This is a genomic window from Bradyrhizobium sp. Cp5.3 (genome assembly GCF_000426265.1).
Classification (GTDB): Bacteria; Pseudomonadota; Alphaproteobacteria; order Rhizobiales; family Xanthobacteraceae; genus Bradyrhizobium; species Bradyrhizobium neotropicale.
In genome coordinates, this window is record NZ_AUFA01000011.1 from 1 (window position 1) to 112,797 (window position 112,797).

Genomic DNA, 112,797 nt, shown 5'->3' on the forward strand with positions numbered 1-112,797 from the left:
CTTTGTGTTGGCCCAGTCCTGACAAACCAGCGGGATGCTTTGACCCATGTCACTCCCGATTTGTGCGAGCAATTTGCAGAACCGGCGGCCAAGCCGCTGATCCTTAAACTCGCTTCCCACAGCTTCCCGATCAACCCACGCCTCAGTCTCAATGCCGGCCGTCAATCGCTGAGCACGTGCCTCCGCGCGGTCCTTCACCAAGCCCATCAAGCACCCCACGCCTCCGAATCAGGTGCTCAACAATGAATCACAACAGATTCTTCCGATTCAAGATTTCGCCCGCAGCGCGTCGTTCAAATCCGATTCCAAATGTGGGTAATTGAAAGCGTCAGGGGACCCTTACGCATTCTCGGCATGATCTCCGATCCCTCGACCAGCGAATGGCCGAAGCTCGACGTCGTCAAGGAGCGGGACCGCATCAACAAGGGCATCGACGCGCTCCAGCACGAAGGACGGGTCGACTTCCAGTGGGTCCCCGGCGGCACCGGAAAAGACCTGATGAAGAAGCTGCTCGAAGGCGAGTGGCACATCTTCCATTTCATCGGACATGGCGGGGTCGATGACGCCCAGCCCGGATCCTGCGGCGGCAGCTTCGATGAGCGCGGCTTCGTCGTGATGGTCGACGAGGACGGCAAGCCGGTGAAGAAATTCGCCTCTGACCTTGCGACGATGCTGACGGGGGCGCGCAAGAGCCTTCGCCTGATCGTGCTCAATTGCTGCGAGAGCGCTAGGATCAATGTCGGCGATCGCTTCGGCAATCCGGCGATCGGCCTGATGAAGACGGGGTGGCTGCCCGCCGTGGTGGCGATGCAGTTTCCCATCACCGACAACGCCGCGATCTCGATGTCCGAAGGGTTTTATGCCGCGCTCGCCGGCAACCGTCCGATCGACGATGCGGTGACGCTCGCCCGTAAATTCATCCAGCAGAAATCCCGGGTCGAATGGGGCATCCCCGTTCTCTACATGCGCTCGTCCGACGGCAGGATTTTTGACGTCGAAACGCCACCGCCGCCGGCGAGCCCGGTCGACGCGGGGCGCCCGTCGAAGGAGACGCTGCGGCAGCGTCGCGACGAATTCATGGACGCGCTCGGCGCTGCTCCGGCCACGATTGAGGCGCTCGAGGATCTGACCCGGCGGGGACAGGAGCTGCACAGTCTGCTCGCAAACGACAACGAGCTCTCGGTCCGGCTGGCAAAAGTCTATTTCGATCTCGGGACGCTTCAGCACAAGCAGAAGCAGATCCCGAAAGCAGCGGCCAGCTTCGCCTACATGCTGAAGCTCGATCCGGCAAAGCCCGAATATTTCGTGCGCAGGGCCAATTTCAACGTGACGGTCGGCCTCTACGAGAATGCGCTGGCCGATATCACGGAGGCGATCAGGCTCAAGCCCGGCAATGCCGAGTTCTACTGGATCAAGGGCATCGTCAGCATGACGGCCGCGGGTATCGACGACAAGCGCGGCTATCTGGAGGAGGCCATCAAGGCTTTCGGCAGGGCCGTCGAGCTGAATCCGAACGAGACGAAATACCTGGTGTCGCGGGCCAACGCGTATGCGCAGGTCAAGGACCTGGTGCAGGCCCAGAACGACCTCGACAGCGCAATTGCGCTGGCGCCCGACAACATCGACCTCCTGGTCCAGAAGGCCAAGATCGTCGCCCAGGTCGTGTGATTTTCATCATGGATCGCCGGAGCCCGCAGTGCCCGGTGCGTCCTCCAGCGATCCCTAGCGATAGGAGTTCACCGTGTCGCTCGATACTTTCGTTGAGCCGTTGAATGCGATCTTCGATTCCTTCGGCGGGCCGCTTCTTGTCGTGCTGTTCTACTGGTTCAGGTTTCACACGCTCAAGGGCACCCGCTCGTTCACGACGCGGCCGCTGTTCGCGTTCGGCCTCGCCGCCTTCATTGCGCCGATCCTGTTTGCCTATTGGCTGCTGCCGCAGAAGCTGTCGCCGCTTGCCACGATCTGGCTCCTGATCTTCGCCTGGATCGTTCCCTTCGTTCCCAGGTGGTGGCGAGGCTTCTGCCAGGAACTGGCCGGCATTCCCGTCAGCGCGCTTTCGCTGCGCGACGCGCTGGCCGCATCTCCGTTTCAGGTCCGTCCCGACGACATGCCGATCCTGCAGCGCAAGCTGTCCAGGATCGGCTACCAGATCGACGATTTTCGTGCCGTGCAATCGACCGCAATCCAGTCGCGATTTCTCAAGATCTCGGCGCTGATGCTCCATCTCGACCGTTGCGCCGAAAAGCGCGAGAGCTTCATGGAGCGCAGCGCCGATCTTCATGCCGAACTGCAGTCCGTCTACGACGCCCTGTGCTTTCGCACGGTCCGCGTGCTCAAGAGCAGCGGCGAGATCTACGGCGCGATCATGGAGGACAGCGAGGTCGAGCCGAACGACTGGCAGGCCCTCGATTCCCTCTCGACCCGCCACAGCACGGTCAGCCAGCTCCAGCTGGCCGCCCAGACGGCGGCAGGATGCATGCTGGAAGACCTGCGCAAGGACATGGATTCCCTGCTCAACAACCTTCTGCTCTTCGCCGCACGCGCGGCGCTCGCCGGTGAGTGGACGCTTGGCCGCAGCAAGCGCAGATTGGCGGCGATCGGTTTCACGCTGGCTCCGACCTCGCCCGGCATTCTGAAGCCCGTGGCGATCGTCGCCGCCTTCGCCTGCGGCTGGTGCCTGCTATGGCTGCTCGCATCGTGGACGATCGTCCATCTTCCCGGAGATCAATCCGCCGGCGTGCTGCGGACGCTCGTCACCACCCCTCTCCAGTTCATCGTGAACTTCTGGCTGGTGTACCACTTCAAGCGGCACTACGCGTTCGCGAACGAGAACATCTTCGGCCGGCTCCCGGTCGGGTTCATCCTGTCGGTCGGTCTCGTCAGCGCGCTGATCTTTTTCCCGGTGCAGGCGACGTTCGACTTCTACCAGTTTCCGGACCGGCCCTTTGGTGAGGTGGTGCTGCACGAACTGCCACTGCTGATCTTTCCCTGGGGCATCGGCGCGATGACGGCCCTGCTGGTGCAGGATTCGACGTGGGGGAGGCGGTCGCGGCAGACAAGGCAGTTGAGGGACGGCCTCGTCTTTGGTGGCGGCATGACGGTGATGTTATGGATGCTGCTTGCTATCCACCAGGTCGTGCCCATGCCGGTGATGGAGATCGTCCATGGTGTCACCGGATGGATGTTCATGCTCTCCTTCGTGCTTCCGACCTTCCTGTTCGGCTTCATCATCGGCTATGCGATGATCGGATACCTGCGCGAGGCGGCCGCGCGTTGCCCGGTCAAACGCCCCGTGCTGGCCACCCCGGTGCTTGCGGGGGTCTGAGGTCGGTTCAGAGACGCGCCCGTCCGGCCACGTTCGCCAGCCCCAAAAACAAAAACCCCGCCATTTGCGGCGGGGTCCAGGCTGGGAGGAGCGAGCCGTGGCTCGCGACTTAACCCAATCAGGCGGGGATGCGCTCGTCGGCCTCGTGCGGCTCCCGCAGCACGTAGCCGCGGCCCCACACGGTCTCGATGAAGTTGCGGCCTTCGGAGGCGTTGGCGAGCTTCTTGCGGAGCTTGCAGATGAAGACGTCGATGATCTTCAGCTCCGGCTCGTCCATGCCGCCATAGAGGTGATTGAGGAACATTTCCTTGGTGAGGGTCGTGCCCTTGCGGAGCGAGAGCAGCTCCAGCATCTGATATTCCTTGCCGGTCAGATGCACGCGCTGGCCGCCGACTTCCACCGTCTTGGTGTCGAGGTTGACGACGAGGTCGCCGGTCTGGATGACCGACTGGGCGTGGCCCTTGGAGCGACGCACGATGGCGTGGATGCGCGCCACCAGCTCGTCCTTGTGGAAGGGCTTGGTCATGTAGTCGTCGGCGCCGACGCCGAGACCCTTGACCTTGTCCTCGATGCCGGCGAGGCCGGAGAGGATCAGAATCGGTGTCTTGATCTTGGAGACCCGGAGCTGCTTGAGCACGTCGTAACCGGACATGTCGGGCAGGTTGAGGTCGAGAAGAATGATATCGTAATCGTATAGTTTACCGAGATCGACGCCCTCTTCCCCCAGGTCGGTCGTGTAGACGTTGAAGCTCTCAGACTTCAACATTAGCTCGATCGACTGCGCGACGGCGCTGTCATCTTCAATCAGCAAAACGCGCATGCCAGTTCCCCATAGTCGCCGCTCCGGGCGTCAGGTCGGCCGCATTCGCGGCACTCAACAAAACGCCTTTGAACAACTGATTCGGATCCTGACCTGAGATGGTTAACAAAATCTGATTCTGGAACGCAAGCCCTACGGATGCAATTTTTGTCGAATCGCCCTAAGGTATTGTGCAGAAGCAGCTTTCGTCACCCAGTTCCGTTCAAGTTCCACTTTAAGAGACGGGCCTAACCGACTCCCGCGACTCGGCCTTCTTCTGAAGGGTAGGCGCGCTCAGTCACAAAGACAGGTGACGCAATGATTAATGATGCGGGTAAACACGAAGTTAAGCGCCGTTCCGAAATATGGCGAAACTTAAGCTTTTCTCCATGAAGTCCAAATTCATCAAGGCGCTAGCCGCATGAAGGCTCTGGCCGAACAGATCGGCGATATCGACGGCGTCAATATTTATGGCCGTGTTGTGGGCGTGCGCGGCCTGATGGTCGAGGTGGCCGGGCCCATTCACGCCATGTCGGTGGGGGCGCGGCTCGTGATCGAGACCGGCGCCAACCGTTCCATCCCCTGCGAGGTGATCGGGTTCTCCGGCAGCAACGCTGTGGTGATGCCATTCGCAGGTCTCGACGGTGTACGCCGCGGCTGCAAGGCCGTCATCGCCAACGCCGCCAACCAGGTGCGGCCCTCTGCGGCCTGGCTCGGACGAGTCGTCAATGCGCTGGGCGAGCCGATCGACGGCAAAGGGCCGCTGCCGCAGGGAACCTCGCCGATGCCGTTCCGCAACGCGCCGCCGCCGGCGCATTCGCGCAAGCGCGTCGGCGCGCCGCTCGATCTCGGCGTGCGCGCGATGAACACTTTTCTTACCTGCTGCCGCGGCCAGCGCATGGGCATCTTCGCCGGTTCCGGCGTCGGCAAATCCGTGCTGCTCTCGATGCTCGCGCGCAACGTCGACGCCGATGTCAGCGTCATCGGGCTGATCGGCGAACGCGGCCGCGAGGTGCAGGAATTCTTGCAGGACGATCTCGGCGAGGAGGGGCTGGCCCGCTCCGTCGTGGTGGTCGCGACCTCGGACGAGCCGGCCTTGATGCGGCGCCAGGCCGCCTATCTCACGCTCGCGGTCGCCGAATATTTCCGCGACGAGGACAAGGACGTCCTGTGCCTGATGGACTCGGTGACGCGCTTTGCCATGGCGCAGCGCGAGATCGGGCTCTCCGCCGGCGAGCCGCCGACCGCCAAGGGCTATACGCCGACCGTCTTTACTGAACTGCCGAAGCTGCTCGAGCGCGCGGGTCCGGGCTTGGGCGAGGGCGCCATCACCGCGATCTTCACGGTGCTGGTCGACGGCGACGATCATAACGAGCCGATCGCGGACGCGGTCCGCGGCATCCTCGACGGGCATATTGTGATGCAGCGCTCGATCGCCGAGCGCGGCCGCTACCCCGCGATCAACATCCTCAAATCCGTCTCCCGCACCATGCCGAAATCGGCCGACCCGCAGTTCTGGCCGACCATCCAGCGGGCGCGCCAAGTGATGGCGACCTATGCCGACATGGAGGAATTGATCCGGCTGGGCGCCTACCGGGCCGGCTCCAGCCCGGAGGTCGACGAGGCGATCCGGCTGCACGAGCCGCTGGAGGCGTTTCTTCGGCAGCGCAAGGACGAAAGTGCATCCCTTTCGGACGGCTACCGCCAGTTGGCGCAAATCCTCGCCGATTTGGAAACGGAACGCTAACTTTGTCAGTTCATCATCCGCTCCCACAGAGTAGCCAAGCCGGTCTGGGCCCCAATCGGGCCTGTGGGGAGACCGGTGTCGTCCCACGTGCAGCTAGGGGACTTCTGGGGAGTACGAGTCGATGAAGTCACGTGAAACCCTCATCCGTCTGAAGAAGTTTCAGGTCGACGAGAAGCGCCGCAGGGTCGCCCAGATCGAGACCATGATCGCCGACTTCCAGCGGATGTCGACCGACCTCGAGCGCGAGATCCTGACCGAGCAGGAGCGCGCCGGGATCAACGATCCCTCGCATTTCGCTTATCCGACCTATGCCAAGGCCGCGATCCAGCGCCGCGAGAACCTGACCCGTTCGGCCGACGAGCTGAAAGGCCAGCTCGAGGAGGCCAAGGCCGTGCTGGGCGAGGCCTTCGAGGAGCTGAAAAAGGTCGAGTTGCTGGACGAGCGCGACCAAGCCCGCGAACGCGCCGAGGAAAGCGCTCGCGAGCAGGCCGATCTCGACAGCATCGGCCTGATGCGGGCCCGCATGGGCGCCATCGCCTAAGGGTGCCGCCAGCGACCCTCTCGCCGAGAATTTGCGAAGCCCGGGCCCGCAAGGTCCGGGTTTTCGCATTTGCTGTCCACAGTGTGGCGTCCCCACCCCTTGGTCACGGGCTTTTTCGCGCGCTATGGTAGTAGGGTGCCAAAGGCCCGGCGCGGAGAAGCGACAGGGCGGCGCGTGTTGGGGGGCTGAATGCTGACGCCAGCAGAGCTGGTCGGGCTGATCGCAGCGGTGGCGAAGGGCGATGAGGCGGCGTTCGAGCGTCTCTACGGCGCCACGCGCGCGAAACTTTATGGCGTCGTGCTCCGTATCTTGCGTCGACAGGATCTCGCAGAGGAGGTCATTCAGGAAACCTACGTCAGAATCTGGCACAGCGCCGGCCAGTTCAATCCCGCGCTGTCGTCGCCGATCACGTGGATGGCGTCGATCGCGCGCAACCGTGCCATCGACCTCGTGCGCAAGAAGACGGAAGCCTCCATCGAGGAAGAGCCTCAGGCGATGGAGGTCGCGGCCGACAGTCCTGATCCCCTGGCTCGCCGGGAGATGACGGAGGAATTGAAGCGGCTCCTGGAATGTATCGGCCGGCTCGAGCCGGATCGTCAGAGGCTCGTGCTTCTCGCCTATTACAACGGCTGGAGCCGCGAGCAGCTGGCGGAGAAATTTGCCGCGCCCGTCAACACGGTGAAGACCTGGCTGAGGCGCAGCATGATGGACATCCGGGAGTGTCTTGGACTTTAGAGGATGACGAGAGTGTACAGGCCAGCGCGGCGTTCTCGGTTCACCTCTCCCATAGGGAGAGGTCGCTTTGCATCGGAAGATGCAATGCGGGTGAGGGGCCTCGCTCTCTCGTGGGACCTGAACCCCTCACCCGATTTACACTGGACGATGCTTCGCATCGCCAGATGCAAATCGACCTCTCCCTATGGGAGAGGTGAAGGACGCTGATGGCCTACCCGGAAGACCATATCGCGCTCGCCGCCGAATATGCGCTCGGCACGCTCGAGGCCGACGAGCGCGCGCAGGTCGAGGCCATGATGGCGGTGGACAAGGACTTCGCCGCGATCGTGCAGGCCTGGGAATTCCGCCTCGGCGTTCTCAACCAGATGGTCGGATCGGTCGAACCGCGGCCGATCGTGTGGGAGAGCATCAAGTTCGCGATTGCGCAGACCGCCGCATCGCAGCAGCCATCCGCAGCGCAGGAGCCGGCGGTCGCGGAGCAGCCACCTGCACCTCAGGAGCCGCCGGCGCTGCTCGATGCGCCGCCGCCAGTACCTGCGCCGGAGCCGGCCGCGGTGTCGCAGCAGGATGCCTCGGAGGTCACGTCGGACTTCGTGCCGCAATTCGTGCCGCAGGTTCACGCGCCCGATCCTCACGTCGCGCCCGTCACGAGCATTCCGGTCGTCGACGACCGCAACGTGATCCGCCTCGAAAGCCGCGTGAAGCGTTGGCGCAGCATCGCGTCCGTGGCCGGCGCGCTCGCGGCCGCGCTGCTTGTGACGCTGTCGCTCCAGATCTTTCAGCCCGACGCGCTGCCCGGCGCGCTTCGTCCCGCACCGCGCATCCAGACCGTCGAGGTGAAGGCGCCCGCCGCGCCGGTCCTGCCGCCCTCGCAATATGTCGCGCTGTTGCAAGGCCCGAACGGCGGCCCCGCCTTCATCCTCACCATTGATGGCGCGACCAGGAATTTCACGGTGCGCAAGGTCGGCGCGACGCCGGAGCCCGGCAAGAGCTTTGAGCTCTGGCTGATCTCCGACAAGCTGCCGCGCCCGCGCTCGCTTGGTGTCATCGGCGCCAATGACTTCACCGCGCGTCCGGTGCTCGCCTCCTACGACGCCGACGTCGTCAACAACGCGACCTATGCCGTCACCGTCGAGCAGGCCGGCGGCTCGCCGAGCGGCCAGCCGACCTCGGCACCGGTATTTTCCGGCAAGCTGATCGAGACCGTGCCGCCGCCCCAGCCGCAGGCGCCGACGAGGAAGTAGGCCGCTGTTGAAGTCGTCGCCCGTGAGGCGATCATGTCGCCACTGTCCATTTCTCCGTCGCATTCCGACAAGCCAACCCCGCTTTTCTCTGCTCTTTGAACCTCAGTGCAGTTCGCTGCGTCAAATGCGCGCAATCGAGTTTCGGCGGCGCAAGTTGCTGCGCTGGAGAGGGCAAGGGCGAGAAGTCAAATGGATGCAGCGAAGACGCCGGGCATCTTCTTTCACCAATATGCAGGGCTGCCGCGCGGCCCCGCATTCGAGCAGTGGCGCGACAGGGCCTGCGGGCCATGCGGCCTCGATGTCGGGCCGAGCCATGGCGACAGCATCGATTGCCGGCTGCAGATCAGTGTGATCGGAGACATCGCGCTCGCCATTCCCGAAGGCACCTCGGCGCAATATTCGCGCACGCAGAGCAGCCTCGCCGACGGCAGCGATGATCTCGTGCTGATCTCAGCGCATGCGGGCCTCGTCCGCGTCGAGCAAAACAGCCGCCCCATCGAGCTCACGCCGTCGCAGATGATGCTTGCCGACATGAGCGTCACCGGCGCGGTCGGCCACACCGATCAGGACCGATTCACCACCATTCGCATGCCGCGCCGTGCGCTGCTCGAGATCAGCCCGCGCGCCGAGGACAAGCTCTCGCAGGTCCTCTCCGACGGTGCGGTCGCCGAAACCATCTTCCGCTATCACGCGCTCGCGGCCAATAACGGCCCGCATCTCGATGCCATCGGCCAACGCCTGACCGCGCAACACATGGTCGATCTCGTCGGCCTCCTGCTCGGCACCGATGCCGAGCACGCAAGCCTCGCGCGCGGCCGTGGGCAGGCGGCGGCGCGTCTCGATCTGATGCGCGCCGACGTGATGGCCGCGCTCGGTCGCAACGATCTCTGCCTGTCCGAGGTCGCGGCGCGCTCGGGGCTGAGCCCGCGCCAGGCGCAGCGGCTGTTCGAGCAGGCCGGCACGACCTTCACCGAATTCGTGCTGGAACAACGGCTCCTCCTCGCGCGAAAACTGCTCGGTGATCCCCGCGCCAGGGCGCGCAAGATCAGCGACATCGCGCATTCGGCAGGATTTTCCGACTTGTCCTACTTCAACCGCGCCTTCCGCAAGCGCTTCGGCGCAACGCCATCGGAATTGCGCGGGGTGTAAGCCCCAGCCGCAATTCTGCATCGCCGGTCGGGGCCGTTGCGGTTGGTCTGTCCGGCCGGATGCGCTATACAGGTTGTGACGAGCTTTTCGGACTTATCGAGGACAACGCAGTAGGCGGACATGGCGCGTATCGTCGTGCTCGGCGCCGGATTTGCAGGGCTGTGGGCCGCCATCGGTGCCGCGCGCATGCGCGCGGAGATCGGCGCGACCGACATCGAGATTCATCTCGTCGACCGCAACCCCTACCACAACATCCGTGTGCGCAATTACGAGGTCGACCTGAGCGACGTCGCGCTTCCGCTTCCGCAGCTGCTCGATCCGATCGGCGTCAGCCACGCCATCGGAGAGGTTGAGGCCATCGCCCCGGCGCGACGCGAGATATCGCTCGTCACGAGCCGCGGCAACGAGACGCTGGCTTACGACCGCCTGGTGCTCGCGCTCGGCAGCGAAGTGATGCGCCCCGACATTCCGGGGCTCGCGCAGCATGGCTTCGACGTCGACACCTATGCCGCGGCGCTGCGCCTCAAGGCCCATCTCGCGGTGCTCGGACGTAGCGCGCCGTCACCGGGGCGCGCGACCGTCGTCGTGGTTGGCGCGGGTTTTACCGGCATCGAGGTTGCAGCCGAAATGCCGGCCCGGCTGACGCGCGCCGGCATCACCGGCGGCCGCCGCGTCATCCTGGTTGATCCCAACCCCGTGGTCGGCGCAACCATCGGCGAGCACGCGCGGCCCGTCATTGAGACGGCCCTGTCTTCGCTCGAGGTGGGGACGCGTCTCGGCGTGCGGGTCGAGTCCATTGCGGCTGCCGGCATTCGTCTGAGCTCCGACGAAGTCATCGCAACGCAGACGGTGGTCTGGTGCGCGGGCATGCGTGCAAGCCCGCTTGCTGCCAGCCTGCCGGGCGCGCGCGATCGCCTCGGGCGGCTGCTGGTCGACCCCTTCATGCGGGTTGCGGATTTGCCTGGGGTGTTCGCCGCCGGCGATGTCGCCTCGAGCGTGGTCGACGGGCTGCATCCAACCGTGATGTCCTGCCAGTTCGCCCGTCCCATGGGCCGCTTCGCCGGCCACAATGTGGTGGCCGATCTCGCCGGCCAGCCGATGCTGCCGCTGCGGATCGACTGGTACGTAACCGTGCTCGATCTCGGCGATTGGGGCGCGCTCTACACCGAAGGATGGGACCGCGAGGTGCGCACGACTGGTGCAGCCGCGAAGGCGACCAAGCAGACCATCAATTGCAAGCGCATCTACCCGCCGCTCTCGGGCAGCAAGGACGACCTCTTCGCCGCCGCCGCGCCAACCGTGCAGGCACCGCCACCAACCTATGGGGCGCGATAGTGCGTGCATGCCGCACCTTGCTGCGCTCGCAATGACGAGTTTGCTCCAGAAATGAGAAAGCGCCCGTGGGGGGCGGGCGCTTTCCGTAGTCGACTTGGGGTTGGGGTCGTCTACATATCCACGTGGCGACTTTGGGGGGCTGGTAAAGAGCCGCGTGAATTCCTGAAACTCGTCAAAACTCCTTAGCGAACGAGAGATCCGTTCGAGCTGGTGATAGCGACTGGCTTGCCAGCCTTGATGACGCGGGCGGTTTGGGTCAGACCTTCATCCGAACCCGAGCGTGCCGCGATGCCGAGGCCTGCCACCGCGATCCCTGCGACGAGCGCCACGACCACCACCTTCAGATGGGTCGAGCGATCCGCGCTGTAGATCGAGTGGTTCATGGAAGCCTCCTGCCGCCATCTACCCGAAGTAGTCGCTACCCTGTTCGGGCAGGTTCATGCTTCCGATGCCCAACAACCTAGTATGGAGAGGATTCGTTCCCAAGGGGGGATCACAAGAGCGTGAAAGGACGTGAACGGCCGCGATCAAAATCGGTCGCGGCCCGTTCGATAATATAATTATTTCAAGGCTGTAATGTACCTGTATGGCGCCTGAACGGCATCTGGTCGACAAGGCGCCAGGAACTCAAAAACCATTTGCCTGTGGCTGAAAAACACACGGCTTCTTAAGGCAAATCAGACGCTTCCGACCGTTTTCAACCTCGCCCTGGGGTGGATTTCCGCCTGCGACAGCACGGTGGTCTGGGCGCGGAACCGCTCGACCAGAGACCGCACGAAAGGACGAATAGCCGCAGAGGTGACCAGCACCGGCGCTTCGCCTTCGCGCGCGGCACGCTCGAACGCTTCGCGCACGGCGGTCATGAACTCCGACAGTTTCGAAGGCTGCATTGCAAGGCTGCGCTCTTCGCCCTGGCCGACAATGGACTCGGCAAAGGCCTGCTCCCACCGCGCCGACAGCGCGATCAGCGGCAGGTAGCCGTTGTAGGAGGTGTTCTGCGCGCAGATCTGCCGCGCCAGACGGGCACGGACGTGCTCGACCATGGTGGCGGGATTGCGCGAGAAGGCGAGGGAGTCGGCGATGCCTTCGAGGATGGTGGAGAGGTCGCGGATCGAGATGCGCTCGGCGAGCAGCAGCTGCAGCACGCGCTGGATACCGGAGACCGTGACCTGCGCCGGCACGATGTCCTTGACCAGCTCGCTCTGCTCTTTCGGCAGCTCCTTGAGCAGCTTCTGCACCTCGCCGTAAGACAACAGGTCGGACATGTTGGCCTTGAGCAGCTCGGTGAGATGGGTCGAAAGCACGGTGGCGGCATCGACGACGGTGTAGCCCTTGAGCGAGGCCTCCTCCTTGAGGCTGGCATCGACCCAGGTCGCGGGCAGGCCGAAGGTCGGCTCGGTGGTGTGGATGCCGGGCACCTGGACCTGATTGCCGCCGGGGTCCATGACCATGAACTGGTTCGGCCAGATCTTGCCGGTGCCGGCGTCGACCTCCTTGATCTTGATGATGTAGGTGTTGGCTTCGAGCTGGACATTGTCGAGGATGCGCACCGCCGGCATCACAAAACCCATCTCGATCGCGAGCGAGCGGCGCAGCGCCTTGATCTGCTCGGTGAGGCGGTCGGTGCCGTCGGGGCCGTTGACGAGCGGCAGAAGCGCGTAGCCCAGTTCAATCTTGAGGTCGTCGATCTTCAGCGCCGCTGAGATCGGCTCTTCCGCTGCAGCGGCGCCCGGCGCGCCGGGCGTTCCGGCAGCAGGGGCACTCTTGGCGGCTTCCTCGGCCTTGACGGTGGTCTTCTTGTGGTTGCGCGCCTGCCAGGCCAGCGCGCCGGCGCCGGCCCCGAGCGCGAGGAACGGGATGGTCGGAATGCCCGGCAGGGCGGCCAGAACGAGCATTACCGCCGAGGACATCGCGAGGGCCTGCGGGTAGCCGGAGAACTGCTTCATCAGCGCCTTGTCCGCCGCGCCGGAGACACCGGCCTTGGAGACGAGCAGGCCTGCCGCGGTCGAGACGATCAGCGCCGGCACCTGCGTGACGAGGCCGTCGCCGACCGTCAGCAGCGTGTAGCTGCGTCCGGCGTCCGCAAAGGACAGGCCCTGCTGCGCGACGCCGATGATCATGCCGCCGACGACGTTGATGAAGACGATCAAAAGACCGGCGATGGCATCGCCGCGGACGAATTTCGAGGCACCGTCCATGGCGCCGAAGAAGCCGCTCTCGTCCTCCAGCGCCTTGCGCCGCTCCTTGGCGACCTTCTCGTCGATCAGGCCGGCCGAGAGGTCGGCGTCGATCGCCATCTGCTTGCCGGGCATGGCATCGAGGTGGAAGCGCGCGGCGACTTCGGCGATGCGGCCCGAACCCTTGGTGATGACGACGAAGTTGACGATGATCAGGATGGCGAAGACGATGATTCCGATCACGAAATTGCCGCCCATCACGAAGCTGCCGAAGGCTTCGATGACGTGACCGGCCGCATCCGTGCCCTCGTGCCCGTGCGACAGGATCAGGCGAGTCGAGGCCATGTTGAGCGACAGCCGCAGCATGGTCGAGATCAGCAGGATGGTCGGGAAGGCGGAGAATTCCAGCGGCGCCTGGATGAACAGCGCCGTCATCAGGATCAGGATCGAGAGCGTGATCGAGATCGCCAGGAACAGGTCCAGCACGATCGCGGGCAGGGGCAGGATCAGCACCACGAGGATGGTGAGGATGCCAAGCGCCAGCGCGATGTCACCGCGCTTGAGGATGTTGCCGATTTCGGTGAGGGAGGGGAGGGTGGGCTTCGCGCCGCCTACGCCCTGTCCCGCGGTGACGTCGACCATGGTAGCTGCCTCCCCGCGCGATTGCCGCCCGCGCGCCCCAAACGCCTGCGCGGTGGCCGATGGGCCACCGCTCCGAAAGTGAGGCACCGCACTGGCGTCCACGGGGGCTCCCGTTTTACGCGGCTGACGACACTCGACTTCACCCGGCAATTTTTGCCCGGTGTATGGTTAGCAAAGGGTTAACGGAGGGTGCGGCAGGAGGGTGGACCGGGGTGTTTCGGGCTTCTCGGGATGTCGTTCCGGGGCGCCCGAAGGGCGAACCCGGAATCGTCGTGCCGCAAGCGGTGTGGAGGCATGGATTCTCAGATGCGCAATTGCGCATCATAGCTCGCGCCAAGAGGCGCGCCCCGGAATGACCAGGGTGGAAAACCGACGGGCCCTACTTCGCCTTCTGCATCGTCGTCACGGTATACCCCGCCGCCGCCTCCTCGGCCTCGAAGGTCACCTTGTCGCCGACCTTCACCTGCTTGAGCAAAGCGGGGTCCTTGACGCGGTAGACCATGGTCATGGGCTCATCCATGCCGAGGCTCTTGGCGGGGCCGTGCTTCAGGGTGATCTTGCCGGCGGCCTCGTCGATCTTCTTCACCTCGCCGTTGATGGAGGCTCCTTGCGCGGTTGCGCCCAGGGACAGGCCCAGCGTCAGCGCGAGCGATGCGGTCAGTCGGATGATCGGTTTCATGATTCGCTCCATGGCTCACTTCACGGTGACGTGGCCGACCATGCCGTAGTCGCGGTGGTCGGGGATCAGGCAGGAAAATTCGAACGTGCCGGCCTTGGTGAACTTCCAGAGGATCTCGGCCGTCTTTTTCGGCGCGAGCCGCACCCCGTTGGGGTCGTCGTGCTCCATGTGCGGATGCTTCTTCATCACCTCCGCGTGCGCGAGATTCTCCTTTTTGGTGGCGAGCAGGAATTCATGGTCCTCCGTGCCGACATTGCGCAGCACGAAGCGGATCTGCTCGCCGCGTTTGACCTCGATCCTCGATGGCTCATAGTCCATCTCGCTCATCGCGATCTCGATGGTGCGCGCGGGCTTGCTGGGATCGCCGGGCTCGCCGGCCGAAAAGCTCTCGTGCCGATGATTTTCGTGCGCGATGGAGGGCGCGGCCAAAAGCGAGAGTGCCGCCAGTGTGATGATCGTTTTCTTCTTCATCTTGGTCTCCAGTTGATGGTTCGTCGAAATGAGCGGTTACATCTTCTTCGCCGGCGCGCCTGGTTGCCGCGCCGGTGCCGCATCAGGCGCCTCGACCTCGTAGGCAACGGTGCCTTGCGGGAATTGATAGGGGCCGGGATCGCGATAGTCGTCGCGCGCCATCCCCTCGCGGATCTTCATCACCGTGAACATGCCGCCCATCTCGATTGGCCCGAACTGGCCCGCGCCCGTCATCATCGGTAGCGTGTTGTCGGGCGCGGGCATCTCCATGTTGCCCATCGCCATGCCGGCCTGGCCCATCACCATCGCGTCCGGCGCGAGCTTGCCGACGGCGCGCGCCAGATCCTTGCGCGACACGCCGATCATGTTGCGCATGTCGTGGCCCATCGCGTTCATGGTGTGATGCGACTTGTGGCAGTGGAACGCCCAGTCGCCGGGATTGTCGGCGAGCACGTCGAACACGCGCACGGCGCCGACCGGCACGTCGGTCGTCGTCTCCGGATATTGCGCGCTCTCCGCAATCCACCCACCGTCGGTGCAGGTCACGGCAAAGCTGTGGCCGTGCAGATGGATCGGATGATTGGTCATGCTGAGATTGCCGATGCGCACGCGCACCTTGTCGCCGAGCCTGACCGGCAGGGGATCGATGCCGGGAAACACCCTCGAATTCCAGGTCCACATGTTGAAGTCGGTCATCTCGTTGACCTTCGGCAGGTAGGTGCCGGGGTCGACGCGATAGGTGCTCATCACGAAGACGAAGTCGCGGTCGACGGGACGGAAATTCGGATCGCGCGGATGCACGACGACCATGCCCATCATGCCCATCGCCATCTGCACCATCTCGTCGGAATGCGGGTGGTACATGAAGGTCCCGCTCTTCTTCATCTCGAACTCGTAGACGAAGGTCTTTCCAGACGGGATGTGCGGCTGGTTCAGCCCGCCGACACCGTCCATGCCGCTCGGCACGCTCATGCCGTGCCAGTGCACGGTGGTGTATTCGGGCAAGCGGTTGGTGACGAAGATGCGGACCTTGTCGCCCTCCACCGCTTCGATGGTGGGGCCCGGCGACTGGCCGTTATAGCCCCAGAGATTGACCTTCATGCCTTCGGCGAATTCGCGCACCACGGGCTCGGCGACGAGATGGAATTCCTTCCAGTCGCCATTCATGCGGAACGGCAGCGTCCAGCCGTTGAGCGTGACGACGGGGCGATAGTCCGGCCCGTTCGTCGGGTACAGCGGCGGCTGCATCACCACCTTGTCCATGTGCGGGGCTTCCGGAATCCCTGCGGCCTGGACGCGGCCGCTGATTGCCGATGCGCCGGCAAGCGCGGCGGTGCCCAAAAATCCTCGGCGGGAAAACATCTCTGCCTCCGTTTCAGTGGCCGCCATCGGCAGGCGCTGCCGCGGCAATGGTTGTCGGAATGTCGCTGCCGCCCGATGGCGCGCCGCCGCCATTGACGGCGGTCTGCAAGTCGGACTGCGCGAGGAAGAAGCTTTGCTTGGCGTCGATCGCCCCGCGCAGCGAGGCGAGACGTTGGCGTGCCTCGGTCAGGAGCGCGAAGATATCGACCTGCATGGAGGAGAAGCGGAGCTGCATCTCCTCGGTGATGATCTTGCGCAGCGGCAGGATCTCGCGCTGGTAGTGGCTCGCGATGTCGTAGGTCGATCGGTAGACCCGATAGGCATCGCGCGCCTCCGAGCGGACATTGACGGCGCGCTCGGTCAGGCGATTGAAAGCGAGGTTGTAGGTCTCCGCCGCCTGCCGCACGCGCACTTCGCCGCCGTCGAAGATCGGGATCTGGAATAGCACGTCGAAGCCGCGCTCGCGGAACGGCGGGCCTTCCGGATCCTGGGTGCGGCGGGAGATGCCGGCGAGATCGAGCAGGGTGACGAAGCGCGTCGCTTCGGTGAGGTTCAGCGACTTTGCCAGCGCCGTCAGCTCCAGCCGCGCGATCTGCAAGTCAATTCGATGAGCCACCGCATCGGCCTCGATCGAGGGCAACGAAAGCGGCCGCCGCGGCAGCGGCGGCAATGCGTTGGGGAGCCGGAAATCGAGGCCGCCGTCCCACAGCCCCATCAGGCGCGCGAGCCTTTCGCGCCCGCTCGTTGCCGCCTGTCGCGCGGTGGCGAGGTCGGCGGTGGTCTCGGCGTAAAACACCTGCTCGCGGGCCTGATCGAGCTTGTTGATCGATCCGGTCTCGCCGAGTTTTACAGCAAGCCGCGCGGTCGATTCCGCTGTCGACTTCGCGTCGGTCAGTAGCGCCACCATCTCGTTGGCGGCGACAGTGCGGACATAGACGCGGCGCACGTCGGCGGCGAGCCGCAACGTGGCAAGTGCCGCGCGCAACTGCGCCTGGCGGAAACGGTCGCGGGCGATGTCGGAGCGGATCGGCAGGGTTGCCAGCGCAAGAATGTCGCCGACGACCTGGCGCTCGATCTCGCTTGCGCCATCGCCGGAGATCCGCGAGATGGAGAACACGGGATTCGGCGGCAGGCTCTGTTCCACGAGCTCGGTCTCGGCCAGCGCCAGCTCGTTATAAGCGGCCTGAAGTCCCTTGTTGTTGAGGAGCGCGATCTGCACGGTCGCCTCAATGCTCAGCGTGCGCGACAGCACGCGGCGGACGGTGTCACTCACCGCAGCAGCACCGGCGGCGGAGCGGACGAAGGCGACGTCTTTGCCGATGCTCTGGCTGGTGAGCTCGGACACCGCATTCATGCCGCTGTCTGGTGAGAAGGCGGCGCAGCCGGACAGGCCAAGCGCGGCAAGAGCAAGCAGGCCGCGTGCAAAATGATTTGCCATGGCGCGCTCCTACCGGTCCGGCTTGGGTTGAGTTTTGGGCTGGGGCGCAGCGCTGTCGTTGCGCTCGCGCCACGGTCCAGGCTCGGCAGGCCGCAGGCTGTCATAGGGCGCGATCGTCGAGCGATAGCCAACGCGCGCGACCCTGGCCGCCGGATCGGCGGGACCAGCACCTGGCAGCGGCGGCGTGGCCGGCATGCAGCCGGACAGCACGAGCGCGGCCAGCAGCGGCCAATTGAATCGCAGGTGTCGTCCACGCGCCGAAGATGCGGCGGCGAACCTCGCTCCGAGAAGCGTAAGCATGGTCTATTCCTGATCTGTCTGATGATCACAGGCGCATGCGCGCGAAAACGCGCGTTGGCCTCATGTCGTCACGTCAGGTCAGGCGATCGGAGGGCGGTAGAGCAGGGGCGGCGCCTCGCTGTGCAGGCTGGCGACGATATCCGGGACGCAGGCGGAGACCGGCTGGATCGGCTTGGCGAGGTCGGGCAGCGAGACCGGCAGCGCGCTGACGCACATCATCGCGCAGCAAGGGCCGGGTGCGCCCTTGCCGTCATGATGGTGTTTGGCGGGCGCGTCCTGTGCGGCGTGCTGATGAGCGTGCGTGCCGGCGTGGTCATGCGACGCGCTGCCATGCATGTGGCTCGCAGCCGTCTCGTGATGATTCGGGACAAGATCGGCCAGCGCCGCGTCATCGAGACACGGTGCGGGGCCGTGCCCCCAGGCGAGAGCCGCGGCCGGCGCGAGGACGCAGAACAGATAGGCGAGGGCGACCAGCCGCCCCACCTTGATCCGCATCGATCGCGTCAATTGCAACAACATCCCGTCGACATGCTCTTTGCGCGGCAGTGTTGCACACGCAGATTGCAAACTAATGGCAAAGCACGGTTCCGCCAAGCTCTTCTTACCGCAGCGCACCGCGCATGCCCAATATCGCGGCACGATGCTTGACCACGAGGCAATCAGCGAACATGGTCCCGCCCGTGCACGCACCAAATCATCCCGGACAGCGACCGTCGTCATTCACCCCTGATTCCCGTCAGGCCTGGGTGCGGCTCGTCATCGCGCTCCTGATCGGCTCGATCGGGGCCGTCGGCATGTGGGCGGTCGTGGTCGTGATTCCTGTGGTGCAGTCCGAATTCGGCGCCACGCGCGGCGCCGTGTCGCTGGCCTTCACCCTGATGATGTTCGGCTTCGGTCTCGGCGGGGTGATCGCTGGAAAGATCACCGACCGGTTCGGCATCGTGCCGGCGATGGCGATCAGCATCGCCTTTCTCGGTGTCGCCAACGTGCTGGCGGGGCTGTCGAGCCAGCTCTGGCAATTCGTGGCGGCCTATTTCCTGATCGGCCTCGGCACGTCGGCGACCTTCGCGCCCTTGATGGCGGAGGCCTCGCACTGGTTCGAGCGCTATCGCGGGCTTGCCGTGACCATCGTCGCGAGCGGCAATTATGTCGCCGGCACGATGTGGCCGCCGATCGTGAGCTGGGGCATGCAGACCGTCGGCTGGCGCACGACCCATATCGGCATCGGCATCGTCTGCGCGAGCCTGATGACGGTCCTGGTGCTGGTCCTGCGCATGCAGATGGGCGACGACAAGGTCCGCAACCACGCCAACGCACCGCCGCCGCGGGTTGATCTGAAGCTCTCGACCAACCCGCTGACGGTGCTGCTCTCGATCGCCAGCATCTCCTGCTGCGTCGCCATGGCGATGCCACAGGTCCACATCGTCGCCTATTGCGGCGATCTCGGCTACGGCGTGGCGCGCGGGGCCGAGATGCTGTCGCTGATGATGGCTTGCGGCATCGTCAGCCGCATCGGCTCCGGCTTTCTCGCCGACAAGATCGGCGGCATCCGCACGCTGCTGGTCGGATCGGTGGCGCAGGGCTTTGCGCTGGTGTTCTACCTGTTCTTCGACAGCCTCTCCTCGCTCTATCTGATCTCTGCGATGTTCGGCCTGTTCCAGGGCGGCATCGTGCCGAGCTACGCCATCATCGTGCGCGAGGCGATGCCGGCGAGCGAGGCGGCAACCCGCGTCGGCATCGTGATCTTCGCCTCCGTGTTCGGCATGTCCTTCGGCGGCTGGGTGTCGGGCGTGATCTTCGACGCCACCGGCTCATATGCCGCTGCGTTCGCCAATGGTGTCGCCTGGAACGCGCTCAATGTCGGCATCGTCGTGGCGCTGCTGATCCGGTCGCGGATGAATTCGGTGAAGGCGGGCTTCGCCACCTAAACCGCCTGTCCCGCCTTCAATAGCGAGCAGCCGGTGATCTTGTAGGTGCCGTCGCTCTGCTGCTCGAGTGTGTAGAGCGCTTCCCAGGCCTCGCCATCGGCGTCGATGATGTGGACGCGCTGCGCGATCCAGTTGCCTTCGCTCTTGCTGTCGCCGAACTCAAAACCCTTGTGCCGGTAGACCGGCGCGTAGCCGTTCTTCACCATGGACATGAAGATGTCGGGGGCGGGGAAGATCTCCTTGATCGCCGGCGCGGCGTAGGAATAGGCGGCCGCTGCGTCGTCACGGCCGAATGCCTGCTCCTGGGCGCGGATCACGTCTTGCGCGGCGGCGATGCCGCCGGCGTGTGCCGGAAGCGGGCTGAGAGCGACACTGAGTGCGATGAGCAAGGCTGCGATGCGCATGACAGGCTCCGCGTTGATGTCCCGGCGGAGCCGATCCTAGCACGACTGCGACAGCGGGTGAGTGCCTTTGAGCTCTCGCGGTGCTATCGCTTCCGCTTCGCTGCCGATTTAGCCGGCTTGGCCGTGCGCGTTTTGCTCCTACCGGCGGGCTGCACGCGCAGTCCGTCGACGAACACATCCAGCATTCGCAGCACCGACGATTGCCAACCCGGCTGATCGTGCATGTAGCACATGCCGACCAGCGCACGGAGCAGATCCTCGGGACTGACGTCGCCGCGCATCTCGCCGGCCGCGACCGCGCTATCGAGCAGCGAGCCGATCGCCTTTGTCAGACGGTCCATCGAGAAAGCCGCGAGCTCCGACGAGCTCTGGAATGTCAGTGCCAGCGCTGCCGACATGCCCTTCTTGGTGGCAACGAATTCGACGTTCGAGCGCAGCCAACGCCGCAGCGCGTCGACCGGATCCTTCGCATTCTTCAATTGCTCGGCGAGCTCGCTGAGCTGTTCGACCTCGCGCCGGTACACCGCCTCAAACAGGTCCTCGCGAGTCGGAAAATGCCGATAGAGCGTGCCGATGCCGACGCCGGCGCGTTTGGCGACGGCCTCCAGGCTCGCCTCGGGCCCGCCGGCGCTGAACACGAGTTTCGCCGCCTCGAGCACGCGCTCGCGATTGCGCACGGCGTCGGCGCGGGGCTTGCGGATCTGGTCGGCATGGTCGTCCATCCCGGCAATCTAGATCACGATCTGGTTAGATTGAACCCTTTGCGTGGCGCATCGCGTTGTTTGCGCACGGGCTTTTGACGAATTCCAATATTTTCCGGCGGCTCTTGTTAAACGGAGGGTGCCTCCGTATCTTCGCTGACGCGTCGACCCGGCTCATGCGCGGGCGACGCGGAATCGACGGCGGCCACGGCGGTGGCGCGCCGTGCGATCACTCATGTCCATCTGATCGGAGCCTTGTATGAACCACTCCATCAGCCTCACCGTGAACGGTGCGCGGCGCGAATTCGTCCTCGACGATCCGCGCGTCACGCTGCTCGATCTCCTGCGTGAGCGCCTCCATCTGACCGGAACCAAGAAGGGATGCGACCGCGGCCAATGCGGCGCCTGCACCATTCTCGTCGACGGCAAGCGCATCAACTCCTGCCTCGCGCTCGCCATCAGCCATGACGGCGCCGACATCCTCACCATCGAAGGCGTCGCGCGCGGCGACCAGCTTCACCCCGTGCAGGCCGCCTTCATCGCTCATGACGGTTTCCAATGCGGCTTCTGCACGCCCGGCCAGATCATGAGCGCGATCGGAATGATGCGCGAAGGCCAGGCCGGCGATGATCCCGAACGCATTCGCGAATGCATGAGCGGCAATCTCTGCCGCTGCGGCGCCTATGCCGGCATCGTCGATGCCGTGCTCGAGGCGCAGGCCGGCATGGACGAATCCAACCAGAGGCGCTCGGCATGAAACCGTTCGATTATGTCCGGCCCGCCACGGTCGCAGAGGCCGTTGCCGCTGGCGCCCAGCCCGGCGCTGCTTATCTCGCCGCCGGCACCAATCTGCTTGATCTGATGAAGGGCGGCGTCAGCCGTCCGGATCGTCTCGTCGATGTTACGCGTCTCGAGGGTCTCGACCGGATCGAGTCTCTCGCCGACGGGAGCGTCCGTATCGGCGCGCTCGTGCGCAATGCCGATCTCGCGCATGATGCTGAGTTCGCAAAGTCCTATCCGGCCGTAGCTGAAGCGCTGCTCTCCGGGGCGTCCGCGCAATTGCGCAACGCGGCGACGGTGGGCGGTAATCTCCTGCAACGAACGCGCTGCGCGTATTTCTACGACACCGCCAGCCGGTGCAACAAGCGCGAGGCCAGCAGCGGCTGTGATGCGCTTGGCGGCGAGAACCGGACCCACGCCGTGCTCGGCTGGAGCGAGAGCTGTATCGCCACCCATCCGTCCGATTTCTGCGTGCCGCTGCTCGCGCTTGATGCAATCGTCGAGATCGAGGGCAGGAATGGGCGGCGGGAGATCGCGTTCGATGCGCTGCATCGCCTGCCAGGGGATACGCCGGAGCGCGAGTCTGCGCTTGAGCCCGGCGACCTCATCGTCGCGGTGCGTCTGCCGGCCGCCGCACGCGGCTTTGCCGCCCATGCGCGCTACCTCAAGGTCCGCGAGCGTACCTCGTATGCGTTTGCCGTCGTCTCGGCCGCGGCCGCCTTGCAGGTCAAGAACGGCAAGGTCACGGAAGCGCGGCTTGCGCTCGGCGGCGTCGCCGCGAAGCCCTGGCGCGCCCGCGCAGCGGAAGACGTTCTCAAGGGCGTCGCACCTGATGCAGCCGCCTTCCAGGAAGCCGCCCGGCGCGCGCTCGCTGATGCAAAGCCGTCCGGCGACAACGCCTTCAAGATCGAGCTCGGGCGCCGCATCGTCGTGCGTGCGCTGACCCTTGCTGCCGCTGGTACGCCTGCGCGCATGCCCGCGCTGCCGGCCTCTCCCTTTGCGTCCATTTCCGGAGCCATCCATGTCTGAGCTCAGTCTCACCTCCGCTCCCGCCCACTTACGGCACGGCTCGAACATCGGCCAGCCGCTGACCCGTCGTGACGGCATCCTCAAGGTCAGGGGACAGGCGACTTATGCCGCCGACAATCATCCGCCCGGCATGCTGTTTGCCGTGATGGCGGTCTCCAGCATCGCGCGCGGTCGCGTGACCTCGCTCGATGTGGCCGCGGCCAAGCGCCATCCCGGCGTCGTTGAAATCATGACGTCGAGCCACAAGCCACAGCTCGCGATCGATCCGGAGATCAAGACCAATCCGTTCGTGTTCCGGATGGAGGTGTTGCAGAGCGACGAGGTCCGCTATCCCAACCAGCCCATCGCCGTCGTGATCGCGGAAACGCTGGAGGCGGCGACCGAAGGCGCGGCGCTGCTGGCGCCACGTTACGAGACGCTGCCGGCGCGTGTCGGACTCGATGCCGGCGAAAGTTTCGTGCCGCCCGTCGTCGGTGTCGGCAACCCGACGGAAAATCACCGCGGCGACGTCGAGGCGGGTCTCGCCGCGGCCGACAAGCGGATCGAGGCCACCTATGAGACGCCGCCGCAATATCACAACGCCATGGAGCCGCATGCGATCGTCGCGGCCTGGGACGGCGACAACCTCTCGATCGACATGCCGACCCAGGGCTTGTTCCTATCGCGCGCACGCGTCGCCGAGCTGTTCGGCATGGCGCCAGAGAAGATTCACATCCGCAGTCCCTTCCTCGGCGGGGGCTTCGGCTCCAAGGGCTTGATGGCTGGTCCCCAGGTCCTCGGTATCATGGCGGCAAAGCTGGTCGCCAAGCCGGTCAAGCTCGTGCTGCGTCGTGAGCAGATGTACGGCCCGGTCGGACATCGTGCACCGACGCGCCAGCGGCTGCGCGTGGGCACCGACGGCGAAGGACGCCTGACCGCTCTCGATCATCACGCCAGGACGGTGTCGAGCACATTCGACGATTTTTACGAGCCGGCCGCTGATGCCTCGCACACGCTCTATGCCAGCCCGGCGATCCGGACCTCGCATGACGCCGTGCGCGTCGACACCGGCACGCCGCTGTTCATGCGCGCGCCCGGGGAAGCAACCGGCTCGATCGCGCTGGAGAGCGCGATCGACGAGATGGCCTGGGCCTGGGGCATCGATCCACTCGCCTTTCGCCTGAGGAACTACGCCGAGGTCGAGCCGATCACCGGCAGGCCGTTTTCCTCGAAGGCGCTGCGGGCCTGCTACGAGCAAGGGGCGGCGCGTTTCGGCTGGGCGAAGCGCTCGCTTCAGCCGCGGCAGATGCGCGACGATGCCGGTCTTCTGGTCGGTTGGGGCATGGGCACGGCGACGTTCCCGGCGCTGATGTTCCAGGCCGAAGCGCGCGCGGCGATCCGTCGCGACGGCACCGGCGCCATGGAGATCGGCGCGCACGACATGGGGCAGGGCGCCTGGACCGCGCTGGCCCAGATCGCAGCCGATGGGCTCGGGCTCGATGTCGACCGCGTCGAATTCAAGGCCGGCACGTCCGATCTGCCCGACGCCGGTATCGCCGGCGGCTCCGCGCATACGGCAACCGCGGGCGCAGCGATCCACAATGCCGGCGCGGCCGTCATCGCCAAGCTCGCCGATCTCGCAACCGGTGACGAGCGCTCGCCGCTATTCGGCGCCGGCAATGCCGGCGTGATCGCGCGCGACGGAAAGCTGTTCCGGCGCGACGACGAAAGCCGCGGCGAGAGCTACGCCCGGATCCTCGCGCGTGCGGGCATCGCCGAGGTCGAGGCTCGCGGCACAGGCGCGCCGAACCCTGCGGCGATGGAAGAATATGCGATGCATGCGCATGGCGCTGTCTTCGCCGAGGTGAAGGTCGATCCCGACCTCGGCCAGATCCGCGTCTCGCGAATGGTCGGCGCCTTCGCGGCCGGGCGCATCGTCAATCCGCATCTGGTGAAGAGCCAGCTGTTTGGCGGCATGATCTGGGGCATGTCATTCGCGCTGCACGAGGAGGCGATCACCGACCGCCGTAGCGGCCGGATCATGAACGCCAACCTCGGCGAGTACCACATCCCCGTGAATGCCGACGTGCCACCGCTCGACGTGATTACGGTCGAGGAGCACGATCCGCACGTCAACGCACTCGGCATCAAAGGCGTCGGCGAGATCGGCATCACCGGCAGTGCCGGCGCGGTCGCCAACGCCGTCTGGCATGCGACCGGCGTGCGGGTGCGCCGTTTCCCGATCAAGATCGAGGAGCTGTTGACGCAGCGCTGACGGCCAACGCGGCGGCGGGAGCTCCTCCCGCCGCGGCGTCTTCCGAGAAGGAGCTAGGCGCCGCTCGTATCAATCCATGACGGGTTTCTGAGAAACGCTACCGTCTCATCAGGCCTGGAAGCGCAACCCTCGGATTGTTCAATCGTCTCGATGGACGTCGCGACGCGATCGCCATAGGCCAGGTCCGTCTCGTCCAGGCACCTGTTTTCTGCTGTCGCGCTGCGCCATGTGTCCCAGACCGACGTGTGCCGGTTTGCGAGCGCCAGGAGATCCCGGTGGAGATCTACGTCCATGAACCAAAGGCCCCTTGCGTCGCCGTGCCCGAAATCATCCGGATCAACGCTCCCACTCCTCGCTAATCTCCACGCTTGGGCCGCCGTCAGGTAGACATCATTCGGCAGGTCAGTCAGGTCGAATGTGATGCCAAGGTCCCTTTGCTGCATCTCATCGATTTGTGCATCGACGCGACGCCAGCGCTGCTCTGCCGCCGACCAATACTCGCAAATCCAGTGATCCTGGTTGGGCGCGGCGTCGAAATAGGTGGCAAATCCGCACCGGACACGCGCAGGAATCGCGCGATGTCTCAGAATGCTGCAGAGTAACAGCGAATAGTCACGGCATGTGCCGAACGTCCGCTGCCGCGGAGGGCGAGGCACCTCCAGCGGTCCGTTGAAGCATTCCTGGATGAGTTGTAGCCGAGCGGAAACCGGCTGCGTCTCGCGGGGGCGCGGCGTGCTGGCCGGAATGCCGTACTGGTCTGCGCACGACACATGCACAATGAGCCTTGATACGATGTCGCGCAGCGAAGCTATGTCAGGAGGAAGGTGCTCGTAGAGTCTTCCAAGCGGACCCGGCTCTGTCATACCATCGTGTGCGATGAAGTGCTCTCCGACCTTCGACATGATGCCTGTCCCATCAGCTCAGCACAACCTTAGGACACTATGGGGGAGCGCGTCTATCATGACGTTTCTGCCTGCCGAGATCATTGATCATACAAGCGCCGACGTCTCTCAGAACGTCGGCGGCGTGCAGGCCGAGATTACTTCGCACGGCTTGCCGCCGACGCAGCGGAAGCGGTGCGGGCGGCGGCTCTCGAAATAATAGGCATCGCCGGGATTGAGGATGCGGCGCTCGTCCTCGACTGTGACCTCGAGCTTGCCGGAGATCACCACGCCGCCTTCCTCGCCATCATGGACCAGCGGCACTCGGCCGGTGTCACTACCGGGTTCGTAGCGCTCTTTCAGGATCTGCAAGCTCCGGCCGAACAGATTGTCGCCGACCTGGCGGTAGGAGATCGGCTTCTTGCCGACCTCGGTGAGCTCCTCCGCGCGGTAGAAGATCTTGCGCCGCGTCTCAGGCTCGAGCGCAAAGAACTCGGCGAGCCCCATCGGAATCCCGTCGAGAATGCGCTTGAGCGCACCGACCGACGGGTTCATCTGGTTGGACTCGATGAGCGAGATCGTCGAATTGGTGACACCGGAGCGTTTGGCGAGTTCCCGCTGCGACAGCTTGTGGCGCGCCCGGATGAATCGCAGCCGTCCACCGATGTCGACGCTCATGCCCAAAGTCCCTGTTGCAGGTGTTGCGGATCGCGCAAATATGGACCGGCCCGCCCAATCAAATCAATGGGTTGCGAATGCACAGAAAAGGGCTTGTTGCGCTTAGGAAGCCGTGGCTCTGCTAAAGGGTCAGCAAAGGAGCGCGGCCGTGACCCTTCATCAGATTCCGAACACCATCAAGACCGATTCGTACTGGATGCCGTTCACGGCCAACCGGCAGTTCAAGAAGGCGCCGCGCCTGTTCTCCTCGGCCGAGGGCATGCACTACACAAGCGTCGACGGCCGCAAGGTGATCGACGGCTCCGCCGGCCTCTGGTGCGTCAACGCCGGCCACGGCCGCAAGCAGATCGCCGCCGCGGTCGAAAAGCAGCTGATGACGCTGGACTTCGCGCCGTCGTTCCAGATGGGTCATCCGCTCGCGTTCGACTTCGCCGAGCGGCTCGCCGAAATCGCGCCGAAGGGGCTCGATCGCATCTTCTTCACCAACTCCGGCTCTGAATCGGTCGACACCGCGCTGAAGATCGCGCTCGCCTACCATCGCGCGACCGGCCAGCCGACGCGCACCCGCCTGATCGGCCGGGAGCGCGGCTATCACGGCGTCGGCTTCGGCGGCATGTCGGTCGGCGGCATGGTGGCGAACCGCCGTGCGTTTGCGACCCATCTTCCGGGCGTCGACCACATCCGCCACACCCACGATCTCACCCGCAACGCCTTTGCCAAGGATCAGCCGACGCATGGCGCCGAGCTTGCTGACGATCTCGAGCGCCTCGTCGCCTTGCACGGCGCCGAGACGATTGCCGCCGTCATCGTCGAGCCGGTGCCGGGCTCGACCGCGGTGCTGCCGCCGCCGCAGGGCTATCTGAAGCGGCTGCGCGAGATCTGCGACAAGCACGGCATCCTCCTGATCTTCGACGAGGTCATCACCGGCTTCGGCCGCCTCGGCACGCCGTTCGCCGCCAACTTCTTCGGCGTCACGCCGGACCTGATGACCACCGCCAAGGGTATCACCAACGGCACTGTCCCCTGCGGCGCTGTGTTCGCGAGCCGCAAGGTGCATGACGGCCTGATGACCGGCCCGGAGAACCAGATCGAGCTGTTCCACGGCTACACCTATTCGGCGCATCCCGTCGCCTGTGCCGCAGGCCTTGCCACGCTCGACATCTACAAGGACGAGGGCCTGCTCACGCGCGGTGCGTCGATCGCCGAATACTGGCGCGATGCGCTGCATTCGCTGAAGGGTCTGCCGAACGTCATCGACATCCGCAATTGCGGCCTGATGGGTGCGGTCGAACTGTCGCCGCGCGAGGGCGCGATCGGCGCGCGTGGCTATGACGTGATGGTCGACTGCTTCAACAGCGGCCTTTACCTGCGCACCAGCGGCGACTCCTTTGCGATGTCGCCGCCGCTGATCGTCGAGAAGAGCCACATCGACCAGATGGTCTCGATCCTCGGCGACGCCATCAAGCGGGTGGCCTGATAATTGCTCCCGCGGTTCACGGTGTTTTTCTGTCTTGGCAGCGGCGCGTGATGCCGCGGGAGTTTGACGAAGCGTGAAAGTCCTGATCCTCGGCAGCGGTGTCATCGGTGTCACCTCTGCCTACTATCTCGCGCGCGCCGGGCATGAGGTGACGGTCGTCGACCGTCAGCCGCAGCCGGCGCTGGAGACTTCGTTCGCCAATGCCGGCGAGGTCTCGCCCGGCTATTCCTCGCCCTGGGCCGGCCCCGGCGTGCCGGTGAAGGCGGTCAAATGGCTGTTGATGAAGCACGGCCCGCTGGTGGTCCGGCCGAAGCTCGATCCCGTGATGTGGGTCTGGCTGCTCAAGATGCTGCGCAACTGCACGTCCGCGCGTTACGCGGTCAACAAGAGCCGGATGATCCCGATTGCGGAGTACAGCCGCGATTGCCTGCGCGATCTGCGCCGCGAGATCGGCATTCAATATGACGAGCGCGCGCAGGGCACCTTGCAGCTGTTCCGCTACCAGGCGCAGCTCGACGGCACCGGCGAGGACATCGCCGTGCTCAAGCAATACGGCGTGCCCTATGAGGTGCTCAGCCGCGAAGGCTGCATCGCGGTCGAGCCGGCGCTCGGCGGCGTGAAGGAGAAGTTCGCGGGCGGATTGCGGTTGCCGCAGGACGAGACCGGCGACTGCCACATGTTCACGCAGGCGCTGGCCAAGCACGCCGAAGCGCTCGGCGTGCGCTTCATGTTCAACACCGGCATCAACGGCATCGTGACGGACGCCACGCGCGTGACTGGTGTTGCGACCAGTGCCGGCCTGCTGCAGGCCGATGCCTATGTCCTCGCGCTCGGAAGCTGGTCGTCGCGGCTGGTTGCGCCGCTCGGCATTTCGTTGCCGGTCTATCCGGTGAAGGGCTATTCGATCACGGTGCCGATCAAGGACGCCAGCGGCGCGCCGGAATCGACCGTGATGGACGAAAGCTACAAGGTTGCGATCACCCGCTTGGGGGATCGCATCCGCGTCGGCGGCACCGCCGAGATCTCCGGCTATTCGAGCAAGCTCTACCCCGCGCGCCGCGCCACGCTGGATCATTCGCTGACCGATCTCTTCCCGCGCGGCGGCGATCTCTCCAAAGCAACGTTCTGGAGCGGCCTGCGCCCGATGACACCGGACGGCCCGCCCGTGATCGGCCCGACGCGCTACAGTAATCTCCACCTCAACACCGGCCACGGCACGCTGGGCTGGACCATGTCCTGCGGCTCCGGCCGTGTGCTCGCGGACATGCTGTCGGGCAAGAAGCCGGAGATCGACACGAGCGAGCTGACGGTGGACCGCTACGCTCATAGGTTTGGGTAAAGGTTTATCCGCCCGTCATTGCGAGGAGCGAAGCGACGAAGCAATCCAGACTGTCTCCGCGGCGAGATTCTGGATTGCTTCGCTTCGCTCGCAATGACGGCGTGGAAGCCCACATCCAATCGGGATGACGGGACTGCGGCTGCGCCCGTGGAGTGGAAGAACTACCCCGCCGCCGTCACCGAATTCACCCACAGCACCACAGCCTTCGCATCCTGCGCCGGGTTGGAAAAACGGTGCGGCCGTCGGCTGGCAAACCGAAAGCTGTCGCCCGTCTTCAGCGACCAAGTCTCCGTATCCACCGTCAGCATCATCTCGCCCTCGAGCACGAGGCCGGCTTCCTCGCCGTCATGGGTGTAGAGCTCATCGCCGGTTGAGCCGCCGGGCTCCAGATGCACGAGGAATAAATTGAGCCGGTTCTCGGCGCTCGCCGGGCTCAGCAACTGTTTTGAGACGCCGGTGCGCCAGAGCTTGAGCTCGGGGCGCTGAAGCGCGCGCGTCACGATCTGGTCGGACACGCCGTCGCTGCTCGGGCTCGCGCCGAACAGCGCGGCGATGCCGACGCCGAGCACGTCGGCGAGCGTCGCCAGCACGCGCAGCGAGGGCGAGGACAGGCCGCGCTCGATCTGGCTGAGAAACCCGATCGAAAGCTCCGTGCGCTCGGCCACCGTTTCGAGCGAGAATTGCCTGACCCGCCGGAGATCGCGGATGCGGCGGCCGACCGCAACGTCCATCGCGGGCTCGGCCGTTTTGGCCTTCGCCTTTTTCACCGGCTTTGCGGCGGCCGGTTTGCGCATTCTTTTGCCACCGCTCACGTCAAACCGCTTCCTTCATGTGCATGAAAACCGCTTGCATCGACCGTGAAAGTGTGACCAAGTTTTCATATTGGTGAAAATAAGCCGAAAAGGCGTCGCCCGCAACGTCTGCCTCGCCATACACGCTGGCGTCGCGATCGGCCGAACCCAAAGGGGGATAGCGATGAAGCGTTTCGTTCAGGCCGCGGTCGCGGCGCTCGCGATTGCAGCCACCGTGCCGGCATCGGCGCAGCAGGTGCTGAAGGTCGGCTCGACGCCGACCGGCATTCCCTTCACCTTCCTCGACACCAAGACCAACACCATCCAGGGCATCATGGTCGATCTCATCACCGAGATCGGCAAGGACGCTGGTCTCAACGTGCAGATCGAGCCGATGCAGTTCTCGGCGCTGATTCCCTCGCTCACCTCGAGCAAGATCGACATCATCGCGGCCGCGATGTTCATCACGCCGCCGCGCAAGGAGGTCGTCGATTTCTCCGACCCGATCTACACCTATGGCGAAGGCCTCGTAGTGCCGAAGGGCGACACCAAGGCCTATGCCTCGCAGGAGGATCTGAAGGGCGAGACGGTCGGTGCCCAGGTCGGCACCGCCTTCGTCGACGCGTTGAAGAAGTCCGGCCTGTTCGCCGAGGTCAAGGCCTATGAGACCATTCCCGACATCCTGCGCGACGTGAACACCGGCCGCCTCAAGGCCGGCTATGCCGACTATCCCATCCTCGCCTACAATCTGAAGCAGGGGGGCTTCCCCGAGGTGCGTCTCGTCGCTGGCTACAAACCCGTCACCGTCGGCTCGGTCGGCATCGGCGTGCGCAAGGGAGAGACTGCGCTTCTGGGCAAGATCAACGCCTCGCTGGCGAAGCTGAAGGCCAACGGCACCATCGACAAGATCCTCGATAAATGGGGCCTGAAGGCGCAGGGCTGATCAATAGAGGCTGAGAAGGCCGCGCGATGAAAGGCTTCTGGCACGACGCCGTCGAGTTCTTCCCGATCCTGTTGAACGGCGTCGCGCTGACGATCGTCGTCACCATCGGCTCGCTGCTGCTGTCGACGGTGCTTGGCCTCGTCTGGGCCATGATGCGGGTCTCAGGCATCGGCCTCCTGTCGGGGCTCAGCGCCAGCCTGATCAACGTGATCCGCGGCATCCCGATCATCGTGCTGCTGTTCTACCTCTACTTCGTGATGCCGGATCTCGGCGTCACGCTGACCGCGTTGCAAGCCGCGATCCTCGGGCTCGGCATCGCCTATTCAGCCTACCAGGCCGAAAATTTCCGCGCCGGCATCGAGGCGATCGACAAGGGGCAGATCGAGGCGGCGCAGTCGATCGGCATGGGCTGGTGGCTCACAATGCGCCGCGTGGTGCTGCCGCAGGCGGTGCGCATCGTGTTGCCGCCTTACGGCAACGTCATGATCATGATGCTGAAGGACTCTTCGCAGGCTTCGACCATCACGGTCGCCGAGCTCGCCCTTCAAGGCAAGCTGATCGCATCTTCGACCTTCAAGAACACCAGCGTGTTCACGCTGGTGGCGCTGATGTATCTCACCATGAGCATTCCGCTGATCCTGCTCGTCCGTCACTTCGAGAAGCGGGCCGGCAAGCGATGATCGAGCTGAGCGACGTCCACAAGAGCTTCGGCAAGGTCGAGGTGCTCAAGGGCATCACGGCGAACGTCGAGAAGGGCGAGGTGGTCTGCATCATCGGCCCCTCCGGCTCCGGCAAGTCGACCATCCTGCGCTGTATCAATGGGCTCGAAAGCTACGACCGCGGCGAGATCAGCGTCGAGGGACTGAAGGTCGACCGCGATGCGCCGTCGATCGTGGCGATCCGCACCCAGGTCTCAATGGTATTTCAACGCTTCAACCTGTTCCCACATCGAACCGCGCTCGAAAACGTCGTCGAGGGGCCGCTCTATGTGAAGAAGGAGGCGCGCGCCGCGGCGTTTGAGCGTGGCCGCGCGCTGCTCGCCCGGGTTGGCCTCGCCGAGAAGGCCGACGTGCATCCGCCGCAGCTCTCCGGCGGCCAGCAGCAGCGCGTCGCGATCGCCCGCGCGCTGGCGATGCAGCCCAAGGCGATCCTGTTCGACGAGCCGACCTCGGCGCTCGATCCCGAGCTCGTCGGCGATGTCCTCGGCGTCATGCGCAAGCTCGCCGACGACGGCATGACCATGGTTGTCGTCACTCACGAGATGGGCTTTGCCCGCGATGTTGCCGACCGCGTGCTGTTCATCGATGGCGGCGTCATCGTCGAGCAGGGACCGGCCAAGGCCGTCCTCAATCAACCCCAGCATCCGCGCACGCAGGACTTTTTGCGCCGCGTGTTGCATCCGCTCTGATCGGTCTTCGCCATGAATGCGCCTGCGCGCCTGCCACTACCGCCCTCACTCTATGCCGACACGGCCGTGGCGCCGACTGCAACGCCGCCGCTCGACATCGACAAGAATGTCTCCGTCGCCATCGTCGGCGGCGGCTTCACCGGCCTCTCGACCGCGCTGCATTTGGCGGAGCAGGGCGTAGAGGCCTTGGTGCTGGAGGCGCAGGAGCCCGGCTGGGGCGCCTCCGGCAATAATGGCGGCCAGACCAATCCCGGGCTGAAGCACGATCCCGATCAGATTGAGGCCGATTTCGGCCCCGAACTCGGCCGCCGCATGATCGAGTTCTCCTACGGAACGACGAACTTCACCCACGACCTGATCCGCCGCTACCAGATCCCCTGCGAGGCGCGGCAGAAGGGTACGCTGCGCGCGGCCTATAACGAGGTCAGCGCCGCCGCGATCGAGAGGACCGCGCAGCAATGCATCCGCCGCGGCATGCCGGTGTCGTTCCTCGATCGCGAGCAGTTGCGCGAGATGACTGGCACGGACCGCTACATCGGTGCCATGCTCGATGCCCGCGGCGGCGATCTGCATCCCCTCAGCTATGCCCGCGGCCTTGCGCGCGCCGCGATGTCCGCAGGCGCGAATGTCCATGGTGAGACGCCGGCCCTGTCGCTGCGCCGCGAGAGCAGCCGCTGGCGGATCGAGACGCCGCGTGCCGCGGTGCATGCCGAAAAGGTGCTGCTCGCCACTAACGGCTTTACCGACGATCTCTGGCCGGCGCTTCGCCGCACCATCGTGCCGGTATTCTCCTCGATCGCCGCCACGGCGCCGCTCTCGGACGAGGTCGCCCGCTCGATCATGCCGACGCGTTCCGTGCTCTACGAAAGCGGACACATCACGGTCTATTACCGCATCGACCAGCATGGCCGCCTCTTGATGGGTGGCCGCGGCCCGATGCGCTGGATCAATTCGCCGTCCGACGTCGCCTATCTCATCCGCTATGCCGAGCGGCTATGGCCGCAGCTCAAGGGCGTTTCCTGGACTCATGGCTGGAACAGCCGGCTCGCCATCACCAAGGATCATTATCCGCACGTGCATGAGCCCGCGGAAGACATCCTGATCTCGCTCGGCTGCAACGGCCGCGGCGTCGCGCTCTCGACCGCGATGGGCGCGCAGCTCGCGCGTCGCCTGATCGGCGGCGCCAAGGCCGAGATCGATATGCCGATCACCGGCATCAAGCCGATCCCGATGCACGCGCTCTGGCCGGTGGCCGTGACCAGCGCCGTGATCACCGGTCGCGTGCGGGACCGGCTCGGCATTTAAAGAAGGCGCCGCCCGGTCAGGGGCGGCGCCTCTTAAGAGTTGCAGATGGGGTGTCAGCAGCGGCCCTGCTTCCACAGGCCGGGCGGGCAGCCCCGGCCGTGCCAGCCGACCTTGCGCCCGTGATACCAGCCGGGCGGCGTGCCATGGTGATGTCCATGGAATCCACCATGGCCGTGTCCATGACCGTGGCCGTGGCCATGACCGCCTCTGGCGAATGCCGCGCCGGGCATCGTGAAGCCGGCCGCGATGATCAATGTTGCGGCGAGCGCAAGCTTCTTCATCCTAATTCTCTCCTTTGGGCACCCATCTGTCCGTTCGACGAGCGGACATCGATTGCGGTGTCGCGTGCAAATATGGAGGAGTCGTGACGATCAGCCTTCGGCCACCGCATCGGCCCAGGGCTGGAAGATCTCGACCGCGCCGGAATTGGTATCGCCCTCGCGCATTACCACGCTCGGGCAGGCGAATTTCATCGGCAGCGCCTGCACCTGCGTCTCCTCATAGTCGAAGCGCGCCGCGAGCGCCTTGCGCGCGTCCGCCTGCAGGCGGGCGTCGCCGATCACGACTGCGCCTTCGCTGGCATCGATGCGTGGCTGGTGGATCGCGGCGTCGAGATCCATGCCGAAGTCCATCGCGAAGGAGACGAGCTGCATCACCGCCGGCAGGATGCGGCGGCCGCCGGAGGCGCCGACCGCGAGGCGCTTGCTGTCCTGGGTCTCGGCGATGACGGGGGTGTAGTTGGTCAGGCAGCGCTTGCCCGGTGCAAGCGAGTTGGTCGTGCCCGGCGTCGGGTCGAACCACATGATGCCGTTGTTCATGGTGATGCCGGTGTGCGGCGTCACGTATTTCGAGCCGAAGGTGGAGAGCAGCGTCTGCGTCACCGCGGCCATGTTGCCGTGGCGGTCGACCACGGAGAAGTGCGTGGTGCAGGACGGCGCCAGATATTCCGCGCCGAGCGAGCGCTTGCCGTCGGCATCGCCCATGTCTCCGAGCCGCTCGCGATAGGCCGATTGCAAAGCGAGCGTATATTCGGCGTAGGTCGCCGCATCGGGTGTACCGCCCGGCTTCAGATTCTGCTGCAGCAGGCGCAGCGCATGCGCCATCGTCGGCCCGGCCGTCAGCTCCGGCGTCGCAAAGACCTTGCCGCCACGATAGGGGATCGCCAGCGGCTCGCGCAGATGAGCGCGGAATGCGGCGAGGTCCTCGGCCGACAGCGAGCCGCCGTCGGCCTTGATGTCGGATGCGATGCTTTTGGCGAGGTCGCCCTGGTAGAAGTCGCGCGCGCCGGCCTCGGCAAGATGCGACAGCGTGGCCTTCAACTTGTCCTGCGGCAGCCGCGTCTCGGCCTTGATACCCCACGGCGCATTCGGCGGCAGGCCGTCCTTCAAAAAGGCTTCCGCGCTGGCCGGATAGCGCCGCAGATCGGCGGCAGTGCTCGCGATCATCAGCGTCGTCCACCAGTCGACCAGCAGCCCTTCGTCGGCGAGCTTCGCGGCCGGCGCCAGCAGATCCTTCCACGGCAGCTTGGCGTGGCGGCGATGCGCCTCCTCCATGCCGGCGACGACGCCGGGCACTGCGATCGAGCCGGGGCCGTGAATGTTGCGATCGTCCTTCACCCGCGGCCAGGGGAACAGGTCGGAGGCCGCGCCCTGGCCGGTGAGCGGATAGTCGGCGACGCGCAGGCTCTGCGGCGCGCGCATGCCGTAGTCGATCACCTCATAGCGATTTTCCTTGGCGCGGAAGAGCACCATCGCGCCGCCGCCGCCCATGCCGCTCATCCAGGGTTCCAGTACGTTCAGCACGAAGGTGGTCGCGACGATCGCATCGACACAGTCGCCGCCCGCCGCCAGCACCTCTGCGCCCACTTCCGCCGCGCGGCGCGACTGCGCGGCGACGATGCCGCCCTTGGCCCTGACGGCGGGTTTGCGGATGTTTTGGGCGAGGCTGAACTGGTGAGGCATGATGTCGTCTTGTGTCCCAGGTGTCTTGCTTCGTTGCGTTGACGTCTTAGCTCCGCAATTGGCGAAGCAAAACGACAATGGCACATTGCCGATAGCGAGAACATCCATAGGCAGGAGCGACATGGCTGGTGTGAAACAGGCGAGATGCGCAAGGCAAAGCTCACCGGGCGGTGAAGACAAAGATGCCCGGGACGAGCCCGGGCATGACGAGTTTGGGGAAGTCAGTCAGGAAGCGTCGAAGCTGCAGCTCCTACAGCGCGCCGTCGCGACGGCGGGCCTGATGCTTGGCGTGCCATTTCGGGCCAGGCCCGCGCATGTAGTGAAGCTCGGGGCGGTAGGGATTGCCTGCGATTTTAATCAACCTTTGCCACTTGGTGGCAACGAAGTTCAGGGGCTGGCAGAGCAGGCTCAATGAAGCGAACAGCATGGCATCACCTCAATGCGGCTTGCCGAGCATCGATGTGAAGGGGAGATCGAAAATCTCCTCGCCGTCGTCGTCGCTGACGTGGATCACCCAGTCGCGCCAGTCCTCAGCGCCGGGCGTCAGGATCATCGACTGCATGATCTGGGTGGCGCGATCGCGCGCCTCGGTCAGGTTGGCGACGGCGGTGCCGCAGCGATCGATCAGCGTGCCGTCAGTATTGGAGCAGTGAAAATAGACCTGAACCATATACGCCTCCTGTAGAAAGCGATTTGGATGGCAAATCGATACCATCAGAAAAAGCCGAAAAACATTCGGGCCAAGCCCGGTAAGGGAATCTACGGATATTGGTCGCTATCTCGGCCTCGGTGGGTTTGATCACAGGGGGGTGATGATCAACTGGACGGCGCACGGGCGGCGTGGAAGGCTCGATTCGACGAAAGTCGGGGGAGGGTTGGGTGAACCACTTCACATTACGGTGCGGACGTCGAAGCCGGCGCTTGATGGCGGCTGCCTTCACAGTCCTGCTCGGCCTCGCCTCGGCAGCGTGGTCCGAGCCGGTCAGGAAGAGCGGCTATGCGATCGGCGCGGAAACGTGCGGCAGCGGCGATCTCGCCTTTCCCCGGATCCAGCTCGACATGAAGGGCGGGTTCTGCGCCGGCCTTGTCGCCAGCGAGGACGATCATCTGAAATTTCCGCGCTCGATCATCCAGGTGCCCGGCCACGACCTGTTCGTGGTCGCCGACATGGGCGGCTGGGGCCATACCGATGGACGGCTGCTGCTGCTCGATCCGCGCGCTCCGGCAGGCAAGCGGTTCAAGGAACTCCTGACGGCGATCGAATACCCGTTCGGCCTCGTAATCGGCCCGGACAAGAAGCTCTACGCCTCGTCCGCCGAGACGATCTTCAGGGTCGATCCGCTCGCGGACAATCCGCGCGGCACGGTCGAGACCATCATCCGTCATTTGCCGGGCCGCCGGATCACGCTGCCTGATGGCACGAAGCTCGACGAGAGCGCGCATCCGCTCAAGCAGTTTGTCTTCGACAAGAACGGGCGCCTGTTCGTCAATATCGGGTCGCACAGCGACGACTGTATCACGCCGGCGCCGATCAACCGGCCTTGCGCGGCCACCGAAGGGGCCGACGCCATGGCCGCGATCTGGCTGTTCACGCCGCCTGCGGGCGGCATTTTTCCGGCGTTGAAGCCGAACGATCCGAATCCGGCGCATCAGGTCTATGCGCGGGGTCTGCGCAACTCGATGGCGCTGGCGCTGCACCCGAGCTTCCCCGATACCGGCTATGCCTTTCTGCAGGGCGAGAACGGCCGCGACCTGCCCGATATCTTCAAGCCGAACGAGGAGATCAACGCGATCGAGCCGGGCAAGCACTATGGCTGGCCGTATTGCTACGATCTGTCGACGCCGAGCCCGGAATTCAAAGCCGTGCTGCAGTCCGGGCCCTACAAGGCGCTCTGCACCGGCAATGCGCTCTACAAGGCACCGCTCTCGCTGATGCCGCCGCACGGCGCGCCGCTGGCCATGCTCTATTATCACGGCGCAAAATTTCCGGAGCTGGAGGGCAAGCTGGTTGTCGGACTGCACGGCTATCGCCCGACCGGCAGCCGCGTCCTCATCTACGACGTCGATGATCATGGCTTCCCCAAGCCGAGTCCGGCGCCGGTGCGCTATCACGTCAGCTGCGCGGCCGAGGCGACGCGAAGCTTCCAGACCGACACCGGCGAGGTCGCTGCCGCGCCGTTCGAGCAGCTGATCGCGGGCTGGCATCGGGTCAACGGTACGCGGCCGCAAGGCGCGCCCGTCGGCATGACTGTCGCCGAGGACGGTGCGATCTGGTTGGTCGAGGACAAGAACCAGACAGTGATCCGGATTGACCGCGCCGCCGGCGAAGCGCCGCAGCCGCTGCCCTGCGATATGCGCAGTCAGGCCCAGATCGATCAGCTCGCGGCGTTCGTGGCGAGGGACGCGCAGAACCGCGACCGCCTCACCACGCTGCGCAAGGGTCTGGTCGAAAAGCACTGTGTCGGTTGCCATTCCGATTTCGGTCTGAAGGCAGGGCAATCGGACGCGGACAAGGACGGGGCCGTGCTGCGGTTCATGCTGTCGCAGGACGGCTGGATCTACCCGGGTGATCCCGACTCCGGCAAGCTGCGCACACGGCTGCGCGGCCTGGGCGCCGAGAAGCTGATGCCGCCGGGCGGCGAGAACCTCGCGAGGACGGAGCCGGGCTATGCGCGCCTGCTTGATACCGCGGACTTGCTGGTTGCGCGGATGGTTCCGGGAGCGCGGATGCGGATCAAGTCTGGCTCGCCGCAGCGCAAGTTCTTCAGCAAAACGAACCAGGAATGCGGCGAAATACCGGCCGCCAATGTCGTCGTCGTGACACAAAGGAGCGCTGTAGACAAACCCGGCTTCAGCCGGTTCTTCCGGCCGGCCGATCCCTATCTGAACGGCGAGTGTACCGACGACGATGGCTATTACATCCGGCAGGAATCTCTGGTGCCTGTGCAGTAGCATCCTTCTCGTCATCGCGGCGTCGTCGGCCAGCGCCGAAACGAAGCTGTTCGAAAGTGCGCAGGTGACGCCAGCCGGCGAATACACGTTTGGTATCGAAGGACCCGCCGCCGATCTCGACGGCAATCTCTTCGTCGTCAACTTCGGCAAGCCCGGCACCATCGGCAAACTGCCTGCGGGCGGCGCCGCCTCGGTGCCTTTCGTCGTGCTTCCCGACGGCAGCGTCGGCAATGCCATCCGCTTCGATCGCAACGGTACGATGTTCATTGCGGACTACAAGAAGCACAACGTTCTCGCGATTCCGAAAGGCAACACCGAGCCCGCCGTCTGGTTTCACTCCGACGAGATGAATCAGCCCAACGACATCACCATCGCCCGCGACGGCACCATTTATGCGAGCGATCCGAACTGGAAGGGGCGAGAGGGTCACATCTGGCGCATCGCGAAAGCGGCAGACGGCTCGGTGCAGGGACAGATCATGGTAGCGCCGCGCGCGATGGGCACGACCAACGGCATCGATCTCAGCCCGGATGGCAAGACGCTCTATGTCGGCGAATCCAACAGCGGCCAGGTCTGGTCGTACGCCGTCAGCGGCAACCAGCTTACCGATGCGAAGCTCGTGAAAGCATTCCAGCCTGACTCGATCGACGGCCTGCGCACCGACGTCACCGGCCGGCTCTATATCGCACGGATTCTCAAGGGTACGGTCGCGTTGATGAAGCCCAATGGCGCGGTCGAGCGCGAGATCGCGCTGAGAGGCAAGGAGCCGACCAATCTCGCCTTCGGGGGCAGCGACGGCAAGACCGTTTTCGTCACGCAGCGCCAGGGAGGCTTCATCGAGTCCTTCCGCACCGATCAGCAGGGCCGCGAACATTGCCTCCAGCGCGGGCGCTGCTGAGCCGGCGGGCTCGTTCAACCTCTCCCGCTTGCGGGCAGGGCTATCGCATATGGTCGTTACAGGCTGGAACGTGCTCGGCCTTCATGGTTCGAGACGCGCCGTGAGGCGGCGCTCCTCACCATGAGGGTCTAACATTTCGCCACAAATCAAGACCTCATCCTGAGGAGCCCGCGCAAAGCGGGCGTCTCGAAGGATGGGCCGCAAGGAGGCTGTCCGCCAAACTCTCATTCATATGCGATCGCCCTGCGCTTGCGGGGGAGGTCGGCGCGAAGCGCCGGGTGGGGGCTTCCTCCACATCGGGAGTCTCGATTGTGGCGACACCCCCACCCCGCCCTCCCCCGCAAGCGGGAGAGGGGGCGCACCTTCCTCATGGCAACAGTCGAGCCCAGTGTCATCATGCTCGGTGCACTGACAAATCCGCAGAACGGTGCGGCGAGGGTCGGCATTCTTCTTGCTTGCATGTTGTCGCCACAGGGATCAAGACATCTATGGCACCATCAAAGCGCATGCGACCCGGAGTGTTTGAGTGAAGGCCGTCCATACCGAGCTGCATCGCAGCCATGATCCGCAATTCTTCCTGGTCCGCGGCGTCGTCAAGCGCACCACTGAGCAGCCCGAGCGCGCCGACCGCCTGCTGAAGGGCCTGAATGACGGCAAGCATCAACTGGTCGAGCCGACAAAGTTCGGGCAGGGGCCGCGTGCGCGCATTCACAGCCCGGAGTACCTGTCGTTCCTGAGCGAAGCCTGGGACGCCTGGACCGCACTCGGCGATTCCGGTCCGGAGATGATCGGCAACATCCATCCGGTCCGCCAAGCCGCGACCTATCCCACCCACATCGTCGGCAAGCTCGGCTGGCACACCGCCGATACGGCAGCGCCGATCGGCCCCGGTACCTGGGCCGCGGCCTGCGCAGCGACCGACGTCGCGGTCACCGCGGCGCAGATGGTGATGGACGGCGAGGACGCGACCTACGCGCTCTGCCGTCCGCCCGGTCATCACGCCTATCGCGATATGGCCGGCGGCTTCTGCTTCCTCAACAACAGCGCGATCGCGGCCGCGCATCTGCGGCTCAAGCATGAGCGCGTCGTGATCCTCGATGTCGACGTCCACCACGGCAACGGCACGCAGGGAATTTTCTACGCGCGACCTGATGTCTACACGATATCGATCCATGCCGATCCGACCGACTATTATCCCTTCGTGTGGGGCTATGCGCATGAGCGCGGCGAAGGAGCGGGCCTCGGCACCAATCTCAACATCCCCTTGGCCATCGGCACCGGCGATGACGGCTATATCCAGGCGATGGATCTGGCGCGCAAGGCGATCGAGTCCTTCGCGCCCGGCGCGCTCGTCATCGCGCTCGGCCTCGACGCCTCCGAGCACGATCCGCTTCGCGGCCTCGCCGTCACCACGCCCGGCTTCTGCCGCATCGGCCAGGCCATCGCGCGGATGGGCTTGCCGACTGTGTTCGTGCAGGAGGGCGGCTATCTCTCCGACATCCTCGGCGCCAATTTGACCTCGGTGCTGGCGGGATTTGAGGAGGCACGATGAGGCCGTTCTTCGCCTCTCCCCGCTTGCGCCGATCCTTCGCCTCTCCCCGCCTGCGGGGAGAGGCCGGAATTTGCGAGAGCAAATTCCGGGTGAGGGGGAGTCTCCCCGAATCTAACTGTCACCGTCCCCGCAGAGAGTCCCCCTCACCCCAACCCTCTCCCCGCAAGCGGGGAGAGGGAGAAGACTCTAAAACATCCCGCTCGCCGCGAGCGCCTTGCGGACGTGCTGCATCTCGGTCTCGTCGGCGACCATGTCGAGCATGATCGTGGTCAGGCCCTGCGCCGCGAAATCCTTCAGCCGCGCGCCGATCTCGGCATGGCTGCCGACGAGATAGGGGCAGTCGGCCTGGAAAGTCAGGAACGGCAACAGCCAGTAGCCGTTCTCCTGGAGCTCGCCGCTCTGGCCCTCATAGAGACGACGCTTCCACGTGGAGTCGGTGTTCTCCATCGTGAGCGAGAGCAGCTCGCGATCATCGGGATTATCACGGAAGCGGGCCTTCGCCGCCTGCCGCGCCGTGTCGCGGGTCTCACGGGCGAAGATGCCGAAATTCATTCCGGGTGCGTTGAGGCCGCGATCGAGATCAGGCGGCAGCATCTGCATCTTGATGCAGCCGGTGTCCCTTGCCACGCGCTGCGCCGCCTCCGACTGGCCGGCGATCAAGAATTCCGGCATCAGCTCAGTTGGCAGGCGCGGACGAAGCTGCAAATTGCTCGCGCGATAGAACCGACCGTCGAAATTGACCGGGCGCGAGCTTTCCAGGAGCTGGCGCATCAACGCGACGAATTCGCCGAGCCTGTCGTAGCGGTCGGCATGCGATTGCTCGTCGCCGAGCGCCTGCAGGTCGCTGACCGCCGTCCCCGTGATCATGTTGAGATAGACCTTGCGGCCATACAGCTGCGCGAAGGACGAGACGAATTTTGCCGCCGTGAACGGATGCATGTAGACCGGATTGACGGCGATCAGCGGCGAGCTTCGCGACGTCTGCCCCATGATGTGCTGGGCCATCGCCCAGGGCTCGACGAACACGTCGTTGCCTTCGAACAGCAGGATGCCCGCAAAGCCATTACGGTCGGCGAATTGCGCCACCCGCATCAATTCGCCGACATATTTCTTGGGATCGCGATTGCGCGAGATGGCCGGAAAGACGCGAAGTCGCTGGCCGGTCATTCGGCCGCGTCCTGGAGCGGCCAGGCGTGACGGCTGATCGGAAGACCGCCGGCCGTCCGGGAGCCGTCGGCGATCGCCAGGCGGTGCGAGGGCGAGGGCGAGCTGAGCGAAAAGCGCCAGCCATCGGGATCGTCGGCGATATCGGGCTTGAAGCTGATCTCGATCGCCTTCTGCGACACCTGCATCGCAAATCCGTCGAGCGGCAGGTTGAGCCCGAAACCCCTGGCCTTCAGATAGGCTTCCTTCAGCGTCCAATAGTCGAAGAAGCGCTGGGTGGCGTCGGGCTCCGGCAATCCGCGCAGCGTCTCGACCTCTTCGGGGGCGAAGAATCGCAGCGCCGTCGACAGCGGCGCGACACGCCGTGACACGGTCTCGACGTCGATGCCGACGGCCTCGTGTCTCGAGACCACGCAGGCGACGCAGCCGTCGGCATGGGACAGGCTGAAATGCAGGGCGGTCGCGGGCGATGCGACAAAGGGCCGCCCGTAGCGGCCGGTATCGAAGGACCAATCCGAAGGCGCAACATTGGGCGCAACGTGCGACAACGCCAGGCGCAACATCGCGTGCGCGAAGATGTATTGCCGTCGATGCCGCTCGAACATGAAGCGATCGGCCCGCGCGCGTTCGTTGGCCGACAGAAATTGCCGGTACGCATCGACCGCCCCCGGCGTATCGATGGTCTCGATCAGTCCGACAAACAGGTCAATTGTGTCGTCTGCCATCAATCAATTGGGCCCTTGGCGTCAGGCGGAGGCTCAAATCTCCGGCTGGGACGCAAGAATCAACTGAGCGGACCGCTTCTAACGGTCCACCCAGGCAAATTCTTGACGATTCCGCTGGCCGGTTTACGGGCGCAAGCTTGTGCGAGACCCCAGCTCGCAGGCGAGCGGCCCTTATCCGAAGGTCGTAGGCGTCCGTGCCGACGGGTCCTACCGCTTCTTCTTGGCCTTCTTCTTGCCGCCCAGCATCGAAAGGCTGGCGTCGACGTCCTTCAGCGCGGCTTGAAGCTTCTTCTTCTCGTCCGTCAGCAGTTTTTGCAGCGACTTGCGATCCTTGTCGCTCAGCGAGGTGCCCTTGGTAAATTTGATGAAACCCATAACGCACTCCCCCGGTTTGAAAATAGATAGTCCAAAGTCCAAATCAAAACGCGGGAATAATGTTGCGCGACAGCGCCAAATAATCAAGATGCAACTTGGGCATTCACAGCTTTGGCGGGTGAGTGGTTTTTCGCTCCAGCATGCGAAGGCGACCTCTCACGCCGCCCTGCGACTGCGCAATCGTCCGAGCGGCGCGTCGGGCTGCGTGACCGCCTCTGCCAGCAGCGTGACGAGATCTTCCATCCATTCGCCAATCATCCGTCCGTCGAGCAGCTCGCTCTTGTAGTTGCATGATCCGGTGATGCCGGTCGGCCGTTCCTTGAGCATCAGCGACAGAAAGGTCTGGTCGATTGGCAGCACCGGCTGGCCCTCGCGCGCGACGTTTCCGATCGATCGGACGGTGATTTGAGGCAGATCGAGCGGTTTGCGCAGCGGATTTTGCAGCGTGAAATAGACCTGGATCAGCGAGGCCGGATCGATTCCCTCCTGCAGCAGACGGTCGGCTAGGATGTTGAACGGCAGCTCCTGCCGCGCATGCGCGTCGAGCACGCTCCGGCGCACCCGTGCGAAGGCTTGCGCGAACGACAGCTCCGGCGTGATTCGGGTGCGGACGATCACCGTGTTCTCGAACGGGCCGACGATCCCGTCGGTGTCCGGCTGGGTGCGATTCGCCATGGCGGTGGCGACCGAGATGTCGGTGCGCCCGGTCCGCGCCAGCAGCAGGGCCTTCAATCCCGTGAGGAGAGCCATGAACAGCGTGCCGGTCTGCTGGCCGGCGAACGCGGTGAGCCGCGCGATCAACTCGGGCTCCAGGCTGACCGGATGGTGGCCGGCAGACACGCCCGGGCGTGCTTCGCCGTCGAACACGGGGACCGCGCCGCGCAAATTCTCCGCCCATTCGCGGGCTTGCCGGCGCGCCGCTTCCGTGTTGCACCACCACCGTTGCCAGCGCGCGACGTCCGAAAAGGCCAGCGGCACTTTCGGCAGCGGTACGGACGGATGTCCGGCGAGGGCCGCATGGCGATTGGAAAGCTCGTCGAACAGCACGCCGAGCGACCATCCGTCGGCAATGGCGTGATGCAGCGTCAGCAGCAGCACGTGATCGTCGGCGTGGAGCCGCAACAACCGCGCCCGGAGCAGCGGCGCGCGCGTGATGTCGATCGGGGTAAAGGTTTCCTGTTCCGTCAGGAGCTCGATCTTCCTGAGCTCGAGGGCCTTGCGCCGCTTGTTGTTGTGTGGCCGTCCGTCGCCGATGGTCTCGACGGTCAGGACCGGGCCGAGCGTGCCGGGGGCGGCGATGCGGCTGACGGGCTCATCGCCGCTCCAGCCGAACGCCGTCCGCAGCGATTCGTGGCGGCGCACGACATCGTCGATCGCCTGCGCCAGGGCGGTGGCATCGAGTGGGCCCTGCAGATGGAGCGCGAAGGGCAGGTTGAACATCGGCAGACCCGGCAGGTTCTGCTCGATCCGTATCATCTGGTCCTGCGCGATCGACAGCGTGGGAGGACCGCTTTCGGCGAACCTTGGGACGTTTGCGTCGGGCTTGAGCGGTTTCGTCGTCACGGCCTCGTCGACGCGCCGGGCAAGCTCTTCGATTGTCGGCGCTTCGAAGATCGTCTTGATCGGCAGCGAAACGCCGAGCGCACGGGCGACGCGTGCCATCGCCTGGCCCGCCAACAGCGAATGACCGCCGAGATCGAAGAAATTATCGGTGACGCCGAGGGTGTCGACCTTCAGCAGGTCGATCCAGATGTCGGATAGAACCTTCTCGGTGAACCGTCGCGCCGGCACGGCCGCTTTCGTCCCGGACGTTTCCTGCAGTGTCGGCGCCAGCAAGGCGGAGCGGTCGATCTTGCCATGGGCGTTGAGCGGCACCTGCTCCAGGAACAGGAATGCCGACGGAACGGCGTGGCTCGGCAACCAGCCTTTCAGGAAATCGCGTAGCTCGTTGGCGCTGATCGGCGTGCCTGCCTTGGCGACGATGTGGGCGATCAGCCTGGCGTCGCCGCTTCCGTCACGGCGCGGCTCGACGATGCCGGTGCGCACGGCTGGATGTTCGCTGAGCGCATTCTCGACCTCCTTGAGCTCGATACGATAGCCGCGAACCTTGACCTGATGGTCGGCGCGGCCCAGGCACTCGATCGTGCCGTCGGCGCGGCGGCGGGCGAGATCGCCGGTCCGGTACAGCCGTGCGCCGGCCCGGCGCGCGAACGGATCGGGCAGGAAGCGCGCTTTGCTCTGCGCCGGATCGTTGATGTAACTGCGGCCGACGCCGGCGCCGCCGATGCAGAGCTCGCCGACCACGCCGACCGGCTGCGGCTCGAGGTTCGGATCGAGCACATAGAGCTGGGTGTTGGGCAGCGGAGCGCCGACGGGGACGCTGGTCGTCGCGCCCGCTGGGGCGCCGGTCAGGCGATGCAGAGAAACGTCGTCGGAGCTTTCCGACGCGCCGTAGGCATTGATCAGCGGCACCTTCGGACAGCGGGCGAACCAGGCGCGGCAGAGATCGACGGGCAGCGGCTCCCCGGTCGAGATCAGCAGTCGCAGCTTCGAGAAGGCGCGCAGGATGGAAGCTTCATCCATCCGCTCGACGATGACGCGCAAGAGCGAGGGAACGATCTCTAGCACCGTGATCCGCTCGCGCTCGATCTCCCGCGCGAGCAGAATCGGATCCTGCGCGATCTCGTTGCCGCAGACATGGACGCGCGCGCCGACCATGGGGCCGGCCAGGAACTGCCAGACCGAGATGACAAAACTCTGCGGCGCGGTCTGCGCGATCACGTCCTTGGCCGACAGGCCAAGTTCGGCAATGAGGGACGCCAGATGGTTCGACAGCCCTCGCTGCTCGATCATGACGCCCTTGGGCGCGCCGGACGAGCCGGACGTATAGATGAGATAGGCCAGACTCGCGGGTGAACGCTGCACTGGACGAGCCGGCTTCGTCGATCCCAACGCAAGCGCATCTTGGAGGTCGGCCACCCGGATTCGTTCGACCAGCGGCTCGAGCAGCACTTCGACCGTGGCGGACTGGTCGCACGCCGTCAGCAGCATGCCGGCACCGCTCGATCCCAGGATCGTCGCGAGCCGCGACGGCGGCTGCTCGGGATCGAGATTCAGGAACGCGGCGCCCACCCGCTGCACGGCGATCATCGCTGCGAGCAAATCCGGTCCGCGCTGCGCAAGCAGCGCAACCACCGTCTCCGCGCCGACGCCTTCGCGCGCAAGCCAGCGTGCAGCCGCCTGGCTCTTGCGGGCCAGCTCGCGATAGCTGAGCGATACGCGCCCGTCGGACACGGCCACGGCGTTCGGCGTCCGCTTGGCCTGCCGCTCGAAACGTTCGCACAGATTGCCGTGGCTTGCGAAATTCGCCGCAACGCCATGGCCCATCGCCAGCAACCGCCGGCGGTCGGCCGCCGTCAGCAGCGGCAGGCATGAGATGCGCTGCTCCGGATTGGCGATGACGGATTTGAGCAGGGTTTTGAACTGCGCGGCCATCTCCGCGATCGTGTCGGCGTCGAACAGGTCGGTGGCGTATTCGAAGAAGCCGGTGAAGCGGCCGTGGGCCTCGACCAGTTCGAGCGTAATGTCGAAGCGCGCGACCTTCGGGTCGACCTCGAGGCGGCGGGTCGACAGGCCAGGCATCCGCGCGGCCTCGATCGATGCGTTCTGGAGGATGAACATGATCCGGAACAGCGGATTTCCGTCGCTCCTTCGCGCGATCTGCAACGCCCGCAACACTTCCTCGATCGGAAGGTCCTGGTTGCGGTAGGCATCCAGCGTGACCTGGCGAACGCGTCGCAACAGTTCGCCGAAAGTCGGATCGCCGCCAAAATCGTTGCGCAGGATCAGCGTGTTGGCGAACAGCCCGATCAGGCACTCGCTTTCGATCTGGTTGCGGTTGGCGATCAGCGAGCCGGTCGCCACGTCCTCGTGCCCGGTGTAGCGAAACAACAGGCACTGGAAGGCCGCGAGCAGCGTCATGAAGGATGTGACGCCCTGATGCTGGCTCAGGGATCGCAGATCGGCCGACAGGGCTTTGGAGAGGTCGAGATAGTGACGCGCGCCGTGACCGCTCCAGACCTGGGGACGCGGCCGGTCGGTCCGCAGCGGCAGCGTGGTGACGCCGTCGAGCTGGGCCCGCCAATAATCGAGCTGCTCGTTCGCGGCCGGCGACCGCGCCCATCTCTGCTGCCAGAGCGCGAAGTCGCGGTACTGGAAGGCGGGCGCGGGCAGCGCCGCTACGCCGCCCTTGCGCGCAGCGGAATAATGCGCGGCAAGCTCTTCCCAGAACAATCGTTGTGACCAGCCGTCGGTGACGAGGTGATGGACATTGACCACCAGCGCGTGGCTGGACTTGTCGAAGGAGAGCAGGGTGACTCTTAACGGCGGCTCACGCGCGAGATCGAATTGATACTGCGCGAGCTGGAGTGCCTCGCGCCTGATCGCCGCGATCCGCTTGTCTGCCGCGCAAGGCCTGAGCTTGGTCCGTTCGAGACGCGGCGCCGAGCTAACCACGCGCTGCACGGATTCCCCGTGGCGTTCGGCGAACACCGAGCGCAGCACCTCATGGCGTTGGCAGATCGCGGCAAGGCTCGCCTCAAGTGCCGCGGCGTTGATCTGGCCAGTCAGTTGCGCGATTTCCACCACATTATAGTTGTAGTGCGTCGGATCGAGCCGCGAGAGCAGGTACATCCGCTGCTGCTGGAACGACAGCAGCGCGTGGTCGTCCGCGGCACGGTGCCATGTCGGTAGCGTCGTCTCGCGGCGAGTGGCGGCGGTTTCGAGCCGGGCCGCAAGCGCTGCCACGGTGGCGCAATCAAAAATGTCCTCGAATGAGAAATCGACGTTGAAGCGTTCGTGCAGGCGCGAGCGCATCTGCGTCACCGCAAGCGAATCCGCCCCGAGCGCGAAGACGTCCTGGTCGATGCCGACCTGCGGAAGCTCGAGGAGACCAGCCCAGATCTCCGCAAGCTGGGTTTCCAGCGCATTGCGCGGCAGCCGTGTCTCATCGCCATCGTCGACAGTCGCGATCAGCCCAGCCAGCGCGTTGCGCTTGACCTTGCCGCTGGCGCCCTTCGGCAGCGCCGCCACGCTGCGGATCAGGCTCGGCACCTTGTAGGCTGCGAGCCGTTTTCGCGCGAACTGGCGGAGCTGATCCGGCGTGGCGTCCGCCTCCGGCCGCAGCACCACCACAGCCGCGACGTTCTCGCCGAGCTTGGGATGCGGAATGGCGAAGACGCCGGCCTCCAGCACCGCCGGATGGCTCAGCAGGACCTCTTCCACTTCGAGCGGCGAGACCTTCTGTCCGCCGCGGTTGATGACGTCCTTGATGCGGCCGACGATGAAGAGATAGCCATCGCCGTCGAGGTAGCCGAGATCGCCGGTCCGAAACCAGCCATTGCGGAAGGCGGCCGTTGTGGCCCCCTCGTCATTGTAATAGCCGCGCGTCATGTTCGCGCCGCGCAGCATGATCTCGCCACGCACGCCGCTTGCACATGCGCGGCCGGCCTCGTCCATGATCGCGATCTCGGGGCCCGCGGCACGGCCGACCGAGCCGATCTTGCGCAGCTCGAACGGATTGGCCGCGATCTGCGAGGCGGCTTCCGTCATGCCGTAGGTCTCGAGCACGGGAACGCCAAAGGTTGCCTCCAGCCCTTCGAGGATCGCCGGCGCGAGCGAAGCCGAGGCGGAGCGGATCACGCGCAGCGATGACGACCGCGCGCGGTCCGGGTCCGCTTCCGCCGCCGTCAGCAGCGCGCGGTGAATCGTCGGCACCGCCGTGTACCAGGTCGGCTGCAGCGCCCGTATCCAGCCGAAGAAGGACGCGGCGTCGAAGCCGTTGGTGCAGATCACGCTGGAGCCTGCAGCGAGCGCGGTCAAAAGGCCGGAGATCAGCCCATGTGCATGAAACAGCGGCAGTACGTTCAGCAGGCGGTCGTGCGCGGTGAGCGTCAGCACGCGGCCGGCATTGTCGGCGGAGAGGCACACATTGCGATGTGTCAGCGGTACCATTTTCGGCCGCGCCGCCGTGCCGGAGGTCAGCAAGATGAACGCATCGTCGTCGGCGCGTGAGACGCCGCTGCTACTGGGCGGGCCGACGGTCGGGCCGGCAAGCTCGCAGCCGCCGAGATTGTCCGCCGGGCCCGGCACGAAGTCGATCACCGCGATGCCGAGCGCCTTGGCGACATCACGACTTGGCGAGTTCATGTCGGACCGCGTGACGAGCGCCGTCAGATTCAATTCGCTGAAGTAACGCTGCAGCTCATCCGCGGTCAGATCGGGATTGACAGGCACGCAGGCGCAGGCCGTTGCGACCGCGATCAGCGCCAGCGCGCTGTCGGCGCCGCGCGGCGACGCAACGGCGATGCGGTCGGCAGGCGCGATACCAAGCCCACGCAGCGTGCGGACCAGATGCAGGATCCGCGTGCCGAGCTCGCCGTAGTTAAGCGGTGGCCGGTCGGGCGCGAGCAAAGCGGGTGCGGCCGGCGTCTGCCGGGCGTAGAGCTCGAGAAGGCCGCCGATATGCGCAAAGCCTCTCGTTTCGGCCAGCGTGCTGGCCGATCGGTCCGGCGCCGGGTGTGCAACCTCCGACAATTCCATTCCTTTTTGGTCTGATTGGGCTATTCTTCCAAGAACTTAGGGAACGCGTCCAGTCTGAGGTGAAGTTTGGGCCCCAAAATCTGTGGTTGAGGGGCCATAAAGCCCTTCGACGGAGTGATAGTCGGGCAGAAATCACCATGCTGGAGACAGAGCCGAGTACGGGAGCAGAAGGCGGCTTGAAGCGTTGGCTCGAAGGCGTCGGTCTCGGCCATTACAACGATCTTTTCGTGCAGCATCGCCTCGATCTCGACGTCATGGGCGACCTGACCGAGGCCGATCTGGTCGAACTCGGACTGCCGCTTGGCGATCGCAAGCGGCTGCAGCGGGCCATGACGGCGCTATTTCGGGCCGAGACGGCGGAGAAGCCGGTTGCGGTGGCGCGCCCTCAGGCCCGGGCCGAAGCCGGCGCCGAACGGCGTCAGCTCACCACCATGTTCTGCGACATGGTGGATTCCACCTCGCTCTCGGCCCAGTTCGATCCGGAAGACGTGCGCGACATGATCGCGAGCTTCCGCGAGACCTGCGTCCGCGTCGTGAAGCATTACGAAGGCTATGCCGCCCGCTTCGTCGGCGACGGTATCCTGGTCTATTTTGGCTATCCGACCGCGCATGAGGACGACGCGGAGCGCTCGGTGCGCGCTGGACTGGAGATCGTGCGGGTGCTGTCGACCGCGCGCGCGATCGAGCCGCGCGGCGCGCTCAGCCACGCACCCGCCGTCCGCATCGGGATCGCGACCGGCCTCGTCGTGGTCGGCGATCTCGTGGGCCAGGGCACCGAGGAGCGCGACTCCGCGGTCGGAGAAACCGTCAATCTCGCTGCGCGCCTGCAAGGTCTGGCGCCGCCGAATGGCGTCGTGATCTCCTCCTCGACGCAATCGCTGCTGAAGGGGAAATTCGATTACCGCAATCTCGGCGTCCATGCGCTGAAGGGCATCCCGGAGAAGGCCCAGGCCTGGCACGTGGTGCGTGCCTCGCGGGTGGAAACTCGTTTTGCCGCCGCGATGGGCACGCGGTTGACCCCGCTCGTCAATCGCGAGGAGGAGATCGCGCTGCTCACGGGGCGCTGGCTGCAGGTCAAGGAGGGTGACGGCCAGGTCGTGGTCAAGTTCGGCGAGCCCGGCATCGGCAAGTCGCGCATCGTGCAGGAAATCTTCGAGCGGATCGCGGGCGACCGGCACGGGCACGTCTCGTTCCAGTGCTCGCCCTATCACACCTCGACGGCGTTTTATCCCTTTATCGAGCAGCTCAAATTCTCCCTCGGCCTCGACCGTGAGGACGCGTCTGCCGCGACATTGACGAACCTGGAGACTGCGATCGCCGCCGCCCATGGCGATGTCGAGCAGGTGACGCCGCTGCTCGCCGCACTGCTGTCGATTCCGACGGGAGACCGCTATCCGCCGCTCGATCTGTCGCCGCAGCAGCAGAAGGACGCGACCGTCGCGGCGCTGGTCAACCATCTCCTGGGGCTCTCGCGCGACATGCCGCTGGTGATCGCCCTCGAGGACCTGCATTGGATCGATCCGACCTCCCGCGAGGTCGTCGATCTCCTGGTCGACCGCGCGCAGAATCGGCCGATCCTCGTCATCATCACGGCGCGCTCGGAATTCCAGCCGAGCTGGAACGCGCATTCGCACATCACCACGCTGGTGCTGAACCGCCTGAGCCGGCAGTTGCGCGCGACCATGGTCGAGCGCGTCGCCGGCCGGGAGCTTCCCAAGGAGGTCATCGAGGAGATCATCGTCAAGACCGACGGCGTGCCGCTGTTTCTGGAAGAGCTGACCAAGACCGTTCTCGAATCCAACGTGCTGACCGAGCGACACGGCCGCTACGTGCTGTCGGGGCCATGGCGCCAGCTCGCGATCCCGGCGACGCTGACGGACTCGCTGATGGCGCGGCTCGATCGCATGGGGCCGTTCAAGCGGATCGCGCAGATCGGCGCCACCATCGGTCGCGAGTTCTCCTACGAGACGCTTCACGCGGTCGCCAACACGCCGGCTGAGCAGATCGAGGCCGCGCTCAATCATCTGGAAGGGGCGGGGCTGATCGTGCGCCGCGGGCATCCGCCGGATGCGCTCTACTCCTTCAAGCACGTGATGATCCAGAATGCGGCGCATGCGAGCCTGTTGCACAGCGAACGGCGCAAGCTGCATTCGCGGATCGCTCAGGTGCTCGCCGAGATGTATCCGGAGAAGACCGAGCGCGAGCCGGAGCTTCTTGCCCATCATCTGACCGAGTCCGGGCAGAGCGAGGGCGCCGCCAGTTTCTGGCTCAAGGCCGGCAAGCGGGCGGCGAAGAGCGGTGCCAATCTGGAGGCGATCGGCCATCTGCGTCGCGGCCTCGGCGTCGTTCAGGCCAATCCGCGCATGCAGGGCGCCGACGAGATGGAGCTCGAGCTGCGCATCGCGCTCGGCAACGCGCTGATCGCCGCCAAGGGCTATGCCGTGCAGGAGGTCGAGGAGAACTACATCCGAGCGCTGGAACTCGGCCAGCAGCTCGACGACGAGGAGAAGGCCTTCGCGGCCACCCGCGGGCTCTGGGTCTGCCATTTCATCCGGGCCGACCTCACGCGCGCGCATGATCTCAGCGTCGAATTGTTGAAATTCGCCAAGCGCGAGCGGCTGAACGAGCGGGCGCATCCGGCGCAGCAGACCGGCTATCTCATCGAGGCACACCGCGCCATCGCGATGACCATGCTCTATCGCGGCCGCTTTGCCGCCGCACAGCATCACCTGCACCGCTGCATCAACCTCTACAGCCCCGATCTGCATTCCGACCTGATGGAGCGGCATGGCACCGATCCCGGCGTGGTCTCGCTGTCCTATCTCGGCTACCTCCTGTGGTTTCTCGGCCGGCCCGACGCGGCGCGCCAGCACAGCGAGCAGGCGATCGCGAATGCCGAGAAGATCCGTCATCCCTTCACGCTCGCCTTCGCGCTCGTGTTCGGCGCCTATCTCTGCCAGCACTTGCGCGACGTCGAGGGTACGCGCGATCACGCCAACCGCGCCATGATCATCGCGACCGAGCACAACTTCCTGCACTGGAAGCAGCAGGCTGCGATCCTGCGCGGCTGGGCGCTGACCCAGCTCGGCGAGGCCGACGAAGGCCTCAGCCAAATGCGCTTCGGTCTCGACGAGTATGAGGCGATGGACTCCTGGCTCGCGGGCTGCTGGTTCCGCTGCCTGCTCGCGGAAGCCTATGCCAAGGTCGGCCTGCGTGATGCGGCCTTGCGTGCTCTCGACGGTGCGCTGGCGACCGCAAGACGGACCGGCGATCACTCCTATCTCGCCGAGGTCTATCGCCTGCAGGGCGAGATCACCCTGTCGGACGGCAGCGCGGCTTCGCTCCAGGAGGCGGAGGATCTATTTGGTCTTTCGCTGGAGACCGCGCGCAAGCAGGGCGCGCTGTCCTGGGAGCTTCGGACCGCCGTCAGCCTTGCGCGCCTGTCGCGGGACGCCGGCAGGCGCGAACATGCATCCCTGCTGCTCACGCCGATCGTCGGCAAGTTCAGCGAAGGTTTCCTCACGCCGGACCTGAAGCAGGCGATGCAGCTCGTGAACGAGCTCGGCGCGGATGCATCCGCGCACCGTCACCATGTCGATGCGGCGAAATGAGCGATCTCGCGGCCGCGCGCGCGCGTTACGTCGAGCTGATTGCGAGGCGCGAGCAGATTTCGTCGCCGCGCCTGCTCGACGCGCTCGCTGCGGTCCCGCGCGAGGACTTTCTGCCGAAGGGCCCCTGGCGCATCAAGAGCGAGGCGGCGCGCAGCTATCGGCTGACGCCGGACGCCGACCCCGTCCATCTCTATGACAATGTTTTGGTGGCGATCGATGCGCGCCGCAGGCTCGACACCGGCCTGCCGAGCCTGTGGACGCATTTCATCGACGTGCTCGACGTCGGTACGAAGCAGCGCGTGGTGCAGGTTGGCTGCGGGCTCGGATATTTTTCGGCCGTGCTGTCGAGGATGGTGGGCCCGAAAGGCGAGGTGCGTGCAATCGAATGCGACGAGCGGCTGGCACGGCGCGCCGCGGGCTATCTCGCGCCGTACGGCAATGTCGATGTCATCAATCGCAACGGATGCGCGGATATCGGCGGCCCCGCGGACGTGATCATCGTGCATGCCGGCTTCTCGCATCCGCAGCCGTTGTGGCTGCAGTCGCTTCGTCCGCGCGGCCGGCTTCTCGTGCCGTTGACGCAAAGGGATCGCGAAGGCGCCGTCGTCAGGATCACGCGTAAGGCTAGGGGCTTCGAAGCGGAGGCAGTCCAGCAGATCCGGATATTTCCCGGCCGGGGCCGCGGTACGACCGCGCTCGACGACCGCGTCGCCGACTGGTGGGAGCGGGCATCATCGCTGGCGCCGCTGCGCTTTCGCAGCCTCGCGCAGGGACTGCCATCGGAATAGGGTTTGTTCTCGCTTGATTCGGAATGTGAGTTTCCACGGCCTCGCCGGGCATATGGGTGAGGCGCGATGGCCGTTTGAAACGTCGAGCGCGCTGAAATCGGTCCGCCTCAGGCGGCGTTCGTGAATTTGGTGATGACGTCCAGGAAAGGCTTTGGCCTGAACTCGCCGTCGAGCGGCAACGGACGGTTCGGCCTTTTGTCCTCGCGGGCGAACGTCCCGTTGATCCAGCTGTAGCGATCCGAGATTCCCCAGGTCAGGATCGAGCGCACCGGGCCGCTGGTCGAGATCGCGGTCAGGAGATCATCGACGCGCTTGGCGACGATGGCGTCGCGCTCGGCCGGGCTTCCCGCCAGCTTCTGGTCGTTGACGTCGAGCTCGGTGACGAGGACCTCGAGGCCCCACGACCGCAGCTCGGTGACGAATTCGGCAAGCCCATGCGTGTCGATCTCGAGCTCGGCGTGCAGATGCGACTGGAGCCCGACGGCGTGAAGCGGCACGCCCTGGTCGAGCAGATCCATGATGAGCTTGCGGAACGCGGCGCGCTTGGCGATGAAAGAGTCCTTTGCCGACTCGATGTCGTATTCGTTGATCGCGAGCTTGACATAGGGATCGGCGGCGGCCGCCGTGCGGAAGGCCAGCGGGATCCAGCGGTCACCGAGATTTTGCGACCAGAACGAGTCGCGTCTGTCGGTGACTTTCTTCGGATTGTCGGGGATCGGTTCGTTGACGACGTCCCACGAGGTCAGCTTGTCCTTGTAGTAGGAGACGACGGTCGCGATGTGATCGACGAAGGCACGCTCGACGCCCTTCGCGTCCTTGATCTGCTTGGTCCAGTCCGGAATGTCATGGTACCAGGCGAGCGCGTGTCCGCGCATCGTCAGATCGTTCTGCCGGGCAAAATCCAGGATCGCATCGGCGCGCTCGAAGGCGAAGGTGTGTGCATCGGGCCGCAGCGTCGGCCATTTCAGTTCGAGCTCCGGCACGACCTGCGTGCAATAGGCGCTGATCGCTTCACCGTACTGCGGATCGGCCTGCAAATTCCACAGCGTGGCCGCCGCACCATAGCCCGGGCGGCGCTGGGCAAGCTTGGATGCCGGCGCGGCAGCCGCAGACGCGCCGGCCGCGAGCGTTGCAGCGCCGCCGAAAAGAAATTCGCGTCGGTCGAGCCTGGTCACGTGGCGGCAGTCCTTTCGGAACCAACGCGTCATCGTACCAAGCGGAGGGTTGCGACGCCGGGGTTTCCAGCGATTGGGTTAACTGTCGCCGGACGGCCTCGCGCCGGTCCCTTCAGGGGACAGGGCAAATTTAACGCTAACGCGCGAAATCCGCTTCGCTGCTCCATTCGCGGTCCGATTTGCAGGCTTATGTGGCTATCTTTGCCGATGCTGCGGCGCAGTCCGATCGCCACGCCAATTGTATAACGTTTCGTTAATCCGCAAGGCCGCTAACGGTCCCGTGCTCGCATGCTGAACCGCCATTTCTCGATCTACCTCGCAGCCTATGTGCTGCCCGCCGCGGTCGGCTTCTTCGCGATCACCGCGTACACGCGGCTTCTGAGCCTGGCCGAGTACGGCGTCTACGTCGTCGGCATCAGCATCGCCAGCATTCTGGGCGCGGTCTTCTTCGCCTGGATCAAATTGTCGGTGTCCCGTTATCAGGCGATGTCGGCCGAGGTGGATTTCCGCGGCACGGCGATGGTCGGCTTTGCGCTGACGGGTGCCGTGCTCTGCGCCACGGCACCGCTGGTCCTCCTGTTCCGCAGCGACGTCAGCGTCGAACTGCTGCTTGCCTGCATGTTCGTCGCGATCATGGCGAATGCGGTCGACGTCGGCCAGGAATTCGAGCGCGCCAAACTGCGCCCTTACCGGTTTGCCGCCATCGCGATCGTGCGCAGCATCTCCAGCGTCGGCTTTGGCCTGCTCGGCATCTGGCTCGGCTGGGGCGGCATGGGCCTGCTCGCCGCGTTCGGCCTGGGATCGCTGACCGGCATCATCCTGAATCTCGTCGGCGATCGCACTAGGATCGCGCGCTTCCAGCGCTCTCAGTTCATGCAACTGGCGCGCTACGGCCTGCCGCTGACGCTCGCTGGCCTCTCGGTTGCGCTCTACTCGACCTGCGACCGGCTCATCGTCGCCTACCTGCTCGGCAAGGACGCGGCCGGCATCTTCGGCGTCGCCGCCGATCTGCCGCGGCAGTTCATGGTCATGATCGCCTCCAGCGTCTCCGCGGCGACGGTGCCGCTGGTGTTCAGGTCGTTGTCGGAGAAGAGCAATGCGGCCACCCGGGAGCGTCTGACCGAGAGCCTCGAACTCCTGCTCGTCGTGGTCGCACCCGTTGCCGTCTGGCTTGCGCTGGCGGCGGATCAGGTTGCAGGCACGCTCGTCGGCGTCGATTTCCGCGCCGGCGTGTCGGCGCTGCTGCCGGTGCTGGTGCTCGCCCGCTTCTTCGGCATCGCCAACCAGTTCTATGTGCAGATCAGCTTCCAGCTCGCAGAGCGGCCCTTCATGCTCTCGGCGCAATCCTTCCTCACGCTGGTCGTGAGCGTGCTGCTGATGTTCGCGCTGGTCGCAGGCTACGGTCTCTACGGGGCGGCGCTCGCGACGCTCGCGACCGAGGCGATCGGCCTCCTCGTCGCCGTTGTCCTGATGCACCGCGCCCATCCCGTGCCGTTCGACCTCAACCGGCTCGCCGGCGTCGCCGTATCAGCGGCTGCGATGGCCGCCGCGATCCTGCTCGCACGCTCGCAAGTCGCCGGCACCGGCCTCCTGTCGCTCATCATCGTGAGCCTCGCGGGCGGCATCGCCTATGCCGGAACGGCGTGGCTCCTCAACGTCGCCAATTTGCGGACGCTGTCGCAGCGCTTTCTGCGGACCTTCAACCGGAAGGCGCTGGGCGTCTGATCGCGGACGCGCTAGGCAATATCCGCGAGTATCCCCGTCAGCTCTTCGGGCCGGTTGTTGGCAACCATGTGATTGGTCGCGATCTCGTGGTAGCGCCAGGCCGGGGAGTCCTTGGCGTGCCGGGCAGCGCGCCAGAACGCATCGTTGCCGATGTCGTTTTCGGGAGCCCGCGTTGCCTTGATGTAGGTCCTAGTGAATGGAAAGGACTCCAGCGGCTGCGACAGGAAAACGGGCTCCGTGAAGCAGCCCTGCGGATGGGTGGTCCGCCGTGCGGCCATCCACTCTCCTTCCGCAGGGTTGTCATAGTCGCGCGCAGGGCCCGTCACGAGCCAATCCTGACCGAGCTCGATCTTGGCGCGAGCCGGGCGCCCGAGATGCGACGAGACCGACTCGCCATTTTGAGGGACAAACGCGTCCAGATAGACAAGATGCGCGACGCGCTCGGCGATGTGCTCAAGCGCGCCGGTGACGACAAAGCCGCCATAGGAGAAGCCGAGCAGGACGATCCGGTCGAGGTCCTCGTACAGCACATGGTTGACGACGTCGCGAATGTGCGTGCCGAGGCCGACCTGCGGGCTGGACAGGTGGATGCGTTCACCGACCCCGGTCAGGCTCGGCGTAAACACGTCGTGCTGCTTGGCGCGGAGCAGCCGTCGCACATGCCGAAATCCGTGTGCGCCACCCCAGGCGCCGTGAACCAGGACAAACGTGGTCATCCCCTTAACTCCTGACAAGACGTTGCTCGGCGAGCAGAACGGGCGGATGCTAGGGTGCATTGACCGGGCATGCAATCCGGTGCTGTTCTTCCTGTCCGACGAAAGCGTCTACGTCACGCGCAGACGCTCGCCTCGAGCGGCTTGAGCAGGATGCAAAGGATGACTGATCGCGTCTATGCCGCGGGCGAGAGCGCTCGGCCGATCAGATGGTCGAGCGAGGCGCGCCCCGGCCCGTAGGCCATGATGCCGAGCGCCATCGCAGCCCATGAGATATGCACCGGCCAGCCGTCGGGCACCGTGAGTTCGACTGTCACCGTCATCAACAATAGCCCGAGCGCAGCGAATCTCGTGCCTAGTCCCAGCACCAGCAGAATCGGAAATATGATCTCTCCACAACCCGACAGGAAAGCCATCACCGTCGGTGCCGGAAAGTGATAAGGCCCGCCCGGCAGATGCAGCATGAACTCGTCGCTGAACAGCGTCACGGCTGTGTCGTTGAGCCTGAGGAAGCCACCCCATTTGAGAATGCCCGAGCGCCAGAACGGCACGGCCAGCGCCACGCGCAGCACGAGCTGGACGAGCGACGGGGTGGCAAGTGTCTGCAGCAGATGATTGGCCTTGTCGACGAGCAGCCCGGGTGACGGCAGGCCGCTGGCCGTTGTCATACGTTGATCCGTGATCATGATGCGTCTCCGGAAGCGAGCGAGGTAAATGCGCCGGCCTCGATCAGGCCAGCGATGTTCGCGGCGATGTCGAAGCCGTCCGATGTGTCGAGCGCGACCATTGCCGCCTCGCCGAGCGGCTGGCCGGACATCAGGCAGGCGGCAAAGACGGCGCCGCCGGGCGGAAGGTGTCGCACGACGACGTCGAATTCGGGCCGTGTGATCAAGGCGTCTTCCGGCGTCGAGGCGTCGATGCGCAGAACCGGTGCGCCGTCGCGGTTGGCGGCAAAGATCGTCGCGGCGGAATATTGCGAACGCACGATCCGGGCGGCGGGATGTGGCATGAACACGACGTCGGCCAGCCGCTCCTGGGCGATGCGGGAGAGTTGCGCCGGCAAAAGCGGCGCGGCGTCGCGCGCATGATAGGCGTCGAGCCACGCCCGTTCGATCCGCGCGACGTCGGCGAGCCAGGGCATGGTCTGCGCGTGCTCGTAGCGCGCGACGAAGTCGGGAAAGGCGCGACCATATTCGAACAGCAGTGGCGAGGTGGGTGGGCTGCTGCGGACGTGGGAGCGCGCCATGGCCCGGAAGAAGTCGGGGCCGGTGATGCGCTGCACCGCCGGATAGATCGCCGCGAGCGCCTCGATCAGGCTGACGGTGACGTTGTTGCGGTAGACGTTGTAGCGTTTGTCGGCGGCCTTGCGCTTTGGACCGGTCACGACCGAAGGCGTACTGCGCTCCGGATCTAGCAGCGCGGGCGCGAAGGCCGCCGCGAAGGACAGATCCTGTTCAGGCTGCATGACGACCTCCTGCCGGAGCGGCAGATTGATGGCGATCGAGGATCGCCTGTGCGGCGGCGGCTTCCGCCTGCAGGACGGGCCAGTCCGGGATCCTGCTGTCCCATTCGATCAGCGTGGGCACCGGACCACAGCGCCGGATCACGATCTCATAGAGCTTCCACACGGCATCCGCGACCGGGCCGTCATGGCTGTCGATCAAGAGCAGTTCGCCTTCGTCGTCGGCCTGCCCGGCATGGCCTGCCAGGTGAATCTCTCCGACACGCGACAGCGGAAAATCCGCAAGGTACTCGATTGCCGAGAATCCGTGGTTGGTTGCGGACACGAATACGTTGTTGATGTCCAGCAGGAGGCCGCAGCCGGTGCGCTCCGCGATGGCACGGATGAATGCTGTCTCGCTCATCGACGATTCCCGGAAGGCGACGTAGGTGGAGGGATTCTCCAGCAACAGCGGACGCCGGATCGCTTCCTGCACCTGGTCTATATGATCGCAGACACAGCGCAGCGTCGCCTCAGTGTAGGGCAGCGGCAGAAGATCATTGAAGAAGCTGGTCTCATGCGTCGACCAGGCGAGATGCTCCGAGACCAGCGCCGGTTGGTAACGCGCCACCAGGCCGCGAAAGCGGGCCAGATGCGCCTTGTCGAGCGGCTGCGGTCCGCCAATCGACATGCACACGCCATGGAGCGACAGCGGATGATCGCGGCGGATCGCCAGCAGCGCGCGATGCGGCGGGCCGCCCGCGCCCATGTAATTTTCGGCATGGACCTCGAAGAAGCCGCGCCGGCGTCCCGCGGCGAGGATCGCCGCGAGATGCGCGGGCTTGAAGCTCGTCCCGGCAATTCCGCCGATCGGGGTGGAATAGCGGAGTGGTGTCCCCGACGCGCTGGGCACGATTGCCATCGTCATGGTTTCCCTCCGCTGTTCCTTCGTTGTCGCGGCCGCGACGCGGCGCGTTAGACCGGCTTGAGCGAGCCCTTTTTGCCGTTCGGCAGCTCGATGCTGGCGCAGGTGCCGCCCTGCACGAATTTCCAGGCGTTGCCCTGGAAGTCGGTGGTCGAGGTGCCCTGGCAGGTAGTGCCCGGCCCCGCCGCGCAATCGTTCTGGCCCTTCAGTGCGACGCCGAAGCATTTTTCCTTCTTGGCGGCGACGGCCGCATCGGCCTCGGCCTTGGTCAGCGGAGCGGCGGTGGCGAGGGTGGCGAGCGCGGTCGATACCGCGCCAGCAAGAACGATCGTGGTGAAGGCATGTTTGGCAGACATCGGAGTTCTCCTTTCGAGGTGCTTCGCCTTGCAGGCGAAGGCGCATGGTCTTCTTCGTTCCGCGCGCAGGCTGCGTTACCGCCGGCCTGCTCACGAATCCGTGAGACCGATTGGATGAGGCGCACGGGTGGTGCGCTTGCGCAGGGATTAGCGGGCAAGCGTCCGCTCAAAGCCAATGCCTTGGATCTATCGAGACGTTAGCCGCAGAGCATTGGCGATGGCTGCCCGCACCTGCCATTCGTAACGAATGACGGTTGACGACGTAGAGCAATGTCAGGTGACGCGCAGACGAAGGCGAAAACGGCGATGAATGTTGATCCCGTACGGCGGCTCCACGCGATCGCAAGGCTGACGGTCAGTATCCGCCTCGCCGTTTCCGCGCTGGTCCTGGCTGCGATCCTGCTGACCGCAGCCCTGTCCAGCTTGTTGTGGTGGCGCACGGCGGAGGCGACCAGCCGCCAGCTCGCCTCGACAATCAACGAGCAGATCGTGGCGGCGGTGCGCAAGGAGGTCTCGGCCATCGTGGACGAGGCGCGCGCCGCTCATACCGCGATCCGCACGCTGTTCCTCCAGAACGTGCTCGACACCCGCGAGGCCGACAAGCGCGAATTCGTCTTCCTGTCGCAGCTGCAGTCGCAGGCGACGATCTCCTGGGTGGCCTTCGGCTGGCCCGACGGGGCCTTCTTCGCCGCGCACAAGCTGGGCGACCGGCGGTTGGAGATGATGGAAATATCGTTGACCGATCATCCAGGCCAGCGTCGCATTGATGAGTATGACGTGGTGCCCGGCGATATCGAATTCGCCAATCGCCGCTTCGAGCCGACCGGGTTTCGCGTCGCCGAGCGCACCTGGTTCAAGACCGGGCTCGCGGCTGAGGAGCCGCAATGGTTCAGGGTGACTGACCATCCGACCGGCGAACAGGCATCGATTGCCTTTGCGGGACCCATCGACGTCTATCAGGAGCGGCAGGGCGTTCTTGCCGTCATCATCGAATATACCCGGCTTGCGCGCTTCCTGTCGCAGCTCCATGTCGGGAGCACCGGAACCGCTTTCATCGTCGATGGCCGCGGCGAACTCGTCGCCGCGCCGGACAAGGAGGCCGACGAATTGCATCCGGCACGCGGCGACACGAAGCTGCTGCCGCTCGCGCGCGAGGCGCTCGAAAAGGCGGGTGACGCCGGCCGCAAGGATGCCTGGCGAAGCCATCTGACCTCAGGTGCCGCTGCCTATGAGGTTGCGCTTACGCCGCTGCCGTTTCCCGGATGGTCGCTCGCAACGGTGATCCCCGAGGCCGAATTTCTCGGCCCGGTCGAGACGACGCTGCGGCGCCTGATCCTCGGCCTTGCCTTCGGCGCCGTGCTCGCAGCGCTGGCCTCGGCGGTGCTGGCGCGCTCCGTCATTGCCGCGCCGTTGTCGCGCGTCGTCGGCGAGATTCGCCATGTGGAAACCTTCGCGCTGGAACGCGTCCGGCGGCATCCGTCGCGACTCAAGGAGATCGCGAGTCTGTCGGGCGCGATCGCCGAGATGGCAGCTGGGCTGTCCGCCTTCCGCAAGTTCATCCCCGCCGATCTCGTTCGCGCGCTGCTGCGTCAAGGCGTCGAGGCAAAGCCCGGCGGCAGCATCCAGGAGCTCAGCGTGATGTTCATCGATATCGCCGGCTTCACCGGGCTGTCCGAACGGATGGGCGACCGCGTCGTGCCGTTGCTGTCGCGCTATCTCGACCTCGCCTCGGAGGTCATCGTCGCCAATGGCGGAACCATCGACAAGTTCATTGGCGACGCCGTCATGGCTTTCTGGGGCGCGCCCCAGCCGCAAGCGGACCACGCCTTGCGATGCTGCCGCGCTGCGCTCGCCTGCCGCAAGGCCATGGAAGAGTCCGGCCTTGCCGACGACCTCGGTCAGCCGCTCCAGATCCGGATCGGCATCAATTCGGGCCGCATGCTGGTCGGCAATATCGGCTCGGAGCTGCGCCTGAACTACACCGTGATCGGCGACGCTGTGAACGTCGCGAGCCGGCTCGAAGGCGCCAACAAATCCTATGGAACGCAAATTCTGATCGGCGAGGCGACGGAACGACTGGCGCGCGGTGCCATCGTCACGCGTGAGATCGAGAGCATCGCGGTGTACGGACGGGAGGAGGGACTTTCCGTCCACGAACTGATCGGGATCGTGGATGAAGGCGCGGTCGGCAGCGGAACGGCTGGTTGGATCGCGGACTATGAGCACGGTCTCGCCAACTATCGGGCGCGCCGGTTTGCCGCGGCGCTCGCCGATTTCGAAGCCGTGTTGAAAGAGCATAGTCACGATCGTCCCGCGGAGCTGATGCGTGACCGTTGCCGGCAGTTCGTTGTGGCCGCGCCCGACGCCGCTTGGCGACCGGTGGCGGCGTTGACGTCGAAATAGCGACGCTGAACCTGGAAATGCCGTGCCAGCCTGGATGTCGTCCTGCTTTCGAGGGCAATGGCCCAGTGTCCAGGTCGATTTCGGCTCCGACGTCATCAAGCTGAAGAACGCCGTCGAAGCTCGCGTTCGTTTCGGGCTTGGCAGTGCTTGGGTCGGTTCAACTCATTGGCTAGGCGGCAATCCTGCCCGACGGGCCAGTTGACGGCGTCGAATCGGACACGATATCTCTCCGGATGCAGCCCCCGCCCAGAGGCAGGACATGGACGCGCCACGAGACACCGGTTCCGTCACCACGCAGTCCGACAACGACGTCGTGCAGTGGCTGACCAATGACACGCGCGATGAGCGCTTCATCGACAATATCTTCGCCGAGATGTGCATGCGGCTCCAGCGCGCAGGCATTCCAGTCAAGCGGGCAACGCTTCATGTTCTCATCCACCATCCGCAATGGCTCGGCGCCCGGATGATGTGGGCCGACGGGATGCGCGAGGCGGAGATCGCGCGTGTCGACTACGATGTCAGGGAGCGATCGGAATACATCGGCAGCTCCGCCAATGAGATCCAGGACGGTGCCGCCGAGGTCCGCGAGAATCTCGAGCAGGATCGCTCGCTGGGCCGCAAGCACGCGCTTTATGATGAAATGCGGGAAAAGGGCCTGACCGACTATGTGGCGTGGCCGCTCTACCATACGCTCGGCAAGCGGCACATCGTGACCTTTGCCACCGACCGCCCCGGTGGTTTCGACGATGCGCATATCGCCAGCCTGAAAGGACTGTTGCCGGTTCTGGCGCTCGTCAGCGAGATCCGCGTCAAGAACCGGCTGGCGCGGACGCTGCTGGAAACCTATGTCGGATCCCACGCCGGCGAGCTCATCCTTGCGGGTGCCACCAGGCGCGGCAGCGGGACGACAGTGCGCGCCGCGATCATGATCTGCGACTTGCGCGATTTCACCCGGATCTCGGACAGCTGGCCGCGCGATGACGTGATCGATCTCCTGAACGACTATTTCGATGCGATGTCGGAGCCGATTGCCCGGCATGGCGGCGAAATCCTGAAATTCATCGGCGACGGCATGCTCGCCATCTTCCCGCTCAGTCAACCGCAAGCTTGCGCAAATCTGCTGCACGCCGTGACCGAGGCACAACAGGCCATGTCCGCCCTGAACGTGAGGAACCGCGACATCGGCCGCGCGCCGATGAATTACGGCATCGGCGTCCACGTCGGCGACGTCATGTACGGAAATATCGGTTCGCGAACCCGGCTCGACTTCACCGTCATCGGTCCTGCCGTCAACATGGCCTCGCGTCTCGAGGCCCTCACCAAGCAGTTGGGCAAGACGGTGCTGCTGTCACGCGCATTCGCTGACCTCGTCGAGCACGATTTCGCGCTGGAGCACGTCGGCGAATATGAGGTGCGCGGCTTCAGTGAGCCGATCGAGCTGTTCGCATATAACGGTTGAAGCCGCGCTGCGCGGAGCTGGGCTCCGCGCAGGCTCGATACGTCCTCTTGTTGAGGTGAGGCATCAGTCGCAGACCCGCCTGCGAACAACAACGTCCTCGCCGAAGCGATTGGTGTGGTGGCTGATGATGGTCCGGCAGTCCGATCCGTAATCGCGATCGTAGTAATGATACCGGTCCGGGCCAGCGTAGACGCCTCCCGGTCCGACGCCGAATTCGATGGCATTGGCCGCCGTCATCGTGCCGGCCGTCCGATCCTGGAAAGCAGCAGCTTCAGGATCGGTGACTTGTTCGCCTTGCGATAGGCGAGCACTCTCCGACCTGACCGCGATCTGCCGAAGGGCAAACGGCCAGCTGCAATTTTCACATTATCGAGGCGGACTTCGACGCGAATACGAATGCGATGGGAAGATGCGGCAAAGAGCAGTGTTCGCCGGCTCGCACGAAGGGCAGCTACGCGGACCGCGCCCTCTTGCGCGCCTTGCCGTCGGCCTTCGGAAAAGGTTCGGTAAGCCACATCAGGATCTTGGTCATGCCGAGCGCATCCGGAAGCTGGCCCCGCTTCATGATTCGCTGCAGGCTCGATGCCGTGGTGCCGATCTCGGCAGCCATGCTTCGAAGGGTCTGGCCACGCTTCTCCTGCAACGCCGCAAGCGCAAGACCAAGGCGGGATACGGCGGGAGCCGCTGTCGGGCGCGTTCGGTTGGTCATGGGATTCTGCTGGTTTCCGAAGAATGGCGCCGCGGTTTCAAATCTCGTCTGCTTCACGGGCGCCGATCGGCGCCTTCGGGTTCCGCGGCTTTGAGCGGCGGCTGCCGACTAGGCCTCTGGCGGCGTCGAAGGCTTCGAGCAAGGGCGGGGTCACGGTTTCGACGACAGTCAGCGCGGCCGAAATGATGACGTGACGAAAGGAGAGCTTATCGTCCTCCTCATCGGGCGGACCGGCGCGCCGATGGAGCGGTATGGGCAATAGGCCGCCCGGGCCGCGCGATGACGGCTTGCGCGCCGGGATCATGAGCACAACAAACAGGGCATTCAGCAACAGCCAGATGCCCAGGATTATCAGAAACGTCCGCATCAAAAGTCCGCAAAACTACGGGGGCCGTAGAACAAGTGGAGCTTGCAGTATGCTTTACGCGGCCGTCACAATTGTCCGTGCGGTCTTTTAACGCAAGTTAAAAAATCACTACTTCATTCGGAAAGCGCAACATTCCGCCATCGGGGTCTGCCGGCGCCCGCCGACCAGACCCAGCCTTCCTTCCGCGGCTGAGAAGCTCCACGCCAAGCCGCCGCGGCGTGCCCCACCCGGCGGTATCTGGTGCAGTGGTCCCGTTGGCCTCGACTTCCTCTGCGAACTGCCGTGCGCGTTGTCTCGCCGTGCTCTCGTCCGTGCAATCCAGATCGATCCGACTTTCGACACGCTCGTCAGGTTCGAGCAAATGGGCTCACTTCCGTCGACCTGTCCCCGCGCGGCTTACCGCCGACGCAGATATCCTTGAAGTTGTCGATGGTACGAAGGGGCGCCGGCGCCGGCTATTGAGACGTCGGCGGCGTCCCAGCTGGACCTGCCGCCCATTGATTTAGTCCCGCCTTCGAGTTCAATTTCTCCATACCCCTCGACGCTGGAGGCGAAGATGAGCGGGATGGAGTACACCAAGGAAAACGCGAAACGGCTCGAAAGAATCTATCTCACAGGGGATGTGAAGGCACAACGCGCGGAGACAATTCGGCGCCTCGATTTGTCTGCCGGTGAGCGTGTTCTGGATATCGGGTGTGGTCCGGGCTATCTGTGCGAAAGCATGGCGCAAATCGTTGGACGTGATGGTGCTGTCGTCGGCGTCGATGTTTCGACCGACCTGATAGCCGTCTGCAATCGGCGGAAAGCGTCCGACTGGATTTCATATTCCATCGGCGACGCGACCAGGTTGAGCGAGGCAGATGCATCGTTTGATGTCGTTGTCTGCACACAGGTTGCCGAATACGTGCCCGACGTCGATCGCGCCCTCATCGAGGCATTTCGTGTCCTGAAGCCAGGCGGCCGAGCGATTTTTGTCGCGACGGATTGGGACGCTGTGGTGTGGCATTCCGAAGACCCGGAACGCATGGCCTCGGTCATGAAATCGTGGGAAGCGCACTGTGCTCACCCGCGCCTCCCAAGATCCATGGCCTGCAGATTGGTCGACGCAGGATTTCACCTGGACGGCGCATCCGTTTTTCCGATTTTGAATCTGCAATATGATGATGAGAGCTACAGCAAGGGACTGGCCCAGGGCATTCAGAACTTCGTCGGACGCAGGAACGACGTTTCTGCCGATGATCTGAACGCCTGGCATGGCGAGTTCGCTCGCCTCAGCGAGGCAGGAAGATACTTCTTCAGCACTAACCGCTATATCTTCCGAGCGTCAAAACCTGCTGTGCATACCCAGTTGAAATGACGCTCTCGGCATGAAGGCGCGGACTGAGGATGCTCGTGTCCATCACTTCGCGAGTCGCTAAGCGCGCCAGATCGGCCAATAAAAAAGCGCTGCCGGGCTCGAAATACACGTCCCCGCAGCGCTCTATTCTCTAACTGGACGCTGAAATCCCAGTTGGTTCTTAGTATGCAATGGTCATGCCACAGCTTTGTGACAGAGTCTCGCGCCAGCCGAACGCATCACCCCCGATTCCGTTGATTGAGGGAAGGCCCCACCGGGGCTGGCTTGGCGGGGCCCTCCACCCAAGCACAAGGCCGCAAACAATCGCTCGTGCGGCCCCGTCCCAAGGTGGCACTCTGCGCCTGATTGCCCGAGCTTGTCCGGGCGCTCGTCACGATAAAATCCTGACGGAGATCAGACTAAGGACCATTCGACGATTCAAGATTGCGATGGCGGGAGCATGCACCTCGAAAAATTCATCGGATCGCCATTTTTCCCCGAACTGTCCGCAAGTGAACATTCGAACCTTTCGACGTCGGGAAACTTCTAGCCAATATCGGGTTGCGACGCCCCCGGGCAGCGGCTCCCAAGGGCTTGGCGTACAGCCATCATGAGAGAGCCAGAACCCGACCCGCATTTCAGTGCGAGGAACGTACGTCTCGGTCTTCGAGCTGAGACACGATCCAGTCTGCGAAAGCGCGAACAGCGGATCGTTGTCGGCGCGCGCCATGGTCGGCTTCCTGGCGAGCCTGTGGGGTCACGTTCGCGGCGGCCTGCACTATGTGCTGGTCGGAGCGATGTACCTGGTCTCCGGCATCTCCGGCTCCAAGGCCGCCGACATGGCGGCTGTGGCTCCGGTGCTGTTTCCCGAGATGCGGCAGCGCGGGGCGAAGCCGGGCGATCTCGTTGCACTCCTGGCCGCAACGGGCGCGCAAACCGAGACTATACCGCCCTCGCTGGTTCTGATCACAATCGGCTCGGTGACCGGTGTTTCGATCTCGGCGCTGTTCACCGGCGGCTTGCTTCCGGGATTCGTGCTCGCGGTCATGCTTGGAGCGGTGGTCTGGTGGCGGTACCGCCGCGAAGACCTGTCCCACGTCAAACGGGCGAGTGGGCGAGAGATCGGGCGCGCCTTCGTCATTGCGATTCCTGCCATCGCCCTACCGTTCGTGATCTGGACCGCAGTGGTCGAGGGCGTTGCGACGGCAACCGAAGTTTCGACCATCGGCATCTTGTATTCGGTTTTCGCAGGCCTGTTGATCTATCGGCAATTCGCCTGGCGACGAATCTATCCGATGTTGATCGAGACGGCGTCGCTGTCCGGAGCGATCCTGCTCATCATCGGTGCGGCCACGGGCATGGCCTGGGCGTTGACCCAGTCAGGCTTCTCCGCCTCTCTGGCAAAGTTCATGACTGGCCTTCCCGGCGGCGCGCCTGTGTTCCTCGGCGTCACGATCATGGCCTTCGTCATTCTGGGAAGCGTGCTGGAGGGAATCCCGGCGATCGTTCTGTTCGGCCCGCTGCTGTTTCCGATTGCCCGACAGGTCGGGGTGCATGATGTCCATTACGCGATGGTGGTCGTTCTCGCGATGGGCATCGGCCTGTTCGCGCCTCCGTTCGGCGTCGGCTACTACGCGGCATGCGCCATCAGCCGCATCAACCCGGACGAAGGCATGAAGCCGATCGTGGGATACATGATCGCACTGCTGATCGGGACACTTGTCGTCGCGGCCGTGCCCTGGATATCGGTGGGGTTTCTTTAAGCCCAGGCCCGCTCGTCTGGGCCGTCGGTCGCCAGCCGGCGATTGGTCAGCTGTCAAAACGTCTCGGTAATCTTGCTCAGGCGAGGGGGGCGATCCGGGTCAAACCCGCAGGCGCGCGCCGTCTGCTCGATCATCCGATAGGCTGGAACGAGCATGGTGATCGGGTCGGTGGCGGCATCATCCTCGCTGAGCCAGGGCAGCGAGCCATGCGGTCCGCCGCAGAGATGCAGCGCGATCTCTTGCTCGCGCAACTCCTCTGCCAGCGCGTCCACCGTGGCCGCCGTTTCATCCATGAGGCGCATCATGACGACTGGCGTACGCGACGATAGCGCGGCGCGCGGCCCATGCTGCAGTTCGGCGGCGCTCAGACCAATGGAAGGCAGGCGCAGGATTTCCGAAAGTTTGAGCGCGATCTCCCGCGCCGAGCCGAGGCCGAGGCCTCGCGCCGCCACGAACACAGCAGATGCCTCGGCGAGATCATCGGCAATCGCAGACCAGTCGAGCGCCAGCGCGCGGTGCAGGCGCTCGGCCAACCTGTCGAGGGCCGACCGCAGCGCATGATCTTCCGCCAGCTCGGCAACAAGCCCGGCACTCGCGGCCATCGAACCGATCACGGTCTTGGTCGCCGCTACGGAGTGCTCTTGGCCGGCTTCGATCGGAACGACGAACTCCGCTTCGTCAGCCACCGGCGATGACGTCGCGTTGACGATGGCGATGGTGCGGGCGCCCGCGGCGCGGGCCGACCTGGTCGCTGCGACAAGATCCGGGCTGCGCCCGGACTGCGAGATCACGATGAACAGCGCATCGCGCAGCATTAGGGGCGTGCGAAATGCCGTGATCACCGAGGGAGCGCTGGCTGAAACGGGAAGGCGAAGCCGCGTCTCGACAAGGTATCTCAAGAAAACTCCGGCATGCCCGGAGCTTCCGCGCCCGCATACGACGCACAGGGGAGCGGAGCCAATCCCAATTCGCTGTGCGATGTCGCGCATGACGGGGCGGCTGCGAACGATGTTGGCGACAACATCCGCGCTTTCCCCGATTTCGCTCGCCATCGCGGATGTCGTCACGGCTCAACCGCTCCGCCTCGATTGGGCGCCGCCGCTCCCTTGGGATGTCGGTCACGATGCGAGTCACGGTTCTTGGCGAGTTCGGCAAACACGCGCCGAAGGTTGCCGTCACAGTTTTTCAGAACGGTCTCCGCATCAACTTTGTCGACACCCAACGCCAGAAGGGCTGCGGTCTTGATGTCTCCCTCAGCCTGCTCGAGCGAGCGTGCCGCGTGCGACGGATCGCAGTGCGCGATTTGTGCCACCATGGCCTCGGCGCGCCGCTTCAGCTTGGCATTGGTCGGCGGCATGTTCACCATCATGCCGCGATACACCCGGCCAAGGCGCAGCATGATCCCCGAGGAGATCAGGTTGAGGACGACCTTCTGCGCGGTGCCCGCCTTCATTCGCGTGGAGCCGGCGATCAGCTCGCGGCCGGTCTCGATCAGGATCGGAAATTTTGCCGATGCCAGCAGTGCGGTGCCGGGATTGTTGGCGACGCCGATCGTCACTGCACCGAAAGAGCCTGCGTGCTGCAGGGCTGCGACCGTGAACGGGGTCGTGCCGCTGGCGGCTACCGCAATCACCACGTCATGCGGCGTGAGCCGCGCCGCGTTCACTTGCGTGACTGCATCATCGACATCGTCCTCCGCGCCCTCGATGCTGGTGACGAACGCGCTGTCACCGCCGGCGACAATGAAGCGGACGCGCTCTTTTGGCCAGGCGAAGGTCGGCATCAGCTCGGCGCCGTCCTGGACCGCCACGCGGCCGGAGGTGCCGGCGCCGACATAGACGATGCGCCCGCGATCGCCCAGCGCCGCCTTCGCCGCTTCGGTCGCCGCAGTGATCGCGGGAAGGGCATGGCCGATCGCGGCAACTGCCGCAAGCTGGCCCTCCCACATGGCTTCCATCGCTGTCAGCAGTGACCATGCATCAAGATCGGCAAAACGGGGGTCGACTTCTTCGGTGGCCATATAGTTGATCCATGCGTCCTTAACCGCGGAACTTTGAAGCCTGTTCATGGTCAGTTTCTCGCTCAGCTTCTCGCTCAGCTTCTCTCTTGGGCAAATCCAGCTTGGGCAGGTCGAGCCGCCCTCGCGCCACGAGTAACGCACCGGCGGCTGCGTCGGCGTCGGGATGCCTCAGGCGGGCGCGCAGGTCGGGCGTCAGCCAGGGCGTAATGGCATCCGCGAGCCCGCCGACCAATGCGAGCCGGTCAATTCCTCTCGCCAGGAACAGATCAAGGAGATCGCCAATGGCGTCGGCCGCGCGTTCGACAATGCGACGGCCGACCGGATCACCCTGATTGGCGTGCCGCATCACGGTCGGCGCGAACGCAGCGTAGTCCGTGGCCCGGGCGTCTTCAGACCAGGCCACCGCCTGATAAGGATCATGATCGAATGCGCCCAGCACCTCCGCAAGCAATGGGGTCAGCTCGCCGCGGCGGTCCGCGGCCCGCAGCGCCAGTCGAACAACCTGCAGGCCGATGTCGGCGCCGCTGCCTTCGTCCGAGACCGGAAAGCCGTAACCGGCGAGCCGGATTTCGCGGCCGCCGATCAGGCCGACACCGACCGAGCCCGTGCCGGCGACCACGATGGCCCCGTCCGCGCCGCTGTGGGCGCCGAGACAGGCGGCCATGCCGTCGCTGATGAAGATAACGGACGCAAAGGGATGGGCGATCTCCTTGAGCGCCGCTTCCGCGCCCCGGCGGCCGAGCCCGGCGAGGCCAATTCCGGCGCGCATCCGCGCAAGATCCTCTCGCGCGAGGCCAGCCTGTGCGCTCGCGGCTTCGGTCGCCTCCATGATGGAACGCCAGGCCTTTTCGACGCCAATCCGCGTCGTGGCAGGGCCCGAGCTTGCTTCGCCGAGCAGCCTGCCGTTGTCGTCCTCGATCCGGGCGCGGCAGCGAGTTCCGCCGCCATCAATGCCGAGATACGTGATACCCTTTGTTCCCATCGGATGTTAACGCGAGGGCTTCGGTCCGGGTCCCCCAATGCGTAGATGGGGAACATTTGAGATTATAGCACTCGTCTCACGGGTCTGTGACTGCCACTCTCGGATGAACGCTGATGGGCGACTGCTCCTCTTCCGACGTTCTCACGATTGCTGCGCCGCAAATCTTTGACGGTATCGCCATGCGCGGTCCGGGAGCGATCAGGATTTCGAAGGGCCGGATTGAAAGCATCGCTTTCGGAACGTCCGAGCCGCGCGCGTCAATCCAGCTTCCTCGAGACGCGATCCTTGCACCCGGATTCATCGACATTCAGGTGAACGGAGGCGGCGGCGTTCTTCTCAACGACCAGCCAACCGAGGCCGGCGTTCGACGCATCGTCGCGGTGCACCGCAAGGCGGGGACCACGGGCTGCTTGCCGACCCTCATCACCGATCGAAGCGAGATCATCGAGCGATTGGCCGCGGCAGCCGAGGCGTGCCTCAAAATTCCCGGCGTGCTCGGCTTTCATCTGGAAGGGCCGGCCCTCAACAGGTCCCGCAAGGGCATTCATCCGGAAGCCGAGATACGTGTGCCCAACGGCCGCGATCTCGCCGCGATCAAGAGATTTGGGAACCGCGGCCGCTCCATTGTGACCCTGGCGCCGGAATGCGTGCCCGCGTCCATGATCGACGCATTGATCGGCGCCGGATTGCGGATCGCGGCGGGCCACAGCGACTCCACCGCAGCCGACATCGGGCGTGCGGTCGATCGAGGCGTCTCGGGGGTGACCCATCTGTTCAATGCCATGTCGCAGTTGAACGCGCGGGAGCCAGGCCTGGTGGGCGCCGCGCTCGGGGATGACCGGCTGTTTGCAGGGATCATCTGCGACGGCATCCACGTTGACCCGCTCAGTTTGCGCGTTGCCTTCCGCTGCAAGGGACGTGATCGATTGATGCTGATCACCGATGCCATGCCATCGGCGGGCACGAACGATCAGAAATTCATGCTGCAAGGACGGCAGATCACCTTGCGCGACAATCGCTTGACGGGCCCCGATGGCACACTCGCGGGCGCTCACCTCACGATGATCGAGGCGGTGCGCAACGCTGTTGCGCTGCTCGACATCTCGCTTGTCGATGCCCTGATCATGGCTTCTCGGACTTCAGCGGCGTTTCTGGGTCTTGAGTCCGAGCTCGGACGGATCTCGCCCGGATACCGCGCGGACCTTGTCGCCTTCACTCCGGACTTCGAGGTCGTCGGCACATGGATAGGCGGTGTCGGTTCGATCGACGAGGCGAGCGAGGCTTCCAGGCGAGGTTAGATGCGCAATCATCCCATCATCGTGCAAAAATATGGTGGTGTCTGCCTTGAAACACCGGCGAAGATTCGCGCGGTTGCGCGCAGTCTCGCCGAGCTGCATGGCCGTGGTCATCGCGTCGTGGCGATCGTCTCCGCCATGGGCACGACCACCGATCAATTGATCCAGATGGCTTACCAGGTGAGCCCGGCTCCCAATCGCCGCGAGCTCGACATGCTGCTGACGACCGGTGAGCGCATCAGCATGTCCCTGATGAGCATGGCGCTTGCCGATCTCGGCGTGCCCGCAATCAGCTTCACCGGCAGCCAGGCTGGCGTGATGACCGACGACTCTCATTCATCGGCGCGCATTCTGGATGTGCGGCCCATTCGCGTGCGCGAGGAACTCGATCGCGGGCGCGTGGTGGTGCTGGCAGGATTTCAGGGCGTGAACCCGGCGACCAGGGAAATCACCACGCTCGGCCGGGGCGGCAGCGATACCACGGCGGTTGCAATGGCTGCGGCACTGAAAGCCGAGCGTTGTGAAATCATCAAAGAGGTCGACGGCATCTGTTCGGCCGATCCGCGCATCGTGCCGGATGCAAAGCCCCTGCGGCGCGTGGACTTTGCATCCCTGTCGGAGATGTGCTTCTGGGGCGCAAAGATCCTGCATTTTCGCAGCGTAGAGCTGGCGCAAAGTCAGGATGTGCCTCTGGCTCTCAAGCGGTGGGGTAGCGTTGAACACAGCACGCAAGTGACGAAAGAGGTTGCAGGCATGGAAAGCGGTAAGGTTCTGGCCGTCAATGCGATCGCTCGCATTGAGCACGTGGAAATCGATTCCAGGGATCTCAATCACGGGTTCGAGAAATTCGCGCAGCATCTCAAGCAAAATAGCCTGTCGTGGCCGCAGCTCCTGGCATCGCACTTCGCCGCGGGGAGAACCAGCATGACGGTAGCCTGCGATGCGGAGTGGTTAGATGCCCTGTCGCGTACGCTGGAGGACGCCAAGGATCTGCGCAAGCAGCGCGAGGCGTCAAGCTCGGTGAGTCTCACCTGTTTCGGCGGCGTTTCATCGGAATTGCCGTTCAGGGCGTTGCAGGTTCTCGGACATCACGGGATCGTCCCCGACAGTTACGTGCTGTCGCCGCATTCGGTCAGTCTGTTTGTCCCCGTGGAGAGCCGGGAGGCCGCGGTCAAGGCGTTGCATTCGCTTGTGCAGCAGGCGTAGCTGCCGCCTACACCTTGGTCATTGTTGCGGTGACGACGAACGCGTGCTCCCGCATCCGCAACACCCCCGGCATAGGTGAACCGTGGCGGGCATTCGACGCCGCGGAGTTGATGTTCCCGCGCTAGGTCTCGTGTGCCACGTCAGACGCCTTGTCGAGCCGACCTTCCAACGTCTCGATCGAGGCGCGGAGGTTGCTGCGCCGATCCCTCAGCGTCAGTGCCAGCATGGGGTAGGTGGGACTGCTCGGGTCCGAGTTGTTGCCCTTCAGCTCCGCTTCCTGAATGTCGGCATCCAGCATCGCGACGCGCCAGTGCAGGTCGGAAATCAGGGCGTGGAGATGAAGGGTGGCGGACGCATTGAAATGGGACATTGGCTGCATGTGTTCGCCTCAATCTGGAACAGAGCCCGTCGGGGCTTTTGGGGTTTGCGAACAGTGCAGCAAAAGGAATGCCAGTTTCTTGACAAGGCGCGGGGGGACCGTGAACGCGAGCAGACGTCGGAGCCATTGGCAAATTTCCGACTGGGACGACTGTTGCCAACTCTGGATTGTACGACTACCCTTTGCCTCAACTCGTCCAAACGGTCATTCAATCGGCCGCGTGTTCATGCCAAAATTCCTTCGCATCGGAGTCCATCAGTCGAACGTCTCCGGATACACGTCAAAGGCGTGGTGTGTCAGGCGCGTTGGCTCGGCGGTCTTTCTGAAGTGGGGCGCCGTGGAGGTCCATGGTGCCGGCGATGGGCGAAAGGTCTACTGGACGCTTGCGCCGAGGGAGAAGACAATTCGTTGCGGCACGGCGCAGCGTGCACAGGACTATGCAAAAGCCGCGATCGCGCGGCGCCGCAACCATCGCTATGAACCGCTGGCCGGACCGATAGCGATCCGACGCCAATCCGCCGACCGTAGCGCCGACCTCAAGCAGGCACTCGCCACGATCCTGATTGTCGATATCGTCCGCTCCACCGAAAAAGCAGCGAAGCTGGGCGATGCGCGTTGGACAAAGGTGATGAGCCACTATTACGCAGCCGTCCGCAAGGAGCTGAAGACTTCGCGCGGAAAGGAAGTCGTGACGACGGGGGACGGACTGTTGGCAACGTTCAAGGCGCCGGCTGCGGGGATTCGTTGCGCTAACGCGATCCGCCAGGCCGTGCGCACACTGGGGCTCGAGATCAGGGTGGGGCTACATGCGGGCGAATACAAGGTGAGCGGGACTGAGGTGGTTGGCCTCGCATTTCACATCGGCGCGCGCGTCGCTGCGAAAGCGCGTGCCGGCGAAGTCCTGGTCTCCAGTGCGGTCAAGGACCTGATGGCGCAGTCTCAGATCCGCTTCATGGATCACGGCGTCCACCAGCTCAAAGGCGTGCCGGAGCGATGGCGCCTGTACCGGGTCGAAGATTGAAGTGTGCTTGCAAGAGCGGGCATTGGTTCTGCCCAGCCCGTCCGCCTTCGCCCTCCGTGCTCCTTGATTAGGACCTCCGTCACGACAACGGCCGTGGGCGCGGCGCCATTTCCGAGTCGAGGATCAGTCGTCCATCGAGGCGGCCGTCCAGGCGCTTCACGTATTCTGATGCTTCGTCCATGCGCGCCTTCATGAGCGAATGTACGCGCTCGCTGTCTCGTGCGCGGGCGGCCTTGGCGATCTCCGCGTGAATCCTGACATTGGCGCGGCCGAATTTCGTGTGCTCTTCCGGAGGCGTCTGCGTGCTGAAGACAACCAGACGACGGAGCATCTCGTTGATCAGCTCGCATGCGCATTGGACGCTTTTTCAAAGCAAGACAACGGGATCGGCGAGGCGTGTTGCGCCTGACGTTGGGGGATCAGGCGGGTCAAACTCAACTCAGTTCGATTCCAACTCGGCAGGCAGAAGCAAAGGCGGCGGCTCTTGCCCTGGCCGCCACGCGGAAACCAGTCCCTCGAGCTCGAGGCGAACGCAGTCCACGACGCTGGCCCAGTCGCCTCTATTTGGCTGCCTGAACAGCCTCATGGACCGATACCACGGGCTGTTGTCGCGGTTGAGCAGCCAGCGCCAATCCGGGCTGAATGGCAACATCGTCCAGACGGGAACGCCCAGCGCGCCGGCGAGGTGAACGACGCTGGTGTCGACCGAGATCACCAGATCGAGACAGCAAACCAGCGCCGCTGTTTCGCTGAAATCCGTGAGCCGGTCCGTAAGGTTGACGATGTCGGAGCGTTCGCGGAGGAAGGCTCGGTCCTGATCCCGGACGCCTTTCTGCAGGCTGACGAACTGGACATCGCAATCCAGGAGAGGCGCAAGCGTGCGCAGTGCCATCGATCGATTGTGATCATTCTTGTGATCTGGAGTCCCCGACCAGACAAGGCCGACGCGGAAGCGATTGCGGGGGCCAAGCAGGTCTTCCCAGGCCTTCACGCGCGCCGCCGGGGGCGCAGGAAGATACGCTTGCGCGAACGGGATCGTATCGAGCCGTGTCCCGAACACGCGTGGCAGAGTTCCAAGAGGACAGTGCAGGTCGAATGCCAGCGACGTTGCGGACGGCCGGCCGATGCACGTTGCGACGCCGGACACCCCAGCCAGGAGCCGCTGGATCGGAGGCTGGACCTCCAGGATGGCTCGAGCTCCGAACGCGGCCACCATGGGCACATAGCGCGCGAATTGAATTGCGTCGCCCAATCCCTCATCGGAATGAAGCAATATTGTCTTGCCTTCGATCGGCTGGTCACCAAGCCAAAGGGGTTGGGAAAAGCCGCGATCGAGCAAGCCGACAGGGAGCTTCCAGCGTGCTTCGCGCCCAGGCCAGCCTCGCTCAAAGTCTCCGGTCAGCAGCTGAAGCGTCGCTAGATTAAAGATCGTCGGCGCGTGGTTTGGGTCCACCGCCAGGGATCTGTGAAAGGTCGCGAAAGCTTCATCCAGCAATGGCAGATTCAACAATGCCAATGCCTTGTTGTTGAGCACTGCAGTAAAATCCGGTCGAAGCTCGAGCGCCCGATCGAAACGCTCCAACGCCTGCTCCATCCGGCCAAGTCTCGAATGAAGCAAACCGAGATTGTTGTGCGTTTCCGCCAGGCCGGGATCCAGCGCAATGGACTTCTCGTAGTCGGCCTCCGCTTCCTCGAACCGGTTCGCCTCCTGGAGGCAAACGCCGCGCATTTGATACAGAACTGCGGAATTTGGGTTCAGTCTCTCGGCTACGTTGAAGCATTCCAGGGCTTCCGCATATCGGCCAAGATTGAACAGCTGTTCGCCGTTTCTATTCGCTGTCTCCAGGCTTTGCCGATTCAGTTCCCGCGCTCGCTGGACATGCAGCTCAGCCACTTCCGTGCGCTTGAGTTGCTGGAGCAGATTGCCGAGGGAATTCGAGAGGAGCGCATCCTGTGGTGTGGGGCACAACGCCTTGCTCTGGTGTTGCCGCGCTTCCGGCCGCCATGAGGAAACCAGGCTCTCCAATTCGAGGCGAACGCAGTCTACGACGCTGGCCCAGTCGCCTCTCGTCATTTGCCTGAACAGCTTCATGGACCGATACCACGGGCTGTCGTCGCGGTTGAGCAGCCAGCGCCAATCCGGGCTGAATGGCAACATCGTCCAGACGGGAACGCCCAGCGCGCCGGCAAGGTGAACGACGCTGGTGTCGACCGAGATCACCAGATCGAGACAGCAAACCAGTGCCGCAGTTTCGCTGAAATCCGTGAGCTGTTCCGTCAGGTCGACGATGTCAGAACGTTCGCGGAGGAAGGCCCGGTCCTGATCCCGGATGCCTTTTTGCAGGCTGACGAACTGGACGTCGCAATCGAGGAGAGGCGCGAGCGTGCGCAGTGCCATCGATCGGTTGCTATCGTTCTTGTGATCTGGATTCCCCGACCAGACAAGACCGACGCGGAAGCGATTGCGGGGGCCAAGCCGGTCTTCCCACGCCGTCACGTGCGCCGCCGGGGGTGCAGGAAGGTACCCTTGCGCGAACGGGATCGTATCGAGCTGCGTCCGGAACGCCAGCGGCAGGCTTCCAAGAGCACAGTGCAGGTCGAACGCCAGCGACGTTCCAGACACGTCGCCGACACACGTTGCAACTCCAGTGATGCCACTCAAGAGCTTCTGGATCGGGGGCTGGACCGCCAGGATGACTCGAGCCCCGAGTGCGGCCACCAGGGGCACATAGCGCGCGAACTGAATTGAGTCGCCCAATCCCTCGTCACAGTAAAGTAGTATGCTCTTGCCTTCGATCGGCTGGTCACCGAGCCAAGGGGGGCTGGAAAAACCGCGAGTGACGACGCCGAGAGACGGGCGGGCCTCGCGTCCCCGCCAGCCCCGCTCAAAATCTCCGGTCAGCAGCTGAAGCAGCGCGAAATTGAAAATCGTCGGCGCACGGTTTGGTTCGATCGCCAGGGATCTGTGAAAGGTCGCGAACGCTTCATCCAGCAATTGCAGGTCCAACAATATCCATGCCTTGTTGGAAAGCGCCGCGCTGAAATCCGGACGAAGTTCGAGCGCGCGATCGAGGCTCGCGAGTGCCTGCTCCATCCGGCCTAATTTCGAATGGAGCGTGCCAAGGTTGCTGTGCGTTTCCGCAAGGCCGGGGTCCAGCGCAATGGACTTGTTGTAGTCGGCCTCCGCTTCATCGAGCCGGTTCGCCTCCTGGTGGCACATGCCGCGGATTTGATACAGAACTGCGGAATTTGGATTCAGTTTCTCGGCTGCGTTGAAGCATTCCAGGGCTTCCGTATGCCGGCCGAGATCAAGCAGCAGCCTGCCGCAGTTGATCGCTGCCTCCAGATATTGCGGATAAAGTTTCAGCGCTCGCTGGAAATGCAGCACGGCCTCGTCCATCCGCCCGAGTTGCCAGTGCTGATAGCCGAGGTAGTTCGAGAGGAGCGCTTCCTGCGGTGTGGGGGGCAACGCCTTGCTCTGGTGTTGCCGTGCGCCCGACCGCCACGCGGAAACCAGTCCTTCCAGTTCAAGGCGAACGCAGTCCACGACGCTGGCCCAGTCGCCTCTCTTGGGTTGCCTGAACAGCCTCATGGAGGAATACCACGGGCTGTCGTCGCGGTTGAGCAGCCAGCGCCAATCCGGGTTGAATGGCAATATCGTCCAGACGGGGGTGCCCAGCGCGCCGGCAAGGTGAACGACGCTGGTGTCGACCGAGATCACCAGATCGAGGCAGGAAATCAGCGCCGCGGTGTCGCTGAAATCCGTGAGCTGGTCCGTCAGGTCGAGGATGTCAAAACGTTCGGCGAGGAAGGCCCGGTCCTGATCCCGGACGCCTTTTTGCAGGCTGACGAACTGGACGTCGCAATCCAGGAGAGGAGCAAGCGAGCGCAGCGCCATCGACCGGTTGTGATCGTTGTTGTGGTCTGGATTCCCCGACCAGGCAAGACCGACGCGGAAGCGATTGCGGAGGCCAAGCCGGTCTTCAAGCAGGTCTTCCCAGGCCTTCACGCGCGCCGCCGGGGGCGCGGGAAGGTACGCTTGCGCGAACGGGATCGTATCGAGCCGCGTCCCGAACGCCAGCGGCAGGCTGCCAAGAGGACAGTGCAGGTCGAACGCCGGCGACGTCGAAGACGACCGGTCGATACAGGTTGCGACTCCAGTGATATCCCCCAAAAGCTGCTGGATCGGAGACTGGACCTCCAAGATGACTCGGGCCCCGAGCGCGGCCACGATGGGCACATAGCGCGCAAACTGGATTGTATCGCCCAATCCCTCGTCGGCATGAAGCAATATGGTCTTGCCTTCGATCGGCTGGTCACGAAGCCAAAGCGGGCAGGAAAAGCCGCGATCGACGAGGCCGAGAGAGGCTTTCCAGCGCGCCTCGCGCCCCGACAAGCCGCGCTCAAAATCTCCGGTCAGCATCTGAAGCAGCGCGAGATTCCAGATCGTGTGCGCATTGCTCGGATCGACCACCAGCGATTTGTGAAAGGCCGCGAAAGCTTCATCCAGCAATTGCAGACTCCACAACGCCCGTGCCTTTTCGTTCAGGGCTGCGGAAAAATTCGGACGAAGTGCGAGCGCGCGATCGATGCTCGCCAACGCCTGTTCCATCCGTCCAAATCTCGAATGAAGCGTGCCGAGGTTCTTGTGCGTCTCCGCCTCGCCGGGGTTCAGCGCAATGGACCTCTCGAAGTCGGCCTGCGCCTCCTCGAACCGGCCCAGCCGTTGGAGGCAAAGGCCGCGCGTTTGATGCAGAGCCGGGACATTTGGATTGAGCTTCGCGAATATGTTGAAGCATTCCAGGGCTTCGGCATACCGGCCGAGATCAAACAGCAATTTACCCTTTTTCGCGGCCTCCAAACTTTGTTTTGCGGCCTCCAGATTTTGCGGTGCGACCTTTTGGGATTGTTTGGCCGCGGCCCGGCGCTCTTGACGATTCATAAGCTGACCAGAAAAAAGTGGACAACGTCAGATGGCTCGCCGATTCCTAAGTCACGCGAGAAGGAGGCGTCCGTCGCACTTGCCTTCCCGTTCCGTCAGTTCGCGTTCAGCTATGCTGGCGGGGTCCACCGAGCGCGACTGTGGCGTCCCGTTAAGGTCGTTTATGGTGCGAAGCTGGCGCGAAGCTGGCGCGGCCTGAACCTTCCTAAGCCGTCGAGTTCACGAAAGCGGCCGGGGTCATTGAGTGCACCGCAATCGGCGATCGGCTTCGCGCACTGCGGCTGGCGCGGGAGAGGCTGCCGACTGAGGCGGGCTCCGGGGGTGACCAAGTTGCAGGTGAATAGCGATAATCAGTATCGTTGATTTTGCTGCGCTTTCGGCTGAATTCGATCGCGTCTGTGTTTCGGTGAGGTCATTTCTGGCGCGAAACTGGCGCGGTCTGCGGGGGCGTTTGGCCACCGCATGCCTTTGATTCCACTTGGATACGGAGTACCCTGCGGCTTTCCAAGCGGCGCGAGGATCCTGTTTGACATGGCGGTCGAGCAGTGGCTGCGAAATTTGGGATTGGCCCAGTATGCCGAGGCGTTTGCCGAAAACGATATCGATTTCGACGTTCTCAGCGGGCTCACTGAAGCAGATCTCAAAGAACTTGGCGTGGCCTCGCTGGGGCACCGCAAGCGGCTGCTCGCCGCAATAAGCGAACTACAATCTGCATCGCCGTCGAACGTTTCGTCGACAGTCGACCGGACGGCCGGCGAGCGCCGCCAGGTCACGATCCTGTTTGCCGATCTGTGCGGGTTCACAACCCTGTCTCGATCGCTCGATCCTGAGGAAATCCGTGAACTGGTAGCTCGGTTCACTGCTCAGGTGGATGGCATCGTCATCAGCTACGGAGGCACGGTCGACAAACATATCGGCGATGCGGTGATGGCGTTGTTCGGCGCGCCGCGGGCGCATGACGACGATTCCTTGCGCGCGGCACGAGCTGCCCTGGACGTTCATACAGCGCTCGCTCGGATCAGTGACGCATCTTTCCGCCCACTACAGGCCCATGTCGGTATTGCCAGCGGGGAAGTGGTCGCTGGCACGCTGAGCCGCGTCGAAGCGCATGACTACACGGTTCTTGGCGACAGCGTGAACCTCGCAGCGCGGCTGGTCGCGCTCGCTGGAGCGGGCGAGACGCTGCTGTCCGAAGGTGTCTATCGGGCTCTCTCCGATCGTGCGTTGTGCGAGGCGCTGGGGGAAACGGACGTGAAGGGTTTCGATGCGCCGGTGCGCATCTGGCGGCTGGTCGGTCTGTCGGCTGACCCGGCGTCCGCCCACCGCAGCGCCTTTGTCGGGCGAGTGGCGGAGCTCGAGCAGTTCAAGGGCATACTTGCAGCAACGGTTGCGCGACGCAGTGGGCAGATTGTCTACGTGCGCGGTGAGGCGGGGATTGGAAAGACGCGCCTTGTCGAGGAGATGCGCCGTATTGCAGACGCAAATGGTTTCACCGCCCACCGTGGCCTGGTCCTGGATTTTGGGGTAGGCAAGGGACAGGATGCGGTTCGCGCGTTGCTCGTCAGCCTTCTTGGTCTTTCACCCGCATCCGGAAGCGAGGCCAGGCTGCAGAGGGTTGATGATCTGGTCGCGGCGAACGTCGTGCCTGCTGAGCGTCTTGCGTTTCTGTACGATCTTCTGGATCTCCCGCAAACCGGTGAGTGGCGTACGCTTTACGACGCAATGGATAACGTCGCACGGAATCGTGGCAGGCGAGCCGTGACCGCCGCTGTCGCGGCGCATGCCTGCGCCGAGAAACCGACTTTCATCGTCGTAGAGGACCTTCATTGGGCTGATCCGCAGCTCCTCGGACATCTCTCGGCATTTGCGTCCGCGGTGGCGGACGGGCCGGGGCTATTGATCATGACATCGCGTATCGAAGGCGATCCTGTCGATGCAGCGTGGCGCGCTAGCTGTCGCGCCACTTCATTCGCGACGATTGATCTCGGTCCGCTGCGCCGGGAGGAGGCGTTCAATCTCGCGGGCAGCTTCATGGACGCGACCCAGCGCGTCGCGGCTGCCTGCATCGAGCGCGCAGGCGGCAACCCGCTGTTCCTGGAGCAGCTGTTGCGCAATGCGGAGGAAGGTACCGCGGATGCCGTCCCTCCGTCGATTCAAAGCCTTGTTCTGGCGCGCATGGACCGCCTCAATGCTTCCGACCACTACGCGTTTCAAGCCGCGGCAGTCATCGGCCAACGTTTCTCTCTCGCTCTGCTGCGGCACCTCATCGGCGATCCGTCCTACGTCTGCACGGGTCTCATCGGCAACGCTCTCGTCCTGCCGGAAGGCGACGATTTCCTCTTCGCTCATGCACTCATCCAGGAAGGGGCCTATTCATCACTGCTTCGGTCCAGCCGGAAAGATCTGCATCTTCGTGCCGCAGAATGGTTTGCAGGGCAGGATCTGGTTTTACACGCGCAGCACCTCGATCGCGCCGAGGACGGTCGAGCGCCACACGCGTATCTCGATGCGGCGACGGCTCAACGCGCCAACTACCATATCGATGCGGCGCTGCGCCTGGCCGATCGCGGTCTCCAGGTCGCGCGCGCGGATTCCGATCGCCACGCGCTGATCTGCCTGCGCGGCGAATTGCAGCGCGACCTTGGCGATGTTTCTGCCTCGATCGCCTCCTATCGGCTGGCGGTATCCGCATCATCTGATGAAGCCGCGCTGTGCCGGGCGCGGCTCGGGCTCGCCGAGGGCCTGCGCGTCAGCGAAGGCCTCAACGAGGCGCTTGAATTGCTCGACCACGCACAGGACACCGCCGAGCGCCATGACATGGTGAACGAGCTTGCGCGGCTGCACCATCTGCGGGGAAATATTTTCTTTCCGATGGGCAATATCGAGGGTTGCCGAAGGGAGCATGAGCGAGGCCTCGAATATGCATCCCGATCGGGCTCTCCGGAAGCCGAGGCACGCGCACTCGGCGGCCTGGCGGATGCGGCTTACGCGCAGGGCAAGATGCGGACGGCCTTTGACTACTTCAGCCGATGCGTCGCGCTTTGCCAGCAGCACGGCTTTGGCCGTATCGAAGTGGCAAACCGCTCGATGGTCGGATTCAGCCGCATCTACCTTGGCGAACCCCGGCAGGCGCGCGAGGACGGCGAGGCCACGGCCCGGCTGGCCGTGCTCGTCGGCCAACCCCGCGCCGAATTGCTCGGCGAGACGGCGAGGGTTTTCGCCTGCTACGAGCTCGGCGACTACGAGATGATGCAAGGCTGCCTGGATCGGGCAATGCCGCTCGCCCATCAGCTCGGCGCAACGCGCTTCGAAGCCCAGGGCCTGGAGCTGCAGGCGCGCTTGTATCTCGATACTGGCCGGAGAGCCGAAGCTGAGACGATGCTGCGCGAAGCACTTGCGATCTGCAAGCAGGCCGGAACGCAGTTTTGTGGTCCAAAGGTCACCGGCGCCCTGAGCCGGGCGGTCGAGGACTCTACGGAACGCCGGGGTCTGCTGGCTGAAGGCAAGACAATGCTCGCCCGCGGTGCTGTCGGGCACAATTACCTCTGGTTCTATCGCGATGCCATCGAGGGCCTTTTGTCGTCGGGCGACGCGACAAGCGCGCTCGAATATGTCAGTGCGCTCGAAGACTATACGCGCGCCGAGCCCCTGCCGTGGGCGGACGTATTCGCGGCGCGCGGTCGCGCGCTCGCTGCTGCACTGCGCGGTGGCGCCAACGACAGCCCGAGAGGCGACCTTCGTCGCGTGCGAGATACGCTCGAGCGCGCGGGCTTGGCGGCCTTCTTGCCGGCGATCGATGCCGCGCTGGCAAGGTGAGTACAGCTCTCATTGCAGTTGGCGGCAAAAAGCGGCACCTCTGGTGCGGGACTTCGGATCGGTCGCTGAACTAGCGCGGCGTCTCGACCGTCGCGACGTGCTCACGGATGAGCCTCGCAACATCCGACGCATGGGTCGCGATCATGAAATGACTGGCGCCGGGAACGGTCACCAGCGACGATCTGGAGACTGCGCTAGTCAGCACCTCGGCGACGCGCTGAACGACTGGATGACTGCGCTCGCCTCGCACGAAGAGGCTTGGCGCAGTGATGCCTGCATAGGCGGCAAGCGGCATATCGAATCCCCACGCCGACGACCAGTCAAGAAGGTTGGTCGGCGTGGTGGCAACAATGTAGTCCCGGGTCCGGGCTGGGAGGGCGTCAAAGCTGCCGTCGCCGCCGTAGAAGTCGATGATGCTCCGCGCAGCCAACAGCTTTCCGTCGTCACACGCGCGGACATAAGCGTCGGCCATCGCGCGCACTTGCTCGTACAGCGCGAGATCGCCGGAGTGGCGAAGCAGATTGAACGGGGTCGCCTCGATCAAGGTCATGCTTGCGATCTTGGACCGGTCACGGAGGACGGTCGCCAGGCATACCGTGGCACCCCACGAATGCCCAACGAGGTGGACAGAGCTGTTGGTGCGCTGGATGACGGCCTCGACGACGTCGATCTCCCGTTCGATGGAAATGTCGTCCTGGGTGCGGCGCTCTTCGGTGTCGCCATAACCGAGCAGGCTCATTGTCACCGCCCGAAAGCTATCTCCTAAGAGAGCGATCACACCACGCCACAGCGCTCCCGTACTCCATGAGCCGGGCACGAAAAGAATGGTCGGCCCCGATCCTTGCTCGCGGTAGTCGATCCGTCTGTCAGGATATTCGACCATGGCTGCCCCCCGCACGTGGAGGTGTCCGTACCGAGAACCATACCACGAGCCGCACGAAAACCACATGGAAGGCTCGCGACGGAGGACCCAGCACGGGCTCCGGGTCCTCTGGGCCGCGTGGAAAACGCGGGGTACGCGCGACCGACGCCCGCGAGGATATTCTGTGCCAGAAATCCCGCGGGCTTGCCTAGCCGAAGTTCGCGAAGCGAGCGTAGGCTGGTGGAGGTATTACGGTGACAGTGCATTTAATTCATAAGCTTCGAGCCCATGAAAGCGGCCAGAAGCATTGAGTGCACTGTCACCGTAATCTATTCATCGCACTGACCACGTTGGCGATGCTAGTAGCGGCGGCATTGTGTGTCGCTGCGCGAGCCGTCGTCAGCTTCTAAGGCCTGGAAGGCCAAGCTGGATCGCTGCCGCAGGTTCGCACGCGGCGCTCCCGCCAGCCCTGCCCGTCCCAGAAGCGCTGGGTATTCCAGTGGCAGGGAGGCATCGCCTCGCCAACCGGGGCATCGACATAGCCCGACCAGTACGGAGTGCCGCGTGGTGGTCCGGGATAAGTGCGCGGATACGGATTGCCGCCGGGTCCGTAATCATCGCGCGGATACGCTGGCGAGGCTGCTAAAACGGCCAAAGTCGCGGCGGCAGCGAGAGCCAATAACGTCTTCCTCATGGTGAACCTCGCAATAAGTAAGACTACCATATATGGGGCGATCAACAGACGACCGCTCGCCGTCGTAATTGGGAATGGCGGGTATGTGACCCCTTAGACGACGCCGTCTTGCAGGGTTGGGAAAGTACCCGTGCCGAAGCTAAGTACCAAGCCGAGCGCGGTATGTTTCTCCTATTGATGGGTACGCGCCCCGAAATCATGCCCCTTCAAACGTCGCGAGTTTGACGAGCAGGGTGACAGCGGTAAGTGCCCCCGAACGACGGATGCCGTTTGTGCTTGTTACACCTTGGCGAGGGCGGCACAGGTTCGCCTGCACGAGGTTGAAGAAACGGGTTAAGGTTGCAGCCCCATCAAGGGCTAAAAGGCAAGTTCAATGACTACAATCAAGCTCTTGTCGATTGGATTGATTGCGATCGCCATGCTCACAACGTCCGCCGTGGCTCGCGAGCCACGCGTCAAAATCCGCGTGCCTATGAGGCTTCCGGTTGAACCGGATGGCCGCTGGATTATCTGGGGCGGCATTCCAATATGGTTCGGTCCATCGGTCCGGGGCTGGCCCGGCCACATTTGCGACGAGGCCGACAATGCGAAGATATGCTGAGATGCGGGGGCAGATCGCATCCCCGCGCGCTCTCACTTGCCCCGCTGCTTGAGGTCCCACAGCCGATAGGCTTCCTCGATGTACGGGGCCGGCTCAATCGGCTCCGGCACCGATCGCCTTGTGCTCGGCACGTTGTCCACCGCAATCTGTAGCGGCTTGCCCGCGTCGTGCGGCCCGGCGATCCTCCCTGTTGGCATGGGCACCAAATCACGCGAGACCATTTACGGCGCATCGGTCCGAGCGGCGGCGGAGCGGGCGACGGAAGCACGCAAGCAAGCCGACCGGCTCGCCTGCGAGGCGTGACATTACGGTGACAGTGCGCTCAATTCATACGCCTTCGAGACCACGAAAGCGGCCGGGATCATTGAGTGCACTGTCACCGTAATTCCCGCTATGCCCCACCGAGCGGGCCTCCATCAGACGAGGCGCACTTCGCTGATGGCCCAGGAGGGCCACCAGAAATTTGCGATCGACCCACAACCGGGGGTCCGACGCCTGGAACTTCCAGAACCGGTGGCTGTTGTAGTGCACAGAGGGTCTCGTGCATGGACGTGGTCACGCACGTTCGCGGTTCGGATGCCGCTCCGTCGGGCCGAGTTTCTCCGGTGAACTCACACAACGAGTGGGGCACGCTGGAGGAAGTGATCGTCGGAAGGCTTGAGGGTGCGGTCATCCCGTCCGATCATCCGGTTGTCACCTGCAACATTCCGGACATGGCAGCGCGTGCTCAGTCGCTGCTCGCAGGCTTTCGTTACCCAAGGATCATGATCGAACCGGCGCAGCGTGAGCTTGATAACTTTGTTGCGCTGCTACAGTCGCTGGGCATCATCGTAAGGCGGCCGGACGCTGTCGACCACAGGAAGCGCTTCAGCACGCCGGGATGGTCCTCGCGCGGCTTCTCCAATTCCTGCCCGCGCGACAGCATGCTCGTGATCGGCGACGAGATCATCGAAACCCCAATGGTTTGGCCCTGTCGCTACTTCGAGACACAGTCCTATCGTCCGATCCTGAAGGACTATTTCCAACGTGGCGCGCGGTGGACGAGCGCGCCCAGACCGCAACTGGCGGACGAACTGTTCGACCCCGAATTTCGCGTTCCGAAGAAAGGCGAGCCGATCTCATACATTCTCACCGAATTCGAACCAGTCTTTGACGCTGCCGACTTCTTTCGCTGCGGGCGCGACTTGTTCGTGACCCGCAGCAACGTCACCAATGCGTCCGGCATTGAATGGCTGCGTCGTCACCTTGGCGACGGTTATCGCATCCACGAGATTGAGAGCCGCTGTCCCAATCCAATGCACATCGACACCACCATATTGCCGCTTCGGCCCGGCAAGATTCTGATCAATCCCGAGTTCATAGACGTCGACCATCTTCCGGCCGTCTTGAAAGGATGGGACATCCTCGTGGCTCCCGAGTCCGCCCCGATCACCGATCCAGTGCTCAGGATCACTTCACTATGCGGGAAATGGCTCAACATGAACGTATTGATGGTGGATGAGAAGCGCGTCATCGTAGATCCACATCATACCGCAACGATGCGTGCGTTTGAGAATTGGGGATTCGAGCCGATTCCCTGCAAGTTCCTACACTATGCGGCATTTGGTGGCGCCTTCCACTGCGCCACGCTCGACGTCCGACGGCGCGGCACGTTGGAAAGCTACTTCTGAGCTGACTTCCAACAGGTCTCATCGCACCGCTCCGCCTAAGAGGTGATTTTCAGTCCGATGATGCCCAAGAGAATAAAGCCGATACAGGCTAACCTAAACAACGTCACGGGCTCGTTAAATAGATAGATGCCGAGCGCCGTGGTGCCAACAGTGCCAATGCCCGTCCACACCGCATAGGCCGTACCGACCGGCAGCGACTTAAGGGCGAGTCCGAGGAACCCAATGCTGGCCGCCATGGCGACGACCGTGCCGATTGTTGGCAAAAGACGTGCGAAGCCTTCCGTGAATTTGAGGCCGATCGCCCAGGCGATTTCGCACAGGCCAGCAATGAGCAAAAAGAGCCAGGCCATGGGAATACCCAAAATCCTTGAACCACGAGCAGTCTCTCTCTCGGTATGCTCCAAATCAATGCTTTGAAAATCGGCAGTAGCATCGGGCCAGGCTGTCCCAAAGAGATCGAGCATTGCCTCCAATGCCGTCTTGGTCGCCCTGCGTCAACCCCGCATGCTAACGGCCTGCGCCAGATCTGTCTGGTTCAGATAAGCCTTTCCCCATGGCATCCAGATGCTGGACACAATTGATGTGGGACTAAATATCAGCCAGCACGTCCCAAGCTCAGAGGGGTTGGCGGCCGGGCCGCTATCGGCTCACACAGCAACTGACACAACCCCCGAGCCCGTGCCCACTTTCGCTTGGTTGCCCCGAGTTGTTGCGCCGCTGCCAGCAAGGTCGAGCTATGCTGAAACACTTGCTCCTTGAAGTCATTGGTCACGTTTCCGGTCTCAGCGATGCGCAGCTTGAACAAATTGAGCGGTCGTTGCCGGCAAGGTGCGGACCCCGCATCGTCTTCACCCTATATTCGCAGTCACGGCGAGGGCGAGGCGGCCGTGCAAGCCACATTCCCTGGCGCAGCCGTTATCCGCTCTGCGGTAATGTTCGCGCGAGACGACGTCTTTCTCACGACAATTCTTGGGTTCGAGGTCGATCAACGCGCGGCGGCGTCAAACTCAAGAACGGCCAGCCACTCTCTTAGATGAACGGGCGACAACGGCAGGTTCAGCCTTCCTTCAAAGCGCGCGATGTAGAACGCGATCACCACATGGAGGGGACAATGGTTTCGTTCAAGAAAGCTCTTTCAAGCAGCGTCGCCACGCTTGCCGTCGCCGCAACGCTGTTCACCGGATCCGGACCAGCTCAAGCACACGACGGCCGCAACGCGGCGCTTATCGGCGGTTTGGTCGTCGGGGCTCTCGTCGGCGGCGCACTGGCGTCGGAAGCGCGAGGTTACGAGTCCTATCCGTCCTACAGCTATCCAGCCCCTCGTCGTTACTACAGCGGATATTCGACGTACAGCCGCGACTACAGCGGCTATGATGATGGCTATTACGCGCCCCAACATCGATATCGCCATTGCGACCACGATTACCGCAGCGTTTCGGGTTGGGACGACGACGAGGACTAATCCGCCAGCGCGGAAGAAGGCCCGCCGGATCAACAGAGGGAGCTGCAAAAGCAGCGCCCCGACCGCCGGCGGGCCTTTGTGTTGGCCCGATCAGCATGACAGCCGGCCACGCGGTGGTGGTCGTGATAGCACCCTCTTACGGCCCGAACGCGGCCACGATGGTTCGTCATTCCACCAGGTCAGTCGCTGGGACCATCTTCTTCATCACAATCAACGCAAAGAGGCTCACGCGCGTGAATATTCCAAAGATTTCTGCGGCTAGTATCTTAGCCATTTGCATTTCACTCGCGGGCTGCGCACAAACTCAACAGCAGCAACGGGCCGCGACCGGCGCCGCCGTGGGCGCTGTCGGTGGAGCGCTCGTGGGTCAAGCTATCGGCCGGAATGCGGGTAGCACCATTCTTGGTGCTGGTGCCGGCGCCCTGCTTGGCGCGGCCGTAGCCGACTCTACCAACCCACCACCGTCTGGGCGGGAAATGTGCCGCTACCGCGCTCCCGACGGCAGGATCTATGTCGCTGAATGTGACGAGCGCTATTACCAAGGCCGGTACTGACGCCGGTCGGCAAGGCGTCCCCAGCCACGGCGGCGCCTCCCGCGACACACTGCGCCCATGAATGCAGCCATGGAGACTCCGATGGGAAAGCCGATTGCCATTCTACTCTCTTCCGCGGCGTTCGCCGCCCTTGCCGCGAGTAATGCCGACGCCATGCCGATCTCGCGTTCGACCGCACCAACGTTGAACGTCGAGCAGGTTCGCTGGGTCTGCAACGAATCGGGGCGCTGCTGGCACCAGCGGGACTATTACCGTCCCTACGGCTACTATCGACGCTATGATGATGGCGACGAGTGGCGAGAGCGTTATCGGTACCGCTATAACTATGGCTATTACAGTCCACGTTGGGACGGTTACGGTTGGCGCCGCGGTCGGGAGGATGACGACGAGCAATGAGCCGCGATCAGCGTGCCGCGTCGCGAGCATCGTGATCCACGCGCATGCTCGCTTCATCGCTAGAGTCACGCGCTGTTCGATAGGTAAAGCTGGGGCACAAGGTTCCCATGTAAGCTTGCTGTCAGGATATGAGATCGCAATCTCGAATAAGATCGTTCGAGCTTTGACGCATTCGCACCAAAGACCAGACTGCGTCTTACTTTGAACACGCCATCCGATTTCTACTTTTTCCCGATCCGGGACGGCTGCTGAATCGTTGGCAGCCGGTCAAAGAGAGAAAGGGTGGATCAAATGAAAAAGGTGTTCGTAGTCGCGGCTGCGTTGGTCGCTGTCACTTCGGCGGCCCATGCGCGTGGACCGGGCGGCAGCTTTGGCGGAGGCGCCTCCAGCTTCTCGCCGGGCCATTCGTTCCAGAGCAGCGGCCCCGTCACGGGCGCGACCGGCGCTTCAGGCTATTCCCCCGGCCATCAGATGCAGTCCAATGGACCCGTAACCGGATCTCCAGGAGCCTCAGGCTACGCGCCCGGTAAGCTCAAGCGCTAATAGCATAAAGGACACGCGCAAGAGGCCGCCTCAGTTGGCGGCCTCTTTTCGTTTTTGGGGACGATCAGCGCGCGGCTACAGCACGCCGGTTTCCCGCAGGAATGGCGTATGGTTCTTGTTGATGCAGGCCGTCTCGGCGCGCCACTTTTCCAGTCCGCGCCATGCCGCAACCGCACCGGTGACGGCCGCGCCTCCAGTCGCGATCGACCCAAGCACTTTGATGAACTCACCGATATCCGTCCACGTCGAATGGAGCGGGCCCCACAGGCCTAACCAAGTGATGATTAGCAGTACGAGGCCCGCAGCGCTGGCCGTTCCGGCGTAACGATCAAGGTTCATGGCGGAGCGATAGCGTTGATCGAAAGAGAGCCCCAGCCAAGGGAGCTGGGCCGGGGCTTAAAGGTCCCAGCGCGCGACCGGGAGAGGGGTCGTGCACCGTCGGAGAATGTCTGAGTCGATGCTGCCTAGCCCTGTGGTCCACAGGAAAGACCGGCCGCTAGCTCCACTCTGCGGCGAGCTTCGCTATCTGCTCATGGTCGAGAAGCGACGGCTGAGCTTCCCTGAATATCGTGGCGTCCAAGCCGTGTAGCTTCTGGGCCACGACCCGCTGAACAGCGGGAAGCGTCATTTGGCCCTGCCCGTACAATGTGACGATCTCCTCAGGATCGAAGGTCATTTTGCTCCTGCGCTTGTCTTTGATGCTGCAGGGTCGTGCAAGGTGGCGCGGCTGTTGTCGGCAAGCATTACCCGTAAATTAGGGGTCGTCTCGTTTCGAAATCGTCGCCGGGCCGTTCTGCAGAACGAACGAGCGGCCGAGGTTTGCGGCTCGTCGACAACGGGAAACTGTCCGTATCGAACCCCCGGTGTCTGAAGTTGAATTTCGCGAATCCGGGCGCATATTCACGGTATGCCCCACCTGGATACTTGTCAGGGGATCCTGCGGCGGCTGATCGCCAAGGGAGACCCAAACGCAATTCCACTGGCTGAGAGGGCCATCAACGAGTACCTGGAAGTTACGCCCTCGGGCGCTCGCAAGAGCGGCCTAAGGCTTATCCAGCAAGACGTTCTGGCCCAGTATAATGCTGTGGTTGGCGTGCAGCGTTCCTTCGCTGAAACCGTAAATGCCTACATCGAAACGAAACTCGCGGAAGAGTAAGGCCACCTCAGTTGGCGGCCTCGCGGGGATTGTCCCTTGCCATTATGCCGCGGGCCGCGATGGAACCAGCGCGGCGAACTTACGGTTGATTAGCGTGTAAACCTTCCAATGGAGGGTGTCATGGAGAACTGGATGGCGAACTGGACGAACGCAAAACTGTGCGACGTCGCAAACCTGATCCTTGGCGCGATTCTGTTCGTTTCGCCCTGGATGTTCGGCTTCGACGCCGGAACGGTCTCCACCAACGCCTATATCACCGGCATCGCTATCGCGATCCTCGCAATCGCGGCGCTGGCGGCATTCGCGGTGTGGGAGGAGTGGCTTAACCTCGTCGTCGGTTTGTGGGCGCTGGTTTCGCCCTGGGTATTGGGCTTCCAGGGAACCACCGCGATGACGGTGCATGTGGTAATCGGCGCGGCGGTCGCGATCCTGGCTGCGATCGAGCTCTGGATGATGTCCCAGATCCCGCCGCGGCTGACCACTGGCCGCTGAGAGGCCTTTGCGCTTGCCGGTGTCGGAGCCCGGCCGAGGAACGCCAGTGCCGGTTGCAGGGCCCGCCAGATCGTGGCCTCGCCCACTTCGTATTCTTCTGCCAGCGCGGCCATTGTCTCGCCTGCAGCATAGCACTCGGCGATCTTCTGGCGCTGGCCTGCATCGAGGGCGGAGGGTCGACCGAACCGCTTGCCTTGCTTGCGGGCCTTGGCGATGCCGGCCTCGGTGCGGGCAAGGATCAGTGATCGCTCGAATTCGCTGATCCCGCCGAGGATGGTCACTCGCAACTTGCCCGCCGGGCTGGTGGTGTCGCACCACGACTCAGCCAAGCTGGTAAAGCCGCAACCAGCTTCCTGCAGGTCATGAACGATGTTCTGCAGGTCATGGCTGGAGCGCGCCAGCCGATCGAGGCGAGTCACCACGACTACGTCGCCGGGCGTCAGGGCGCGCATGAGACGCTTGAACTCCGACCTGCCGTCTAGTGACTTGCCGGAGCGCTTCTCGCTGAGTCCCGACTTTCGGAATGAAAGGTAGAGCGAGCTGCCGACGACCTGTCCGAGGGAACTGTTTTGGCGATTGCCGAATTAATAGGTCGCCAACGCGCGGGAGGTCGCCATGCGCCTTCACCTTCACCACAACTCGATCGACTTGGTCGCGGTAACAGCTGCCAGCATACTAGTGCTGGGTTTCGCCTCCGCCATCGCAGTCCTGCTGGTCCGTTAAAAAACCACATGGAAACGCGCTGATCTGCAGCAAGCCCTAAAGGCAACAGGCGTCCGACTGAGCAAGCGGAGCATTCAATCCATCATCAAGGCAGCAGGTTATCGATGGTTGAAAGCGAGGCAGGTCTTAACAAGCAGGGACCTTGAGTATCGAAATAAGCTCGACAACGTGAAGTCCATCCTGCGAGGCTTAAGGCATGACGAGGGATTCTTCTCGATTGACGAGTTCGGACCAATCACGGTCTCGAAGCGCGGCGGGCGCCGACTTGTCGCTCCTGGCGTGAATCCAACGGTACCTCAGTGGCAGAGATCTAAGGGGACGTTGATTATCACCGCGGCCTTGGAGCTTTCCACAAATCAAGTAACGCATTTTTATTCGGAGAAGAAGAACACGGCAGAAATTATCAAGCTGCTGGACCAATTGCTCGCTCACAATCGCCATCTCGCGCGACTTTATCTATCTTGGGACGCGGCTTCATGGCACATGTCCAAACAACTCGCGCGTTGGATCGCGTCAAACAATGTAATGGCAGAGGTCACGGGCTCCACCCGAGTAGAGACCGCGCCATTGCCTGCAGGCGCGCAATTCTTGAACGTCATCGAAGCAGTGTTCAGCGGAATGGCACGGGCTATTCTTCACAACAGCGACTATTCGTCCGTTGGGGAGGCCAAACAAGCAATCGACAGGTACTTTGCCGAGCGTAACGAATACTTTCGCGAGCACCGGAAGCGGGCGGGAAATAAGATTTGGGGTGGAGAGCGGGAAACGGCGGGATTTTCGGAAAGTAGCAATCACAAGGACCCGCAGTACAGGTAAAGACAAAAACTCCTGCAGTTGGTGCCCACCCAAAAAGAGGTCCGCTTTTGCGCCCCTTGCGGACAATAGACCCGAAAATCCATTCCCGAAATTGAGCCCTTAGCGAACGCGGTACTTGCCGCGAGGAAGATCGCAGCCGTGGAAGTGGAGCACGAACCGCTCTCACGAACGAAAAGTGGACGTATCTGGTGCGGTTTCTGGTGCGGCGGCTGCGCCGCAGGCAATGAGGATGATGTAAGTTAGTTATTGTGGGGCCACTTTGAAAACGGCTCGGCTATCCCGTTGATTTTCCACGACCACGCATTTTGAAAACGACTCGATTTTGACTTTAAGAACGACTCGATCACCCTCTTTTTCGTTTTGAAACCGACTCGATTTCGTAAGCGATTGAGAGTGCGCTGATATTCAGCCCAATTTTTTCGCGAAAACGCTCGCGAAATGGCTGTTTTTTCTGACCGAGCAGGCCGCTATGAACGGCCTGCTCGCAGGTTGCCGCAGCGGGACTCATGCATGGCCATGAAGGTTTGCCCTCGCGGCAACGAATGTTGCCGCAGTGGCTGCCAATGAGACCCATGTAAACCTTCGGCGCCCACAAGCTCCGGATCGAAACCAACGGAGCAACTCATGACACCCCGCCGCACCGAATTCGCCGCCTTCGTCCTCGACCTTCTGGACTTCATCGAGGAGAAGATGAATAGCAGAGACGAGGTAGGGCGAATGCCTTCCCTCGGCCGAACGTGATCACTTTCGATGCCGGTGTTGCGGTGGAAGCTCACGCTACTCCTTGACACGTATCGGGCATGCCTATAAATGAGTAAGTGCTTTCTCATCTACGTGAACGATCATGGCCCGCCCCCTTAGTGAAGAGAAACGGCAAGCGCTCTTGGTTGCCGCTGCCGATTTGGTGGCCATGCTCGGCGTCGGCGCGTCGACCGCGAAGATTGCCCAGGCTGCCGGGGTCTCCGAAGGGACGCTGTTTACGTATTTCGCGACCAAAGACGACCTGCTGAACCAGTTGTTCGTCGAGATCGAGACCAACCTGGCCGAAGCCATGCTGGCCCCTTATCCCAAGGACAGCGGGGCGCGTAAGCGCTTCCGGACCGTTTGGGACAGGCTGATCGACTGGGGCCTCGCAAACCCGACCCGGCGCAAGGTTCTGCGGCAACTCAAGCTTTCCGACCGCATCAGCGCCGCCAGTCGGCACCATTGCGAAGCCATGTACCGTGAGGCGCGGGAGATCGTGGAGCAAAGCCTTTCCGGGCGTGTCGATCCGAAGCGCGCCTCCTTCTACATCGATACGGTTCTGTTCGGATTGGCCGATATCGTAACCGAGGCCGTCGCGGCGAATCCGAAAGACCGCGAGAGCATCCGTGAGGCGGGGTTCGACCTGTTCTGGAAAGGAAGCGCCGCCTGATTTTTTAGTGAATAAATGAGCATGTACGCACTCAATAAAGGAGAATGATCGTGTCAAAGTCAAAAGGCTTCACCGAAGCCGATGTGCCCAACCAGTCGGGCAAGTGTTTCATCGTTACCGGCGCTAATACCGGCATCGGATTCGAGATATCCCGCGTCCTCGCGGAACGTGGGGCACGGGTGTTGTTAGCCTGTCGCGACCGCGCGAAGGCCGAAGCCGCCATGGCGCAGATCAGGCAGGCGACCCCGCGAGCCGATCTCGCCTTCCTTCCGCTCGACCAGGCCGATCTCGCGAGCGTCCGCGCCGCGGCCGAGTTGGCGGCGAAGGAGCCGCGCCTCGATGCGCTCATCAACAATGCCGGCGTGATGACCCCGCCGTTGATGCGCACCAAGCAGAACTTCGAACTCCAGTTCGGCGTCAATCATCTCGGCACCTTCGCCTTGACCGCTCTGCTCCTGCCCAAGCTGGCCGAAACGCGGGGGGCCCGGGTCGTCGCGACCTCTAGCGTCGCCCACAAGGGCGCGAAGATCGAGTGGGACGATCTCAATGCCGACAAAGGCTACAACCGCTTCGAGCGCTATGCCGCCAGCAAGTTTGCCAATGCGCTCTTCTTCTTCGAGCTGGATCGGCGCCTGCGCGCGGCCGGATCGCAGGTGACTGCGGCTGGCTGTCATCCGGGCATGGCCGCGACCGATCTCGGGCGCTACATGGGAGCGTTTCAGATTCTGAACCCTCTCGTCAGCATCGTTCTCAACAGCGCCGCCAAAGGCGCATGGCCGGCGCTGCAGGCGGCGACCGGACCGATCAAACCAGGCGGCTATTACGGCCCGAGACAGCTTGGCGGTGTCAGAGGCGTTTCAGGGGAAGCGTCACGGTCGGCCGAGGCGCAGGACCCTGCGCTCGCGCGGCGGCTCTGGGACGTGTCCATCGCGATGACCGGTATCGATCCTGGTCTGCCGCCGGCAAGCTGAGACGGAAACGGCATCAGACCGTCGAGCCTAGCCTGCTTCGCCCCTTTCTTTTTCGAACTTTGCCCGCGCCTTCTCCATGACGGGACGATTCCGGACGGCCCAGGCGCCGAGCACTCTCAGCGGGTCGATCAGCGAACGACCGAGCTTCGTGAGTTCGTACTCCACCTTCGGCGGGATCGTCGCATAGGCGGTACGCGTCACCAACCCTTCGCGCTCCAGGGCGCGAAGGGTGAGCGTCAGCATGCGATGGGACACGCCGCCGATCTCCCGCATGATGGCGTTGAAGCGAAGAGGGCCGTTCGACAGAGCGCCCACGACCATGACCGTCCACTTATCGCCGATGAGATCGATGATCTGGCCGACGGCGCGGCAGTCCTCGTGGTCGTGTTCTAGCGCAGCGCCCTTCCGGGCCGCAGAGATGGAAGTTGTCATCCGGCTTCCTTTCGTTCCGACGCGAACATTCGTGTGCGTGGCGCACCTTCCTGTGCATTCTTGTTCTAACTCGATATCGATCTTATCGTAACGAACAATTTGATCGTATCGAAAGGGTATCGTGATGAGAGTCGGAGTTAGCGGAGCGAGCGGGAAGCTTGGCAAAGCTGTTGTTGCGGAATTGATCGCTCGCGGAGGCGGGCATCAGCTGGTCGGAATCTCGCGCTCACCGGAAGCCGTGCAAGGCGGGATCGAAGCGCGGCAGGGCGACTACGACCGGCCGGAAGCCCTGCTGCATGCCTACGCGGGACTGGATCGGCTGCTGATCATTCCAAGCTCGGAGCTGCAACCGGGCGTTCGCGGCAAGCAACTCACGGCGGCCATCGATGCGGCCCGGCGCGCTGGGGTTGGTCATATCTTCCTGGTTTCGGCTGCCGGCACACGCGAGGAAGCGGACCCGGGCCTCGGTGCGGCCTATTGGGCGGGCGAGCAGCATCTCATCAAGACCGCTACGCGGTGGACCATCCTGCGCATGAACTACTACGCCCAGTCGATGGCGGAGGAGATCCAGATGTCCTTGAACCAGGGCATGCTGGCCGGCCTGGGTGACGAGCGTGTGGCCTATGTTTCCCGTGATGACCTTGCGGCCGCCGCCGCTGGGGCGCTTCTCAGCGAAGGCCACGCGGGCGCCATCTACAACCTGACGGGACCCGCGACCGTCAGCGGAGCCGAGCGCGCCGCCATGGTGGCCGATATTCTCGGCAAGCCGTTCAGCTACGCGACCATCACGGAAGATCAACTGCGCGCCGGCTTGTCGCAGGCGGGGCTCCCCGAGCTGATCATCGAGGCTCTGGTCGAGATCAAGACAAACTTCGTTCACGGCGTCTTCGACATCCTCACGGGCGACACCCAGCGCCTTTCGGGGCGCGCCCCAAAATCGTTGCGCGAGATTCTCGCCACCACGCTGGCATGAGGGGAAACACCATGGCTCGGAAATACGCTTATTGGATCAGCACGACGCTCCTGTGCCTGCTCTATCTCGCTTCGGCGACAATGTACGTGACGAAGGGCGACATGGTCCGGCACGCGCTAGGCGCGCTAGGTTATCCCGCCTATCTGGTTCCGATCCTGATCACGGTGAAGATCCTAGGCGTCGCCGCGATCCTGTCGCGCGTGAGCGTGGCGCTGAGCGACCTCGCCTATGCCGGGATGTTCTATCACCTGTTGCTCGCCTTCTCGGCACACATCAATGCAGGCGATGGCGGCTTCCCTCCGGCGGTCATCGGCTTCTGCGCCCTTCTCGTCTCATTCTTCACGCAAAACGCCGTGCGGGCGACGACGTCGCCTTACGCGCCGTCGCACGCGCAAGGCGGACGGTCATGAAGGTCTCACAAATCGCGCTAGAGCTCCAAAAACCGGTGCGGCAGGCCAACGTGCCGCTGCCGCTCGGCAGCGCGCTGGGACGCTACGTGCTGCGTCAGCTTGGCAAGCTGATGGTGCCGAATGCGAAGAAGCTTCACGGTGTCAGGCTCGAGGTGCAGGATGCGCTCCGGCCGCCCCTGCGTATCTACCATCCGCAGGCCCGAAGCTCCGAGGGAGCCCTGCTGTGGATTCACGGCGGCGGGTTTGTCTTGGGCAACGCGGCTCTGGACGACCGCTTTTGCGCCTCGGCCGCGCGAGCCCTGGGGATCGTCGTGGTCTCTGTCGACTACCGCCTTGCGCCCGAACATCCTTTTCCCGTGCCGCTGGATGATTGCTACGCGGCCTGGCAATGGCTGCAGCGCGCCGCGCCATCTCTGGGGATCGATGCGAAACGCATCGCGATAGGAGGACAGAGCGCTGGTGGGGCGCTCGCGGCAAGCCTGGTGCAGCGCGTACATGACGCGGGCGGAAATGAAGCCGCCGCGCAATGGTTGTTCTGCCCGATGCTCGATGACCACACTGCCACGCGGCGGGACCTCGACGCCGCGAAACATCTCGTCTGGAACAATCGCTCCAATACGCACGGTTGGCGCCTGTACCTTCCGGGTGAACCTGGTTCGGCCGATCTTCCGCGTTATGCGGTCCCTGCACGGCGGACCCACCTGCGCGGTCTTCCGCCTGCCTGGATCGGGGTCGGGGACATTGATCTCCTCTACGCCGAGGATCGCGATTTTGCCGACCGCTTGCGTGCTGCCGACGTCGACGTGATCCTGACCTCCGTTCCCGACGCTCCCCACGGATTCGAGTCCTGGGCATTTGATACCAAGCTTGCCCAGGACTTCATTGCTGACGCGCAGAAATGGCTGGGGAATCGCTTGCAGTGAGCTTTCGACCGTCGTGCTGCCGACCGCCGGCTTGCAGACATCGCTTACGAAGCCATCACTGCGAACGCCAAAAGACCCCCCTCGGTTTTTTCGCGCTCAACGATTAGCGAAAAAATCGGAGCGAAATTCGTTAGGTGTTTCAGCGAGATCTGAGATCGAGTCGTTCTCAAAACGAAATCGAGTCGTTCTTAAAGCGGGAATCGAGTCGTTTTCAAAGTGTCCGCATATATTGATCACGTTGGTGGGCCCGGCAGGACTCGAACCTGCAACCAGACCGTTATGAGCGGCCGGCTCTAACCATTGAGCTACAGGCCCCGCCGCGAGACGGCGCGCTGGGCGCGGCCGGCAACGGTGCGTCGTCCGTTTACAGGGCCTCGGCCGGGGGTGCAATGCCGGGTCCCCGGTCGGCCGAAGCGCAGGCGTCGCTGGCTGAAGCGGTGCCCGCAGGGGCGTTTTTCGGATGGCTGGCGATCCTGCATTTGTGCCGGTGTTTTGCCCGACATGTCAAATGCCACGCGGCCGCTCGCATCCGTTCGGCCGCCCCCGGTTCTACTTTGCATGGGGTTGTTTTCGATATTTTTGGTGGAGGCCGGCCGCGACACGCGCGGCCGGCAGGAGTGCCGCCCCTAATCCACCGAAACGCCGGCGAATTCGACCACCTTGCGCCACTTCTCGGTCTCGTCGGAGACCAGCTTGCCGAACTCGGCCGGCGTCATCGGCTTGGGGATGCCGCCGGTCTCGGCGAGGCGGGCGACCAGCTTCGGGTCCTTCAGCGCTTCGCCGACGGCCTTGTTGAGGATCTCGATGACCTCAGGCGGCGTGCCCTTCGGGGCGGAGATGCCGTAGAAGCCGACCGATTCGAATCCCGGAACGGTCTCCGCGATCGCGGGCACGTCGGGCACGCTCGGCCAGCGCTGCGGCGAGGTCACCCCGAGCGCGCGGACGCTGCCGCCGCGCGCCTGCTCCAGCGCGGAGGGCAGATTGTCGAAGATCAGCTGCACCTTGTTGGAGATGATGTCGGGGAAGGCGATGGCCGAGCCGCGATAGGGCACGTGCACCATGTCGCACTTGGTCATCACCTTGAACAGCTCCGCCGACATGTGCACCGAGGTGCCGTTGCCCGATGACGCGAACGAGATCTTGCCGGGATTGGCCTTGCAGTAGTCGATGAACTCCTGAACCGTCTTCGCCGGCATCGCGTTGGAGACGACCAGCATGTTGGTGAGCTGCATGATGCTCGCGACCGGCACGGTGTCGCGCACGAAATCGAACGGCAGCTTCTTGTAGAGCGAGGTCGAGATCGCGTTATTGGGCGCGACGAACAGCAGCGTGTAGCCGTCCGCGGGCGAATTGATCGCGGCGGCGGCTGCGATGTTGCCGCCGGAGCCGGTGCGGTTCTCGACGATGAATTGCTGGCCGAGATGGTCCGACAGCCACTGCGCCATGATCCGCGCCACGATGTCGACCGGACCGCCGGCGGCGAAGCCGATCAGCCAGTGCACGGGGCGGTTGGGATAGTCGGCGGCGGTGGCGGGAGGTGCAGCGCTGAAAAGGCCTGAAAGTAAAACGAGACCGAAAACACCGTTACGTAAGATTCGCAGCATGAAGCCTCCCATTGCTTTATTGTCGTTGCGTGCATGCTTTCATAAAATCCGCTCCCTGCCTACATCGTCTCAAGTTGATGTTGACGCAGGCGGAGCCGGAACCAGCATGAAATTCGCTTCATCCATCCTTCTCGGCGCGGCGCTGCTCGTCAGCTCCGCTGCGGCCCAAACCGGAGACAAGGCCATTTCGACCACGACGATCAGCCTCGGCACCGCGACGCCGGGCGGCGGCTTTCCGCTCTATGGCAACGCCTTCGCGGAGGTGATGAATGCGGCCGATCCGCAAGTCTCCATCGCCCCGCGCAACACCAAGGGCAGCAACGAGAACATTCCGCTGCTGGAGAAGGGCGAGCTCGATCTCGCTCTGGTCGCGGGCGAGCCGGCCTATGAGGCCTTCGCCGGCATCGGCCGCGCGCCGGTGCGGCTCAAGATTCTCACCGCGATCTATTCCAATCCCGGCATGTTCGTGGTGCGGGCCGACAGTCCATACAAGACCATTCACGATCTCGTCGGCCAGCCGGTCGCGTTCGGCGCCAAGGGCTCGGGCCTGCCGATCCTGGCGCGCTACGTGCTGGATGGGCTCGGCCTGAAGCAGGACGAGGATTTCAAGGCTATCTATCTCGATCGCGCCGGCGACGGCCCTGCGATGGTCGAGGACGGCCGCGTCGCTGCGCTCTGGGGCGCGGGCATCGGCTGGCCCGGTTTTGCCGCGGTCGCATCGAGTGCATCCGGCGCGCGCTTCATCGCGCCGAGCAGTGACGAGATCGCGCGCATCCGCGCCAAGCATTCCTTCCTGAAACCGCTGACCGTGCCGGCCGGCAGCTATCCGAAGCAGAGCGAGCCGATCGCCTCGCTCGGCTCCTGGAGTTTCGTGCTGACGCGCGAGGACCTGCCTGACGATGTCGCCTATCGGCTGGCGAAGACGCTGCGTGGTGCGGAAGCAACGTTCTGCAAGAAGCTCGCGCAGGCCTGCGAGACCACCGCCGCGAATACGGTCGCCGCGGCGCCGCGGCCGGACCTGATTCATCCCGGTGTGATGAAGTATTTCCGAGAGACCGGGGTGGTGAAGTAGCAGCGCGGCCGCACGCCACAAGTCGTCATGCCCGGGCTTGTCCCGGGCATCCACGTCTTGCAGCGGTTGCGGAAGCGCGTGGATGGCCGGGACAAGCCCGACCATGACGCTGCTGCTAGGTTCGGTCGCTGATCACTTCTTCACCAGCGGACACGCCGGGTCCGGCGGCCCGAACGCCTTGTCGCCCGAAATGGTGGTGAGGATCTTGTAATAGTCCCACGGATATTTGCTCTCCTCCGGCGACTTCACCTGCACCAGCCAGAGGTCGTGCACCATCAGATTGTCCTCGCGCAGCTTGCCGTTGCGCGCGAAGAAATCCTCGATCGGCTTCTCGCGCATCTTGGCCGCGACCTTCAGCGGATCGTCGGTGCCGGTCTCCTTGATGGCGTCGAGATAGTGCATCACGCTGGAATAGACGCCGGCCTGCCACATCGTCGGCATCTGCTTCATCTTGGCGAAGTAGCGCTTCGACCACTCGCGGGTCTTGTCGTCCATGTCCCAGTAGAAGGACGTGGTCAGCAACAGGCCCTGCGCCGCCTGCAGGCCGATGCCGTGGATGTCGGTGATGAGCGCGAGCAGCGCCGCCATCTGCTGGCCGCCCTTGAACACGCCGAACTCGGAGCCGGTCTTGATCTCGTTCATGTTGTTCGGCGGGCCGGCGGCGATGCCGATGATCTTGGCCTTGGAGGCCTGCGCCTGCAGCACGAAGGAGGAGAGGTCGGGGGTCGCCAGCGGCGGCCGCACCGAACCCAGCACCTTGCCGCCATTGGCTGTCACGACGCTCGAGGCGTCGCGCTCCAGCGAATGACCGAAGGCATAGTCGTCGGTGATGAAGAACCAGCTGTCGCCGCCGCGCTTGACCACCGCATCCGCGGTGCCGACGGCGAGCGCGCGGGTGTCGAACACCCACTGGATCGCATAGGGCGAACAGAACTTGCCGTGGAAGTCGGCGGTGCCGGTGGAGTGGGTGATGAACAGCCGCTTCTTCTCATTGGCGATGTTCTGCACCGCAAGCCCGACCGCGGAGACCGGCACGTCGACGATCAGGTCGACCTGGTCGACGTCGTACCAGCGCCGCGCGAGCGCCGCGCCGATGTCGGCCTTGAGCTGGTGGTCGCCGACGACGATGCTGATCGGCTTGCCGAGCACCTTGCCGCCGAAATCGTCGATCGCCATCTGCGCCGCCGTCACCGAGCCCTGGCCGGTCGGCGCCGAGGCCGGACCGTTCATGTCGGTGAGCACGCCGATCTTGACCACATCGTCGGACACCTGCGCCGACGCCGCGCCGCCCATCAGCGCCGCCGCGAAGGCGGCCGCGACTGGCAGTCCCAATCTGGTTGGATTCACGCTTGTCCTCCCTCATCCGGCTCGTTGGCCGCTCATTGCCTTGCACCGGGTATGGCCCGGCTGAATTGGTTTCTTTTGCAACTGTTTATGGGCGGGCGTCAACGTCAGGACGCGAAGCGGATCTGTCCTGCCGGCGAGGGATCGTAGCCGGTCAGCTCCTCGGCGCGCTGCCGCAGCCGCCTTTCGCCGAGGAAGCGGATCAGGGCCTGCATCGGAGGCAGGAAATAGCTGCGCTGCCGCATCGCGAGATCGAAATTTTCCCAGACCAGCGGCACGAAATCGAGGCCGGCGGAGCGTGCCGCGGCGCGGCTCGCCACGCCGCAATCGGCATGTCCGGCGCGGATCGCGGCCGCAAGGTCCGGGCCGGTGAGGCACGGCGTCTCCAGCCGGCGCAGCTCCTTGGGCGAGGCGCCGGCGCGCTTCAGGAGCACGTCGAGCAGCATCTGCGCGCCTGCGCCCTCTTGCCGCACCGCCATCTTGGCGCCAAGCGCCAGTACCTCGGACAGATTGTGCAGCCGCTTGGGATTGCCCGCCGGCAGGACGAGGCCCTGCTCGCGGCGCACCAGCCCGACCAGCACCGCATCATGGAGGTCGGTCGCCGCCCGCAGCGCCGCGACGTTGGCGTCGCCCGCGAGATTGTCGGAGGCATCCAGGCTGTGAAAGTGCACCGCCGCGGCGATCACCTCGTTGCGTTGCAAACGTTCGAGCCCGCGGCCGGTACCTTCGTTCAGGGAAGCGAGCCCGGAGCCGGATTCGCGCAAACCCCATTCCAGGAGGTCGTCCTGGCTGCCGCCAATGATCGGCGGCGGCTCGGCGGCAATCATGCCGGCAGGCCGCGCCAGCCCGGACAGCACCCAAAGGTCGAGCTCATGCCGGGGAAACAGCCACTTCCCGGTCACCTTGCTGCAGGGGATCGCGCCGGTGGTGACGAGCTCATAGAGCTTGCGCTCCCCAAGCCGGAGGTAATCGGCGGCTTCGCTGGTCGTCAGGAAGTCCATTCTGCATTCCTAAGCAAATTCTTGATTCTTTTTTGGCATTTGACGCAGGCTGGAATTTCTGCAGATCAATATGGGTCCGGTGGAACCATGCCCGATCATCTCAGTGCTTTGCAACTCATCCTCGCCGGCGATCCTGCGCTGTTCGCGATCGTACGGCTCTCACTTGGCGTGAGCATTGCGGCCGTCGCGCTGGCGGCGGCGGTTGGCATGCCAATGGGTGCGTTACTGGCGCTCACGCACTTTCCGGGGCGGCCGGTCCTGGTGGTGCTGCTCAATGCGATGATGGGCCTGCCGCCGGTCGTGGTCGGCCTCGCGCTCTATCTCCTGCTGTCGCGCTCGGGGCCGCTCGGCACCTTCGGCATCCTGTTCACCCCGGCGGCGATGGTGGTGGCGCAGACCGTGCTGATCTTCCCCATCATCGCCGCGCTGACGCGGCAGACCATCGAGGACCTCTGGGCCGAATACCGCGATGAGCTCAACGCCATGCATGTCGGACCGATCGGCCGCATGACGACCCTGCTCTGGGACGCGCGCTTCAGCCTCATCACCGCGCTCCTCGCCGGTTTCGGCCGTGCTGCGGCGGAGGTCGGCGCGGTCATGATCGTCGGCGGTAATATCGACGGCTTTACCCGCACGATGACGACCACGGTGGCGCTCGAGACATCCAAGGGCAACCTGCCGCTCGCGATGGGGCTGGGCGCGATCCTGATCGTGCTGGTGCTCGCCATCAATGCAGCCGCCTGGGGCACGCGCATCTGGTCGCAACGGTTGACGGGATGACCATGCGCGCGCCGGAGAGCGATCTTCCCCTGGTTCTCGATGGCGTCTCGCTTAAGGCCGGCGCGACGACGCTTCTGCGCGACATCAGCCTGACGATTGCGCCGGGCGTGCCGTGCCTGATCGTCGGTCCGAACGGGTCCGGCAAGACCAGCCTGCTGCGGCTCTGCATGGGACTGACCGCGCCGACAGGCGGCCGCATCACCTGGGGCGGTCGCACCGATCCGGCACCGACGCGCCGCGCCTTCGTGTTTCAGCGGCCCGTGATGTTGCGGCGCGCCGCATCGGGCAACGTGACCTACGCGCTCGCGCAGGCCGGCACGCCGCGGTGGCAGCGCGCCTCGCGCGCGAAGGCTTTGCTGCAACGCGTCGGACTTGCCGATCTCGCGCATCGCCCGGCGCGGCTTCTGTCCGGCGGGGAGCAGCAGCGGCTGGCGCTGGCACGTGCGCTGGCGCGCGATCCCGAGATCCTGCTGCTGGACGAGCCGACCGCCAATCTCGACCCCGCCGCGACACGCGCGGTGGAAGAGATTGTCATGAGTGCGGCGCAATCGGGCATCAAGATCGTGATGGCGTCGCACGATCTCGGCCAGGTGCGGCGGCTTGTGGGCGAGGTGATCTTCCTCGCGCGCGGGACGCTGTGCGAACGGGCCGCGACCAACGACTTCCTCGATCATCCGTCGACGCCGGAGGCACGAGCTTTCCTGCGCGGCGATCTCGTGGTTTGAAATCGGAGCACACTTATGGCCTTTCGCCGCCTGTCCGTCGCACTCGCGCTTCTCGGCAGCCTTGCCGCGAGCATTGCGACGTCATCCGCCGAGGACCGCTCGATCGTCGTCGCTTCGACGACGTCGACGCAGGATTCCGGCCTGTTCGGCTACCTCCTGCCGATCTTCAAGGCCAAGACCGGCATCGACGTGAAGGTGATCGCGCAGGGCACCGGACAGGCGCTCGACACGGCGCGCCGGGGCGATGCCGACGTCGTCTTCGTGCACGCCAAGCCGCAGGAGGAGCGGTTCGTCGCCGACGGATTCGGCGTGAAGCGGTTCGACGTGATGTACAACGATTTCGTGCTGATCGGGCCGAAGAGCGATCCCGCCGGCGTGAAGGGCAAGGACATCGTCACCGCGCTGAAGGCGATCGAGGCCAAGGGTGCCCCCTTCGTCTCGCGCGGCGACCGCTCCGGCACCCATGCCGCGGAGCTCGCGCTCTGGATCGTTGCCGGCATCGACATCGCCAGTGCCAAGGGCGCCTGGTATCGCGAGATCGGGCAGGGCATGGGCGCGGCGCTCAACACCGCGAGCGCGATGAACGCTTACGTGCTGTCCGACCGCGGCACCTGGATCTCCTTCAAGAACCGCGGCGATCTCGACATCGTCGTCGAGGGCGACAAGCGGCTGTTCAACCAGTACGGCGTGATGCTGGTGAACCCGGAGAAGCATCCGGGCGTGAAGAAGGAGCTGGGGCAGACCTTCGTCGACTGGCTGATCTCGCCGGAGGGCCAGTCCGCAATCGCCGGCTACAAGATCGACGGCCAGCAATTGTTCTTTCCCAACGCCGACAAGAGCGGCGGCTGACCTCGCTGACGGGAGCGGTTGCCAAACCGCTCGATGCGTGGTCCATCATGGCGCATGACCCAGCGCCTGCCGCCATCGCTCACGCCGCTCGACGCTGCGCTCGCCGCGCTGCTGGATCGGCTCGAGCCGATCGCGCCGATCGAATTGCCGCTGGCCGAGGCGGCCGGCTGCATTGCGGCGGGAACGCCGCTGCTCACGACCTATCCGCCTCGTGACATTGCCGCCGCAGACGGCTGGGCGCTGTCTGCGAACGATCTCGTCGGCGCCTCCTCCTATTCGCCGCTGCCTCTGACGAAAGCACCGCACTGGGTGGAGGCCGGCGATGCGATGCCGCAAGGGTGTGACTGCGTGCTCGATGCCGATGCGGTCGACGCATCGGGCCCGCTTGCCGAGGTGGTGGCGGAAGGGCTGCCGGGGCAGGGCGTCAGGCGCGCTGGACGCGATGTCACCGAGCGTACATCTGCAGGCGCTGAGGGCGCTCCGATCGGTGCGGCCGATCTCCTGCTCGCGCGCGTCGCAGGCGTAGACAGGTTGAGTGTGCGGCGGCCGCGGCTGCGCATCGTCAATGTGCCCGGCGCAACAGTGACGATGCACATGATCGCCCACGTTGCGCGCGCTGCGGGACTGCATGTGAGCAGCCATGAGGCCCGCGCGCGCGATGACGCATCGATCGGCGATGCGCTCGATGCGTCGGTCGGTGATCTCGTCGTGACGATGGGCGGCAGCGGCGTCGGTCGCCGGGACGCGGCCGTTGCGGCGCTCGCTCAACGCGGTAACGTGATCGCCCATGGTCTTGCGCTCCAGCCGGGACGCACTGCCGCGGTCGGACGCCTCGGAAGAGTTCCCGTCGTCGCCTTGCCCGGCGCCCCCGATCAAGCGCTGGCGGCATGGCTCGCGCTCGGGCTTCCGATCATCGACCGATTGTCGGCGCGGCAACCGCGCCGGTCGGCGACCCTGCCGCTCGCCCGCAAGATTGCATCCAGTGTCGGCGTCGCCGAACTTGCGCTGCTGGCGGACGAGCAGGGCGCGTGGATGCCGCTCGCGGTCGGTGAATGGCCGCTGCGCGCGATCGCGGGCGCGGATGCATGGCTGCTCATTCCCGGCAGCAGCGAGGGATTTGCGGCGGGCACGCCGGTCGATGCCTATCTGATGCGCGAATGACATGGGTTCCGACATGACCGGCATTTCGCAGCCGCAAGACCGCAGCGCGCTCGAGCAGGAACAGTTCCTCAAGATCCTGTCGCGCGAGGACGCGCTGGCGCGCTTTGAAGCTGCGCTGTTCCCGCGCCCGATCCCGCGCGAGACGCGCAAGCTTGCCGACGCGCTCGGCGCGGCCCTGGCCGAAGACGTCGTGGCTCCGATCGACGTGCCGCCGTTCGACCGATCCAATGTCGATGGCTTCGCGGTGCGCTCGGCGGACCTTGGTGCGGCGAGCGAGGGCGCAGCGGTGCGCCTCGTACTGAACGGTGAGACCATCCATTGCGGCACTGCGCCGACATTGCAGGTCGCGGGAGGAACCGCGACGCCGATCGCCACCGGCGGTCCGCTGCCGCGCGGCGCAGATGCCGTTGCCATGGTCGAGCATACGGAACCGGCCGCATCCGGCGCGATCGATGTCCGTCGCGCCGCTTCGCCGGGACAGTTCATATCCTATGCCGGCTCCGACATTGCGCGCGGTGAGGCGCTGTTGCGCGCCGGCACGATCATCGGCTCGCGCGAGATCGGCATGCTGGCGGCTTGCGGCATCGCCGAGGTCGCCGTGGCGCGCAAGCCGCGCGTCGCCGTCATCTCCACCGGCGACGAGCTGGTCCAGCCTGGTCAGCCGCTTGCGTCTGCCGCGATCTACGACACCAATGGCGCCATCGTCGTTGCCGCAATCGACGAGAACGGCGGCGAGGCGACCTTCCTCGGTGCCGTTCCCGACGATGAGGCGAAACTCGAAGCCGCGATGCGCGGCGCGCTGACAGACGTCGACATGCTGGTGCTGTCCGGCGGCACGTCGAAAGGCGCGGGCGATCTGTCTCATCGCATCATCGGCCGGCTCGGCAAGCCCGGCATCATTGCACATGGCGTGGCCCTGAAGCCGGGCAAGCCGCTGTGCCTCGCTGTGTGCGACGGCAAGCCGGTGGTGATCCTGCCGGGCTTCCCGACCTCGGCGATGTTTACCTTCCACGACATGATCGTGCCGGTGCTGCGGCGGATGGCAGGTCTGCCGCCGCGCTCCGATGCCAAGGTCAGCGCGACCGTGCCGGTGCGCATTGCCTCTGAACTTGGCCGCACCGAGTTCGTGATGGTCTCGCTGGTCGAGGGCAGGGACGGCTTGATCGCCTATCCCTCGGGCAAGGGCTCCGGGGCCATCACCTCCTTTGCGCAGGCCGACGGCTTCCTGCGTATCGACGCGCTCGCCGATCAGATGCCGGCCGGAACCGAAGCGGAGGTGACGCTGTTCACGCCGCATGTCCGGGTGCCAGATCTCGTCATCATCGGCAGCCATTGTACTGGCCTTGATCTCGTCACTTCGCCGTTGGCGCGCGCTGGGCTGGCGGTGCGTTCGATCGCGGTCGGCAGTCTCGGCGGGCTCGCGGCGGCGCGGCGCGGCGAATGCGATCTCGCACCGATCCATCTGTTCGACGATAGAAGCGAGACCTACAACACGCCTTATCTCGTTGAAGGCCTCGAGCTCGTGCCGGGTTGGCGGCGGATGCAGGGCATCGTGTTCCGGAAAGGCGATGCGCGCTTCGAGGGCCTCTGCGCGAAGGAGGTCGTCGCCGCGGCGCTCGCTGATTCCGCCTGCATCATGGTCAATCGTAACCAGGGCGCCGGCACGCGCATCCTGATCGACCGGCTGCTCGGCGGCGCGCGCCCAGAGGGTTACTGGAACCAGCCGCGCTCGCACAATGCCGTTGCCGCCGCCGTCGCGCAGCATCGCGCAGACTGGGGTATGACCATTGCGCCGGTCGCCCATGCGGTCGGCCTCGGCTTCATTCCGCTTGCGGAGGAGCATTATGACTTCGCGCTGGTGACGGCGCGCAAGCAGCGCCCGGCAGTGCAGGCTTTTCTCGACGCACTCGGCTCGGACGAGGCGCGTGCGGCACTGGAGCGGGCCGGATTCCGGCCCGCATAGATGACGACGCGGCGGTTCAAGTCGCGCGAGAGGGGTGGGGGGACGCGATGGCAAGGCCGCTTTCGGTTGCGATCGTCGGCGCGGGCATGGGCGGGCTTGCGACCGCCGCGGCGCTTCTGCGCGTCGGCACCGATGTCAGGGTTTACGAACAGGCCTCGCAATTTGCCCGTATCGGTGCCGGCATCCAGGTCGGCTGCAACGCCATGAAGGTGTTGCGCGCGCTGGGGCTCGAGCAGCGGATGCGCAGCCAGTCGTTCTACCCGCGCTCCTGGAACAACCGCGACTGGCGCAGCGGCGACGTCAAGTTCGACATGATCTTCGGCGAGAGCGCGGAGCAGAGGTTCGGCGCGCCCTATCCGCTCGCCCACCGCGGCGATCTGCACGCGGCGCTGGCGAGCGTGGTCCCGGATGAATGCGTGAAGCTCAATCACAAGCTGGTCGGTCTCGACGAGACCGGCGATGGTATTCGCCTGAGTTTCGCTGATGGCACCAGCACGGTCGCCGATGCCGTGGTCGGCGCAGACGGTGTGCATTCGATGGTGCGCGACATCCTGTTCGATACCGCGCCGGTCCGGTTCACCGGCCGCATCGCCTATCGCACCACCTATCCGGCTGCGCTGCTCGGCGGAGAGAAGATCGACGACTGCACCAAATGGTGGGGCGAGGACCGCCACATCGTCATCTATTACGTGAAGCCCGATCGCAGCGAAGTCTATCTCGTCACCAGCCAGCCCGAGCCGGATTTCCGCATCGAATCCTGGTCAGCCAAGGGCGACGTGCGCGACCTGCGCGCTTCCTTCGAGGGCTTTCATCCGCAGGTCGCCCAGGTGCTCGATGCGTGCCCCGACGTCCACAAATGGGCGATCATGGACCGCGACGCGCTGGACCGCTGGTCCGACGGCAAGGTGACGCTGCTTGGCGATGCCTGCCATCCGATGACGCCCTACATGGCGCAAGGTGCGGCGATGGCGATCGAGGATGCCGCCGTGCTGTCACGCTGCCTCGACGGCGTCGACCGCGATGGCGTCGCGGATGCGTTCCGCCGCTTCGAGGCGACTCGCAAGGCGCGGACGACACGCGTGCAGGAGACCTCGCGCGCAAACATCTGGCTGAAAGAGCGGACCGATACGAGCTGGGTGTACGGCTACGACGCCTGGACGGTGCCGCTGGCGGCGTGATCCTGGGACGACTGGCGCGCGCTCTCCCGCTCCTCGGCTTCGGCGAGCGCGCGCTGCGCAGCAGGCGGCAGCGGCTTCGGGTCCGGAGGGACGTCGATGATCTCATCGCTGCCCGTTGCCGCCTGGGTCAGCCGTTTCGTGCGATCGATCGAAATCAAAAGATCCAACACGACCTTGATCACGAATTCGACCACTGCGAACAGGGCATTTATGAGGGCGTTCAAGAGAAGGTCAGCCATGTGGCGCATCCGCGGGTCGTCATTTCCCAATCAGGGGTCGCTGCCTGCCTCGATCCGGTTCAATGTCCCCATGAACTACGGCGGCCGCCGCTGCGACCAAGGGATGGGAGAACCCCCATGACCGCACCCCTGAATTTCCGCAAGATCGCCGCCCTCGTGGCAAGTGCCGGAACGCTGTTCTGGCTCTACACCTTCTATGCCATCGCCCATGTGCCGCCCGGTGACGGCACCGGCTTTGAATGGCTCGCCGTGTTCCCGCTCGGCACGATCTTCGGCCTGTTCTTCCTGCCGGCCTGGCTGCTGGCCGCAAGCGAGCGCCTGTCGCGCCTGTCCATCATGGTCGGACTCTGCGGCCTGATCGCCTTCGCGGTCGTCTGGGCGCAGCTCCTCAACGAATTTCCCAAGTCGTAAGGCCTGGCTAGGAGGCCGCGTCGAGCGCCGCCAGCCGCTCGGCCTCCGCAATGTCCTCGACCGTGTTGGCATTGAAGAACGGATCGAGCGGCTCGGTCGGCCACGTCACGGTTGCGAGCGGATAGCGCGCGGTCCAGCGGTCGATCTTGCGGAGGTCCTCGACGACGAGCGCATGACGCAGCTCGTCACGCAGGCGGACGCGCCACAATCCGATCACCGGATGCGACTGCTCGCCTGACGCGGCGACTGCAAGCTGCGCATTCGCCGCCGCGCGCGCGTGATGCAGGCGCGCGACGAGATCGCGCGGCAGGAACGGGCAGTCGCCGGCTGCGCTCAGCACCCATTCGATCTCCGGCCGGTTTGCGGCGGTCCAGTCGAGCGCGGCGAGGATGCCGGCGAGCGGGCCGGGAAAGTCGGGCACGTCATCGGCGACGACCTGCAAACCGAACGCGGCAAAGCGCGCCGGATCGCCATTGGCGTTGAGGACCAGCCCCTCGCATTGCGGTGAAAGACGCGCGATCACGCGCTCCAGAATGGTGCGGCCACCGATCGTGCGTATCGGCTTGTCGCCGCCGCCCATGCGCCGTGCGAGGCCACCGGCGAGCAGCACGCCCTGTGTGGGCGGAATTTCAGTCGTCACCGCCTTCACCCTTGCGCTTGTGCTTGGCCGATTCCTCCTCGACGTAAGCGAGGTTCTGGTCGTAGACGATGCGCTCTTCGCCCGACAGTGCGATGAAGCGCTTGCCGCGCGTGCGGCCGACCAATGTCAGCCCGACTTGTCGCGCGAGGTCGACGCCCCAGGCAGTGAAGCCGGAGCGCGACACCAGGATCGGAATTCCCATGCGCACGGTCTTGAT

At 64.2% G+C, this 112,797-nt stretch carries 103 protein-coding genes, 1 tRNA gene and 3 pseudogenes (1 of these 107 only partly in view); 54 read left to right on the plus strand and 53 right to left on the minus strand.

Annotation, left to right across the window (positions count from 1 at the left end; translation table 11 throughout):
• Nucleotides 1-207 (minus strand): transposase DNA-binding-containing protein (locus K289_RS44560; RefSeq protein WP_035685006.1); only part of this gene is annotated, 207 nt, incomplete at its 3' end.
• A gap of 102 nt (nucleotides 208-309) precedes the next feature.
• Here K289_RS44560 and K289_RS0117490 point away from each other — a divergent pair.
• Nucleotides 310-1,668 carry a CHAT domain-containing protein gene (locus K289_RS0117490; protein WP_084788632.1) on the plus strand — a complete coding sequence of 453 codons (1,359 nt, stop codon included), beginning with the start codon at nucleotides 310-312 and terminating at the stop codon, nucleotides 1,666-1,668.
• 73 nt (nucleotides 1,669-1,741) lie between these two features.
• Entirely contained in the window at nucleotides 1,742-3,325 is a 1,584-nt protein-coding gene (locus K289_RS0117495; protein WP_027552726.1) for a hypothetical protein, read from the plus strand.
• A 118-nt stretch (nucleotides 3,326-3,443) separates the two neighbouring features.
• Here K289_RS0117495 and ctrA read toward each other — a convergent pair whose 3' ends face one another.
• Nucleotides 3,444-4,145 (minus strand): response regulator transcription factor CtrA, encoded by a 702-nt coding sequence (gene ctrA, locus K289_RS0117500; RefSeq protein WP_016848562.1) that lies wholly within the window; start codon nucleotides 4,143-4,145, stop codon nucleotides 3,444-3,446.
• 400 nt (nucleotides 4,146-4,545) lie between these two features.
• Between ctrA and fliI the strand changes: the two genes are divergently transcribed.
• From fliI to K289_RS0117530, 6 genes are all read left to right on the plus strand, one after another.
• Entirely contained in the window at nucleotides 4,546-5,871 is a 1,326-nt protein-coding gene (gene fliI / locus K289_RS0117505) for a flagellar protein export ATPase FliI (protein ID WP_027552727.1), read from the plus strand.
• A gap of 121 nt (nucleotides 5,872-5,992) precedes the next feature.
• Nucleotides 5,993-6,412 carry a flagellar export protein FliJ gene (gene fliJ, locus K289_RS0117510; RefSeq protein ID WP_027552728.1) on the plus strand — a complete coding sequence of 140 codons (420 nt, stop codon included), beginning with the start codon at nucleotides 5,993-5,995 and terminating at the stop codon, nucleotides 6,410-6,412.
• Nucleotides 6,413-6,601: 189 nt separating this feature from the next.
• Complete coding sequence (locus K289_RS0117515) at nucleotides 6,602-7,147, plus strand: sigma-70 family RNA polymerase sigma factor (protein ID WP_027552729.1); 546 nt, start codon at nucleotides 6,602-6,604, stop codon at nucleotides 7,145-7,147.
• Between the two features lie 206 nt (nucleotides 7,148-7,353).
• Nucleotides 7,354-8,391, plus strand: a complete 1,038-nt coding sequence (locus K289_RS0117520; protein WP_027552730.1) for an anti-sigma factor domain-containing protein — start codon at nucleotides 7,354-7,356, stop codon at nucleotides 8,389-8,391.
• A 189-nt stretch (nucleotides 8,392-8,580) separates the two neighbouring features.
• Entirely contained in the window at nucleotides 8,581-9,540 is a 960-nt protein-coding gene (locus tag K289_RS0117525) for an AraC family transcriptional regulator (RefSeq protein ID WP_027552731.1), read from the plus strand.
• A gap of 120 nt (nucleotides 9,541-9,660) precedes the next feature.
• Nucleotides 9,661-10,875, plus strand: a complete 1,215-nt coding sequence (locus tag K289_RS0117530; protein WP_027552732.1) for an NAD(P)/FAD-dependent oxidoreductase — start codon at nucleotides 9,661-9,663, stop codon at nucleotides 10,873-10,875.
• Between the two features lie 182 nt (nucleotides 10,876-11,057).
• Here the strand turns inward: K289_RS0117530 and K289_RS0117535 are convergent, their stop codons facing one another.
• From K289_RS0117535 to K289_RS0117570, 8 genes are all read right to left on the minus strand, one after another.
• On the minus strand, nucleotides 11,058-11,258 hold the full coding sequence (locus K289_RS0117535; protein ID WP_027552733.1) for a hypothetical protein: 201 nt from the start codon (nucleotides 11,256-11,258) through the stop codon (nucleotides 11,058-11,060).
• A 294-nt stretch (nucleotides 11,259-11,552) separates the two neighbouring features.
• Nucleotides 11,553-13,694, minus strand: a complete 2,142-nt coding sequence (gene flhA, locus K289_RS0117540; protein WP_027552734.1) for a flagellar biosynthesis protein FlhA — start codon at nucleotides 13,692-13,694, stop codon at nucleotides 11,553-11,555.
• 379 nt (nucleotides 13,695-14,073) lie between these two features.
• Nucleotides 14,074-14,373, minus strand: coding sequence for a copper-binding protein (locus K289_RS0117545; protein WP_027552735.1), 300 nt, complete (start codon nucleotides 14,371-14,373; stop codon nucleotides 14,074-14,076).
• Nucleotides 14,374-14,388: 15 nt separating this feature from the next.
• On the minus strand, nucleotides 14,389-14,844 hold the full coding sequence (locus K289_RS0117550) for a cupredoxin domain-containing protein (RefSeq protein WP_027552736.1): 456 nt from the start codon (nucleotides 14,842-14,844) through the stop codon (nucleotides 14,389-14,391).
• A 36-nt stretch (nucleotides 14,845-14,880) separates the two neighbouring features.
• Nucleotides 14,881-16,206 carry a copper oxidase gene (locus K289_RS0117555; RefSeq protein WP_027552737.1) on the minus strand — a complete coding sequence of 442 codons (1,326 nt, stop codon included), beginning with the start codon at nucleotides 16,204-16,206 and terminating at the stop codon, nucleotides 14,881-14,883.
• 13 nt (nucleotides 16,207-16,219) lie between these two features.
• Nucleotides 16,220-17,644, minus strand: a complete 1,425-nt coding sequence (locus K289_RS0117560; RefSeq protein ID WP_027552738.1) for a TolC family protein — start codon at nucleotides 17,642-17,644, stop codon at nucleotides 16,220-16,222.
• A 9-nt stretch (nucleotides 17,645-17,653) separates the two neighbouring features.
• Nucleotides 17,654-17,944, minus strand: a complete 291-nt coding sequence (locus K289_RS0117565; protein WP_027552739.1) for a hypothetical protein — start codon at nucleotides 17,942-17,944, stop codon at nucleotides 17,654-17,656.
• Between the two features lie 78 nt (nucleotides 17,945-18,022).
• Entirely contained in the window at nucleotides 18,023-18,439 is a 417-nt protein-coding gene (locus tag K289_RS0117570; RefSeq protein ID WP_371260828.1) for a hypothetical protein, read from the minus strand.
• A gap of 173 nt (nucleotides 18,440-18,612) precedes the next feature.
• Between K289_RS0117570 and K289_RS0117575 the strand changes: the two genes are divergently transcribed.
• Nucleotides 18,613-19,872 carry an MFS transporter gene (locus K289_RS0117575; RefSeq protein ID WP_027552741.1) on the plus strand — a complete coding sequence of 420 codons (1,260 nt, stop codon included), beginning with the start codon at nucleotides 18,613-18,615 and terminating at the stop codon, nucleotides 19,870-19,872.
• Here K289_RS0117575 and K289_RS0117580 read toward each other — a convergent pair.
• Together K289_RS0117580 and K289_RS0117585 are read right to left on the minus strand one after the other, a co-directional pair.
• Nucleotides 19,869-20,276, minus strand: coding sequence for a DUF4864 domain-containing protein (locus K289_RS0117580; protein WP_027552742.1), 408 nt, complete (start codon nucleotides 20,274-20,276; stop codon nucleotides 19,869-19,871). The genes K289_RS0117575 and K289_RS0117580 overlap by 4 nt on opposite strands.
• Nucleotides 20,277-20,359: 83 nt before the next feature.
• Nucleotides 20,360-20,998, minus strand: coding sequence for a TetR/AcrR family transcriptional regulator (locus K289_RS0117585; RefSeq protein WP_027552743.1), 639 nt, complete (start codon nucleotides 20,996-20,998; stop codon nucleotides 20,360-20,362).
• A 238-nt stretch (nucleotides 20,999-21,236) separates the two neighbouring features.
• Here K289_RS0117585 and K289_RS0117590 point away from each other — a divergent pair, with 238 nt between their 5' ends.
• From K289_RS0117590 to K289_RS0117600, 3 genes are read left to right on the plus strand one after another with little or no spacing between them, the layout of a single operon-like run.
• On the plus strand, nucleotides 21,237-21,734 hold the full coding sequence (locus tag K289_RS0117590; protein ID WP_027552744.1) for a (2Fe-2S)-binding protein: 498 nt from the start codon (nucleotides 21,237-21,239) through the stop codon (nucleotides 21,732-21,734).
• Nucleotides 21,731-22,786 (plus strand): xanthine dehydrogenase family protein subunit M, encoded by a 1,056-nt coding sequence (locus tag K289_RS0117595; RefSeq protein ID WP_027552745.1) that lies wholly within the window; start codon nucleotides 21,731-21,733, stop codon nucleotides 22,784-22,786. Before K289_RS0117590 ends, K289_RS0117595 begins: the two co-directional genes overlap by 4 nt.
• Nucleotides 22,779-25,040, plus strand: a complete 2,262-nt coding sequence (locus K289_RS0117600; RefSeq protein ID WP_027552746.1) for a xanthine dehydrogenase family protein molybdopterin-binding subunit — start codon at nucleotides 22,779-22,781, stop codon at nucleotides 25,038-25,040. Before K289_RS0117595 ends, K289_RS0117600 begins: the two co-directional genes overlap by 8 nt.
• A 53-nt stretch (nucleotides 25,041-25,093) precedes the next feature.
• Here the strand turns inward: K289_RS0117600 and K289_RS44565 are convergent, their stop codons facing one another.
• Together K289_RS44565 and K289_RS0117610 are read right to left on the minus strand one after the other, a co-directional pair.
• Nucleotides 25,094-25,942 (minus strand): transglutaminase domain-containing protein, encoded by an 849-nt coding sequence (locus K289_RS44565; protein ID WP_051310623.1) that lies wholly within the window; start codon nucleotides 25,940-25,942, stop codon nucleotides 25,094-25,096.
• Nucleotides 25,943-26,050: 108 nt separating this feature from the next.
• Nucleotides 26,051-26,599, minus strand: coding sequence for a cupin domain-containing protein (locus K289_RS0117610; protein ID WP_027552747.1), 549 nt, complete (start codon nucleotides 26,597-26,599; stop codon nucleotides 26,051-26,053).
• Nucleotides 26,600-26,747: 148 nt separating this feature from the next.
• Between K289_RS0117610 and K289_RS0117615 the strand changes: the two genes are divergently transcribed.
• Nucleotides 26,748-28,076, plus strand: a complete 1,329-nt coding sequence (locus tag K289_RS0117615; RefSeq protein WP_035685011.1) for an aspartate aminotransferase family protein — start codon at nucleotides 26,748-26,750, stop codon at nucleotides 28,074-28,076.
• Nucleotides 28,077-28,149: 73 nt separating this feature from the next.
• A complete protein-coding gene (locus K289_RS0117620; protein WP_027552749.1) occupies nucleotides 28,150-29,415 on the plus strand; it encodes a D-amino acid dehydrogenase in 1,266 nt (421 codons plus the stop codon).
• Between the two features lie 161 nt (nucleotides 29,416-29,576).
• Here the strand turns inward: K289_RS0117620 and K289_RS0117625 are convergent, their stop codons facing one another.
• Nucleotides 29,577-30,209, minus strand: a complete 633-nt coding sequence (locus K289_RS0117625; RefSeq protein WP_035685014.1) for a helix-turn-helix domain-containing protein — start codon at nucleotides 30,207-30,209, stop codon at nucleotides 29,577-29,579.
• 181 nt (nucleotides 30,210-30,390) lie between these two features.
• Between K289_RS0117625 and K289_RS0117630 the strand changes: the two genes are divergently transcribed.
• Genes K289_RS0117630 through K289_RS0117645 form a run of 4 tightly spaced genes read left to right on the plus strand, consistent with a single transcriptional unit; the run spans nucleotide 30,391 to nucleotide 33,862 of the window.
• Nucleotides 30,391-31,149: an ABC transporter substrate-binding protein gene (locus K289_RS0117630; protein WP_027552751.1), complete on the plus strand. Its 759-nt coding sequence runs from the start codon at nucleotides 30,391-30,393 to the stop codon at nucleotides 31,147-31,149.
• A 26-nt stretch (nucleotides 31,150-31,175) separates the two neighbouring features.
• Complete coding sequence (locus tag K289_RS0117635) at nucleotides 31,176-31,829, plus strand: amino acid ABC transporter permease (RefSeq protein WP_027552752.1); 654 nt, start codon at nucleotides 31,176-31,178, stop codon at nucleotides 31,827-31,829.
• The gene (locus K289_RS0117640) at nucleotides 31,826-32,557 is read left to right on the plus strand and encodes an amino acid ABC transporter ATP-binding protein (RefSeq protein WP_027552753.1); all 732 of its coding nucleotides are present in this window, start codon (nucleotides 31,826-31,828) and stop codon (nucleotides 32,555-32,557) included. Before K289_RS0117635 ends, K289_RS0117640 begins: the two co-directional genes overlap by 4 nt.
• A 12-nt stretch (nucleotides 32,558-32,569) precedes the next feature.
• Nucleotides 32,570-33,862 (plus strand): FAD-binding oxidoreductase, encoded by a 1,293-nt coding sequence (locus K289_RS0117645; RefSeq protein WP_027552754.1) that lies wholly within the window; start codon nucleotides 32,570-32,572, stop codon nucleotides 33,860-33,862.
• A 53-nt stretch (nucleotides 33,863-33,915) separates the two neighbouring features.
• On the opposite strand, the gene K289_RS44570 is transcribed toward K289_RS0117645, so the two are convergent.
• From K289_RS44570 to K289_RS0117665, 4 genes are all read right to left on the minus strand, one after another.
• Nucleotides 33,916-34,143, minus strand: coding sequence for a hypothetical protein (locus K289_RS44570; RefSeq protein WP_051310624.1), 228 nt, complete (start codon nucleotides 34,141-34,143; stop codon nucleotides 33,916-33,918).
• A 90-nt stretch (nucleotides 34,144-34,233) separates the two neighbouring features.
• Nucleotides 34,234-35,823 carry a gamma-glutamyltransferase gene (locus K289_RS0117655; protein ID WP_027552755.1) on the minus strand — a complete coding sequence of 530 codons (1,590 nt, stop codon included), beginning with the start codon at nucleotides 35,821-35,823 and terminating at the stop codon, nucleotides 34,234-34,236.
• Nucleotides 35,824-36,073: 250 nt separating this feature from the next.
• Entirely contained in the window at nucleotides 36,074-36,250 is a 177-nt protein-coding gene (locus tag K289_RS51605; protein WP_198024725.1) for a hypothetical protein, read from the minus strand.
• A gap of 9 nt (nucleotides 36,251-36,259) precedes the next feature.
• Nucleotides 36,260-36,493 (minus strand): hypothetical protein, encoded by a 234-nt coding sequence (locus tag K289_RS0117665; RefSeq protein WP_027552757.1) that lies wholly within the window; start codon nucleotides 36,491-36,493, stop codon nucleotides 36,260-36,262.
• A gap of 254 nt (nucleotides 36,494-36,747) precedes the next feature.
• On the opposite strand from K289_RS0117665, the gene K289_RS0117670 reads away from it, so the two are divergent.
• From K289_RS0117670 to K289_RS0117680, 3 genes are all read left to right on the plus strand, one after another.
• Entirely contained in the window at nucleotides 36,748-38,775 is a 2,028-nt protein-coding gene (locus tag K289_RS0117670) for a sorbosone dehydrogenase family protein (protein WP_198024726.1), read from the plus strand.
• Entirely contained in the window at nucleotides 38,732-39,673 is a 942-nt protein-coding gene (locus tag K289_RS0117675) for an SMP-30/gluconolactonase/LRE family protein (protein WP_027552759.1), read from the plus strand. The genes K289_RS0117670 and K289_RS0117675 overlap by 44 nt, the downstream gene beginning before the upstream one ends.
• Nucleotides 39,674-40,199: 526 nt before the next feature.
• Nucleotides 40,200-41,225, plus strand: a complete 1,026-nt coding sequence (locus tag K289_RS0117680; protein ID WP_027552760.1) for a histone deacetylase family protein — start codon at nucleotides 40,200-40,202, stop codon at nucleotides 41,223-41,225.
• 186 nt (nucleotides 41,226-41,411) lie between these two features.
• Here K289_RS0117680 and K289_RS0117685 read toward each other — a convergent pair whose 3' ends face one another.
• The 4 genes from K289_RS0117685 to K289_RS0117700 form a co-directional block, all read right to left on the minus strand.
• Complete coding sequence (locus K289_RS0117685; protein ID WP_027552761.1) at nucleotides 41,412-42,392, minus strand: LLM class flavin-dependent oxidoreductase; 981 nt, start codon at nucleotides 42,390-42,392, stop codon at nucleotides 41,412-41,414.
• Nucleotides 42,389-43,114: a 4'-phosphopantetheinyl transferase superfamily protein gene (locus K289_RS0117690; RefSeq protein ID WP_027552762.1), complete on the minus strand. Its 726-nt coding sequence runs from the start codon at nucleotides 43,112-43,114 to the stop codon at nucleotides 42,389-42,391. The genes K289_RS0117685 and K289_RS0117690 overlap by 4 nt, the downstream gene beginning before the upstream one ends.
• Nucleotides 43,115-43,321: 207 nt before the next feature.
• Nucleotides 43,322-43,489 (minus strand): hypothetical protein, encoded by a 168-nt coding sequence (locus K289_RS51610; RefSeq protein WP_198024727.1) that lies wholly within the window; start codon nucleotides 43,487-43,489, stop codon nucleotides 43,322-43,324.
• Nucleotides 43,490-43,645: 156 nt separating this feature from the next.
• Complete coding sequence (locus tag K289_RS0117700) at nucleotides 43,646-50,089, minus strand: non-ribosomal peptide synthetase (RefSeq protein WP_027552763.1); 6,444 nt, start codon at nucleotides 50,087-50,089, stop codon at nucleotides 43,646-43,648.
• Nucleotides 50,090-50,226: 137 nt separating this feature from the next.
• On the opposite strand from K289_RS0117700, the gene K289_RS0117705 reads away from it, so the two are divergent.
• Together K289_RS0117705 and K289_RS0117710 are read left to right on the plus strand one after the other, a co-directional pair.
• On the plus strand, nucleotides 50,227-53,700 hold the full coding sequence (locus tag K289_RS0117705; RefSeq protein WP_027552764.1) for an AAA family ATPase: 3,474 nt from the start codon (nucleotides 50,227-50,229) through the stop codon (nucleotides 53,698-53,700).
• Nucleotides 53,697-54,488, plus strand: coding sequence for a protein-L-isoaspartate O-methyltransferase (locus tag K289_RS0117710; protein WP_027552765.1), 792 nt, complete (start codon nucleotides 53,697-53,699; stop codon nucleotides 54,486-54,488). The genes K289_RS0117705 and K289_RS0117710 overlap by 4 nt, the downstream gene beginning before the upstream one ends.
• A gap of 107 nt (nucleotides 54,489-54,595) precedes the next feature.
• On the opposite strand, the gene K289_RS0117715 is transcribed toward K289_RS0117710, so the two are convergent.
• Nucleotides 54,596-55,663, minus strand: coding sequence for an endo-1,4-beta-xylanase (locus K289_RS0117715; protein ID WP_027552766.1), 1,068 nt, complete (start codon nucleotides 55,661-55,663; stop codon nucleotides 54,596-54,598).
• A 288-nt stretch (nucleotides 55,664-55,951) separates the two neighbouring features.
• Between K289_RS0117715 and K289_RS0117720 the strand changes: the two genes are divergently transcribed.
• Nucleotides 55,952-57,388, plus strand: coding sequence for a lipopolysaccharide biosynthesis protein (locus K289_RS0117720; RefSeq protein WP_027552767.1), 1,437 nt, complete (start codon nucleotides 55,952-55,954; stop codon nucleotides 57,386-57,388).
• An 11-nt stretch (nucleotides 57,389-57,399) separates the two neighbouring features.
• Here the strand turns inward: K289_RS0117720 and K289_RS0117725 are convergent, their stop codons facing one another.
• From K289_RS0117725 to K289_RS0117745, 5 genes are all read right to left on the minus strand, one after another.
• Nucleotides 57,400-58,104 (minus strand): alpha/beta hydrolase family protein, encoded by a 705-nt coding sequence (locus tag K289_RS0117725; protein ID WP_027552768.1) that lies wholly within the window; start codon nucleotides 58,102-58,104, stop codon nucleotides 57,400-57,402.
• Between the two features lie 173 nt (nucleotides 58,105-58,277).
• On the minus strand, nucleotides 58,278-58,787 hold the full coding sequence (locus K289_RS0117730) for a DoxX family protein (RefSeq protein WP_027552769.1): 510 nt from the start codon (nucleotides 58,785-58,787) through the stop codon (nucleotides 58,278-58,280).
• Nucleotides 58,784-59,566: a DNA-binding domain-containing protein gene (locus K289_RS0117735; RefSeq protein WP_027552770.1), complete on the minus strand. Its 783-nt coding sequence runs from the start codon at nucleotides 59,564-59,566 to the stop codon at nucleotides 58,784-58,786. The genes K289_RS0117730 and K289_RS0117735 overlap by 4 nt, the downstream gene beginning before the upstream one ends.
• Entirely contained in the window at nucleotides 59,556-60,470 is a 915-nt protein-coding gene (locus tag K289_RS0117740; protein WP_027552771.1) for a DUF692 domain-containing protein, read from the minus strand. Before K289_RS0117740 ends, K289_RS0117735 begins: the two co-directional genes overlap by 11 nt.
• 47 nt (nucleotides 60,471-60,517) lie before the next feature.
• Nucleotides 60,518-60,823 (minus strand): DUF2282 domain-containing protein, encoded by a 306-nt coding sequence (locus K289_RS0117745; RefSeq protein WP_027552772.1) that lies wholly within the window; start codon nucleotides 60,821-60,823, stop codon nucleotides 60,518-60,520.
• A gap of 306 nt (nucleotides 60,824-61,129) precedes the next feature.
• Here K289_RS0117745 and K289_RS0117750 point away from each other — a divergent pair, with 306 nt between their 5' ends.
• Nucleotides 61,130-63,226, plus strand: a complete 2,097-nt coding sequence (locus tag K289_RS0117750; protein ID WP_027552773.1) for an adenylate/guanylate cyclase domain-containing protein — start codon at nucleotides 61,130-61,132, stop codon at nucleotides 63,224-63,226.
• A gap of 259 nt (nucleotides 63,227-63,485) precedes the next feature.
• Nucleotides 63,486-64,685 (plus strand): adenylate/guanylate cyclase domain-containing protein, encoded by a 1,200-nt coding sequence (locus tag K289_RS0117755; protein WP_027552774.1) that lies wholly within the window; start codon nucleotides 63,486-63,488, stop codon nucleotides 64,683-64,685.
• Between the two features lie 63 nt (nucleotides 64,686-64,748).
• On the opposite strand, the gene K289_RS50505 is transcribed toward K289_RS0117755, so the two are convergent.
• The 3 genes from K289_RS50505 to K289_RS0117770 form a co-directional block, all read right to left on the minus strand.
• On the minus strand, nucleotides 64,749-64,922 hold the full coding sequence (locus K289_RS50505; protein ID WP_156918031.1) for a hypothetical protein: 174 nt from the start codon (nucleotides 64,920-64,922) through the stop codon (nucleotides 64,749-64,751).
• A 214-nt stretch (nucleotides 64,923-65,136) separates the two neighbouring features.
• Entirely contained in the window at nucleotides 65,137-65,394 is a 258-nt protein-coding gene (locus K289_RS50510) for a hypothetical protein (protein ID WP_145928171.1), read from the minus strand.
• Nucleotides 65,395-65,431: 37 nt separating this feature from the next.
• On the minus strand, nucleotides 65,432-65,761 hold the full coding sequence (locus K289_RS0117770) for a hypothetical protein (RefSeq protein WP_027552775.1): 330 nt from the start codon (nucleotides 65,759-65,761) through the stop codon (nucleotides 65,432-65,434).
• Between the two features lie 556 nt (nucleotides 65,762-66,317).
• Between K289_RS0117770 and K289_RS0117775 the strand changes: the two genes are divergently transcribed.
• Nucleotides 66,318-67,118: a methyltransferase domain-containing protein gene (locus tag K289_RS0117775; protein WP_035685020.1), complete on the plus strand. Its 801-nt coding sequence runs from the start codon at nucleotides 66,318-66,320 to the stop codon at nucleotides 67,116-67,118.
• 698 nt (nucleotides 67,119-67,816) lie between these two features.
• Nucleotides 67,817-68,860: pseudogene (locus tag K289_RS44575) on the plus strand (TRAP transporter large permease); the annotation flags it as partial.
• A 53-nt stretch (nucleotides 68,861-68,913) separates the two neighbouring features.
• Here the strand turns inward: K289_RS44575 and K289_RS0117785 are convergent.
• From K289_RS0117785 to K289_RS0117795, 3 genes are read right to left on the minus strand one after another with little or no spacing between them, the layout of a single operon-like run.
• A complete protein-coding gene (locus K289_RS0117785; RefSeq protein ID WP_027552777.1) occupies nucleotides 68,914-69,912 on the minus strand; it encodes an SIS domain-containing protein in 999 nt (332 codons plus the stop codon).
• Nucleotides 69,913-69,923: 11 nt separating this feature from the next.
• Nucleotides 69,924-70,928, minus strand: coding sequence for an N-acetylmuramic acid 6-phosphate etherase (locus tag K289_RS0117790; RefSeq protein WP_256380005.1), 1,005 nt, complete (start codon nucleotides 70,926-70,928; stop codon nucleotides 69,924-69,926).
• Entirely contained in the window at nucleotides 70,900-71,862 is a 963-nt protein-coding gene (locus tag K289_RS0117795) for a BadF/BadG/BcrA/BcrD ATPase family protein (RefSeq protein WP_027552779.1), read from the minus strand. Before K289_RS0117795 ends, K289_RS0117790 begins: the two co-directional genes overlap by 29 nt.
• Before the next feature lie 113 nt (nucleotides 71,863-71,975).
• On the opposite strand from K289_RS0117795, the gene nagA reads away from it, so the two are divergent.
• Entirely contained in the window at nucleotides 71,976-73,160 is a 1,185-nt protein-coding gene (nagA, locus tag K289_RS0117800; protein WP_027552780.1) for an N-acetylglucosamine-6-phosphate deacetylase, read from the plus strand.
• Nucleotides 73,161-74,363 carry an aspartate kinase gene (locus tag K289_RS0117805; RefSeq protein WP_027552781.1) on the plus strand — a complete coding sequence of 401 codons (1,203 nt, stop codon included), beginning with the start codon at nucleotides 73,161-73,163 and terminating at the stop codon, nucleotides 74,361-74,363.
• A gap of 121 nt (nucleotides 74,364-74,484) precedes the next feature.
• Here the strand turns inward: K289_RS0117805 and K289_RS0117810 are convergent, their stop codons facing one another.
• Complete coding sequence (locus K289_RS0117810; protein ID WP_027552782.1) at nucleotides 74,485-74,742, minus strand: hypothetical protein; 258 nt, start codon at nucleotides 74,740-74,742, stop codon at nucleotides 74,485-74,487.
• Between the two features lie 226 nt (nucleotides 74,743-74,968).
• Between K289_RS0117810 and K289_RS0117815 the strand changes: the two genes are divergently transcribed.
• Entirely contained in the window at nucleotides 74,969-75,763 is a 795-nt protein-coding gene (locus tag K289_RS0117815) for an adenylate/guanylate cyclase domain-containing protein (protein WP_027552783.1), read from the plus strand.
• A 79-nt stretch (nucleotides 75,764-75,842) separates the two neighbouring features.
• On the opposite strand, the gene K289_RS0117820 is transcribed toward K289_RS0117815, so the two are convergent.
• Together K289_RS0117820 and K289_RS47740 are read right to left on the minus strand one after the other, a co-directional pair.
• Nucleotides 75,843-76,094, minus strand: a complete 252-nt coding sequence (locus K289_RS0117820) for a hypothetical protein (RefSeq protein ID WP_027552784.1) — start codon at nucleotides 76,092-76,094, stop codon at nucleotides 75,843-75,845.
• Between the two features lie 108 nt (nucleotides 76,095-76,202).
• Complete coding sequence (locus tag K289_RS47740; protein ID WP_084788634.1) at nucleotides 76,203-80,705, minus strand: tetratricopeptide repeat protein; 4,503 nt, start codon at nucleotides 80,703-80,705, stop codon at nucleotides 76,203-76,205.
• Nucleotides 80,706-81,236: 531 nt separating this feature from the next.
• Here K289_RS47740 and K289_RS0117830 point away from each other — a divergent pair.
• Entirely contained in the window at nucleotides 81,237-84,521 is a 3,285-nt protein-coding gene (locus tag K289_RS0117830; RefSeq protein ID WP_027552785.1) for an adenylate/guanylate cyclase domain-containing protein, read from the plus strand.
• 70 nt (nucleotides 84,522-84,591) lie between these two features.
• On the opposite strand, the gene K289_RS0117835 is transcribed toward K289_RS0117830, so the two are convergent.
• On the minus strand, nucleotides 84,592-85,404 hold the full coding sequence (locus K289_RS0117835; protein WP_027552786.1) for an alpha/beta fold hydrolase: 813 nt from the start codon (nucleotides 85,402-85,404) through the stop codon (nucleotides 84,592-84,594).
• Nucleotides 85,405-86,450: 1,046 nt separating this feature from the next.
• On the opposite strand from K289_RS0117835, the gene K289_RS0117840 reads away from it, so the two are divergent.
• Nucleotides 86,451-86,678, plus strand: a complete 228-nt coding sequence (locus K289_RS0117840) for a hypothetical protein (protein ID WP_027552787.1) — start codon at nucleotides 86,451-86,453, stop codon at nucleotides 86,676-86,678.
• A 32-nt stretch (nucleotides 86,679-86,710) separates the two neighbouring features.
• Here K289_RS0117840 and K289_RS50515 read toward each other — a convergent pair whose 3' ends face one another.
• Nucleotides 86,711-86,875 carry a hypothetical protein gene (locus tag K289_RS50515; RefSeq protein WP_156918032.1) on the minus strand — a complete coding sequence of 55 codons (165 nt, stop codon included), beginning with the start codon at nucleotides 86,873-86,875 and terminating at the stop codon, nucleotides 86,711-86,713.
• 348 nt (nucleotides 86,876-87,223) lie between these two features.
• On the opposite strand from K289_RS50515, the gene K289_RS0117855 reads away from it, so the two are divergent.
• A complete protein-coding gene (locus tag K289_RS0117855; RefSeq protein ID WP_027552788.1) occupies nucleotides 87,224-88,348 on the plus strand; it encodes an amidinotransferase in 1,125 nt (374 codons plus the stop codon).
• A gap of 35 nt (nucleotides 88,349-88,383) precedes the next feature.
• On the opposite strand, the gene sugE is transcribed toward K289_RS0117855, so the two are convergent.
• Nucleotides 88,384-88,698: a quaternary ammonium compound efflux SMR transporter SugE gene (gene sugE, locus K289_RS0117860; protein WP_027552789.1), complete on the minus strand. Its 315-nt coding sequence runs from the start codon at nucleotides 88,696-88,698 to the stop codon at nucleotides 88,384-88,386.
• 761 nt (nucleotides 88,699-89,459) lie between these two features.
• On the opposite strand from sugE, the gene K289_RS0117865 reads away from it, so the two are divergent.
• From K289_RS0117865 to K289_RS48695, 4 genes are all read left to right on the plus strand, one after another.
• Nucleotides 89,460-89,810, plus strand: a complete 351-nt coding sequence (locus tag K289_RS0117865) for a hypothetical protein (protein ID WP_027552790.1) — start codon at nucleotides 89,460-89,462, stop codon at nucleotides 89,808-89,810.
• A gap of 233 nt (nucleotides 89,811-90,043) precedes the next feature.
• Nucleotides 90,044-90,364 carry a YMGG-like glycine zipper-containing protein gene (locus K289_RS52315; RefSeq protein ID WP_143199901.1) on the plus strand — a complete coding sequence of 107 codons (321 nt, stop codon included), beginning with the start codon at nucleotides 90,044-90,046 and terminating at the stop codon, nucleotides 90,362-90,364.
• An 81-nt stretch (nucleotides 90,365-90,445) separates the two neighbouring features.
• Nucleotides 90,446-90,760 (plus strand): hypothetical protein, encoded by a 315-nt coding sequence (locus K289_RS51615; protein ID WP_035685024.1) that lies wholly within the window; start codon nucleotides 90,446-90,448, stop codon nucleotides 90,758-90,760.
• Nucleotides 90,761-91,051: 291 nt separating this feature from the next.
• On the plus strand, nucleotides 91,052-91,303 hold the full coding sequence (locus K289_RS48695) for a hypothetical protein (protein ID WP_084788636.1): 252 nt from the start codon (nucleotides 91,052-91,054) through the stop codon (nucleotides 91,301-91,303).
• A gap of 75 nt (nucleotides 91,304-91,378) precedes the next feature.
• Here the strand turns inward: K289_RS48695 and K289_RS0117885 are convergent, their stop codons facing one another.
• Both K289_RS0117885 and K289_RS0117890 read right to left on the minus strand, forming a co-directional pair.
• Nucleotides 91,379-91,642: a hypothetical protein gene (locus tag K289_RS0117885; RefSeq protein WP_027552791.1), complete on the minus strand. Its 264-nt coding sequence runs from the start codon at nucleotides 91,640-91,642 to the stop codon at nucleotides 91,379-91,381.
• Nucleotides 91,643-91,799: 157 nt separating this feature from the next.
• Complete coding sequence (locus K289_RS0117890) at nucleotides 91,800-91,979, minus strand: hypothetical protein (protein WP_027552792.1); 180 nt, start codon at nucleotides 91,977-91,979, stop codon at nucleotides 91,800-91,802.
• Nucleotides 91,980-92,591: 612 nt separating this feature from the next.
• On the opposite strand from K289_RS0117890, the gene K289_RS0117900 reads away from it, so the two are divergent.
• Together K289_RS0117900 and K289_RS52850 are read left to right on the plus strand one after the other, a co-directional pair.
• Nucleotides 92,592-92,951: an SPW repeat protein gene (locus K289_RS0117900; protein ID WP_027552794.1), complete on the plus strand. Its 360-nt coding sequence runs from the start codon at nucleotides 92,592-92,594 to the stop codon at nucleotides 92,949-92,951.
• 53 nt (nucleotides 92,952-93,004) lie between these two features.
• The gene (locus K289_RS52850; RefSeq protein WP_027552795.1) at nucleotides 93,005-93,196 is read left to right on the plus strand and encodes a hypothetical protein; all 192 of its coding nucleotides are present in this window, start codon (nucleotides 93,005-93,007) and stop codon (nucleotides 93,194-93,196) included.
• Here K289_RS52850 and K289_RS52320 read toward each other — a convergent pair.
• Nucleotides 93,152-93,448 (minus strand): annotated as a pseudogene (locus tag K289_RS52320) (recombinase family protein); the annotation flags it as partial. The gene K289_RS52850 and the pseudogene K289_RS52320 sit on opposite strands and share 45 nt — an antisense overlap.
• A gap of 241 nt (nucleotides 93,449-93,689) precedes the next feature.
• Between K289_RS52320 and K289_RS44595 the strand changes: the two are divergent.
• Nucleotides 93,690-94,490, plus strand: a pseudogene (locus K289_RS44595) (IS630 family transposase); the annotation flags it as partial.
• Nucleotides 94,491-94,833: 343 nt separating this feature from the next.
• Here the strand turns inward: K289_RS44595 and K289_RS50525 are convergent.
• On the minus strand, nucleotides 94,834-95,064 hold the full coding sequence (locus tag K289_RS50525) for a hypothetical protein (protein ID WP_156918033.1): 231 nt from the start codon (nucleotides 95,062-95,064) through the stop codon (nucleotides 94,834-94,836).
• Nucleotides 95,065-95,334: 270 nt separating this feature from the next.
• On the opposite strand from K289_RS50525, the gene K289_RS0117925 reads away from it, so the two are divergent.
• On the plus strand, nucleotides 95,335-95,904 hold the full coding sequence (locus K289_RS0117925) for a TetR/AcrR family transcriptional regulator (RefSeq protein WP_027552796.1): 570 nt from the start codon (nucleotides 95,335-95,337) through the stop codon (nucleotides 95,902-95,904).
• 50 nt (nucleotides 95,905-95,954) lie between these two features.
• On the plus strand, nucleotides 95,955-96,875 hold the full coding sequence (locus K289_RS0117930) for an oxidoreductase (RefSeq protein ID WP_027552797.1): 921 nt from the start codon (nucleotides 95,955-95,957) through the stop codon (nucleotides 96,873-96,875).
• A gap of 27 nt (nucleotides 96,876-96,902) precedes the next feature.
• Here the strand turns inward: K289_RS0117930 and K289_RS0117935 are convergent, their stop codons facing one another.
• Nucleotides 96,903-97,307 carry a helix-turn-helix domain-containing protein gene (locus K289_RS0117935; protein WP_051310631.1) on the minus strand — a complete coding sequence of 135 codons (405 nt, stop codon included), beginning with the start codon at nucleotides 97,305-97,307 and terminating at the stop codon, nucleotides 96,903-96,905.
• Between the two features lie 181 nt (nucleotides 97,308-97,488).
• Here K289_RS0117935 and K289_RS0117940 point away from each other — a divergent pair, with 181 nt between their 5' ends.
• From K289_RS0117940 to K289_RS0117950, 3 genes are read left to right on the plus strand one after another with little or no spacing between them, the layout of a single operon-like run.
• Entirely contained in the window at nucleotides 97,489-98,280 is a 792-nt protein-coding gene (locus K289_RS0117940; protein ID WP_245283944.1) for an NAD(P)H-binding protein, read from the plus strand.
• 11 nt (nucleotides 98,281-98,291) lie between these two features.
• Complete coding sequence (locus K289_RS0117945; protein WP_027552800.1) at nucleotides 98,292-98,690, plus strand: DoxX family protein; 399 nt, start codon at nucleotides 98,292-98,294, stop codon at nucleotides 98,688-98,690.
• The gene (locus tag K289_RS0117950; protein WP_027552801.1) at nucleotides 98,687-99,613 is read left to right on the plus strand and encodes an alpha/beta hydrolase; all 927 of its coding nucleotides are present in this window, start codon (nucleotides 98,687-98,689) and stop codon (nucleotides 99,611-99,613) included. The genes K289_RS0117945 and K289_RS0117950 overlap by 4 nt, the downstream gene beginning before the upstream one ends.
• Before the next feature lie 239 nt (nucleotides 99,614-99,852).
• Here K289_RS0117950 and K289_RS0117955 read toward each other — a convergent pair.
• Together K289_RS0117955 and K289_RS0117960 are read right to left on the minus strand one after the other, a co-directional pair.
• Nucleotides 99,853-99,928 (minus strand) — tRNA-Ile (locus K289_RS0117955).
• Between the two features lie 311 nt (nucleotides 99,929-100,239).
• Entirely contained in the window at nucleotides 100,240-101,217 is a 978-nt protein-coding gene (locus K289_RS0117960) for a tripartite tricarboxylate transporter substrate binding protein (protein WP_027552802.1), read from the minus strand.
• Nucleotides 101,218-101,323: 106 nt separating this feature from the next.
• Between K289_RS0117960 and K289_RS0117965 the strand changes: the two genes are divergently transcribed.
• Nucleotides 101,324-102,289, plus strand: coding sequence for a TAXI family TRAP transporter solute-binding subunit (locus K289_RS0117965; protein WP_027552803.1), 966 nt, complete (start codon nucleotides 101,324-101,326; stop codon nucleotides 102,287-102,289).
• A gap of 132 nt (nucleotides 102,290-102,421) precedes the next feature.
• Here the strand turns inward: K289_RS0117965 and K289_RS0117970 are convergent, their stop codons facing one another.
• Together K289_RS0117970 and K289_RS0117975 are read right to left on the minus strand one after the other, a co-directional pair.
• Nucleotides 102,422-103,636, minus strand: a complete 1,215-nt coding sequence (locus tag K289_RS0117970; protein WP_027552804.1) for an ABC transporter substrate-binding protein — start codon at nucleotides 103,634-103,636, stop codon at nucleotides 102,422-102,424.
• A gap of 104 nt (nucleotides 103,637-103,740) precedes the next feature.
• Complete coding sequence (locus tag K289_RS0117975) at nucleotides 103,741-104,634, minus strand: helix-turn-helix transcriptional regulator (RefSeq protein ID WP_027552805.1); 894 nt, start codon at nucleotides 104,632-104,634, stop codon at nucleotides 103,741-103,743.
• 87 nt (nucleotides 104,635-104,721) lie between these two features.
• Between K289_RS0117975 and K289_RS0117980 the strand changes: the two genes are divergently transcribed.
• Genes K289_RS0117980 through K289_RS0118005 form a run of 6 tightly spaced genes read left to right on the plus strand, consistent with a single transcriptional unit; the run spans nucleotide 104,722 to nucleotide 111,290 of the window.
• The gene (locus tag K289_RS0117980; RefSeq protein ID WP_027552806.1) at nucleotides 104,722-105,414 is read left to right on the plus strand and encodes an ABC transporter permease; all 693 of its coding nucleotides are present in this window, start codon (nucleotides 104,722-104,724) and stop codon (nucleotides 105,412-105,414) included.
• A 2-nt stretch (nucleotides 105,415-105,416) separates the two neighbouring features.
• On the plus strand, nucleotides 105,417-106,139 hold the full coding sequence (locus K289_RS0117985; RefSeq protein ID WP_027552807.1) for an ATP-binding cassette domain-containing protein: 723 nt from the start codon (nucleotides 105,417-105,419) through the stop codon (nucleotides 106,137-106,139).
• A gap of 15 nt (nucleotides 106,140-106,154) precedes the next feature.
• On the plus strand, nucleotides 106,155-106,988 hold the full coding sequence (locus tag K289_RS0117990) for an extracellular solute-binding protein (RefSeq protein WP_027552808.1): 834 nt from the start codon (nucleotides 106,155-106,157) through the stop codon (nucleotides 106,986-106,988).
• A 54-nt stretch (nucleotides 106,989-107,042) separates the two neighbouring features.
• Complete coding sequence (locus K289_RS0117995) at nucleotides 107,043-108,149, plus strand: molybdopterin-binding protein (protein ID WP_027552809.1); 1,107 nt, start codon at nucleotides 107,043-107,045, stop codon at nucleotides 108,147-108,149.
• A gap of 13 nt (nucleotides 108,150-108,162) precedes the next feature.
• Nucleotides 108,163-110,112 (plus strand): molybdopterin biosynthesis protein, encoded by a 1,950-nt coding sequence (locus K289_RS0118000; RefSeq protein WP_027552810.1) that lies wholly within the window; start codon nucleotides 108,163-108,165, stop codon nucleotides 110,110-110,112.
• A 47-nt stretch (nucleotides 110,113-110,159) separates the two neighbouring features.
• Entirely contained in the window at nucleotides 110,160-111,290 is a 1,131-nt protein-coding gene (locus K289_RS0118005; protein ID WP_027552811.1) for an FAD-dependent monooxygenase, read from the plus strand.
• On the opposite strand, the gene K289_RS0118010 is transcribed toward K289_RS0118005, so the two are convergent.
• Nucleotides 111,257-111,529, minus strand: coding sequence for a hypothetical protein (locus K289_RS0118010; protein WP_035685114.1), 273 nt, complete (start codon nucleotides 111,527-111,529; stop codon nucleotides 111,257-111,259). The two genes, K289_RS0118005 and K289_RS0118010, sit on opposite strands and share 34 nt — an antisense overlap.
• Nucleotides 111,530-111,646: 117 nt before the next feature.
• Here K289_RS0118010 and K289_RS0118015 point away from each other — a divergent pair, with 117 nt between their 5' ends.
• On the plus strand, nucleotides 111,647-111,940 hold the full coding sequence (locus tag K289_RS0118015) for a hypothetical protein (protein WP_082907924.1): 294 nt from the start codon (nucleotides 111,647-111,649) through the stop codon (nucleotides 111,938-111,940).
• Nucleotides 111,941-111,947: 7 nt separating this feature from the next.
• Here the strand turns inward: K289_RS0118015 and mobA are convergent, their stop codons facing one another.
• Together mobA and fdhD are read right to left on the minus strand one after the other, a co-directional pair.
• On the minus strand, nucleotides 111,948-112,589 hold the full coding sequence (gene mobA, locus K289_RS0118020) for a molybdenum cofactor guanylyltransferase MobA (RefSeq protein ID WP_027552814.1): 642 nt from the start codon (nucleotides 112,587-112,589) through the stop codon (nucleotides 111,948-111,950).
• Nucleotides 112,570-112,797 carry the 3' portion of a formate dehydrogenase accessory sulfurtransferase FdhD gene (fdhD, locus tag K289_RS0118025; RefSeq protein ID WP_027552815.1) on the minus strand. It continues 663 nt past the right edge of the window, so only the last 228 of its 891 coding nucleotides appear in the window; its start codon lies beyond the right edge, outside the window; the stop codon is at nucleotides 112,570-112,572. The genes mobA and fdhD overlap by 20 nt, the downstream gene beginning before the upstream one ends.

Bases quoted from the DNA above. Each gene is read 5' to 3' on its own strand.
- K289_RS0117490 (WP_084788632.1), top strand. From the start codon at position 310: ATGTGGGTAATTGAAAGCGTCAGGGGACCCTTACGCATTCTCGGCATG.
- ctrA (WP_016848562.1), bottom strand. From the start codon at position 4,145: ATGCGCGTTTTGCTGATTGAAGATGACAGCGCCGTCGCGCAGTCGATC.
- fliI (WP_027552727.1), top strand. From the start codon at position 4,546: ATGAAGGCTCTGGCCGAACAGATCGGCGATATCGACGGCGTCAATATT.
- fliJ (WP_027552728.1), top strand. From the start codon at position 5,993: ATGAAGTCACGTGAAACCCTCATCCGTCTGAAGAAGTTTCAGGTCGAC.
- K289_RS0117515 (WP_027552729.1), top strand. From the start codon at position 6,602: ATGCTGACGCCAGCAGAGCTGGTCGGGCTGATCGCAGCGGTGGCGAAG.
- K289_RS0117520 (WP_027552730.1), top strand. From the start codon at position 7,354: ATGGCCTACCCGGAAGACCATATCGCGCTCGCCGCCGAATATGCGCTC.
- K289_RS0117525 (WP_027552731.1), top strand. From the start codon at position 8,581: ATGGATGCAGCGAAGACGCCGGGCATCTTCTTTCACCAATATGCAGGG.
- K289_RS0117530 (WP_027552732.1), top strand. From the start codon at position 9,661: ATGGCGCGTATCGTCGTGCTCGGCGCCGGATTTGCAGGGCTGTGGGCC.
- K289_RS0117535 (WP_027552733.1), bottom strand. From the start codon at position 11,258: ATGAACCACTCGATCTACAGCGCGGATCGCTCGACCCATCTGAAGGTG.
- flhA (WP_027552734.1), bottom strand. From the start codon at position 13,694: ATGGTCGACGTCACCGCGGGACAGGGCGTAGGCGGCGCGAAGCCCACC.
- K289_RS0117545 (WP_027552735.1), bottom strand. From the start codon at position 14,373: ATGAAACCGATCATCCGACTGACCGCATCGCTCGCGCTGACGCTGGGC.
- K289_RS0117550 (WP_027552736.1), bottom strand. From the start codon at position 14,844: ATGAAGAAGAAAACGATCATCACACTGGCGGCACTCTCGCTTTTGGCC.
- K289_RS0117555 (WP_027552737.1), bottom strand. From the start codon at position 16,206: ATGTTTTCCCGCCGAGGATTTTTGGGCACCGCCGCGCTTGCCGGCGCA.
- K289_RS0117560 (WP_027552738.1), bottom strand. From the start codon at position 17,644: ATGGCAAATCATTTTGCACGCGGCCTGCTTGCTCTTGCCGCGCTTGGC.
- K289_RS0117565 (WP_027552739.1), bottom strand. From the start codon at position 17,944: ATGCTTACGCTTCTCGGAGCGAGGTTCGCCGCCGCATCTTCGGCGCGT.
- K289_RS0117570 (WP_371260828.1), bottom strand. From the start codon at position 18,439: ATGCGGATCAAGGTGGGGCGGCTGGTCGCCCTCGCCTATCTGTTCTGC.
- K289_RS0117575 (WP_027552741.1), top strand. From the start codon at position 18,613: ATGGTCCCGCCCGTGCACGCACCAAATCATCCCGGACAGCGACCGTCG.
- K289_RS0117580 (WP_027552742.1), bottom strand. From the start codon at position 20,276: ATGCGCATCGCAGCCTTGCTCATCGCACTCAGTGTCGCTCTCAGCCCG.
- K289_RS0117585 (WP_027552743.1), bottom strand. From the start codon at position 20,998: ATGGACGACCATGCCGACCAGATCCGCAAGCCCCGCGCCGACGCCGTG.
- K289_RS0117590 (WP_027552744.1), top strand. From the start codon at position 21,237: ATGAACCACTCCATCAGCCTCACCGTGAACGGTGCGCGGCGCGAATTC.
- K289_RS0117595 (WP_027552745.1), top strand. From the start codon at position 21,731: ATGAAACCGTTCGATTATGTCCGGCCCGCCACGGTCGCAGAGGCCGTT.
- K289_RS0117600 (WP_027552746.1), top strand. From the start codon at position 22,779: ATGTCTGAGCTCAGTCTCACCTCCGCTCCCGCCCACTTACGGCACGGC.
- K289_RS44565 (WP_051310623.1), bottom strand. From the start codon at position 25,942: ATGTCGAAGGTCGGAGAGCACTTCATCGCACACGATGGTATGACAGAG.
- K289_RS0117610 (WP_027552747.1), bottom strand. From the start codon at position 26,599: ATGAGCGTCGACATCGGTGGACGGCTGCGATTCATCCGGGCGCGCCAC.
- K289_RS0117625 (WP_035685014.1), bottom strand. From the start codon at position 30,209: ATGCGCAAACCGGCCGCCGCAAAGCCGGTGAAAAAGGCGAAGGCCAAA.
- K289_RS0117630 (WP_027552751.1), top strand. From the start codon at position 30,391: ATGAAGCGTTTCGTTCAGGCCGCGGTCGCGGCGCTCGCGATTGCAGCC.
- K289_RS0117635 (WP_027552752.1), top strand. From the start codon at position 31,176: ATGAAAGGCTTCTGGCACGACGCCGTCGAGTTCTTCCCGATCCTGTTG.
- K289_RS0117640 (WP_027552753.1), top strand. From the start codon at position 31,826: ATGATCGAGCTGAGCGACGTCCACAAGAGCTTCGGCAAGGTCGAGGTG.
- K289_RS0117645 (WP_027552754.1), top strand. From the start codon at position 32,570: ATGAATGCGCCTGCGCGCCTGCCACTACCGCCCTCACTCTATGCCGAC.
- K289_RS44570 (WP_051310624.1), bottom strand. From the start codon at position 34,143: ATGAAGAAGCTTGCGCTCGCCGCAACATTGATCATCGCGGCCGGCTTC.
- K289_RS0117655 (WP_027552755.1), bottom strand. From the start codon at position 35,823: ATGCCTCACCAGTTCAGCCTCGCCCAAAACATCCGCAAACCCGCCGTC.
- K289_RS51605 (WP_198024725.1), bottom strand. From the start codon at position 36,250: ATGCTGTTCGCTTCATTGAGCCTGCTCTGCCAGCCCCTGAACTTCGTT.
- K289_RS0117665 (WP_027552757.1), bottom strand. From the start codon at position 36,493: ATGGTTCAGGTCTATTTTCACTGCTCCAATACTGACGGCACGCTGATC.
- K289_RS0117670 (WP_198024726.1), top strand. From the start codon at position 36,748: ATGGCGGCTGCCTTCACAGTCCTGCTCGGCCTCGCCTCGGCAGCGTGG.
- K289_RS0117675 (WP_027552759.1), top strand. From the start codon at position 38,732: ATGGCTATTACATCCGGCAGGAATCTCTGGTGCCTGTGCAGTAGCATC.
- K289_RS0117685 (WP_027552761.1), bottom strand. From the start codon at position 42,392: ATGACCGGCCAGCGACTTCGCGTCTTTCCGGCCATCTCGCGCAATCGC.
- K289_RS0117690 (WP_027552762.1), bottom strand. From the start codon at position 43,114: ATGGCAGACGACACAATTGACCTGTTTGTCGGACTGATCGAGACCATC.
- K289_RS51610 (WP_198024727.1), bottom strand. From the start codon at position 43,489: ATGGGTTTCATCAAATTTACCAAGGGCACCTCGCTGAGCGACAAGGAT.
- K289_RS0117700 (WP_027552763.1), bottom strand. From the start codon at position 50,089: ATGGAATTGTCGGAGGTTGCACACCCGGCGCCGGACCGATCGGCCAGC.
- K289_RS0117705 (WP_027552764.1), top strand. From the start codon at position 50,227: ATGCTGGAGACAGAGCCGAGTACGGGAGCAGAAGGCGGCTTGAAGCGT.
- K289_RS0117710 (WP_027552765.1), top strand. From the start codon at position 53,697: ATGAGCGATCTCGCGGCCGCGCGCGCGCGTTACGTCGAGCTGATTGCG.
- K289_RS0117720 (WP_027552767.1), top strand. From the start codon at position 55,952: ATGCTGAACCGCCATTTCTCGATCTACCTCGCAGCCTATGTGCTGCCC.
- K289_RS0117725 (WP_027552768.1), bottom strand. From the start codon at position 58,104: ATGACCACGTTTGTCCTGGTTCACGGCGCCTGGGGTGGCGCACACGGA.
- K289_RS0117730 (WP_027552769.1), bottom strand. From the start codon at position 58,787: ATGATCACGGATCAACGTATGACAACGGCCAGCGGCCTGCCGTCACCC.
- K289_RS0117735 (WP_027552770.1), bottom strand. From the start codon at position 59,566: ATGCAGCCTGAACAGGATCTGTCCTTCGCGGCGGCCTTCGCGCCCGCG.
- K289_RS0117740 (WP_027552771.1), bottom strand. From the start codon at position 60,470: ATGACGATGGCAATCGTGCCCAGCGCGTCGGGGACACCACTCCGCTAT.
- K289_RS0117745 (WP_027552772.1), bottom strand. From the start codon at position 60,823: ATGTCTGCCAAACATGCCTTCACCACGATCGTTCTTGCTGGCGCGGTA.
- K289_RS0117750 (WP_027552773.1), top strand. From the start codon at position 61,130: ATGAATGTTGATCCCGTACGGCGGCTCCACGCGATCGCAAGGCTGACG.
- K289_RS0117755 (WP_027552774.1), top strand. From the start codon at position 63,486: ATGGACGCGCCACGAGACACCGGTTCCGTCACCACGCAGTCCGACAAC.
- K289_RS50505 (WP_156918031.1), bottom strand. From the start codon at position 64,922: ATGACGGCGGCCAATGCCATCGAATTCGGCGTCGGACCGGGAGGCGTC.
- K289_RS50510 (WP_145928171.1), bottom strand. From the start codon at position 65,394: ATGACCAACCGAACGCGCCCGACAGCGGCTCCCGCCGTATCCCGCCTT.
- K289_RS0117770 (WP_027552775.1), bottom strand. From the start codon at position 65,761: ATGCGGACGTTTCTGATAATCCTGGGCATCTGGCTGTTGCTGAATGCC.
- K289_RS0117775 (WP_035685020.1), top strand. From the start codon at position 66,318: ATGAGCGGGATGGAGTACACCAAGGAAAACGCGAAACGGCTCGAAAGA.
- K289_RS0117785 (WP_027552777.1), bottom strand. From the start codon at position 69,912: ATGGCGAGCGAAATCGGGGAAAGCGCGGATGTTGTCGCCAACATCGTT.
- K289_RS0117790 (WP_256380005.1), bottom strand. From the start codon at position 70,928: ATGAACAGGCTTCAAAGTTCCGCGGTTAAGGACGCATGGATCAACTAT.
- K289_RS0117795 (WP_027552779.1), bottom strand. From the start codon at position 71,862: ATGGGAACAAAGGGTATCACGTATCTCGGCATTGATGGCGGCGGAACT.
- nagA (WP_027552780.1), top strand. From the start codon at position 71,976: ATGGGCGACTGCTCCTCTTCCGACGTTCTCACGATTGCTGCGCCGCAA.
- K289_RS0117805 (WP_027552781.1), top strand. From the start codon at position 73,161: ATGCGCAATCATCCCATCATCGTGCAAAAATATGGTGGTGTCTGCCTT.
- K289_RS0117810 (WP_027552782.1), bottom strand. From the start codon at position 74,742: ATGCAGCCAATGTCCCATTTCAATGCGTCCGCCACCCTTCATCTCCAC.
- K289_RS0117815 (WP_027552783.1), top strand. From the start codon at position 74,969: ATGCCAAAATTCCTTCGCATCGGAGTCCATCAGTCGAACGTCTCCGGA.
- K289_RS0117820 (WP_027552784.1), bottom strand. From the start codon at position 76,094: ATGCTCCGTCGTCTGGTTGTCTTCAGCACGCAGACGCCTCCGGAAGAG.
- K289_RS47740 (WP_084788634.1), bottom strand. From the start codon at position 80,705: ATGAATCGTCAAGAGCGCCGGGCCGCGGCCAAACAATCCCAAAAGGTC.
- K289_RS0117830 (WP_027552785.1), top strand. From the start codon at position 81,237: ATGGCGGTCGAGCAGTGGCTGCGAAATTTGGGATTGGCCCAGTATGCC.
- K289_RS0117835 (WP_027552786.1), bottom strand. From the start codon at position 85,404: ATGGTCGAATATCCTGACAGACGGATCGACTACCGCGAGCAAGGATCG.
- K289_RS0117840 (WP_027552787.1), top strand. From the start codon at position 86,451: ATGACTACAATCAAGCTCTTGTCGATTGGATTGATTGCGATCGCCATG.
- K289_RS50515 (WP_156918032.1), bottom strand. From the start codon at position 86,875: ATGCCAACAGGGAGGATCGCCGGGCCGCACGACGCGGGCAAGCCGCTA.
- K289_RS0117855 (WP_027552788.1), top strand. From the start codon at position 87,224: ATGGACGTGGTCACGCACGTTCGCGGTTCGGATGCCGCTCCGTCGGGC.
- sugE (WP_027552789.1), bottom strand. From the start codon at position 88,698: ATGGCCTGGCTCTTTTTGCTCATTGCTGGCCTGTGCGAAATCGCCTGG.
- K289_RS0117865 (WP_027552790.1), top strand. From the start codon at position 89,460: ATGGTTTCGTTCAAGAAAGCTCTTTCAAGCAGCGTCGCCACGCTTGCC.
- K289_RS51615 (WP_035685024.1), top strand. From the start codon at position 90,446: ATGGGAAAGCCGATTGCCATTCTACTCTCTTCCGCGGCGTTCGCCGCC.
- K289_RS48695 (WP_084788636.1), top strand. From the start codon at position 91,052: ATGAAAAAGGTGTTCGTAGTCGCGGCTGCGTTGGTCGCTGTCACTTCG.
- K289_RS0117885 (WP_027552791.1), bottom strand. From the start codon at position 91,642: ATGAACCTTGATCGTTACGCCGGAACGGCCAGCGCTGCGGGCCTCGTA.
- K289_RS0117890 (WP_027552792.1), bottom strand. From the start codon at position 91,979: ATGACCTTCGATCCTGAGGAGATCGTCACATTGTACGGGCAGGGCCAA.
- K289_RS0117900 (WP_027552794.1), top strand. From the start codon at position 92,592: ATGGCGAACTGGACGAACGCAAAACTGTGCGACGTCGCAAACCTGATC.
- K289_RS50525 (WP_156918033.1), bottom strand. From the start codon at position 95,064: ATGGGTCTCATTGGCAGCCACTGCGGCAACATTCGTTGCCGCGAGGGC.
- K289_RS0117925 (WP_027552796.1), top strand. From the start codon at position 95,335: ATGGCCCGCCCCCTTAGTGAAGAGAAACGGCAAGCGCTCTTGGTTGCC.
- K289_RS0117935 (WP_051310631.1), bottom strand. From the start codon at position 97,307: ATGACAACTTCCATCTCTGCGGCCCGGAAGGGCGCTGCGCTAGAACAC.
- K289_RS0117945 (WP_027552800.1), top strand. From the start codon at position 98,292: ATGGCTCGGAAATACGCTTATTGGATCAGCACGACGCTCCTGTGCCTG.
- K289_RS0117950 (WP_027552801.1), top strand. From the start codon at position 98,687: ATGAAGGTCTCACAAATCGCGCTAGAGCTCCAAAAACCGGTGCGGCAG.
- K289_RS0117960 (WP_027552802.1), bottom strand. From the start codon at position 101,217: ATGCTGCGAATCTTACGTAACGGTGTTTTCGGTCTCGTTTTACTTTCA.
- K289_RS0117965 (WP_027552803.1), top strand. From the start codon at position 101,324: ATGAAATTCGCTTCATCCATCCTTCTCGGCGCGGCGCTGCTCGTCAGC.
- K289_RS0117975 (WP_027552805.1), bottom strand. From the start codon at position 104,634: ATGGACTTCCTGACGACCAGCGAAGCCGCCGATTACCTCCGGCTTGGG.
- K289_RS0117980 (WP_027552806.1), top strand. From the start codon at position 104,722: ATGCCCGATCATCTCAGTGCTTTGCAACTCATCCTCGCCGGCGATCCT.
- K289_RS0117985 (WP_027552807.1), top strand. From the start codon at position 105,417: ATGCGCGCGCCGGAGAGCGATCTTCCCCTGGTTCTCGATGGCGTCTCG.
- K289_RS0117990 (WP_027552808.1), top strand. From the start codon at position 106,155: ATGGCCTTTCGCCGCCTGTCCGTCGCACTCGCGCTTCTCGGCAGCCTT.
- K289_RS0117995 (WP_027552809.1), top strand. From the start codon at position 107,043: ATGACCCAGCGCCTGCCGCCATCGCTCACGCCGCTCGACGCTGCGCTC.
- K289_RS0118000 (WP_027552810.1), top strand. From the start codon at position 108,163: ATGACCGGCATTTCGCAGCCGCAAGACCGCAGCGCGCTCGAGCAGGAA.
- K289_RS0118005 (WP_027552811.1), top strand. From the start codon at position 110,160: ATGGCAAGGCCGCTTTCGGTTGCGATCGTCGGCGCGGGCATGGGCGGG.
- K289_RS0118010 (WP_035685114.1), bottom strand. From the start codon at position 111,529: ATGGCTGACCTTCTCTTGAACGCCCTCATAAATGCCCTGTTCGCAGTG.
- K289_RS0118015 (WP_082907924.1), top strand. From the start codon at position 111,647: ATGACCGCACCCCTGAATTTCCGCAAGATCGCCGCCCTCGTGGCAAGT.